The 113,787-nt window shown below is 62.6% G+C and carries 109 protein-coding genes and 1 tRNA gene (2 of these 110 running past the window's edge); 69 read left to right on the top strand and 41 right to left on the bottom strand.

Annotated elements, in window-relative coordinates:
* From A0O30_RS14695 to A0O30_RS14660, 8 genes are all read left to right on the top strand, one after another.
* A protein-coding gene (locus A0O30_RS14695; RefSeq protein ID WP_105946992.1) for an alpha/beta fold hydrolase crosses the window boundary here: on the top strand, nt 1–661 show its 3' portion. 245 nt of this gene lie to the left of the window's left edge; only the last 661 of its 906 coding nucleotides appear in the window; its start codon lies beyond the left edge, outside the window; its stop codon occupies nt 659–661.
* A gap of 114 nt (nt 662–775) precedes the next feature.
* Nucleotides 776–1,687, top strand: a complete 912-nt coding sequence (locus tag A0O30_RS14690; protein WP_105946991.1) for an SDR family oxidoreductase — start codon at nt 776–778, stop codon at nt 1,685–1,687.
* Nucleotides 1,688–1,813: 126 nt separating this feature from the next.
* Complete coding sequence (locus tag A0O30_RS14685) at nt 1,814–2,377, top strand: GNAT family N-acetyltransferase (RefSeq protein WP_016713234.1); 564 nt, start codon at nt 1,814–1,816, stop codon at nt 2,375–2,377.
* Between the two features lie 56 nt (nt 2,378–2,433).
* On the top strand, nt 2,434–2,961 hold the full coding sequence (locus A0O30_RS14680; protein WP_105946990.1) for a sigma-70 family RNA polymerase sigma factor: 528 nt from the start codon (nt 2,434–2,436) through the stop codon (nt 2,959–2,961).
* Nucleotides 2,958–3,929, top strand: coding sequence for a FecR domain-containing protein (locus A0O30_RS14675; protein ID WP_105946989.1), 972 nt, complete (start codon nt 2,958–2,960; stop codon nt 3,927–3,929). Before A0O30_RS14680 ends, A0O30_RS14675 begins: the two co-directional genes overlap by 4 nt.
* A gap of 76 nt (nt 3,930–4,005) precedes the next feature.
* Nucleotides 4,006–6,531: a TonB-dependent receptor gene (locus tag A0O30_RS14670; RefSeq protein ID WP_105946988.1), complete on the top strand. Its 2,526-nt coding sequence runs from the start codon at nt 4,006–4,008 to the stop codon at nt 6,529–6,531.
* 67 nt (nt 6,532–6,598) lie between these two features.
* Entirely contained in the window at nt 6,599–7,138 is a 540-nt protein-coding gene (locus tag A0O30_RS14665; protein ID WP_105946987.1) for a hypothetical protein, read from the top strand.
* 19 nt (nt 7,139–7,157) lie between these two features.
* On the top strand, nt 7,158–7,544 hold the full coding sequence (locus A0O30_RS14660; protein WP_105946986.1) for a lysozyme inhibitor LprI family protein: 387 nt from the start codon (nt 7,158–7,160) through the stop codon (nt 7,542–7,544).
* A gap of 53 nt (nt 7,545–7,597) precedes the next feature.
* On the opposite strand, the gene mnmH is transcribed toward A0O30_RS14660, so the two are convergent.
* Nucleotides 7,598–8,710 (bottom strand): tRNA 2-selenouridine(34) synthase MnmH, encoded by a 1,113-nt coding sequence (mnmH, locus tag A0O30_RS14655; protein WP_105946985.1) that lies wholly within the window; start codon nt 8,708–8,710, stop codon nt 7,598–7,600.
* The gene (selD, locus tag A0O30_RS14650) at nt 8,710–9,744 is read right to left on the bottom strand and encodes a selenide, water dikinase SelD (RefSeq protein WP_105946984.1); all 1,035 of its coding nucleotides are present in this window, start codon (nt 9,742–9,744) and stop codon (nt 8,710–8,712) included. The genes mnmH and selD overlap by 1 nt, the downstream gene beginning before the upstream one ends.
* 126 nt (nt 9,745–9,870) lie before the next feature.
* On the opposite strand from selD, the gene A0O30_RS14645 reads away from it, so the two are divergent.
* From A0O30_RS14645 to phnE, 4 genes are read left to right on the top strand one after another with little or no spacing between them, the layout of a single operon-like run.
* The gene (locus A0O30_RS14645) at nt 9,871–10,725 is read left to right on the top strand and encodes a putative selenate ABC transporter substrate-binding protein (protein WP_105946983.1); all 855 of its coding nucleotides are present in this window, start codon (nt 9,871–9,873) and stop codon (nt 10,723–10,725) included.
* Nucleotides 10,722–11,531: a phosphonate ABC transporter ATP-binding protein gene (locus A0O30_RS14640; protein ID WP_105946982.1), complete on the top strand. Its 810-nt coding sequence runs from the start codon at nt 10,722–10,724 to the stop codon at nt 11,529–11,531. The genes A0O30_RS14645 and A0O30_RS14640 overlap by 4 nt, the downstream gene beginning before the upstream one ends.
* The gene (locus tag A0O30_RS14635) at nt 11,525–12,352 is read left to right on the top strand and encodes an ABC transporter permease (RefSeq protein WP_105946981.1); all 828 of its coding nucleotides are present in this window, start codon (nt 11,525–11,527) and stop codon (nt 12,350–12,352) included. The genes A0O30_RS14640 and A0O30_RS14635 overlap by 7 nt, the downstream gene beginning before the upstream one ends.
* Nucleotides 12,349–13,116 (top strand): phosphonate ABC transporter, permease protein PhnE, encoded by a 768-nt coding sequence (phnE, locus tag A0O30_RS14630; protein WP_105946980.1) that lies wholly within the window; start codon nt 12,349–12,351, stop codon nt 13,114–13,116. The genes A0O30_RS14635 and phnE overlap by 4 nt, the downstream gene beginning before the upstream one ends.
* A 129-nt stretch (nt 13,117–13,245) precedes the next feature.
* On the opposite strand, the gene A0O30_RS14625 is transcribed toward phnE, so the two are convergent.
* Both A0O30_RS14625 and A0O30_RS14620 read right to left on the bottom strand, forming a co-directional pair.
* The gene (locus tag A0O30_RS14625; protein WP_105946979.1) at nt 13,246–14,133 is read right to left on the bottom strand and encodes a bestrophin family protein; all 888 of its coding nucleotides are present in this window, start codon (nt 14,131–14,133) and stop codon (nt 13,246–13,248) included.
* Nucleotides 14,134–14,453: 320 nt separating this feature from the next.
* Nucleotides 14,454–15,101, bottom strand: coding sequence for a trypsin-like peptidase domain-containing protein (locus A0O30_RS14620; protein ID WP_105947042.1), 648 nt, complete (start codon nt 15,099–15,101; stop codon nt 14,454–14,456).
* Nucleotides 15,102–15,365: 264 nt separating this feature from the next.
* Here A0O30_RS14620 and A0O30_RS14615 point away from each other — a divergent pair, with 264 nt between their 5' ends.
* The 5 genes from A0O30_RS14615 to A0O30_RS14595 all read left to right on the top strand — a co-directional run bounded on the left by A0O30_RS14615 (nt 15,366) and on the right by A0O30_RS14595 (nt 20,357).
* A complete protein-coding gene (locus A0O30_RS14615; protein ID WP_105946978.1) occupies nt 15,366–15,788 on the top strand; it encodes a VOC family protein in 423 nt (140 codons plus the stop codon).
* Between the two features lie 77 nt (nt 15,789–15,865).
* Nucleotides 15,866–16,372, top strand: a complete 507-nt coding sequence (locus A0O30_RS14610) for a sigma-70 family RNA polymerase sigma factor (protein WP_105946977.1) — start codon at nt 15,866–15,868, stop codon at nt 16,370–16,372.
* Entirely contained in the window at nt 16,372–17,313 is a 942-nt protein-coding gene (locus A0O30_RS14605; protein WP_105946976.1) for a FecR domain-containing protein, read from the top strand. The genes A0O30_RS14610 and A0O30_RS14605 overlap by 1 nt, the downstream gene beginning before the upstream one ends.
* A 75-nt stretch (nt 17,314–17,388) precedes the next feature.
* Nucleotides 17,389–19,911, top strand: a complete 2,523-nt coding sequence (locus A0O30_RS14600; protein WP_105946975.1) for a TonB-dependent receptor — start codon at nt 17,389–17,391, stop codon at nt 19,909–19,911.
* Nucleotides 19,912–20,048: 137 nt separating this feature from the next.
* The gene (locus A0O30_RS14595) at nt 20,049–20,357 is read left to right on the top strand and encodes an addiction module antidote protein (protein WP_105946974.1); all 309 of its coding nucleotides are present in this window, start codon (nt 20,049–20,051) and stop codon (nt 20,355–20,357) included.
* A gap of 156 nt (nt 20,358–20,513) precedes the next feature.
* Here A0O30_RS14595 and A0O30_RS14590 read toward each other — a convergent pair.
* Nucleotides 20,514–20,598, bottom strand: a tRNA-Leu gene (locus tag A0O30_RS14590).
* A gap of 107 nt (nt 20,599–20,705) precedes the next feature.
* Between A0O30_RS14590 and queA the strand changes: the two genes are divergently transcribed.
* From queA to A0O30_RS14560, 6 genes are all read left to right on the top strand, one after another.
* On the top strand, nt 20,706–21,755 hold the full coding sequence (gene queA / locus A0O30_RS14585) for a tRNA preQ1(34) S-adenosylmethionine ribosyltransferase-isomerase QueA (RefSeq protein ID WP_104834019.1): 1,050 nt from the start codon (nt 20,706–20,708) through the stop codon (nt 21,753–21,755).
* 14 nt (nt 21,756–21,769) lie between these two features.
* A complete protein-coding gene (gene tgt / locus A0O30_RS14580; protein ID WP_177410281.1) occupies nt 21,770–22,885 on the top strand; it encodes a tRNA guanosine(34) transglycosylase Tgt in 1,116 nt (371 codons plus the stop codon).
* 42 nt (nt 22,886–22,927) lie between these two features.
* Nucleotides 22,928–23,263 carry a preprotein translocase subunit YajC gene (yajC, locus tag A0O30_RS14575; RefSeq protein ID WP_008092587.1) on the top strand — a complete coding sequence of 112 codons (336 nt, stop codon included), beginning with the start codon at nt 22,928–22,930 and terminating at the stop codon, nt 23,261–23,263.
* A 63-nt stretch (nt 23,264–23,326) separates the two neighbouring features.
* A complete protein-coding gene (gene secD, locus A0O30_RS14570) occupies nt 23,327–25,189 on the top strand; it encodes a protein translocase subunit SecD (protein WP_060501849.1) in 1,863 nt (620 codons plus the stop codon).
* 10 nt (nt 25,190–25,199) lie between these two features.
* Nucleotides 25,200–26,108, top strand: a complete 909-nt coding sequence (gene secF, locus A0O30_RS14565; RefSeq protein ID WP_012270586.1) for a protein translocase subunit SecF — start codon at nt 25,200–25,202, stop codon at nt 26,106–26,108.
* Between the two features lie 120 nt (nt 26,109–26,228).
* Nucleotides 26,229–26,771 carry a glycine zipper 2TM domain-containing protein gene (locus tag A0O30_RS14560; RefSeq protein ID WP_025753813.1) on the top strand — a complete coding sequence of 181 codons (543 nt, stop codon included), beginning with the start codon at nt 26,229–26,231 and terminating at the stop codon, nt 26,769–26,771.
* 60 nt (nt 26,772–26,831) lie between these two features.
* Here the strand turns inward: A0O30_RS14560 and suhB are convergent, their stop codons facing one another.
* Nucleotides 26,832–27,650 (bottom strand): inositol-phosphate phosphatase, encoded by an 819-nt coding sequence (gene suhB, locus A0O30_RS14555; RefSeq protein ID WP_016713212.1) that lies wholly within the window; start codon nt 27,648–27,650, stop codon nt 26,832–26,834.
* Nucleotides 27,651–27,801: 151 nt separating this feature from the next.
* Between suhB and trmJ the strand changes: the two genes are divergently transcribed.
* From trmJ to A0O30_RS14450, 21 genes are all read left to right on the top strand, one after another.
* Nucleotides 27,802–28,557 carry a tRNA (cytosine(32)/uridine(32)-2'-O)-methyltransferase TrmJ gene (gene trmJ, locus A0O30_RS14550; protein WP_105946972.1) on the top strand — a complete coding sequence of 252 codons (756 nt, stop codon included), beginning with the start codon at nt 27,802–27,804 and terminating at the stop codon, nt 28,555–28,557.
* 3 nt (nt 28,558–28,560) lie between these two features.
* Complete coding sequence (gene cysE, locus A0O30_RS14545) at nt 28,561–29,346, top strand: serine O-acetyltransferase (protein ID WP_016713210.1); 786 nt, start codon at nt 28,561–28,563, stop codon at nt 29,344–29,346.
* Between the two features lie 179 nt (nt 29,347–29,525).
* Nucleotides 29,526–30,017 (top strand): Fe-S cluster assembly transcriptional regulator IscR, encoded by a 492-nt coding sequence (gene iscR, locus A0O30_RS14540; protein ID WP_008092572.1) that lies wholly within the window; start codon nt 29,526–29,528, stop codon nt 30,015–30,017.
* A 46-nt stretch (nt 30,018–30,063) separates the two neighbouring features.
* Nucleotides 30,064–31,278: an IscS subfamily cysteine desulfurase gene (locus A0O30_RS14535; protein WP_105946971.1), complete on the top strand. Its 1,215-nt coding sequence runs from the start codon at nt 30,064–30,066 to the stop codon at nt 31,276–31,278.
* 46 nt (nt 31,279–31,324) lie between these two features.
* A complete protein-coding gene (iscU, locus tag A0O30_RS14530; protein WP_003248539.1) occupies nt 31,325–31,711 on the top strand; it encodes a Fe-S cluster assembly scaffold IscU in 387 nt (128 codons plus the stop codon).
* 28 nt (nt 31,712–31,739) lie between these two features.
* Complete coding sequence (iscA, locus tag A0O30_RS14525; protein WP_003248536.1) at nt 31,740–32,063, top strand: iron-sulfur cluster assembly protein IscA; 324 nt, start codon at nt 31,740–31,742, stop codon at nt 32,061–32,063.
* An 8-nt stretch (nt 32,064–32,071) separates the two neighbouring features.
* Nucleotides 32,072–32,593: a co-chaperone HscB gene (gene hscB, locus A0O30_RS14520; RefSeq protein WP_060501842.1), complete on the top strand. Its 522-nt coding sequence runs from the start codon at nt 32,072–32,074 to the stop codon at nt 32,591–32,593.
* A 42-nt stretch (nt 32,594–32,635) separates the two neighbouring features.
* Complete coding sequence (gene hscA / locus A0O30_RS14515; RefSeq protein WP_104834021.1) at nt 32,636–34,498, top strand: Fe-S protein assembly chaperone HscA; 1,863 nt, start codon at nt 32,636–32,638, stop codon at nt 34,496–34,498.
* Nucleotides 34,499–34,501: 3 nt separating this feature from the next.
* Nucleotides 34,502–34,843, top strand: a complete 342-nt coding sequence (fdx, locus tag A0O30_RS14510) for an ISC system 2Fe-2S type ferredoxin (RefSeq protein WP_012270595.1) — start codon at nt 34,502–34,504, stop codon at nt 34,841–34,843.
* Between the two features lie 10 nt (nt 34,844–34,853).
* On the top strand, nt 34,854–35,054 hold the full coding sequence (gene iscX, locus A0O30_RS14505) for a Fe-S cluster assembly protein IscX (RefSeq protein ID WP_016713204.1): 201 nt from the start codon (nt 34,854–34,856) through the stop codon (nt 35,052–35,054).
* A gap of 88 nt (nt 35,055–35,142) precedes the next feature.
* Nucleotides 35,143–35,568: a nucleoside-diphosphate kinase gene (gene ndk / locus A0O30_RS14500; RefSeq protein WP_008092560.1), complete on the top strand. Its 426-nt coding sequence runs from the start codon at nt 35,143–35,145 to the stop codon at nt 35,566–35,568.
* A 28-nt stretch (nt 35,569–35,596) separates the two neighbouring features.
* The gene (gene rlmN / locus A0O30_RS14495; RefSeq protein ID WP_012270596.1) at nt 35,597–36,742 is read left to right on the top strand and encodes a 23S rRNA (adenine(2503)-C(2))-methyltransferase RlmN; all 1,146 of its coding nucleotides are present in this window, start codon (nt 35,597–35,599) and stop codon (nt 36,740–36,742) included.
* 14 nt (nt 36,743–36,756) lie between these two features.
* Nucleotides 36,757–37,518 carry a type IV pilus biogenesis/stability protein PilW gene (gene pilW / locus A0O30_RS14490; protein ID WP_105946970.1) on the top strand — a complete coding sequence of 254 codons (762 nt, stop codon included), beginning with the start codon at nt 36,757–36,759 and terminating at the stop codon, nt 37,516–37,518.
* On the top strand, nt 37,515–38,552 hold the full coding sequence (locus A0O30_RS14485; protein ID WP_105946969.1) for a RodZ domain-containing protein: 1,038 nt from the start codon (nt 37,515–37,517) through the stop codon (nt 38,550–38,552). The genes pilW and A0O30_RS14485 overlap by 4 nt, the downstream gene beginning before the upstream one ends.
* A gap of 3 nt (nt 38,553–38,555) precedes the next feature.
* Nucleotides 38,556–39,665: a flavodoxin-dependent (E)-4-hydroxy-3-methylbut-2-enyl-diphosphate synthase gene (ispG, locus tag A0O30_RS14480; RefSeq protein ID WP_105946968.1), complete on the top strand. Its 1,110-nt coding sequence runs from the start codon at nt 38,556–38,558 to the stop codon at nt 39,663–39,665.
* Between the two features lie 25 nt (nt 39,666–39,690).
* The gene (hisS, locus tag A0O30_RS14475) at nt 39,691–40,980 is read left to right on the top strand and encodes a histidine--tRNA ligase (protein WP_105946967.1); all 1,290 of its coding nucleotides are present in this window, start codon (nt 39,691–39,693) and stop codon (nt 40,978–40,980) included.
* 38 nt (nt 40,981–41,018) lie between these two features.
* On the top strand, nt 41,019–41,660 hold the full coding sequence (locus tag A0O30_RS14470) for a tetratricopeptide repeat protein (protein WP_060501832.1): 642 nt from the start codon (nt 41,019–41,021) through the stop codon (nt 41,658–41,660).
* Entirely contained in the window at nt 41,661–42,803 is a 1,143-nt protein-coding gene (gene bamB, locus A0O30_RS14465; RefSeq protein ID WP_003248513.1) for an outer membrane protein assembly factor BamB, read from the top strand.
* A gap of 116 nt (nt 42,804–42,919) precedes the next feature.
* Complete coding sequence (der, locus tag A0O30_RS14460; protein ID WP_105946966.1) at nt 42,920–44,383, top strand: ribosome biogenesis GTPase Der; 1,464 nt, start codon at nt 42,920–42,922, stop codon at nt 44,381–44,383.
* Nucleotides 44,384–44,594: 211 nt separating this feature from the next.
* Nucleotides 44,595–45,743 (top strand): pyridoxal phosphate-dependent aminotransferase, encoded by a 1,149-nt coding sequence (locus A0O30_RS14455; protein ID WP_105946965.1) that lies wholly within the window; start codon nt 44,595–44,597, stop codon nt 45,741–45,743.
* Nucleotides 45,731–46,522, top strand: coding sequence for an amidohydrolase (locus A0O30_RS14450; RefSeq protein ID WP_105946964.1), 792 nt, complete (start codon nt 45,731–45,733; stop codon nt 46,520–46,522). Before A0O30_RS14455 ends, A0O30_RS14450 begins: the two co-directional genes overlap by 13 nt.
* Nucleotides 46,523–46,651: 129 nt before the next feature.
* Here A0O30_RS14450 and A0O30_RS14445 read toward each other — a convergent pair whose 3' ends face one another.
* Nucleotides 46,652–49,207 carry a sulfite reductase flavoprotein subunit alpha gene (locus A0O30_RS14445; protein ID WP_105946963.1) on the bottom strand — a complete coding sequence of 852 codons (2,556 nt, stop codon included), beginning with the start codon at nt 49,205–49,207 and terminating at the stop codon, nt 46,652–46,654.
* A 102-nt stretch (nt 49,208–49,309) separates the two neighbouring features.
* Entirely contained in the window at nt 49,310–51,601 is a 2,292-nt protein-coding gene (locus A0O30_RS14440; protein WP_105946962.1) for a TonB-dependent siderophore receptor, read from the bottom strand.
* A gap of 222 nt (nt 51,602–51,823) precedes the next feature.
* On the opposite strand from A0O30_RS14440, the gene A0O30_RS14435 reads away from it, so the two are divergent.
* Together A0O30_RS14435 and A0O30_RS14430 are read left to right on the top strand one after the other, a co-directional pair.
* The gene (locus A0O30_RS14435) at nt 51,824–52,504 is read left to right on the top strand and encodes a Fe2+-dependent dioxygenase (RefSeq protein WP_025753806.1); all 681 of its coding nucleotides are present in this window, start codon (nt 51,824–51,826) and stop codon (nt 52,502–52,504) included.
* 3 nt (nt 52,505–52,507) lie between these two features.
* The gene (locus A0O30_RS14430) at nt 52,508–53,257 is read left to right on the top strand and encodes a tetratricopeptide repeat protein (RefSeq protein ID WP_105946961.1); all 750 of its coding nucleotides are present in this window, start codon (nt 52,508–52,510) and stop codon (nt 53,255–53,257) included.
* A gap of 74 nt (nt 53,258–53,331) precedes the next feature.
* Here A0O30_RS14430 and A0O30_RS14425 read toward each other — a convergent pair whose 3' ends face one another.
* Nucleotides 53,332–54,495 carry a type III PLP-dependent enzyme gene (locus A0O30_RS14425; protein ID WP_016713187.1) on the bottom strand — a complete coding sequence of 388 codons (1,164 nt, stop codon included), beginning with the start codon at nt 54,493–54,495 and terminating at the stop codon, nt 53,332–53,334.
* A 507-nt stretch (nt 54,496–55,002) separates the two neighbouring features.
* Here A0O30_RS14425 and A0O30_RS14420 point away from each other — a divergent pair.
* From A0O30_RS14420 to A0O30_RS14410, 3 genes are all read left to right on the top strand, one after another.
* The gene (locus A0O30_RS14420; protein ID WP_105946960.1) at nt 55,003–55,488 is read left to right on the top strand and encodes a sigma-70 family RNA polymerase sigma factor; all 486 of its coding nucleotides are present in this window, start codon (nt 55,003–55,005) and stop codon (nt 55,486–55,488) included.
* A 20-nt stretch (nt 55,489–55,508) separates the two neighbouring features.
* Nucleotides 55,509–56,471: a FecR family protein gene (locus A0O30_RS14415; RefSeq protein WP_105947041.1), complete on the top strand. Its 963-nt coding sequence runs from the start codon at nt 55,509–55,511 to the stop codon at nt 56,469–56,471.
* A gap of 107 nt (nt 56,472–56,578) precedes the next feature.
* Nucleotides 56,579–59,008, top strand: a complete 2,430-nt coding sequence (locus A0O30_RS14410; RefSeq protein WP_105946959.1) for a TonB-dependent receptor — start codon at nt 56,579–56,581, stop codon at nt 59,006–59,008.
* Nucleotides 59,009–59,139: 131 nt separating this feature from the next.
* Here A0O30_RS14410 and A0O30_RS14405 read toward each other — a convergent pair whose 3' ends face one another.
* Genes A0O30_RS14405 through A0O30_RS14390 form a run of 4 tightly spaced genes read right to left on the bottom strand, consistent with a single transcriptional unit; the run spans nt 59,140 to nt 62,585 of the window.
* Nucleotides 59,140–60,297, bottom strand: coding sequence for a betaine/proline/choline family ABC transporter ATP-binding protein (locus A0O30_RS14405; protein ID WP_105946958.1), 1,158 nt, complete (start codon nt 60,295–60,297; stop codon nt 59,140–59,142).
* Nucleotides 60,294–60,947 carry an ABC transporter permease gene (locus A0O30_RS14400; RefSeq protein WP_016713182.1) on the bottom strand — a complete coding sequence of 218 codons (654 nt, stop codon included), beginning with the start codon at nt 60,945–60,947 and terminating at the stop codon, nt 60,294–60,296. Before A0O30_RS14400 ends, A0O30_RS14405 begins: the two co-directional genes overlap by 4 nt.
* Nucleotides 60,944–61,858: a glycine betaine ABC transporter substrate-binding protein gene (locus A0O30_RS14395; RefSeq protein ID WP_105946957.1), complete on the bottom strand. Its 915-nt coding sequence runs from the start codon at nt 61,856–61,858 to the stop codon at nt 60,944–60,946. The genes A0O30_RS14400 and A0O30_RS14395 overlap by 4 nt, the downstream gene beginning before the upstream one ends.
* A 13-nt stretch (nt 61,859–61,871) precedes the next feature.
* The gene (locus A0O30_RS14390) at nt 61,872–62,585 is read right to left on the bottom strand and encodes an ABC transporter permease (protein ID WP_028698933.1); all 714 of its coding nucleotides are present in this window, start codon (nt 62,583–62,585) and stop codon (nt 61,872–61,874) included.
* Nucleotides 62,586–62,943: 358 nt separating this feature from the next.
* On the opposite strand from A0O30_RS14390, the gene A0O30_RS14385 reads away from it, so the two are divergent.
* Together A0O30_RS14385 and A0O30_RS14380 are read left to right on the top strand one after the other, a co-directional pair.
* Nucleotides 62,944–63,519 (top strand): hypothetical protein, encoded by a 576-nt coding sequence (locus A0O30_RS14385; protein ID WP_105946956.1) that lies wholly within the window; start codon nt 62,944–62,946, stop codon nt 63,517–63,519.
* Nucleotides 63,520–63,622: 103 nt separating this feature from the next.
* Nucleotides 63,623–65,206 (top strand): peptide chain release factor 3, encoded by a 1,584-nt coding sequence (locus tag A0O30_RS14380; RefSeq protein ID WP_016713179.1) that lies wholly within the window; start codon nt 63,623–63,625, stop codon nt 65,204–65,206.
* 33 nt (nt 65,207–65,239) lie between these two features.
* On the opposite strand, the gene A0O30_RS14375 is transcribed toward A0O30_RS14380, so the two are convergent.
* The 13 genes from A0O30_RS14375 to A0O30_RS14305 form a co-directional block, all read right to left on the bottom strand.
* On the bottom strand, nt 65,240–66,319 hold the full coding sequence (locus A0O30_RS14375) for a polyamine ABC transporter substrate-binding protein (RefSeq protein WP_016713178.1): 1,080 nt from the start codon (nt 66,317–66,319) through the stop codon (nt 65,240–65,242).
* A gap of 52 nt (nt 66,320–66,371) precedes the next feature.
* Nucleotides 66,372–66,713 (bottom strand): cupin domain-containing protein, encoded by a 342-nt coding sequence (locus tag A0O30_RS14370; RefSeq protein WP_016501370.1) that lies wholly within the window; start codon nt 66,711–66,713, stop codon nt 66,372–66,374.
* 32 nt (nt 66,714–66,745) lie between these two features.
* Nucleotides 66,746–68,152: an FAD-binding oxidoreductase gene (locus A0O30_RS14365; RefSeq protein ID WP_105946955.1), complete on the bottom strand. Its 1,407-nt coding sequence runs from the start codon at nt 68,150–68,152 to the stop codon at nt 66,746–66,748.
* 64 nt (nt 68,153–68,216) lie between these two features.
* Nucleotides 68,217–69,026 carry a nuclear transport factor 2 family protein gene (locus A0O30_RS14360; protein ID WP_105946954.1) on the bottom strand — a complete coding sequence of 270 codons (810 nt, stop codon included), beginning with the start codon at nt 69,024–69,026 and terminating at the stop codon, nt 68,217–68,219.
* Between the two features lie 375 nt (nt 69,027–69,401).
* Nucleotides 69,402–70,370 carry a peptide ABC transporter ATP-binding protein gene (locus A0O30_RS14350; RefSeq protein ID WP_105946952.1) on the bottom strand — a complete coding sequence of 323 codons (969 nt, stop codon included), beginning with the start codon at nt 70,368–70,370 and terminating at the stop codon, nt 69,402–69,404.
* Entirely contained in the window at nt 70,370–71,338 is a 969-nt protein-coding gene (locus A0O30_RS14345) for an ABC transporter ATP-binding protein (protein ID WP_105946951.1), read from the bottom strand. The genes A0O30_RS14350 and A0O30_RS14345 overlap by 1 nt, the downstream gene beginning before the upstream one ends.
* Before the next feature lie 10 nt (nt 71,339–71,348).
* Nucleotides 71,349–72,275: an ABC transporter permease subunit gene (locus A0O30_RS14340; RefSeq protein WP_105946950.1), complete on the bottom strand. Its 927-nt coding sequence runs from the start codon at nt 72,273–72,275 to the stop codon at nt 71,349–71,351.
* 10 nt (nt 72,276–72,285) lie between these two features.
* Nucleotides 72,286–73,296: an ABC transporter permease subunit gene (locus tag A0O30_RS14335; RefSeq protein WP_012316108.1), complete on the bottom strand. Its 1,011-nt coding sequence runs from the start codon at nt 73,294–73,296 to the stop codon at nt 72,286–72,288.
* Between the two features lie 91 nt (nt 73,297–73,387).
* A complete protein-coding gene (locus tag A0O30_RS14330) occupies nt 73,388–74,998 on the bottom strand; it encodes an ABC transporter substrate-binding protein (RefSeq protein ID WP_105946949.1) in 1,611 nt (536 codons plus the stop codon).
* 78 nt (nt 74,999–75,076) lie between these two features.
* Nucleotides 75,077–76,456 carry an OprD family porin gene (locus A0O30_RS14325; protein WP_105946948.1) on the bottom strand — a complete coding sequence of 460 codons (1,380 nt, stop codon included), beginning with the start codon at nt 76,454–76,456 and terminating at the stop codon, nt 75,077–75,079.
* Between the two features lie 131 nt (nt 76,457–76,587).
* Nucleotides 76,588–78,180, bottom strand: a complete 1,593-nt coding sequence (locus A0O30_RS14320) for an ABC transporter substrate-binding protein (RefSeq protein WP_105946947.1) — start codon at nt 78,178–78,180, stop codon at nt 76,588–76,590.
* A gap of 143 nt (nt 78,181–78,323) precedes the next feature.
* On the bottom strand, nt 78,324–79,949 hold the full coding sequence (locus A0O30_RS14315) for an ABC transporter substrate-binding protein (RefSeq protein ID WP_105946946.1): 1,626 nt from the start codon (nt 79,947–79,949) through the stop codon (nt 78,324–78,326).
* 391 nt (nt 79,950–80,340) lie between these two features.
* Nucleotides 80,341–81,057: an SIMPL domain-containing protein gene (locus tag A0O30_RS14305; protein WP_105946945.1), complete on the bottom strand. Its 717-nt coding sequence runs from the start codon at nt 81,055–81,057 to the stop codon at nt 80,341–80,343.
* A gap of 202 nt (nt 81,058–81,259) precedes the next feature.
* On the opposite strand from A0O30_RS14305, the gene A0O30_RS14300 reads away from it, so the two are divergent.
* From A0O30_RS14300 to A0O30_RS14285, 4 genes are all read left to right on the top strand, one after another.
* Entirely contained in the window at nt 81,260–82,516 is a 1,257-nt protein-coding gene (locus A0O30_RS14300) for an ATP-binding protein (protein WP_105946944.1), read from the top strand.
* Nucleotides 82,516–83,076 (top strand): response regulator transcription factor, encoded by a 561-nt coding sequence (locus A0O30_RS14295; protein ID WP_003255244.1) that lies wholly within the window; start codon nt 82,516–82,518, stop codon nt 83,074–83,076. Before A0O30_RS14300 ends, A0O30_RS14295 begins: the two co-directional genes overlap by 1 nt.
* Nucleotides 83,077–83,293: 217 nt before the next feature.
* Complete coding sequence (locus A0O30_RS14290) at nt 83,294–84,235, top strand: AEC family transporter (RefSeq protein WP_025753795.1); 942 nt, start codon at nt 83,294–83,296, stop codon at nt 84,233–84,235.
* A 56-nt stretch (nt 84,236–84,291) separates the two neighbouring features.
* Nucleotides 84,292–85,650, top strand: a complete 1,359-nt coding sequence (locus A0O30_RS14285; protein ID WP_019098687.1) for an amino acid permease — start codon at nt 84,292–84,294, stop codon at nt 85,648–85,650.
* Nucleotides 85,651–85,703: 53 nt separating this feature from the next.
* On the opposite strand, the gene A0O30_RS14280 is transcribed toward A0O30_RS14285, so the two are convergent.
* From A0O30_RS14280 to gatC, 6 genes are all read right to left on the bottom strand, one after another.
* Nucleotides 85,704–86,075: a carboxymuconolactone decarboxylase family protein gene (locus A0O30_RS14280; RefSeq protein WP_016713161.1), complete on the bottom strand. Its 372-nt coding sequence runs from the start codon at nt 86,073–86,075 to the stop codon at nt 85,704–85,706.
* A gap of 10 nt (nt 86,076–86,085) precedes the next feature.
* A complete protein-coding gene (locus tag A0O30_RS14275; protein WP_105946943.1) occupies nt 86,086–87,129 on the bottom strand; it encodes a calcium/sodium antiporter in 1,044 nt (347 codons plus the stop codon).
* A 60-nt stretch (nt 87,130–87,189) separates the two neighbouring features.
* The gene (locus A0O30_RS14270; protein ID WP_105946942.1) at nt 87,190–87,564 is read right to left on the bottom strand and encodes a septal ring lytic transglycosylase RlpA family protein; all 375 of its coding nucleotides are present in this window, start codon (nt 87,562–87,564) and stop codon (nt 87,190–87,192) included.
* Nucleotides 87,565–87,719: 155 nt separating this feature from the next.
* On the bottom strand, nt 87,720–89,165 hold the full coding sequence (gene gatB / locus A0O30_RS14265) for an Asp-tRNA(Asn)/Glu-tRNA(Gln) amidotransferase subunit GatB (RefSeq protein ID WP_016713158.1): 1,446 nt from the start codon (nt 89,163–89,165) through the stop codon (nt 87,720–87,722).
* 11 nt (nt 89,166–89,176) lie between these two features.
* Nucleotides 89,177–90,628 (bottom strand): Asp-tRNA(Asn)/Glu-tRNA(Gln) amidotransferase subunit GatA, encoded by a 1,452-nt coding sequence (gene gatA / locus A0O30_RS14260; RefSeq protein WP_025753792.1) that lies wholly within the window; start codon nt 90,626–90,628, stop codon nt 89,177–89,179.
* Between the two features lie 15 nt (nt 90,629–90,643).
* A complete protein-coding gene (gene gatC / locus A0O30_RS14255; protein ID WP_027595588.1) occupies nt 90,644–90,931 on the bottom strand; it encodes an Asp-tRNA(Asn)/Glu-tRNA(Gln) amidotransferase subunit GatC in 288 nt (95 codons plus the stop codon).
* A gap of 205 nt (nt 90,932–91,136) precedes the next feature.
* On the opposite strand from gatC, the gene mreB reads away from it, so the two are divergent.
* From mreB to tldD, 8 genes are all read left to right on the top strand, one after another.
* Nucleotides 91,137–92,174, top strand: coding sequence for a rod shape-determining protein MreB (mreB, locus tag A0O30_RS14250; RefSeq protein WP_003255163.1), 1,038 nt, complete (start codon nt 91,137–91,139; stop codon nt 92,172–92,174).
* A 226-nt stretch (nt 92,175–92,400) separates the two neighbouring features.
* Nucleotides 92,401–93,396, top strand: a complete 996-nt coding sequence (gene mreC, locus A0O30_RS14245) for a rod shape-determining protein MreC (RefSeq protein ID WP_371920915.1) — start codon at nt 92,401–92,403, stop codon at nt 93,394–93,396.
* On the top strand, nt 93,396–93,884 hold the full coding sequence (gene mreD, locus A0O30_RS14240; protein WP_016713154.1) for a rod shape-determining protein MreD: 489 nt from the start codon (nt 93,396–93,398) through the stop codon (nt 93,882–93,884). The genes mreC and mreD overlap by 1 nt, the downstream gene beginning before the upstream one ends.
* Before the next feature lie 33 nt (nt 93,885–93,917).
* Entirely contained in the window at nt 93,918–94,529 is a 612-nt protein-coding gene (locus A0O30_RS14235) for a nucleoside triphosphate pyrophosphatase (RefSeq protein WP_105946940.1), read from the top strand.
* A 54-nt stretch (nt 94,530–94,583) separates the two neighbouring features.
* Nucleotides 94,584–96,041 (top strand): ribonuclease G, encoded by a 1,458-nt coding sequence (gene rng / locus A0O30_RS14230; protein WP_105946939.1) that lies wholly within the window; start codon nt 94,584–94,586, stop codon nt 96,039–96,041.
* A gap of 82 nt (nt 96,042–96,123) precedes the next feature.
* On the top strand, nt 96,124–99,945 hold the full coding sequence (locus tag A0O30_RS14225) for a YhdP family protein (protein ID WP_105946938.1): 3,822 nt from the start codon (nt 96,124–96,126) through the stop codon (nt 99,943–99,945).
* 8 nt (nt 99,946–99,953) lie between these two features.
* Nucleotides 99,954–100,805: a carbon-nitrogen hydrolase family protein gene (locus tag A0O30_RS14220; protein ID WP_105946937.1), complete on the top strand. Its 852-nt coding sequence runs from the start codon at nt 99,954–99,956 to the stop codon at nt 100,803–100,805.
* A gap of 2 nt (nt 100,806–100,807) precedes the next feature.
* Nucleotides 100,808–102,247 carry a metalloprotease TldD gene (tldD, locus tag A0O30_RS14215; RefSeq protein ID WP_105946936.1) on the top strand — a complete coding sequence of 480 codons (1,440 nt, stop codon included), beginning with the start codon at nt 100,808–100,810 and terminating at the stop codon, nt 102,245–102,247.
* Nucleotides 102,248–102,282: 35 nt separating this feature from the next.
* Here the strand turns inward: tldD and yjgA are convergent, their stop codons facing one another.
* Complete coding sequence (gene yjgA, locus A0O30_RS14210) at nt 102,283–102,804, bottom strand: ribosome biogenesis factor YjgA (RefSeq protein WP_016713148.1); 522 nt, start codon at nt 102,802–102,804, stop codon at nt 102,283–102,285.
* A 108-nt stretch (nt 102,805–102,912) separates the two neighbouring features.
* On the opposite strand from yjgA, the gene pmbA reads away from it, so the two are divergent.
* The 6 genes from pmbA (at nt 102,913) to A0O30_RS14180 (ending at nt 108,164) form a co-directional block, all read left to right on the top strand.
* On the top strand, nt 102,913–104,259 hold the full coding sequence (gene pmbA / locus A0O30_RS14205) for a metalloprotease PmbA (RefSeq protein WP_019099450.1): 1,347 nt from the start codon (nt 102,913–102,915) through the stop codon (nt 104,257–104,259).
* Between the two features lie 127 nt (nt 104,260–104,386).
* Nucleotides 104,387–104,788 (top strand): hypothetical protein, encoded by a 402-nt coding sequence (locus A0O30_RS14200; protein WP_051096590.1) that lies wholly within the window; start codon nt 104,387–104,389, stop codon nt 104,786–104,788.
* A complete protein-coding gene (locus A0O30_RS14195) occupies nt 104,781–106,157 on the top strand; it encodes a lyase family protein (RefSeq protein ID WP_105946935.1) in 1,377 nt (458 codons plus the stop codon). Before A0O30_RS14200 ends, A0O30_RS14195 begins: the two co-directional genes overlap by 8 nt.
* Nucleotides 106,158–106,184: 27 nt before the next feature.
* Complete coding sequence (locus A0O30_RS14190; protein WP_105946934.1) at nt 106,185–106,646, top strand: hypothetical protein; 462 nt, start codon at nt 106,185–106,187, stop codon at nt 106,644–106,646.
* A gap of 1 nt (nt 106,647) precedes the next feature.
* On the top strand, nt 106,648–107,259 hold the full coding sequence (locus tag A0O30_RS14185; protein ID WP_105946933.1) for a superoxide dismutase: 612 nt from the start codon (nt 106,648–106,650) through the stop codon (nt 107,257–107,259).
* 11 nt (nt 107,260–107,270) lie between these two features.
* Nucleotides 107,271–108,164 (top strand): ZIP family metal transporter, encoded by an 894-nt coding sequence (locus A0O30_RS14180; RefSeq protein WP_105946932.1) that lies wholly within the window; start codon nt 107,271–107,273, stop codon nt 108,162–108,164.
* 167 nt (nt 108,165–108,331) lie between these two features.
* On the opposite strand, the gene A0O30_RS14170 is transcribed toward A0O30_RS14180, so the two are convergent.
* The 8 genes from A0O30_RS14170 to lptC form a co-directional block, all read right to left on the bottom strand.
* Nucleotides 108,332–108,604 carry an HPr family phosphocarrier protein gene (locus A0O30_RS14170; protein WP_105946930.1) on the bottom strand — a complete coding sequence of 91 codons (273 nt, stop codon included), beginning with the start codon at nt 108,602–108,604 and terminating at the stop codon, nt 108,332–108,334.
* A 20-nt stretch (nt 108,605–108,624) separates the two neighbouring features.
* Nucleotides 108,625–109,479: an RNase adapter RapZ gene (gene rapZ / locus A0O30_RS14165; RefSeq protein ID WP_105946929.1), complete on the bottom strand. Its 855-nt coding sequence runs from the start codon at nt 109,477–109,479 to the stop codon at nt 108,625–108,627.
* Between the two features lie 2 nt (nt 109,480–109,481).
* Nucleotides 109,482–109,946: a PTS IIA-like nitrogen regulatory protein PtsN gene (gene ptsN, locus A0O30_RS14160; protein WP_105946928.1), complete on the bottom strand. Its 465-nt coding sequence runs from the start codon at nt 109,944–109,946 to the stop codon at nt 109,482–109,484.
* A gap of 12 nt (nt 109,947–109,958) precedes the next feature.
* Nucleotides 109,959–110,267, bottom strand: coding sequence for a ribosome hibernation-promoting factor, HPF/YfiA family (gene hpf / locus A0O30_RS14155; RefSeq protein ID WP_003255135.1), 309 nt, complete (start codon nt 110,265–110,267; stop codon nt 109,959–109,961).
* A gap of 79 nt (nt 110,268–110,346) precedes the next feature.
* Nucleotides 110,347–111,840, bottom strand: coding sequence for an RNA polymerase factor sigma-54 (locus A0O30_RS14150; RefSeq protein ID WP_028698947.1), 1,494 nt, complete (start codon nt 111,838–111,840; stop codon nt 110,347–110,349).
* A 176-nt stretch (nt 111,841–112,016) separates the two neighbouring features.
* Complete coding sequence (gene lptB / locus A0O30_RS14145; protein WP_012270657.1) at nt 112,017–112,742, bottom strand: LPS export ABC transporter ATP-binding protein; 726 nt, start codon at nt 112,740–112,742, stop codon at nt 112,017–112,019.
* On the bottom strand, nt 112,743–113,267 hold the full coding sequence (lptA, locus tag A0O30_RS14140; protein WP_012270658.1) for a lipopolysaccharide transport periplasmic protein LptA: 525 nt from the start codon (nt 113,265–113,267) through the stop codon (nt 112,743–112,745).
* A protein-coding gene (lptC, locus tag A0O30_RS14135) for an LPS export ABC transporter periplasmic protein LptC (RefSeq protein ID WP_019099457.1) crosses the window boundary here: on the bottom strand, nt 113,254–113,787 show its 3' portion. Its footprint extends 39 nt past the window's final position; the window shows 534 of its 573 coding nt (coding positions 40–573); its start codon lies beyond the right edge, outside the window — the gene reads right to left on this strand; the stop codon is at nt 113,254–113,256. Before lptC ends, lptA begins: the two co-directional genes overlap by 14 nt.

The following is a 113,787-nucleotide window of genomic DNA, read 5'->3' as shown; positions in this document are numbered from 1 at the left end:
CCTGATGGAGCAAGCCGACCTGCAGCAGGCCTTGCTCGGCCACTTGCAGGTCGACCAGCCTGTGCACCTGTTGGCTCATGACTACGGCGGCAGCGTGGCCCAGGAACTGCTGGCGCGGCACCACGAACAGCGTGCCGACATAGCCAGCTGCGTGTTCCTCAACAGCGGCCTGTTCCCCGAAAGCTGCCGCATGCTGCTGATCCAGAAACTGCTGCTTAGCCGGTTCGGCTGGCTGGTCGGGCGCTCGTTCGGGCGTGACGACCTGGTGCGCAACGTGACCCAGGTCTACGGCCCCTGCACCCACCCCAGCGAAAGTGCCCTGGATGATTTCTGGAGCCTGATCGCCGCCAACCGGGGCACGCGCATCCTGCACAAGCTGGTGAGCTACATGCCCGAGCGCAGGTTGCATCGCGAACGCTGGGTCGGGGCGATGCAGCGCAAAGGCGTACCCCTGCGCTTCATCAATGGCGTGGTTGACCCACTTTCCGGCGGGCACATGCTGGAGCGTTATCGGCAACTGGTGCCGGAGCCGGATACCGTGCAGTTGCAGGGCATCGGCCATTACCCGCACACCGAGGCGCCTGTGCAGGTCCTGCGCCACTACCTGGCTTTTCGTGAACAGCCGCTGAGCTATTACCCGCAGAAAGTGGCGTGGTCCTGACCGGGCCTCATCGCCCTGCGTTATTGCCAGGCATTCAGCCTGCGTGAGCTTGATTGTCCGCCTGCCGCTGGCGGCGGACACTTGGCTGACCTGAACCTGCCTGGAGCCATGAGCATGAGCGAGCCTGTCCGTCTGCAAGATCGCGTGGTGATCGTCACCGGGGCTGGCGGTGGCCTGGGCCGCGCCCATGCGCTGCTGTTCGCCGCGCGGGGGGCCAGGGTCGTGGTCAACGACCTCGGCGGCTCTACCCACGGTGAAGGTGCCAGCGCTTCGGCTGCCGACCGGGTGGTAGAAGAGATCCGCGCCGCCGGTGGCACCGCCATCGCCAACCATGACTCGGTCAGCCAGGGTGCGCGCATCGTCGAGCAGGCCCTCGACAGCTTCGGCCGGGTCGATGTGCTGGTGAACAATGCCGGCATCCTGCGCGACAAGACGTTCCACAAGATGGACGACAGCGACTGGGAGCAGGTTTATCAGGTGCATGTGGAAGGGGCCTTCAAGGTCACCCGTGCCGCCTGGCCACACCTGCGCGATCAGAACTGGGGGCGGGTGATCTTCACCGCCTCCACCTCTGGTATCTACGGCAATTTCGGCCAGGCCAACTACGGCATGGCCAAGCTTGGCTTGTACGGGCTGACCCGCACGTTGGCAATCGAAGGGCGCAAGCACGGCATTCTGGTGAACGCCATCGCCCCTACCGGCGGCACCCGCATGACCGAAGGGCTGATCCCGCCTCAGGTCTTCGAGCGGCTCAAGCCGGAACTGGTCAGCCCGCTGGTGGTGTACCTGGGCAGCGAGCAGTGCCAGGGCACGGGCGAACTGTTCGAAGTGGGTGGCGGCTGGGTGGGCAAAGTGCGCTGGGAGCGCAGCCTGGGGGTGGGCTTTGACCCGCGCGAAGGCTTTACCCCGGAGCAGGTGGCGGAAAACTGGGCGCGGATTGGCGACTTTGACGGCGCCGTGCACCCGCAGGACAGCCTGCAGGCGCTGCAGCAGATGATGGCGAACCTGCAGAAGTACCCACTCTGAGAAAGCTGGCACGGTCTCGGTGGAGCGGCCCTTTGTCGCGATGGGCTGCGCAGCAGCCCCGGGATGCCCGAACCCTGCGCTTGACGTTAAACTGTCATCTCCCCAGCAATGGACAGGAGATCCGGCGTGACCCCACCCCGCAGTTTCCCCAGTGACCTCTGCCTCGACAGCCCGCGTCTGCACTTGCGCCCCATGCGCCATGCCGATGCCGCGCAATGGCTGGCGATCATGGCCGACCCCGAGGTCATGCGTTATTGGCACCATGCCCCCTGGCAAGACCTGGCCGAAGCCGAAAGCGCCCTGGCCGCCGACCGAGAAGCCTATGCCAATGGCGACCAGCTCAAGCTCGGCATGTACCGCCGCGACAACGGCGAACTCATCGGCATGGTACAGCTGTTCAACATCGACGATGTCTCCCGCCGTGGCGAAATCGGCTACTGCCTGGCCAGCGCGGTGCAGGGCAGGGGCTACATGGACGAGGCATTGACCTGCTTCATCGACTACCTCGCCCACACCCTGCACATGCGCCGCCTTGAAGGCGAAATCGACCCACGCAACCAAGGCTCGGCACGCACGCTGGAGCGCCAGGGTTTCGTGCTGGAAGGCACGCTGCGGGCACGCTGGTGCGTGGCCGGCGAGTTGTCCGACTCGGGTCTCTACGGCCTGCTGCTGGAACCGCCTGTTGCATAGTCTTACGGCGAATAGATACTATTCGGGAACAATTCTCACTTGTGTCCCGGTGCCCCATGCCCGTAGCCGACTCACCGAGCCCGTACCCGCTTGAACAGCTGTACAGCGAGCACCACGGCTGGCTGTTCAGCTGGCTACGGCGCAAGTTGCGCTGCTCGCACAGCGCAGCCGACCTTGCCCAGGACACCTTCGTGCGCATCCTGGCCTCGCGTGATGCCCTGTTGGGCATGCGCGAGCCACGCGCCTACCTCAGCACCACGGCGCGTCGCCTGCTGATCGACCGGGTACGCCGGCAGCAGATCGAAGAGGCCTACCTCAGCGAACTGGCGTTGGCCGCCGAGGCGCTGGAAGGGCACCAGTCCCCCGAGAGTATTCTCATCACCCTGGAAGCGCTGGAGCAAATCGCTTTCCTGCTCGAAGGCCTGCATGCAAACGCACGCGAAGCGTTCGTAGGCTACTACCTGGACGACCTGACCCAGCCGCAGATTGCCGAACGCCTGCATATTTCCCCTCGCATGGTGCGCAAGTACCTGGCCCAGGCCCTGATTCACTGCCACCGCACGCTGGACATCGCCGAGCCGTGAACGCTTCCCGGATCGAACAGGAGGCCGCCGAGTGGGCGCTGTGCCTGGGCGAAGGTGAACTGGACGCAGACGAAGCGCGCGAGTTTCAGGCCTGGCTGCAAGCCGATCCGCGACATGGCGCCACCTTGCGGCGCATGCAAGGGGTGATCAGCCAGATGCAGGCCCTGCGCCAGCAACGCGGGCCGGTGGGCGCGGGTTTGCGTGCTGGCGTGCAGCCTTCGGCGCCACGCTCGGGCGCACGGCGCACCTTGCTCGGCCTGGCAATGGCGGCCTCGGTGCTGGGTGCATTGCCTTTTGCCGGGGTGCAACCCCGGGACTGGCTGGCTGACCTGCACACTGCGCCGGCCGAGTGGCACAGTGAAACCCTGGCCGATGGCTCGCAGCTGACCTTGGCAGGCAATTCTGCCGTGGACGTGCAGTTCAGCGCGGGCGAGCGGCGCATTCGCCTGCTGCATGGCCAGGTGTTGGTGGATGTGAGCCATGACCCTGCGCGGCCTTTCGTGGTGCAGACCGACGAGGGCAGCTTCAAGGCGTTGGGCACTCGCTTCGTGGTCAGCCAAGGACGCGAGCGTAGCGAGCTGACCATGCTCGAATCCCGTGTCGAGGCGCGCAGTGCAGTGTCCGGTGATCAACTGGTTGCCGGGCGCGGTGAACGCGCCTGGGTGGCACGCGACGGGCTTGGCCCGCTGCCGGCCATTGACCCGGCTCGGGTGGACCAAGCCTGGCAACATCACCAGTTGGTGGCCGAAGGCGTGCCACTCGACCAAGTGCTGGACGCACTGTCACAGCAACGGCGCGGCGTACTGCGTTTCGACCGCCAGGCCATGCAGGCCATCAAGGTGTCGGCGGTGCTGCCGCTGGATGACAGTGAGCGCGCCTTGCGCCTGCTGGCCGAAGCGCTGCCGATCCGCATCGGTGGGTTTGGCCGCTGGTGGACCACGGTAGAACCCGCCCCGCAAAGAAATTGATCCAGTTGGTTCCGCTTCTGCGCACTGGCCCGTCAAACAAGAGGCCAACCGATCAAGAACAAGGAGCCGATCCACCATGCGCCGATTCCCTGGCCACCCCGTCCTCAGCCCGCTAGCCCTGGCCTTGCGTTTGTCCTGTGCCGGGTTGGCCCTTTCCGTTGCGGCCCTGCCGGCCGTGGCCGAGGAGGCCGCCCGCCGTAGCTTCGATGTGCCCGCCGGCAACCTGGCCGAGGCACTTGGCAGCTATGCCCAGCAGGCTGCCGTTTCGCTGGCCTTCACCCCCGAAGCGCTGGCCGGCCTGCAAAGCAATGGCCTGCACGGCCTGTATTCGGTGGACAGTGGCTTTGCGGTGCTGTTGGCCGGCAGCGGTTACCGGGTGGAGCGCAGCGACAACGGCTACCGGCTGGTGGCCGAGCCGCAGGCGGCGGTGAGCGGTGATGCGATGGAGCTGAGTGTTACCACCGTGGCCGGGCAGGGCATGGGCGAAAGTACCGAGAACACCGGCTCCTATGCGCCAGGCCTGATCAGCGTCGGCTCCAAGAGCCCGGCCAGCCTGCGCCAGACGCCGCAATCGGTGTCGACCGTGACGCGCCAGTTGATCGAAGATCAGCAACTGACCGACATCAACCAGGCGATGAAAGTGACGCCGGGCATCGTCACCCAAAGCACCACCTTCCGCACCCAGGACTTCCTCTCGCGCGGCTTCAGCATCCAGAACCTGCAAATCGACGGCGCTGCACCCCAGGCCTTGGGTACCGCGATGGGCTCGTTCTATTCGTCGAACATCTTCGAGCTGGCCGAGTTCGACCACATCGAAGTGCTGCGTGGTACTGCTGCGCTGTATGGCGGCTCGGGCGACCCGGGCGGCATCATCAACATGGTGCGCAAGCGGCCCACTGCCTACAACCAGCTGAAGATGACCCTGTCGGCCGGCAGCTGGGACAACTACCGCCAGGAGTTCGACCTGTCTGGCCCGCTGGGCTGGGATGGCCGCCTGCGTGGGCGTTTGGTGATGTCCAACACCGACCGCCAGTATTTCACCGACAACCGTGCCACCGAGCGGCCGCTGGTCTATGGCGTGCTTGAAGCGGACGTTACCGACGACACCATGCTCACCTTCGGTGCCCGCTACAACAAGTCCCACGAAAACGGCACCAACACCGCGTTGCCCCGTTACAGCAACGGTGCCGATCTGAACTTGCCGCGTCATACCGGTTTGACCAAGAACTGGTCTTACGTCGACGCCACCGCGCGTGAATACTTCGCCAAGGTAGACCACCGCATCAACGACGACTGGAAGCTCAACCTCAGTTACACCAACACCTGGGACCTTGGGCTGTTCAAGAATGCCACCACCCTCAATGCGGTAAACCCGGTGACCAATACCGGTGCGACCTGGTACGGCACGTTGACCCGCCAGGAAAACGAGCAGCACCTGTACGACGGTAACGTCTCCGGGCACTTCCAGGCATTCGGCCTGGACCATGAAGTGGTCTTCGGCGCCGACTACCAGAAGATTGACAGCCGTTGGCTGGGTACCGCGCCCAACGCGGCCACTGGTTCGCCGGCCAACGTGTTCGACCCCGACAGCTCGCCCTTCGACAACCCAGGCACTGCGCGTGACTACAAGCGCGACTACAGCCCCAACTCGCAGCGCCAGTATGGCCTTTACGGCAGCCTGCGCCTGCAACTGGCCGAGCCACTGCACCTGATCGTTGGTGCGCGTGCCCAGCGTTTCCACTTCTGGCAGACCTATACCAATGCGCTGACCACCAATGTGACCAAGACCAGCCCCGAGCAGCGTATTGGTACCAAGGTCACGCCGTTCGGTGGCCTGGTGTACGATCTGGATGATCAATGGTCGGCTTATGCCAGCTACTCGGAAATCTACAAACCGCAATCCAGCCAGATCAGCGGCCCTGCAGAAACCGGTTCGCCGCTTGAACCCATGACCGGCAAAACCTACGAAACCGGCCTCAAGGGTGAGCTGTTCAATGGCGCGCTCAACGCCAGCGTGGCGCTGTACTACACCACCCGTGAAAACCAGGCGGTACAAGACCCGAACTTCCCGGCAAGTTTCGCCGGCTTCTCCGGTAGCTGCTGCTATGTGTCCAACGGCAAGGTAGTGAGCAAGGGCATCGACATGGAGCTGTCCGGCGAGGTGCTACCGGACTGGATGCTGGTGGGCGGCTACACCTTCAACCTCAACCGTAACCGCAGTGCCGACACACCGCTGAGCACGGTAATGCCCAAGCACCTGTTCAAGCTGTACACCACCTATCGCCTGCCGGGCATCTTCAGCGACTTCAAGGTCGGCGGCGGCGTGCAGGTGCAAAGCGCTACCTACGTTTCCGGGATGGTTAACCGCTACGACAGCAATGGCGCGCTTGCGGAGCGGGATGTGCCCTTTGACTTCAACCAGAGCGGCTATGCCATCTGGAACGCCTTGGTCGACTATCGGATCGATGATCACTGGAACGTCACGCTCAATGGCAACAACCTGTTCGACAAGAAGTACTACGAAACCGTGGGTACCTCGACCTATGGAAACATGTACGGCGAACCACGCAACTTCATGGTGACCCTGCGCGGCACCTATTGAAGGTTTGGAAGCGGGGCGGGGCCTGGGTTAAGGTCGTAGCCTGTCCCGCTTCCACCAGGTAAACCCCTTGCCCGTTTTCTACCTGAGCATCAGCTTGCTGCTGTACGTGCTCGCCCTGTTTTTCGATGGTGCGCTGATGAGCGGCGAGCGCCACATGCCGGCCCTGCAGATGCTGCTGTACGGGCCATGGGGCATGCCCTTCGGCTTGTTCCAATGGTTTGCCAACCCGCTGCTGGCCCTGGCCATCCTTGCCCATCGGCGGTTCCGCAGGCTGGCTTTGCTGGCCGGGCTGGCCGCGGTGTACCTGGCCGCCAGCAGCTTCGGAATTGACCGCTTGCCGGACAACCAGAGCTACGCGTTTCATGAGCGCACCGGCTTTGGTGCCGGTTTCTACCTGTGGCTGGCGGCTATGGTGGTGTTTTGTGTAGGCCAGGCCTGGCATTGCTGGAAGGCACGCAGCGCCAACGACATGCCGGGTTGGAACTGGCTTGATGTAGCGTTGATCGCAGCGTTGGCTGTGACGCTTTACGCGGCAACGCAGATGCCATCGTTGCGCTTCGAGCCGGGCAACGTACTGATGCCACCAGAGCAGCCGCAGACGCTTTGATACCCACAAGGAGGGGCGCATGACCAAGCATTATCTGACAGGCCTGGTACTGGCTTGTGTGCTGCCATTGGCAGTGGCGGACGATTACACGCCGGCCTACGGGCAGTGCATGGACAAGGCCTCCAGTACGGTGGCCATGAGTGCATGTATCCAGGCTGAAACACAGGTGCAGGACCAGCGTTTGAACCGGGTGTACAAACAGTTGATGGGCAAGCTGGAGACTGGGCAGCAGAAAAGCTTGCGCGATGTGCAGCGCAAGTGGATGGCCTACCGCGATGGCAATTGCCAGTTCCATGTGCAGGCCAGTGGCGGGACCCTGGCGCAGTTGGAAGGTGGGACGTGTGTGATGGACATGACCCGTGACCGGGCAGCGGAGCTGGAACGGGTGCTTAGCCCGGGGTTGTGAGGTTGTCTCTACCGGCCTCTTCGCGGGTTTACCCGCGAAGAGGCGAGGTGGTGCTAATGATGAGGTTCGCGCAACGCCCGGGCCTTGAGGTACTCGCGCACTTCCAAGGCATCCCCGGCAAATTCGATACGCTCAGCCTTCGCCGCACGCTGGTAGGCATACATCGGGTCGTAATACTCGTTCAACAAGCCTTCGATCCAGCCCCGATGCAACTCCACCGCGCCGCTGCGCTGCTGTTCTTCCAGCGCCTGGGCCAGCAGTGTCGACAACCGCTGATATCGCTCGCCACCCAAGCGCTTGTAGATGTTGGCCATGCTTTGCAGCATGCGTTCGGCAAACAACCGGCGACCTTCTTCCTCGCCATGCACAGCGGCGAACTCGGCACTCAGGTTGACCACATAATCACGCAGGATACGCTCCACGCGGTTGGCAAAGCTGTCTTCCAGCCAAACCAACGGGTATTGCTGCATGCCTTGGTAAAGCTCAAGCGGCACCGTGCAACTGCCGACAATGCGGCCTTCATCTTCCAGTACGAATTGCTCGATCCCGCTGGCACGCTTCTTCAGCACATCGATAGCCAACTGGTTCTCGAAGTCGATTTGCGCCGGTTGCGCAGTAGCGCGCTTGCCGAAGCTGGAGCCGCGATGGTTGGCGTGGCCTTCCAGGTCGAGCACGTTGCCCAGTTGATGCAGTACATCCGTCTTGCCGGTACCGGTAAGGCCGCCCAGTAGCACGAAATCACATTGCGCCACTGCCTGCTGGGTGGTTTCCAGCAGAAAGGTCCGCATGGCCTTGTAACCGCCTTTGACCCGCGGGTACTGGATGCCTGCCTCATCGCGCAACCAGCCCTGCACGATTTGCGAACGCAAGCCGCCGCGCAAGCAGTACAGGTAGCCTTCTGGGTGTGCCTGGGTGAACGCCACCCAGGCCTCCATGCGCGTCTGCTTGGTCGTGCCGCTGACCAGTTGATGGCCCAGGGCGATGGCAGCTGTCTGGCCCTGCTGCTTGAAGCAGGTGCCGACCTTCTGCCGTTCCTGGTCATTCATCAGCGGCAAATTGACCACGCCCGGAAAGGCGCCTTTGGAAAATTCGACGGGCGCGCGCATGTCCATCATCGGCACATCGTCGAGGAACAGCTGATGGAAATCGGTGCAGTCGGGGCGCATCAGATCACCTCGACCGCGTGGCTCTGTCGTTCGACCAGCTTGCCGATTGGCGACAGTTGCAGGCCCAGTTCGACAGCGACTGCCAGGAACGCGCCTTCACCTTCAGGGCTGACAGCCACCAGCAGGCCGCCGCTGGTTTGCGGGTCGCACAGCAGGTGTTTCTGCTCGTCGCTGAGTGCGCCGAGCTTGTGGCCGTAGCTTTCGAAGTTACGCAGCGTGCCGCCGGGGATGCAACCTTCGGCCAGGTAGTGCTCGACACTGGGCAGGCGCGGCACGGCGGCGTAGTCCAGGTGCGCGGTAAGGCCGCTGCCTTCGGCCAGCTCCACCAGGTGGCCGAGCAGGCCAAAGCCGGTGACGTCGGTCATGGCCTTTACACCGTCGAGTTTGCCGAAGCGGCTGCCGGGGGTATTGAGGGTGCACATCCAGTCTCGGGCCAGGCTCTGGTCCTGTGCGCGCAACTTGGCCTTTTTCTCGGCTGTGGTGAGGATGCCGATGCCCAGGGGTTTGGTCAGGTACAGCTGGCAGCCGGCAGTGGCGGTGTCGTTGCGCTTGAGGTGGCGCTTGCTGACCACGCCGGTCACGGCCAGGCCGAAGATAGGTTCGGGGGCGTCGATGGAGTGGCCGCCGGCCAGCGGAATGCCGGCTTCGGCGCACACCGCACGGCCGCCACGAATCACTTCGCGGGCCACTTCCGGTGGCAGCACATTGACCGGCCAGCCGAGGATGGCAATGGCCATCAGCGGGTCGCCGCCCATGGCGTAGATGTCGCTGATGGCGTTGGTGGCGGCGATGCGGCCGAAGTCGTACGGGTCATCGACAATCGGCATGAAAAAGTCGGTGGTCGAGACCACGCCGCGCTCGTCGTCCAGCGCGTACACGGCAGCGTCGTCGCGCGAGGCGTTGCCAACCCACAGCTTCGGGTCCAGGGCCTGGGTGCCGCTTTCGGCAAGGATCACATCCAGCACCTTGGGGGAAATCTTGCAGCCACAGCCGGCACCATGGCTGTACTGGGTCAGGCGAATCGGCTCGCTCATACGCACCTCGGCAGGTCAGATTGTTGCGCGATTGTAGCAAAGCTGGCCTTTGGGCCTTGGCCTCTTATAATCCTTGGAGTCGACGGATTTGTCGGCATTTCCCCGCTATTGAACCGGAGAACACCCATGCTCAAACGCCCCTTGGCGCTCGCCGCCGGCCTTGTGCTGTCTTGCTGTGCCGTTGTCGTCCAGGCTGCTGAAGTGTTGCGAGTCAGCGCGATCCCCGACGAAGCACCGACCGAGTTGCAGCGCAAGTTCAAGCCGTTGGGCAAGTACCTGGCCAAGCAACTGGGCATGGAAGTGAAGTTCGTACCGGTGGCCGATTACCCGGCTGTGGTCGAGTCGCTGGCCGCCGACCGGCTGGACCTGGCCTGGCTGGGAGGCTTCACGTTCGTTCAGGTGCACCTGAAGGACCCGACCGCCACGCCACTGGTGCAGCGTGAGCAGGACGCGCAGTTCACCTCCAAATTCATCACCGCCAACCCCGACGTGAAAAGCCTGGCCGACCTCAAGGGCAAGTCGTTCGCCTTCGGCTCCATCTCGTCTACCTCGGGCAGCCTGATGCCGCGTTACTTCATGCTCAAGCAGGACAACATCAAGCCTGAAGAGTACTTCAGCCGTGTGGCCTACTCTGGCGCCCATGACGCCACCGTGGCCTGGGTGCAGGCAGGCAAAGTCGATGGCGGCGTGCTCAATGCCAGTGTGTGGCAGAAACTGGTGGATGCCGGCAAGGTCGATGCCGCCAAGGTGAAAGTGTTCGCCACTACCCCGACCTACTTCGACTACAACTGGACCGTGCGCGGCAACATGGCACCGGCGCTGAAAGAAAAGATCAAAAAAGCGTTCCTCGACCTCGACCCGGCCAAGCCGGAGCACAAGGCCATCCTCGACCTGCAGGCCGCCAGCCGCTTCATCGAGACCAAGCCTGAAAACTATGTAGGCACCGAGCAAGCTGCGCGTGAGGCTGGCCTGCTCAAGTGACTGCTTCGAACGTGGCAATCCACCTGCACGGTGCCGGCCTGCGCCATGGCCAGGTACGCGCGCTTGACGCAATCAGCTTGCGCATCGAGCAGGGCGAGCGCGTCGCGATCATTGGGCCGTCGGGGGCGGGCAAGTCGAGCTTACTGCACCTGATGGCTACGGCCATCCAGCCCAGCAGCGGGCTCGTGGAGTTGCTTGGTGAGCAGCCCTGGGCGTTGTCCGCCAAGGCGCGCCAGCGCCTTCGGACGCGGGTCGGCCTGGTGCATCAGGCACCGCCCTTGCCACCGCGCCAACGGGTGGTGACGGCAGTATTGGCCGGCCGACTGGGGCAGTGGGGGGTAACGCGTGGCTTGCTCAACCTGCTGTACCCCAGCGATGTGCCGGGGGCGCGCCAGGTGTTGGCAGAGCTCGGGCTGGCCGACAAGCTGTTCGTGCAGTGCGGGCAGTTGTCGGGTGGCCAGTTACAGCGGGTGGGTATTGCCCGGGCCCTTTACCAGCGGCCACAGGTGCTGCTGACCGACGAGCCGGTGTCGGCCATGGACCCTGTGCTGGCCGACCACAGCCTGGCCTTGCTCAACCGCCATGCCCAGGCCAATGGCGTGACACTGGTGGCGAGCCTGCATGCGGTGGAGTTGGCGCTGGCGCATTTCCCCCGGGTGGTCGGTATCCGCGAGGGCCAGGTAGTGTTTGATTGCCCGGCAGAAGCGGTCACCGAAACCATGCTGGAGGCGCTGTACGCGAATGAACAACTGGCTTCGCCGCCAACCCAGGGGCCGATTCTGACGGTGCAGATCCCGCGATGCTGAGGGCCGACACCCGCGACCCGGCCCTGCTGCCACGGCTGCTGCTGGCCTTGCTGGGCGTGGCGATACTGTGGCCGGGTATCCAGTTGAGCGAACTGAACCCCGGGGTGCTGCTGCAGGCAGAGAACCGACAGCAGATCGTCAGTTTCACCAGCGCTTTCTGGCCACCCGCGCACGATGCCGATTTTCTCGTGTTGCTGTATGAAGCCACGCTACAGACCCTGGCCGTGGCCACCGCCGGCATGGCGTTGGCGTTGCTGCTGGCCGTCCCGGCGGGGCTGTTGGCCAGTCGCGCCTTGTCGTTGCGTGCTGCCTCCCGTGGTGGGCGTGCAGGGCTTTGGTCGCGTTTGCTGCGCCTGCCGGTGCGCGGGTTGCTGATCTTCCTGCGCAGCGTGCCGGAAATTGTCTGGGCGCTGTTGTTCGTGCGGGCCGTGGGGCTGGGGCCGACGGCGGGTGTGTTGGCCATCGCCATTACCTACAGCGGTATGCTGGGCAAGGTCTACGCCGAAATCTTCGAGTCGGTCGACCAGCGCCCGGCCCATGCCTTGTTGCAGGCGGGCAGTGGCCGGCTGACGGCGTTTCTCTACGGCATTCTGCCCAATGCGGCGTCCGAGGTGGTGTCCTACACCGTGTACCGCTGGGAGTGTGCGGTGCGGGCCTCGGTGGTGATGGGGTTTGTGGGGGCGGGCGGGCTGGGGCAGCAGATTGACCTGTCGATGCGGATGTTTGCCGGGGCGGAAGTGGCCAGCATGTTGCTCACCTTCCTGCTGCTGGTGAGTTTGGCCGACTTGCTCAGCCGCCTGCTGCGCTGGAGGCTGGCATGAACCGGGTCATCAACCTGTTGCTGCTGGGCGCCATCGTGTTGGCGGTGTTGGCCTCGTTCGCATACCTGGAGCTGGACCTGCAAGCGCTGGTCGGCAACGGTGGGCTGGGGCAGATGGGCGAGTACGCCGGGCGTTTCCTGCACCCGGACCTGTCTGCCGGGCACTTGAAGGCCGTGTGCCATGGGGCGCTGGAGACGCTGGCCATGTCTGGCCTGGGCACCTTGTTGGCGATGGTCATGGGGATGTTGCTGGCACTGCCGGCGGCAGGGCGATTCGGTTGGCCATTGCAAGGCGCGGCGCGGTTGCTGCTGAATGCCCTGCGCGCCATTCCGGAACTGGTGTGGGCTGCGCTGACAGTACTGGCGGCCGGTCTTGGGCCCAATGCCGGCACCCTCGCGTTGGCGCTGCACACTGCCGGTGTTCTGGGACGCTTGTTTGCCGAGGCGCTGGAGAATGCGCCGCCAGAGCCAGCGGCAGCGATTCGCTTGCAGGGCGGCAGCCAGGTGGCCGCGTTCTGTTTTGGTACCTTGCCCAACGTGTGGCCGCAGTTGCTGGCCTACAGTTTGTACCGCTGGGAAAACAATATCCGTATGGCCAGCGTGCTGGGCTTTGTCGGGGCGGGCGGCTTGGGGCAGATGCTGTACACCACGTTGAGCCTGTTCCAGGAGGCCCAGGCCAGTACGGTGATTATTGGCATGCTGGTGCTGGTGTTGCTGGTGGATATGTTGAGTGATGTGTTGCGCCAGCGCTTTGTGAGGGCGTGACCGACAGCCGGGGCCGCGTTGCGGCCCATCGCCGGCAAGCCAGCTCCCACATGGACCGCGCAATCCTTTGAGTTTGCACTGTACCTGTGGGAGCTGGCTTGCCGGCGATAGGGCCCTTGAGGCCGAATGCTAAGCCAACTCCCCACATTGCGCTTCCCGCTGCATCGACTCCAAGTTGCGCTCGATCGTCTCGCAAATGGTGTCCATCTGGATCTGGTGCTCACTGAACTTGAACGGGCTCTGCAAATCCGTGCCGATCCGCTCGATGGCCAGCAACATGAACCCCACCACGGTCGAAGCCAGCGGCGTGAACCAGCCCAGCGACTCCACCAGCCCTACTGGCACGATCAGGCAGAACAGGGTGATGAACAGTCGCGGAAAATACACGTAAGGGTAGGGCAGCGGTGTATTGGCAATGCGCTCCATACCGCCTTGGGCATTGGACAGGTCCACCAGCGTCGATTCCAGCCGCGCCAGACGGATGCTGTCCAGCCGCCCGGCCTGGTATTCCCGCGCCAGCAAGGCCGCCGAGCCACCGAGAATGTCATTGGCAAAGTTGTTCGAGCGGTTGCGCCGTTCGAACTCAGCCGGCGGGATGAAGGCCATCAGTTCATCCGGGCAGCTCTCATCCTTCAAGTGTGCAGCCAGGCAGTTCACATAGGCGATGTGCCGGCGCAGCAGGGTGGCCTTGACCGGGTTCAGGCCATCAGCCGGGTCATCGATCAGGTTTAGCGTCTGCCTTGCGAAGCTACGCGAACTGTTCACCAGCGCCCCCCACAACGTGCGAGCTTCCCACCAACGGTTGTAGGCGCTGCTGTTGCGAAAACTCACCAGCACTACCAGCGCCGAGCCCAGCAAGGTCAGCGGGATCAGCGGCAGGGTGAACTTGCTGTTGAAGAACAGCATGAAATCGATGGTGACAAGCACATCCCAGATCAGCAGCCAGAACAGCGACCAGCCGATGTAGCCGATGGTCTTCACGACCAGGCGGTACTTGCGGGTGATGATGTCTTTCACGCGGGGGGCCTCGAAACGCGGGGGATGCAGAATCGGACGTCGAGGGGAGAGCATGGTTCGGTGCGGTTCGTCTGGGTGTATTACCAGACGTGTTCAGTGCCAGGTTTTGTAGGAATTGGACTGCAGTGTTTTAGGACCACAGTGAAATAGCCCGAGCCAACATCTACGTTGAAAAAGCCCGGGCAAGAAACGAACGGGTTACTCCCACAGGCACTGCACAAGTCTCAAAACCTGCGCAGGTCCTGTAGGAGCGGGTTTACCCGCGAATAGGCCATCAGCCTCACATCTTAAGCCGCTTTCCATCCACAAACGCGACCCGCTCAAGGCTTGGCAGCAACCGCCACATAGCCTTTGACCGAAGCCGGTGCCTGAGGCTTGCCCTTGTGCGCCGTCAGGTACTGAAAGCGTCGCCATTCCTTGTCGATCTCGTTGAACGACATGAACACGCTGATCCGCTCCTTGCCAGCCAGGTCCGGGCGCTTGCCGGCATCGATCTCGCTGGTGGGGATGATGGCCACATTGATGCCGACCACCTTGCCGTCTTCGGCAAACACTGGCCCACCCGACATGCCCTTGGTGATCGGGCCGTCGTGTACCGAATAGAAGACGCTGCCTGGCGTGCCTTCAAGCCGCACCAGTGAAGGGAGCGCATGGCCCTTGCCCTGCATCGGCATCATGAAACTGTTGAAACCCACCGCCGTCACGGCTTCGCCCGGCACATACTGGCGCCAATCCGGCACGTTGCTGGCCTTGTGTTTGAAGAACACCACATCACCGAGGCCCTCGTGGACCACGTTGCGCAGGAAGGGGGTGTGTTTGGCGGTTACGGCGTAATCCTCGTTCCACTGGATGGCGCTGGCCATCAGCAACATGGGCAGCGGGGCACCGGAGGTGACCACGAAAGCCTGGCTGTAGACGGGATCGGAAACGTACGAGGTTGGCACTCCATTGCACCCACTGAGCAGCATCATTGCCGCCATGCAGGGCGCGATTGTTTTCATGGGTCACACGGTGCGTGGTGAAAAGGGAGCGCAACTATGGCGAAGTGCCATTACGCTAACAATACTTTCGGAATATATCCGACGAGTGACAGGTTAAGCGCTGGCGCATATCGTGGCCAATAGGCTTCATGCATGGCTGGAGGCCTTGAAGTCATTGAGGCGGCGTCAAATTGACAAGGGGCTTTAGGCCTTCCGTGTTGTCTTTGTTTTGGGAATTGAAGGGACTCAAGAATGGTTGAATCGAATGCGCTCGTGCCTGAACTCATTGTCAGTGATATCGAACGCAGCCTTGCTTTCTACTGCGGCATACTTGGCTTCAAGGTCGAGTACGAACGGCCTGAAGACCAGTTTGCTTTCCTGTCTTTTGGCGGCAGCCAGTTGATGCTGGAACAGGACTGGCACAGCGAATCACCCTGGCGCGTTGGCCCGCTGGAGCCGCCCTATGGGCGCGGGATCAACCTGTCTATCGCATGCCCTGATGCATTGGCTTTGGCTGCAGCGTTGAATGCAGCAGGGCATGGCCTGAGAAACCCTGTTGAAGAGCGCTGGTACCGCAGCGCTCACGTATTGATTGGCCAGCGCAACTTCCTGGTGCAGGACCCTGACGGGTACCTGCTTCGGTTTGCTGAGGATCTCGGTACCAAACCCGCCTGAGGCTGTGGTCGGCACAGGAATAATTGATCTGATAATCGTTATCATCTAAGGTGCCATCCTCGCCCGGAGGGATACCCGTGATTAACGACGATCTGAGTCAGGTCTATGCCGAGCACAATGGATGGCTCAAGCAGTGGCTATACCGCCGGCTGGGCTGTTCGGCACAAGCCGCCGACCTGGCTCAGGACACCTTCTTGCGGATTCTTCAGGCCCAGCAGAAGGCGGGTGCCAGCCTGAGCCTGCAGCGCCCCCGGGCCTACCTGGCAACGGTGAGCCGGCGGCTGGTCCATGACCATTTCCGCCGCCAGTCACTGGAGCGCGCCTACCTGGAAATGCTCGCGCAATTGCCGGAGTTGTTCGCGCTGTCTGCCGAAGAACAGTGGGAAATGCGCGAAACCCTGCAGCAACTGGATGCACTGCTCGACACCTTCAAACCGGTGGTGCGCTCGGTGTTCCTGCTGGTGCAGCTGGAGGGCCTGACCTATATCGAAGTAGCCCGCCGCCTGGGAATTGGCGAGCGCACGGTGAAGCGGCACATGGCCAATGCCCTGCAAGCCTGCATCCTGTTCGACGAAGACTTCTGATGCCCAGCCAGCAACCCCGCATCACGCCGGAAGTGGCCCGGCAAGCCGCCAACTGGCACATGCTGATGCTCGACGAGGCCGTCAGCCCGGCCCAGCGCGCTGCCTGTAGCCGATGGCGCGCGGCCGCGCCCGAGCATGAGCGGGCCTGGCAGAAGGCGCTTCGGGTGCAGGCCCGGTTGGGCATGCTGCCGCAGCAACTGGCCATGGGCACCTTGAACCGTGAACGCCGCCAGGTGATGAAGCAGATGCTGGCGCTGGCCATCGTCGCGCCGCTCGGTTATGTCGGCTATCGCCAGCTTGTGCCACAGACGGCTTATGCCACCGACGTTGGCCAGCATAAGCAGATGACCTTGGCTGACGGCACGTTGCTGGACATGAACACCGATACCGCTGTGGACGTGGACTTCGACGCGCAGCAACGGTTGATCAACTTGCGCTGTGGCGAAGTACTGGTCGACACTGGCCCGGATACCCACAGCACCTTTCACCGGCCATTGCGTGTCGCCACCGAGCAAGGTCTGCTGGAGGCCCTGGGGACCCGCTTCCTGGTCCGCCAGCGCGAAGGCGCGACGCAACTGGCCGTGTTCCAGGGAGCGGTAAGGATTACGCCTGCCCGTGGCCCAGGGCAAACCCTTGATGCCGGGCAGCAGCTGACCTTCGATGCCTGGGGGCAGGGCGCTTTGGCGCCAGCCCGTGAACAAGACAGCCAGTGGACCCATGGCCAGCTTGTGGTCGACGAGATGCCACTGCGCGAATTCCTCAGCGAGCTGGGGCGCTACCGACCGGGCTGGCTACGCTGCCAGCCTGAAGTTGGGCATCTGTTGATCAGCGGCGCTTTCCAGCTGAAAAACACTGACGCCATTTTGGCCGCGCTGCCAGCCACATTGGCGGTGCAGGTGGACTACCGCACCCGTTACTGGGTAACGGTCAGCAAACGTTAATGAGAATTGGCCCGTTTTTGAAACTCGTCAGTCCTTATCTGTGGAACTGCCACACATAATAGGGACAACTTCTCAATGATCCGCTCTTCTTCACCGGTCGCCACGACCGGCTTCGCCATGGTTCAACCACGCGTGTCCAGCTACCGTCGGATAATCGCCCTGAGCGCCCTGGCCATCGCCCTGCAAGGTGTTGGCGTGCACGCCCTGGCTGCGCCTGTGCAGGCGCCGCAGGCCTACAGCATCGCGTCTGGCTCCCTGGCCCAGGTGCTTGCCCGGTTTGCCAGTGAAGGAGGGTTTACCCTGCAATACACCTCGGAGCTGACCCGTGGCCTCTCCAGCCCGGGGTTGCAGGGCCAGTATGGTGTCGAAGAAGGCTTGCAGCACCTGTTGGCCGGCACCGGCTTGCAGGCCGTGCGCCGGGGCAACAACGTCTATGGCTTGCAACCCGTCCCCCTGAGTGCAGCGTCTGGCGGTGCCGCCTTGAACCTGGAGCCGCTGAACATCAATGGTGTCCAGGATGACGCAACCACCGAGGGCTCAGGCAGCTACACCGCCAACGCCGTCACCATTGGCAAGGGCACCCACCGCCTCAAGGACATTCCACAATCGGTCAGCGTGGTCACGCGCAAGGCCATGGATGACCAGCGCCTCGATACCCTGGATGAAGTGCTGGAAAAAACCACGGGCATTACCACCCTGCAAAGCCCGTCCGGCGGCAAGTACATCTATTCCCGTGGTTTCGAGGTGGAAACCATCCAGTACGACGGCGTGCCACTCGACCGCCGCTACTATGCCATCGGCAGCAGCTTCACCTCCGACACGCTGCTGTACGACCGCGTCGAAATCCTGCGCGGGGCCAACGGCCTGTTGCAAGGCAGCGGCAACCCCGGCGCAGCCATCAACCTGGTGCGCAAACGCCCGAAAGCCGAGCCGTTCTTGTCAGTGACTGCCAGCGCTGGCTCCTGGGACACTTATCGTCAAACCGTCGATGCCGGCGCCCCGCTCAATGCCGACGGCTCGCTTCGTGGCCGTGTGGTGGCCGGGCACGAAGACCAGAACTATTTCTACGACACCGCCGAAAGCCGCAAGAACGTGCTCTACGGCATCCTTGAATACGACCTCAGCGACGCGACTACGGTAGCGGCCGGCGCCAGTGTCGAAGACCTGCATTCAACGCCGTTCTTCAGCGGGCTGCCGCGCAACAAGGATGGCAGCGCCTTGAACGTCAGCCGTTCCACCTACACCGGTGCCGACTGGAACACGTGGGACAACAAGCAGACCACCTACTTTGCCGACGTCACCCACGACTTCAACGAAGACTGGCGCCTGAAGGCTTCCGGCAGCTACATGCGCGAAACCAACTACATCCTCTACAGCTTCGGCCGTGGCGCTGTGGACCCGGCCACCGGCGACGGCATGCGCTCGCGTGCCTACATGTACGACTTCGAGAACATCAACAAGGGCGCCGACATCAACCTGACCGGCAAGTGGCGTGCCTTTGGTCGGGAGCACGAGGTGGTGGTGGGCGCCAACGCCAGTGACCTGCAGACCGACGACCTGCAAGGCGGTTTCCTGAACCTGGGCCCGATGAACATCTACGACCCCGTCTCGCCACAGCGCCCGACCCAGGATCAACTGCTGGGCAACGGCACTACAAACACCTACCCTGGCACTTCCAAGGGCAAGATCCGCCAGAACGGGCTGTACGCGGTCACGCGCTACAAGCTGACCGACCCTTTGACCCTGGTAGTGGGCGGGCGCACCAGCAACTACACCTATGACTATGAACTGCACCGCTTCAACGGCGTGTCGCCAACCCCGGCCCACTCGCGTGAAAGCGGCGAGTTCACGCCTTATGGCGGCCTGATCTACGCGCTGAACGACCAGTGGTCGGCCTACGTGAGCTACGCCGACATCTTCAAGCCGCAGACCGAGCTGAGCGTGGACAACGCCCCGCTCAAGCCCATCGAAGGCGCCAACTATGAGGTGGGCCTGAAGGGTGAGCTGTTCGATGGTCGCGTGAATACCAGCTTCGCGCTGTTCCAGGTTGACCAGGAGAACCGCGCCCAGGCTGCCGAGTGCGGTACTGACGGTGGCGAAAACTGCTACGTGGCCGGCGGCAAAGTGCGCACCCAGGGCTTCGATGCGGAGATCAGCGGTGAAGTGCTGGACCGCATGCAGCTGTTTGCCGGCTACACCTACACCCACACCGAGTACCGCAACGACCCGGCCGATGGCGAGTCGCAGGCCGGCGGCACCTTCAACACCTACACGCCCAAGCACCTGCTGCGCTTCTGGGCGGACTACAACCTGCCTGGCGAACTGGACCCATGGACCGTGGGTGCTGGCGCCAACATCCAGAGCCGCAACTACCACGGTAACTTTGGTGGGACAGACGGGGTAGGGAAGATCGAACAGGCCGGTTATGCGATCTGGAACGCTCGGGTGGCTTACCAGATCAACAAGAACTTCAGCGTGTCGTTGAACGGCAACAACCTGTTCGACAAGAAGTACTTCTCCAGCATCGGTTGGCTGTATGCGGCGAACTACTACGGTGATCCGCGTAACTACACCGTTACCCTGCGGGCGGATTTCTGAGGCCTACGCACGCACAGGTTGGGGTGGCTTGGTCATGATTGGCAACGTTCGTTGATTGCGCGGCGAGGATGGTCGGCTCATAGTTCGTATCCCATGGGATACACTTGAGCCATGAAGACCATCCTCAGGAGGCACCCATGGGTAACGTCAAGTTGAAAAAATGGGACAGTGCCGAACACCTCAAGACGGACGAGGACATGGCGCTTTACCTCGAAGCTTGCATCGAAGAGGCGGGCGATGATGCGGCTGTTATCGCCAAGGCGCTCGGCACCATTGCGCGTGCAAAAGGTATGGCCCAATTGGCCCGTGATACCGGGCTTGGGCGTGAAAGCCTGTACAAGGCGTTGTCCGGCGAAGGGAACCCAAGCTTCGCCACCATCCTGAAGGTGACCAGGGCGCTTGGCCTTCAGCTTCATGCTGACGTTGCATCCACTCATACTGGCTAGCGTGAGCGGGCGGCAACCGTGATCCCTAACGGTTAGGGTGCACAGAAAGTTACGTTATGTGTAATTTTCTGTTGAGTAAAGGAGGGGACGGCTGTGCCGATGCCCAATCAGCAGGCGAAAAAAAAACCGACCATAAGGTCGGTTTTTTCCGGATCTTGGTGCCCCGAGGGAGACTCGAACTCCCACTCCTTTCGAAAACGGATTTTGAATCCGCCGCGTCTACCAATTCCGCCATCAGGGCGTGTGGCGCGCAGTATAGAGAGCTGCCGCTAGTCGGTCAATCGGCTTTCATGGTCAATTTTCACACATTGGGCTAAACTTCCCGGCCCTGCCGAACCGAACATCATCATGCGCGTCGCCGATTTCTCTTTCGAACTCCCTGATTCCCTGATCGCCCGCCACCCGTTGGCCGAGCGCCATGGCAGCCGTCTGCTGGTGCTCGATGGGCCGACCGGCGCGCTGTCGCACCGGCAATTCCCCGACTTGCTCGACCACCTGCGCCCCGGCGACCTGATGGTGTTCAACAACACCCGGGTGATCCCGGCGCGGTTGTTTGGCCAGAAAGCCTCCGGCGGCAAGCTGGAAGTGCTGGTGGAGCGTGTGCTCGACAGCCACCGGGTGCTGGCCCATGTACGTGCCAGCAAGGCGCCGAAAGAAGGCGCGGTCATCCTCATTGATGGCGGTGGCGAGGCCGAAATGGTCGCGCGCCATGACACGCTGTTCGAACTGCGCTTCACCGAAGAGGTGCTGCCACTGCTTGACCGCGTCGGCCACATGCCGCTGCCGCCCTACATCGACCGCCCGGACGAGGGCGCTGACCGTGAGCGTTACCAGACCGTGTATGCCCAGCGTGCCGGTGCGGTTGCAGCGCCCACAGCGGGCCTGCACTTCGACGAGGCGCTGCTGGAAAAGATCGCCGCCAAGGGCGTGGAGCGGGCCTTCGTGACCCTGCACGTGGGCGCGGGCACCTTCCAGCCGGTGCGGGTCGACAAGATCGAAGACCACCACATGCATAAAGAGTGGCTCGAAGTGGGCCAGGATGTGGTCGATGCCATTGAGGCCTGCCGCGCACGTGGCGGCCGGGTGATCGCGGTTGGCACCACCAGTGTGCGTTCGCTGGAAAGCGCGGCGCGTGACGGCGTGCTCAAGGCGTTCAGCGGCGACACCGACATCTTCATCTACCCGGGCCGACCGTTCCATGTAGTTGACGCCCTGGTCACCAACTTCCACCTGCCGGAGTCCACGCTGCTGATGCTGGTCTCGGCATTCGCCGGCTACCCCGAGACCATGGCTGCCTACGCGGCGGCGGTCGAGAACGGGTACCGCTTCTTCAGTTACGGTGATGCCATGTTCATCACCCGCAATCCGGCGCCGCGCGGCCCCGAGGATCAAGCATGAGTCGCACCTGTCGAATGTCCTTCGAACTGCTGGCCACCGACGGCAAGGCCCGTCGTGGTCGCATCACCTTCCCTCGCGGCACCGTGGAAACCCCGGCGTTCATGCCGGTGGGCACCTACGGCACGGTCAAGGGCATGCTGCCACGCGATATCGAGGCCATTGGCGCCGAGATGATCCTGGGCAACACCTTCCACCTGTGGCTGCGCCCGGGCACCGAGGTGATCAAGAAGCACAACGGCCTGCACGATTTCATGCAGTGGAAAGGTCCGATCCTCACTGACTCGGGTGGCTTCCAGGTGTTCAGCCTGGGTGCCATGCGCAAGATCAAGGAAGAGGGCGTGACCTTCGCATCGCCCGTTGACGGCTCGAAAGTGTTCATGGGCCCGGAAGAGTCGATGCAGGTGCAGCGTGACCTGGGCTCGGACGTGGTGATGATCTTCGACGAGTGCACCCCGTACCCGGCTGAGCACGACGTGGCGCGCACCTCCATGGAGCTGTCGCTGCGCTGGGCCCAGCGCTCGAAGAACGCCCACGCCGACAATACCGCGGCACTGTTCGGTATCGTCCAGGGCGGCATGTACCAGGACTTGCGCATGCGCTCGCTGGAAGGCCTGGAAAACATCGGCTTCGACGGCCTGGCCATCGGCGGCCTGTCGGTGGGCGAACCCAAGCACGAAATGATCAAGGTGCTGGATTACCTGCCCGCCGTGATGCCTGCTGACAAACCTCGTTACCTTATGGGGGTAGGCAAACCGGAAGATCTCGTTGAGGGTGTGCGCCGCGGCGTCGACATGTTCGACTGCGTGATGCCGACGCGTAATGCGCGCAACGGCCATCTGTTCGTCGATACAGGGGTGATCAAGATCCGCAACGCGTTCCATCGCCACGATGAATCGCCGCTGGATCCGACCTGTGACTGCTACACCTGCACCAACTTCTCCCGCGCCTATCTGCACCACCTGGACAAGTGCGGCGAAATGTTGAGCAGCATGCTGAATACCATCCACAACTTGCGCCATTACCAGCGCTTGATGGCCGGTTTACGCGAGGCTATTCAACAGGGTAAATTGGCCGCCTTTGTCGACGCCTTCTACGCCAAGCGCGGGCTTCCCGTACCGCCCCTGGACTGACTGTTCGCACACATTATTAGAAAATTACATTAGGAGTGCCCAATGAGCTTCTTGATCCCCGCCGCATACGCGGACGCAGCAGCACCTGCCGCCGGCCCAGCCGGTACCGGCTTCGAGTGGATTTTCCTGGTCGGTTTCCTGGTCATCTTCTACCTGATGATCTGGCGCCCGCAGGCCAAGCGCGCCAAAGAGCAGAAGAACCTGCTGAGCAACTTGCAAAAAGGTGACGAAGTTGTCACCAACGGCGGCATCGCCGGCAAGATCGTCAAGGTTTCCGATGACTTCGTGGTACTGGAAGTGTCCGACACTGTCGAGCTGAAGTTCCAGAAGGGCGCCATCGCGGCAACCCTGCCAAAAGGTACGCTCAAGGCTATCTGAGTTACCGGTTTTATTTTCCAGTCGGGGCGCGCAACGCGCCCCGCGTCTTGAACGGGCGGCGTGATGCTGAACAAATACCCTCTGTGGAAATATGCACTGATCGTGCTGGTACTGGTGGTCGGTTTCATTTATTCCGCTCCCAACCTCTACCCGGATGACCCGGCGGTGCAGATCAGCGGTGCCAGCTCGGCGCTGCAGGTGAACCAGGCCGACCTCGATCGCGTCAGCAAGGCGCTGGTCGATGCCAAGATCGCCGTCAAGGGCGCAAGCCTGGGCGAGAAGGGCAGCGGGCTGATCCGCCTGACCAACCAGGAAGACCAACTGCCAGCCAAGGATGTCGTGCGCAAGGCGCTGGGCGATGATTACGTCGTGGCCCTGAACCTGGCCCAGACTACCCCGCAATGGCTGCGTAACCTGGGTGCAAGCCCGATGAAGCTGGGCCTGGACCTGTCCGGTGGTGTGCACTTCCTGCTGGAAGTGGACATGGACAAGGCCATGACGGCCCGCATGAAAGTCTACGAAGGCGAGGTCAAGACCTTGCTGCGCAAAGAGCGCGTCCGCTACCGCAGCCTGCCTCAGCAGGATGGCGGCATCATGCTGGGCTTCGCTGACGATGCTACCCGCGAACAGGCACGTGCCCTGATCCGCAAGAATTTCAATGATTTCGACCTGACCACCACCGAGCGCAACGAGCTTGCGGTGCTGCGTCTGGCGCTGACCCAGGCAAAAGTTGCCGAAATCCGCGAATACTCGATCAAGCAGAACCTCACCACCGTGCGCAACCGCGTGAACGAGCTGGGCGTGGCCGAGCCGCTGGTACAGCGCCAGGGCGCCAACCGTATCGTGGTCGAGCTGCCAGGCGTGCAGGACACTGCCGAAGCCAAGCGTATTCTCGGTAAAACCGCCAACCTGGAGTTCCGCTTCGGTGCCGAGCCGGGCGCGTCCAAAGCCACTACCGAGGTGTTCGAGTTCCGCGAAGGCGGCCGCTCCGCCCCTGTAGAACGTGGCCTGATCATCACCGGTGACCAGGTAACCGACGCCCAGGCCAGCTTTGACGAGCACGGCCGCCCACAAGTGAACATCCGCCTGGATGGCCACGGTGGCGAGCTGATGAGCCGCGCTACCCGTAGCAACGTTGGCCGCAGCATGGCGGTGATCTTCATCGAGCAGAAGCCGGTCACCCGCTACGTGAAGCAGACGGTCGACGGTGTCGAGAAGGACGTTGCCGTACAAAGCTTCGTGGAAGAAAAGAAAATCATCAGCCTGGCGACCATCCAGTCGCCGCTGGGCAGCCAGTTCCGCATCACCGGCCTGAACGGTCAGGGCGAATCGTCCGAACTGGCCCTGCTGCTGCGTGCCGGTGGTCTGGCCGCGCCGATGTACTTCGCTGAAGAACGTACCATTGGCCCAAGCCTGGGTGCCGACAACATCACCAAGGGTATCGATGCGTCGCTGTGGGGCATGCTGTTCGTCTCGCTGTTCATCATCGCCATCTACCGCGGCTTCGGCGTGATCGCCACCATCGCCCTGGCGGGCAACATGGTGCTGCTGCTGGCCCTGATGTCGCTGCTGGGCGCCACCCTGACCCTGCCGGGTATTGCCGGTATCGTGTTGACCATGGGTATGGCGGTAGACGCCAACGTGCTGATCTTCTCGCGTATCCGCGAAGAGCTGAAAGCCGGCATGTCGGTACAGCGCGCCATCCACGAAGGCTTCAACCGCGCCTACACCGCGATCATCGACGCCAACCTGACCAGCCTGCTGGTGGGCGGCATCCTGTTCGCCATGGGTACCGGCCCGGTCAAAGGCTTTGCGGTCACCATGTCCCTCGGGATTTTCACCTCGATGTTCACCGCCGTCATGGTGACCCGTGCAATGGTCAACCTGACCTGCGGCGGGCGTGACATCAAGAAGCTGTGGGTTTGAGGGAGCTGCGATGAAAACCATCAACTTCATGGGCGTGCGCAATGTCGCGTTCGCCATTACCGTGCTCCTCACCGTGCTGGCGCTGTTCAGCTGGTGGCAGAAAGGCCTCAACTTCGGCCTGGACTTCACCGGCGGTACGCTGATCGAGCTGACCTACGAGCGCCCGGCCGACCTCAAGGCGGTGCGTGCCGAGCTGGTCGATTCCGGCTTCCACGAGGCGGTGGTGCAGAGCTTCGGCGCTACCACCGACCTGCTGGTGCGTATGCCGGGCGATGACCCGCAACTGGGTAACAAGGTAGCTGCTGCCCTGCAAAAGGCGGGCGGTGATAACCCGGCCACCCTCAAGCGTGTCGAGTTCGTCGGCCCGCAGGTGGGTGAAGAGCTGCGCGACCAGGGCGGCATGGGCATGCTCCTGGCCTTGGGCGGCATCCTCATCTACCTGGCCTTCCGCTTCCAGTGGAAGTTCGCCGTGGGTGCGATCATCTCGCTGATTCACGACGTGGTGGTCACCCTGGGTATCCTGTCGTTCTTCCAGATCACCTTCGACCTGACGGTGCTGGCAGCGGTGCTGGCGATCATCGGTTACTCGCTGAACGACACCATCGTGGTATTCGACCGGGTGCGTGAGAACTTCCGCGTCATGCGCAAGGCCTCGTTGATCGAAAACATCAACGTTTCCACCACCCAGACCCTGCTGCGTACCATCGCCACCTCGGTTTCGACCTTGCTGGCCATTGCCGCACTGCTGTTCTTCGGTGGCGATAACCTGTTCGGCTTCTCGCTGGCCCTGTTCATCGGCGTCATGGCCGGTACCTACTCGTCGATCTACATCGCCAACGTGGTGCTGATCTGGCTGAACCTGAACAGCGAAGACCTGATCCCGCCGACCAAGGCGGAAGGTGTGGACGAGCGCCCATAAAGGCTTGTCTCACGCCGTTTGGCTGCCCGAAAGGCGCGAGTATTGAACTCGCGCCTTTTTTTTTGCTCCAAGGCTGGGAGAAGGCGGGCTAACCCCCGCGGGTATGATCAGGAGGTTCATGTGAACAAATCAATGCTGGTGGGTGCGGTACTGGGTGCTGTCGGTGTAACTGCCGGAGGTGCTGTGGCGACCTACAGCTTGGTCAACAAGGGGCCTGAGTATGCGCAGGTCACCGACGTGCAGCCGATCAAACAACAGGTAAAAACCCCGCGCGAAGTCTGCAAGGACGTTGCCGTGACGCGTCAGGCACCGGTCAAGGACCAGCACCAGATCGCCGGTACTGTGGTGGGTGCAATTGCCGGTGGTTTGCTGGGTAACCAGATTGGCGGCGGCACCGGCAAGAAGATCGCCACCGTGGCCGGTGCGGTCGGTGGTGGTTATGCCGGTAACAAGGTGCAGGAAGGCATGCAGGAGCGTGACACCTACACCACCACGCAAACCCGCTGCAACACGGTGAATGACATCAGTGAGAAGGTGGTGGGCTACAACGTGACCTACACCCTTGGCGATCAGGTCGGCAAGGTGAAGATGGACCGTGAGCCGGGGTCGACCATTCCAGTGGACAAGAATGGCAAGCTGATCCTGAGCGAAGCAGGGCAGTAAAACTGTCAGGTACAAAAAAAGCACCCCGCGGGGTGCTTTTTGTTTTCAGGCGATCCGCGCTTAGCGCTTCATGCTCTCTGGCAGGTGCGGCTGGATAGCCGTCAGGACTGCCTTGAAGCACTTGATGTTGCCTGCAACGATGTGGCCCTTGTCGAGGAAGTCGTGGCCACCGTTGAAGTCGCTCACCAGGCCACCGGCTTCCTGGATCAGCAGCACGCCAGCTGCCATGTCCCACTCGGACAGGCCCGACTCCCAGAAGGCGTCGAAGCGGCCGGCGGCCACGTAGGCCAGGTCCAGGCTGGCGGAGCCGGCGCGGCGGATGCCGGCGGTCTGGCCGGTCAGGGCGCGGAACATGCCCAGGTAGTTGTCCATGTCAGCCATCTGGTTGTCACGGAACGGGAAGCCGGTACCCAGCAGGGCGCCTTCCAGGCTGGTGCGCGAGCTGACGCGCAGGCGGCGGCCATTGAGTTGGGCGCCACGGCCACGGCTGGCGGTGAATTCTTCCTGGCGAACCGGGTCGACGATCACGGCGTGCTCAAGGCGGCCACGGTATTTGCAGGCGATGCTGACGGCGAAGTGCGGGATGCCACGCAGGAAGTTGGTGGTGCCGTCCAGCGGGTCGATGATCCACAGGTAATCCTTGCCTTCTTCGCCGCTACCCGCGTGCAGGCCGGTTTCCTCGCCCTGGATGGAGTGGTTCGGGTAGGCCTTGCGCAGGGCGTTGACGATGCTCTGCTCGGCGGCGCGATCAACCTCGGAAACGTAGTCCTTAGCCTCTTTCTCGTCCACCTTGATGCTATCCAGGCGTTCGATGGAGCGGAAAATCAGTTCACTGGCGCTGCGAGCGGCGCGCAGGGCGATATTCAGCATAGGCTGCATGGGCGGGTCACCTGGAGATGTTAAAGAAGAAAGCCGATCATTCTAGCAGAAAACTTTGGCGGCAGAAGTGTCACATTTGCTTTCATGGCGTTACGTCTGTCGGTTCTGTAAGATCGAAGGCCCTGATTCCTGCATCTGTGAGCACAACACCTTGCTGCAAAATATTCGTGTTGTTCTGGTCAATACCAGCCACCCCGGCAACATCGGCGGCGCTGCGCGTGCCATGAAAAACATGGGCTTGTCGCGTCTGGTGCTGGTGCAGCCGAAAGAATTCCCCGCCGTGGATGCCAGTGCCCGTGCCTCGGGCGCCGACGATGTGCTGGATAACGCCCAGGTGGTCGACAGCCTTGAACAGGCGCTGGTCGGCTGCAACCTGGTGATGGGCACCAGCGCCCGCGAGCGCAGCATCCCGTGGCCGTTGATCGGCCCGCGCGAGTGCGGTGCCAAGGCGGTGGAGCATGCCAATGGTGGCGAAGAAATCGCCCTGGTGTTCGGGCGCGAACACGCCGGCCTGACCAACGAAGAACTGCAGCGATGTCACTTCCACGTGCACATTCCCTCCAACCCCGACTTCAGTTCGCTGAACCTGGCCGCTGCCGTGCAGGTGCTCTCCTATGAGGTGCGCATGGCCTGGCTGGCTGGCGGTGCAGCGCCGGAAAAAGTCGAGAAGGTTGACGCCAGCGAGCTGGCGACCATGGACGAAATGGAGCTGTTCTACGACCACCTGGAAAAAACCCTGGTGGGCATCGGCTTCCTCGACCCGGAAAAACCCAAGCACCTGATGCCGCGCTTGCGCCGGCTGTATGGGCGGGTGGCGGTCGAGCGTTCGGAAATGAGCATTTTGCGCGGCATCCTTACCGAGACCCAGAAAGTGGTCCGGGGTGAGCCGCATAAACGGAAGGACTGACAGATGTTCGAACGCCTGCGTGAAGATATTCAAAGCGTTTTCCACCGTGACCCGGCTGCGCGCAATGCCTTCGAGGTGCTCACCTGCTACCCCGGCATGCATGCCATCTGGTTGCACCGCCTCGGCAACGCCTTGTGGAAGCGTGATTTCAAGTGGCTGGCCCGGCTGGTGTCCAACTTCGGCCGCTGGCTGACCGGTATCGAGATCCACCCGGGCGCCACCATTGGCCGGCGCTTCTTCATTGACCACGGCATGGGTATCGTCATTGGCGAAACCGCCGAAATCGGCGACGACGTCACGCTTTATCAGGGCGTGACCCTGGGCGGCACCAGCTGGAACAAAGGCAAGCGCCACCCCACCCTGGAGAACGGCGTGGTGGTAGGGGCGGGGGCTAAAGTGCTGGGCCCGTTCACGGTCGGTGCCGGCGCCAAGATTGGTTCGAATGCAGTGGTGACCAAGGCGGTGCCAGCGGGCGCCACGGCGGTGGGCATCCCGGGGCGGATCATCGTCAAGAGCGAAGACAACGAAGTCGAGGCCAAGCGCAAGGCCATGGCCGAGAAGATCGGCTTCGATGCCTACGGCGTCAGTGGCGACATGCCCGACCCGGTGGCGCGTGCCATCGGCCAGATGCTCGACCACTTGCAAGCGGTCGACGAGCGGCTGGAGGGTATGTGTGGCGCCCTGACCAAGATGGGTAGCGACTACTGTGCCAAGGAGCTGCCAGCCCTGCCGGAAGATGATTTTGCCGAGGAGGCCAAGGTGGCCCAGCGCGACACTCAGTCGCATTGATTGCGCCGCACTGAAATCATAGTGACATACGGGGCGTGTGCTCACGCCCCTCGTCTGCTACACTCGCGCCCGCCTCCCCGATGCAAACCCGACTAAAGCACTAGGTCTTATAGTTGACTTAAATGCTCGGGAATCGCATACTCGCACACATCCCGAAACTCCCGTGGTACCCAATAGCCATGCGACTGACTACCAAAGGCCGATACGCCGTGACCGCCATGCTTGACCTGGCGTTGCACGCGCAGCATGGGCCGGTGTCTTTGGCCGATATTTCCGAGCGCCAGGGCATTTCCCTCTCTTATCTGGAACAGCTGTTCGCCAAGCTGCGCCGCAGCAGCCTGGTTTCCAGCGTGCGCGGTCCAGGCGGTGGCTACCAGCTGTCGCGGGGCATGGAAACCATCCAGGTGGCCCAGGTCATCGATGCGGTCAACGAATCGGTCGATGCTACCCGTTGCCAGGGCCTCGGGGACTGCCATGCCGGTGATACCTGCCTGACCCACCACCTGTGGTGCGACCTCAGCCAGCAGATCCATGAATTCCTCAGCGGCATCAGCCTGGCCGACCTCGTCATGCGCCGTGAGGTGCAGGAAGTCGCCCAGCGCCAGGACTTGCGACGTGTCGCAGGCCGAACCGCCCAGCTGGACAAGATTGAGACGTCCGCCGTCGATTGATCCCCCAGGGACGATGAGCGACGCCACCGCCTGATAGGAGAGACAAATGAAGTTGCCGATCTACCTCGATTACTCCGCGACCACTCCGGTCGACCCACGCGTGGCCCAGAAGATGGCCGACTGCCTGCTGGTCGACGGGAACTTCGGTAACCCGGCTTCGCGCTCCCACGTCTTCGGCTGGAAGGCCGAGGAAGCGGTCGAGAACGGTCGTCGCCAGGTTGCCGAGCTGATTAACGCCGATCCGCGCGAAATCGTCTGGACCAGCGGTGCCACCGAGTCCGACAACCTCGCACTGAAAGGCGTCGCGCACTTCTATCAGACCAAGGGCAAGCACATCATCACCTCCAAGATCGAGCACAAGGCGGTCCTGGATACCGCTCGCCAGCTGGAGCGTGAAGGTTTCGAAGTCACCTACCTTGAGCCAGGCGAAGACGGTATCGTCACCCCGGCCATGGTAGAAGCGGTGCTGCGCGACGACACCATCCTGGTCTCGCTGATGCACGTGAACAACGAAGTCGGCTCGATCAACGACATCGCCGCCATCGGTGAACTGACCCGCTCGCGCGGCGTCCTGTTCCACGTCGATGCCGCCCAGTCGGCCGGCAAGGTCGAAATCGACCTGCAAAAACTGAAAGTCGACCTGATGTCGTTCTCGGCGCACAAGGTCTACGGCCCTAAAGGTATCGGCGCGCTGTACGTCAGCCGCAAGCCGCGTGTACGCCTGGAAGCCATCATTCACGGCGGTGGCCATGAGCGCGGCATGCGTTCGGGCACCCTGCCAACTCACCAGATTGTCGGCATGGGCGAAGCCTTCGCCATCGCCAAGCAGGAAATGGCCGCAGAAAACGTGCGCATCAAGGCCCTGAGCGACCGCTTCTTCAAGCAGGTTTCGGACCTTGAAGAGCTGTACGTCAACGGCAGCCAGACTGCCCGCGTACCGCACAACCTGAACCTGAGCTTCAACTACGTCGAAGGCGAATCGCTGCTGATGTCGCTGAAGGACATCGCCGTTTCGTCCGGTTCGGCCTGCACCTCCGCGTCGCTCGAACCTTCGTACGTACTGCGCGCCCTGGGCCGCAACGACGAGCTGGCGCACAGCTCGATCCGCTTCTCCTTCGGCCGTTTCACCACCGAAGAAGAAGTCGACTACGCCGCGCAGAAAGTCTGCGAGGCCGTCAACAAACTGCGTGAGCTGTCGCCGCTGTGGGACATGTACAAAGACGGCGTTGACATCTCCAAGATCGAGTGGGCCGCCCACTAAGCAGTCGCCGGCAAGAGCGGCTCCCTGATGAGGAAGGAATTGCACCATGGCATACAGTGAAAAGGTCATCGACCACTACGAAAACCCACGCAACGTCGGCAAGATGAATGCCGAAGACCCAGACGTTGGCACCGGCATGGTCGGCGCCCCGGCGTGCGGTGACGTAATGCGTCTGCAAATCAAGGTCAACGAGCAGGGCGTTATTGAAGACGCCAAGTTCAAGACCTACGGCTGCGGTTCGGCCATCGCTTCCAGCTCCCTCGCCACCGAGTGGATGAAGGGCAAGACCCTGGACGAAGCCGAGACCATCAAGAACACCCAGCTGGCCGAAGAACTGGCGTTGCCGCCGGTCAAGATCCACTGCTCGGTACTCGCTGAGGACGCCATCAAGGCAGCCGTACGCGATTACAAGCAGAAGAAAGGCTTGATCTAAGCCGCCTGTTGCGAGGTAAGGAGTCCTGATGGCTATCAGCATGACAGAAGCCGCCGCCAACCACATTCGCCGCTCCCTCGACGGGCGCGGCAAGGGTGAGGGCATTCGCCTGGGCGTGCGCACCACCGGTTGCTCGGGCCTGGCCTACGTGCTGGAGTTCGTTGACGAACTGGCGGACGAAGACCAGGTGTTCGAGAACCATGGCGTGAAGGTGATCATCGATCCCAAGAGCCTGGTCTACCTCGACGGCACCGAGCTGGATTTCGTCAAGGAAGGGTTGAACGAAGGCTTCAAGTTCAACAACCCCAACGTGCGCGGTGAGTGTGGCTGCGGCGAAAGCTTCAACGTTTGAGGCTGGCTGTGGGTACTCCTTGTCATTACGCATTGTTTGACCTCCAGCCAAGCTTCCGCCTGGACCTCGACAAGCTGGCCACTCGCTACCGCGAGTTGGCCCGCGAAGTCCATCCCGACCGCTTTGCCGACGCCTCCGAGCGTGAGCAGCGTGTAGCGCTGGAAAAGTCCGCAGCCCTCAACGACGCTTACCAGACACTGCGCAGTGCGCCGCGTCGCGCCCGCTACCTGCTGGCCATCAGCGGCCATGAAGTGCCTCAGGAAGTCACTGTCCACGACCCGGACTTCCTGTTGCAGCAGATGCAGTGGCGCGAAGAGCTCGAAGAGTTGCAGGACGAAGCCGACCTTGACGGCGTGGGTGTGTTCAAGCGGCGCCTGAAGGCTGCCCAGGACACCCTGAACGAGGACTTTGCCGCCTGCTGGGATGCCCCAGGCGAGCGCGAAAAGGCCGAGCGCCTGATGCGCCGCATGCAGTTCCTCGACAAGCTCGCCCAAGAAGTGCGCCAACTGGAAGAGCGCCTCGACGATTAACCCGGTGTCGCCCGTGATGGCACCTAAGGTATTCAGATAAGCATGGCCCTACTGCAGATTGCCGAACCCGGTCAAAGCCCTCAGCCGCACCAGCGCCGCCTGGCGGTGGGGATCGACCTGGGTACCACCAACTCTCTGGTCGCCGCATTGCGCAGCGGCCGTAGCGAGCCCCTGCCTGATGCGCAGGGTAACGTCATTCTGCCGTCCGCGGTGCGCTACCTTGAAGGGCGCAACGAAGTGGGGCAGGCCGCACGTGATGCCGCTTCCAGCGACCCGCTGAACACCGTGCTGTCGGTCAAGCGCCTGATGGGGCGCGGCCTGGCCGACGTCAAGCAACTGGGCGAGCAGCTGCCATACCGCTTTGTGGGTGGCGAGTCGCACATGCCGTTCATCGACACGGTGCAGGGGCCGAAAAGCCCGGTGGAAGTGTCCGCCGATATCCTCAAGGTGCTGCGCGAGCGCGCCGAAGCGACCCTGGGTGGTGAGCTGGTAGGCGCGGTGATCACCGTGCCGGCCTATTTTGACGACGCCCAGCGCCAGGCCACCAAGGACGCTGCGCGCCTGGCAGGCCTGAACGTGCTGCGCCTGCTCAATGAGCCGACCGCGGCAGCCGTGGCCTATGGCCTGGACCAGAACGCCGAAGGCGTGGTGGCCATCTATGACCTGGGCGGCGGTACCTTCGATATCTCCATCCTGCGCCTGACCGCTGGCGTGTTCGAAGTGCTGGCCACTGGTGGCGATACTGCCTTGGGCGGCGACGATTTCGACCACGCCATTGCCGGCTGGATCATCGAGCAGGCTGGCCTGTCGTCCGACCTGGACCCGGCCACCCAGCGTGCGTTGCTGCAAACAGCATGCGCCGCCAAGGAAGCCCTGACCGACGCCGATGTGGTCAGCGTCAGCCATGGCGCCTGGCAGGGCGAACTGAGCCGCGCCGCCTTCGAAGCCATGATCGAGCCGCTGGTTGCCCGCAGCCTCAAGGCCTGCCGCCGCGCCGTGCGCGACAGTGGCGTGGAGCTGGAAGAAGTCAGTGCGGTGGTCATGGTGGGTGGCTCGACCCGCGTTCCGCGTGTGCGTGAAGCCGTGGGCGCGCTGTTCGGCCGTACCCCGCTGACCTCGATCGACCCTGACCAGGTGGTGGCCATCGGTGCCGCCATTCAGGCCGACACCCTGGCCGGCAACCGCCGCGAAGGTGGCGAACTGCTGCTGCTCGATGTCATCCCGCTGTCGCTGGGTCTTGAGACCATGGGCGGGCTGATGGAGAAGGTGATCCCGCGCAACACCACCATTCCGGTGGCGCGTGCCCAGGAGTTCACCACTTATAAAGATGGCCAGACGGCCATGATGATCCACGTCCTGCAGGGCGAGCGCGAGCTGATCAGCGACTGCCGCTCGCTGGCCCGTTTCGAACTGCGCGGCATTCCGGCCATGGTTGCCGGTGCGGCGAAAATCCGCGTCACCTTCCAGGTGGATGCCGACGGCCTGCTCAGCGTTGCCGCCCGCGAACTGGGCTCGGGCGTGGAAGCCAGCATCCAGGTCAAACCGTCCTACGGCCTGACCGACGGCGAAATCGCCCGCATGCTGAAGGATTCCTTCGAGCACGCAGGTTCCGACAAGCACGCCCGCCAGCTGCGCGAGCACCAGGTGGACGGCGAGCGCCTGCTTGAAGCGGTACAGGGCGCTCTGGACGCCGACGGTGAGCGCCTGCTCAGCAGTGACGAGCGCGAAGCCATCGAATTCCAGATGCAAGAACTACGTGATTTGCTGGCCGGCACCGATGGCGCAGCCATCGAGCAACAGACCAAGCGTCTGTCGCAGGTGACCGACGCATTTGCCGCCCGTCGCCTTGATTCGACGGTCAAAGCCGCACTGGCCGGGCGCAACCTGAATGAGATCGAGGAGTAACCGATGCCGCTGGTGACATTCCTGCCGCATGAGAAGTTCTGCCCCGAGGGGCTGACCGTGGAGGTGCCGACCGGGACCAACATCCTGGAACTGGCCCACGACCATCACATCGAGATGGAAAGTGCCTGCGGCGGCGTCAAGGCCTGTACCACTTGCCACTGCATCGTGCGCAAGGGTTTCGACTCGCTGGAAGAAGCCGACGAGCTGGAAGAAGACATGCTGGACAAGGCCTGGGGCCTGGAAGCGCAGTCGCGGCTTGGTTGCCAGGTGGTCGTCGCTGACGAAGACCTGACCATCGAGATCCCCAAGTACTCGCTCAACCACGCCGCTGAAGCGCCGCACTGAGGTTTGCACCATGAGCCTGAAATGGATTGATGTACTTGAGATCGCCATTCAGCTTGCAGAAAGCAAGCCTGAGGTCGATCCTCGTTATGTGAATTTCGTAGACCTGCACCGCTGGGTGCTGGCATTGCCAGAGTTCAGCGACGATCCGTCACGCGGCGGTGAGAAAGTGCTCGAGGCCATCCAGGCTGCCTGGATCGACGAAGCCGACTAAGCGTCACTTGCAGGTTAGGCAATCCCCCGGAACCCGCGTATAATTCGCGGGTTTAATTTTTCGTGTCACTCATATTCTGGAGTTTTCCATGGCTGTTCAACGTACTTTCTCGATCATCAAGCCTGACGCCGTTGCCAAAAACGTCATCGGCAAGATCACCACTCGCTTCGAAGAAGCCGGCCTGAAAATCGTTGCCTCGAAAATCAAGCAACTGTCCAAAGCCGAAGCCGAAGGCTTCTACGCTGAGCACAGCGCTCGCGGCTTCTTCGGTGACCTGGTTGCCTTCATGACTTCCGGCCCGGTTGTTGTTCAGGTTCTGGAAGGCGAAAACGCCATCGCTCTGAACCGTGAGCTGATGGGCGCTACCAACCCTAAAGAAGCTGCTGCCGGCACCATCCGTGCTGACTTCGCCGAGTCGATCGACGCCAACGCCGTTCACGGTTCGGACTCCGAAGCTGCTGCTGCTCGCGAAATCGCTTACTTCTTCGCTGCTACCGAGGTAACCACTCGCTAAGCGAAAGCTTACGGGTGAGGGTGAATCCATGACGACATCTACTGGCAAAATCAACCTGTTGGGTCTGACCCAGCCGGAAATGGAACAATTCTTCGACTCGATCGGGGAAAAACGCTTCCGTGCCGGCCAGGTGATGAAATGGATTCACCATTTTGGCGTGTCCGACTTTGCGGCCATGACCAACGTAGGCAAGGTCTTGCGCGAAAAGCTCGAGGCCGTTGCCGAGATTCGGCCTCCGGAAGTGGTCAGTGAAGACATTTCCGCCGACGGTACCCGCAAGTGGGTGATCCGCGTTGCCTCCGGCAGCTGCGTCGAGACCGTCTACATTCCTACCGACGACCGCGGCACCTTGTGCGTATCGTCGCAAGCCGGCTGTGCCCTGGACTGCAGTTTCTGCTCCACCGGCAAGCAAGGCTTCAACAGCAACCTCACTGCCGCCGAAGTGATCGGCCAGGTGTGGCTTGCCAACAAATCCTTCGGGACCGTCCCTGCCAAAGTCGACCGCGCGATTACCAACGTGGTGATGATGGGCATGGGCGAGCCCTTGCTGAACTTCGACAACGTCATCGCCGCCATGAAAATCATGATGGATGACCTGGGCTATGGCATTTCCAAGCGTCGCGTCACCCTGTCCACCTCGGGCGTGGTGCCGATGATCGACGAACTGGCCAAGCACATCGACGTGTCGCTGGCCCTGTCGCTGCACGCACCGAACGACGAGCTGCGCAACAAGCTGGTACCGATCAACAAGAAGTACCCGCTGAAAGTGCTGCTGGAATCGTGCATGGGCTACATGTCCACCCTGGGTGGCAAGCGCGTGCTTACTGTCGAGTACACCCTGCTCAAGGACGTCAACGACCAGCCTGAGCATGCCGCACAGATGATCGAGTTGCTGCGCGACGTGCCGTGCAAGATCAACCTGATCCCGTTCAACCCGTTCCCGCATTCGGGCTACGAGCGGCCAAGCAACAACGCCATTCGTCGCTTCCAGGACCTGCTGCACCACGGTGGCTTCAACGTCACCACGCGCACCACCCGTGGTGACGATATCGATGCTGCCTGCGGTCAGCTGGTCGGCCAGGTCAACGACCGCACCCGCCGTAGCGAGCGCTATATTGCCGTGCGCCAGCTTTCCGCAGACGTCGAGCTGCAAGACAGCGCCGCCAGCCACTGACCGGGACCTTGCCCATGAGCCTGCGCGCCGCGCTGTCGATCCTTGCGCTCTCGCTGCTGGCCGGCTGTGTGTCGGGCGGTGCGAGCGACCCCCTGGCCAGCCGCCAGGGCAGGGCGGAGGCGGGGCGGGCTTATGTGCAACTGGGCCTGGGGTATTTGCAACAGGGTTTGACCGAGCAGGCCAAGGCGCCACTGGGCAAGGCCCTGGCCCTCGACAGCACTGATGCCGACGCGCACGCGGCCCTGGCGCTGGTGTTCCAGGCAGAAGGTGAGCCGGCGCTCGCTGAAGCCCACTTTCGCAAGGCCTTGCAAGCCCGCGCCGGCGACACGCGAATGCGCAACAATTACGGCAGTTTCCTTTATGCTCAGGGGCGATTTGCCGAGGCCGAGCAGATGTTTCGCCTGGCCAGCGCCGATACCCTGTATCCTGAGCGCTCACGCGTGTACGAGAACCTGGGCCTGACTGCCCTGAAGCTCGATCGCCGCGACCAGGCGCATGCTTATCTGCTGAAAGCGTTGCAACTCAACCAGCGGCAACCGAAAGCGTTGCTGGAAATGGCTGAGTTGTCCTACGAAAACAGGCATTATGTGCCGGCCCGGGACTACTACGATCGTTTCAGCCAGTTGAGCGACCACGATGCCCGTAGCCTGCTGCTGGGCAGCCGCCTTGCCCGGGTGTTCGACGAGCAGGGCACACTGGCCGAGATGGGCCAGCAATTACAACGACTTTATCCCGGTACGCCGGAATATCAGCAATACCTGTCGGAGCAACGATGAACGCCGCGCATCCCGAAGTAGCAGTAGCGCCTGGCCAGAACCCCGGTGAGCTTTTGCGCCTGGCCCGTGAGAAACGGGACTGGTCTCAAGCCGAGGTGGCCCGCAAGCTCAACCTCACTGTCAGTTCGTTGAACCACGTGGAAACCGGCGCCTTCGACAAGCTGCCCGGGCATACCTTTGCCCGTGGCTACATCCGCGCCTATGCCAAATTGATGGAACTCGACCAGGCCGCCTTGGTAGAGGCCTTCGACCGCTACACCGGCACCCACGCCAAAGGCAGCGAGGTGCACTCGCTGGGCCGTATCGAAGAGCCGGTGCGCCTGTCGCACAACATCCTGCGCGGTGTCAGCCTGCTGTTGCTGGTGGCTGTGGTCGGTGGCGGCTTCGTCTGGTGGCAGGACCAGGGCAGCCTGCGTGGCAAAGACCTGGCCAAGATTGCTTTGGAGCACGTCGAAGTCGAAAGCGCCGACGGCACCACCCAGATTCACCCGCTCGATGAGCCTGAAGACCAGGCTGTATCCGCTGGCCAGCAAGCCGAAAGCGCACCGCTGGCGCTGGAGCAGGGCGCTGCCGAACAGCCCGCCGCCGCCGCTGAACAGGCCCCGGCAAGCCCGGCGCCAACCCTTGCTGCAGTGCCAGTGCCGACACCGGCCCAGCCAGCGCCCGCGCAACCTGCACCTGCTGCAGTGGCTACCCCGGTAGCACCGGCGGCTACCCCGGCACCGGCCGCTGTTGCACCTGCCGCACCGGCGCCGGTCGTGGCCGCCACCGAGCCAGCCGCAGTACCGGCTGGCAGCGCCAAGGTTGCCATCCAGTTCACCGCCGATTGCTGGACCCAGGTGTCCGATGGCAACGGCAAGGTGCTGTTCAGCGCCATCAAGCGCAAGGGGGACAACCTCGAACTGACCGGCAAGCCGCCGTTCGCGGTGCGCCTGGGCTTTGCCCGTGGTGCCCAGGTCAGCTACAACGGCCAGGCCGTCGATGTTGCCCCGTTCACCAGTGGCGAGACCGCTCGCCTGAAGTTGGGACAGTAAGTCATGCACGGCGAATCTCCGATCAAACGTCGCGAATCCCGCAAAATCTGGGTCGGCAATGTGCCGGTGGGTGGTGATGCGCCCATCGCGGTGCAGAGCATGACCAACACCGACACCAACGATGTGGCCGCCACCGTGGCGCAAATCCAGCGCCTGGTCGATGCCGGCGTAGACATCGTGCGCGTTTCGGTGCCGGACATGGACGCCGCCGAGGCGTTCGGCAAGATCAAGCAGCTGGTCAGTGTGCCGCTGGTCGCCGACATCCACTTCGATTACAAGATTGCCCTGCGTGTGGCCGAACTGGGCGTGGATTGCCTGCGCATCAACCCCGGCAACATTGGCCGTGAAGACCGTGTACGCGCCGTGGTCGATGCCGCCCGCGACCGTGGTATCCCGATCCGTATCGGGGTCAACGCCGGCTCCCTGGAAAAAGACCTGCAGAAGAAGTACGGCGAGCCGACCCCGGCCGCATTGGTCGAGTCGGCGCTGCGCCACGTCGAGCACCTCGACCGCCTGGACTTCCAGGACTTCAAGGTCAGCGTCAAGGCCTCCGACGTGTTCATGGCCGTCGAAGCCTACCGCCTGCTGGCCAAGCAGATCGTGCAGCCGCTGCACCTGGGCATCACCGAAGCCGGTGGCCTGCGTTCGGGGACGGTGAAATCCGCCGTCGGCCTCGGTATGCTGCTGGCCGAAGGCATTGGCGATACCATCCGTATCTCGCTGGCGGCCGACCCGGTCGAAGAAGTGAAAGTCGGCTACGACATCCTCAAGTCGCTGCACCTGCGCTCGCGTGGCATCAACTTCATCGCCTGCCCGAGCTGCTCGCGGCAGAACTTCGATGTGGTCAAGACCATGAACGAGCTGGAAGGGCGCCTGGAAGACCTGCTGGTGCCGCTGGACGTGGCAGTGATCGGTTGCGTGGTCAACGGCCCGGGCGAAGCCAAGGAAGCCCATGTAGGGTTGACCGGCGGTACGCCGAACCTGATCTACATCGATGGCAAGCCTACGCAGAAGCTGACCAACGACAACCTGGTCGATGAGCTGGAAAAACTCATCCGCCAGAAAGCGGCCGAAAAGGCCGAAGCCGACGCGGCGCTGATCGCCCGTGGCTGACACACAGAATTCGTAAGGACTATTCGTGAGCAAATCGCTGCAAGCCATCCGTGGCATGAACGACATCCTGCCAGAACAGTCGCCACTGTGGCGCTACTTCGAAGGCACCGTGGCCGGGCTGCTGGACACCTACGGGTACAGCCAGATCCGTACGCCGATCGTCGAGTTCACCGAGCTGTTCAAGCGCTCGATCGGTGAAGTGACCGATATCGTCGAAAAAGAGATGTACACCTTCGAGGACCGCAACGGCGATTCGCTGACCTTGCGCCCTGAAGGCACCGCCGCCTGCGTGCGTGCCGTGCTGGAGCATGGCATCACCGGCAATGGCCAGGTGCAGAAACTGTGGTACATCGGCCAGATGTTCCGCCACGAGCGCCCGCAGAAAGGCCGCTACCGCCAGTTCCACCAGATTGGCGTGGAAGTGTTCAACCTGGACGGCCCGGACATCGATGCTGAGCTGATCATGCTGACCTGGCGCCTGTGGGGCCTGCTGGGCATCCAGGACGCGGTCAAGCTGGAGCTTAACAGCCTGGGTACCAGTGAGGCCCGTGCACGCTACCGTGACGCGCTGGTCGAGTTCCTCTCGGCGCGCCTGGAGCAGCTGGACGAAGACAGCCAGCGCCGCCTGAAGAGCAACCCGCTGCGCATTCTCGACAGCAAGGACCAGAACACCCAGGCCGTCCTGGTGGGGGCGCCGAAGCTGGAAGACTACCTGGACGAAGAGTCCCGCGTGCACTTCGAAGGCCTGAAGGCCCGCCTGGACGCAGCCGGCATTCCGTTCGTGATCAACACCAAGCTGGTGCGTGGCCTGGACTACTACAGCAAGACCGTGTTCGAGTGGGTCACCGACAAGCTTGGCGCCCAGGGCACCGTGTGTGCCGGCGGCCGCTACGACGGCCTGGTCGAGCAGATGGGCGGCAAGCCGACCACCGGCGTTGGTTTCGCCATGGGTATCGAGCGCTTGATCCTGCTGCTGGAAACCCTCGGCAAGGTACCGGAGTCCATCAGCCGCCAGATCGACGTCTACCTGTGCGCCTTTGGCGAGCAGGCCGAACTGGCTGGTCTGCGCCTGTCCGAAAGCCTGCGTGACCGCTTGCCGGGCCTGCGCCTGGCAGTAAACGCCGGTGGTGGCAGCTTCAAGAGCCAGTTCAAGAAAGCCGACAAGAGTGGCGCGCTGTTCGCCCTGATCCTGGGCGACGACGAGCTGGCCAAGCAAGAAATCGGCTTGAAGCCCCTGCGTGGCCAGGGCGAACAACAGAACATTGCCTGGGATGCTCTGGCAGAGCACCTGGAAACCGCGATCGCGCAGGCGTAACGCGGTTCAACAACGAATAGGCGAAAAGGAGTATTGGGGTGTCGAGTACCGATGATGATGATCTGGCAGGCGTCAAGGACTGGTGGAACCGCAACGGCAAGCCGCTGCTGACCGGCGCATTGCTGGCCGGCGTGGTGGTATTGGGCTGGAATACCTGGCACAAGTACCAGAACAACCAGTCGCAAGGTGCCTCGCAGCTGTATCAGGCGTTGCTTGAGACCAGCCTGACGCCGACTGGCCAGCCAGACGCCTCCAAGGTCGCGGAACTGGCCGGCAAGCTCAAGAGCGAGTTCGGCGGTACTGCTTACGCCCAGTACGGCAGCCTGTTCGTGGCCAAGGTGGCAGTCGAGAGCGGCAAGCTCGACGACGCCGCTGCCGAGCTGAAAAGCGTGCTGGACAAGCCGGCCGACGTGACCTTGGGCGAGATTTCGCGCCAGCGCCTGGCTCGCGTGCTGGCCGCCCAGAACAAGGCCGAAGACGCCCTCAAGCTGCTTGACGGCGACGCCGACAAAGCCTTCCTGGCCAGCCGTGAAGAGTTGAAAGGTGACCTGCTGGTGCAACTGGGCCGTGCCGCCGACGCACACAGCGCTTACGAAAAAGCCAAGGCTGCGCTGTCCGATGACGCGGCAGTCGGTGGCCTGCAATTGAAGCTGGATGACCTGGCTAAAGGGGACGCGTAAGTGATCGGTTGGAAACATGCAGCAGTGCTGACCCTGGCCGTACTGGCCGCAGGTTGCAGCAGCAACAGCAAGAAGGAACTGCCTCCGGCCGAGCTGACCAAGTTCACCGAGGAAGTGGTGCTGAAGAAGCAGTGGAGCCGTTCGATCGGTGACGGCCAGGGTGAGACCTACAACACCCTGGTGCCGGCCATCGAGAACGACCGTATCTACGCCTCCGACGTCAACGGCGAAGTGTTCGCCCTGGACCGCATCACTGGCGATGTCGTGTGGAAGAAGGACCTGGAGCTGCAGGTTTCCGGCGCAGTTGGCGTGGGCTACGGCCTGGTCATGCTCGGCACCCTCAAGGGTGAAGTGATTGCCCTGGATTCCAGCACCGGTGAAGAGCGTTGGCGCTCGCGCGTGACCAGCGAAGTGCTGGCCCCGCCTGCCAACAACGGTGACGTAGTGGTAGTTCAGACCCAGGACGACCGCCTGATCGGCCTGGATGCCGCCACCGGCGACCGCCGCTGGATCTACGAAAACTCCCCGGCCGTGCTGACCCTGCGTGGCACTGGTGCACCGATCGCCACCAACCGCCTGGCCGTCGCCGGCCTGTCCACCGGTAAAGTGGTAGCGGTGGACATCAACAATGGCGTACCCGTGTGGGAAAGCCGTGTGGCCATCCCCAAGGGCCGCTCCGAGCTGGACCGTGTGGTTGATATCGACGGCGGCTTGCTGCTGTCTGGTGGTACCCTGTACGTCAGCACCTACCAAGGCCGTGTAGCGGGCCTGGACCTGGAAAGCGGTCGCGAGCTGTGGCAGCGCGATGCTTCCAGCTATGTGGGCGTCGCCCAGGGCTTCGGTAACGTCTACGTCAGCGAAGCATCGGGTACCGTGGAAGGCGTGGATGAACGCTCCTCCAGTGCCCTGTGGAGCAACGACAGCATGGCTCGCCGCCAGTTGACCGCACCTGAAGTGTTCAGCAGCTACGTGGCAGTGGGTGACTTTGAAGGTTACCTGCACCTGCTGAGCCAGGTGGACGGCCGCTTCGTCGGCCGTGAGCGTATCGACAGCGATGGCCTGCGCGCCCGCCCACTTGTGGTCGGTGACACCATCTACGTCTTCGGCAACAGCGGCAAGCTCGAGGCACTGACCATCCGCTGAAGCTATGCTTGAAGCCTTGGCGGGCTTCAAGCCGCGGCGTAGGACACGCCGCCCGTACTCCGGCCGCTGCCTTGCAGCGGCCTTTGCATTTTCAAGAATTCGAGAGTGGAGAGCCGATGGTTCCCGTAATTGCCCTGGTGGGCCGCCCGAACGTCGGCAAATCCACCATGTTCAACCGCCTGACCAAAACCCGCGATGCCATCGTCGGTGACTTGTCGGGCCTGACCCGTGACCGCCAGTATGGCGATGCCAGCTGGCAGGGTCGTTCCTTCATTCTGATCGACACCGGTGGTATTACCGGTGACGAAGTGGGCATGGACGAGAAAATGGCCGAGCAGTCGCTCATGGCCATTGAAGAAGCGGACTACGTGCTGTTCCTGGTCGATGCCCGCGCCGGCATGACCGCCGCCGACCAGATGATTGCCGAGCACCTGCGCAAGCGCAACAAAGAGGCGATTCTGGTCGCCAACAAGATCGACAACATCGACGCCGACGTTGCCCGCGCCGAGTTTTCGCCGCTGGGCATGGGCAACGCCATTCCGGTGGCGGGCTCCCAGGGCCGTGGCATCAACGCGCTGATGGAGGCCGTGCTTGGCCACCTGCCGCGCGACCAGGTCGAAGAAGCCCTGGACGCCGAAGTCGCCGAAGGCGAAGAGGCCGTGCGCATCCCTGGCCCGAGCGAGAAAGATGGCATCAAGATCGCCATCATCGGCCGCCCGAACGTGGGTAAATCCACCCTGGTCAACCGCATGCTCGGTGAAGAGCGCGTGGTGGTCTATGACCAGCCGGGTACCACCCGTGACAGTATCTACATCCCGTTCGAACGCGATGACGAGAAGTACACCTTCATCGACACCGCCGGTGTGCGCAAGCGCGGCAAGATTCACGAGGAAGTCGAGAAGTTCTCGGTGGTGAAGACGCTGCAGGCGATCAAGGACGCCAACGTGGTGATCTTCGTCATGGACGCCCGCGAAGGTGTGGTGGACCACGACCTGAACCTGCTGGGCTTTGCCCTGGAAGCGGGCCGTGCCATCGTCATCGCCCTGAACAAGTGGGATGGCATGCAGCCGGGCGAACGCGACTACGTGAAGACCGAGCTGGAGCGCCGGCTGTTCTTCGTTGACTTCGCCGACATTCACTTCATTTCTGCCTTGCATGGCACTGGTGTGGGCAACCTGTACAAGTCGGTGCAGGCTGCGTTCAAGTCGGCGGTAACCCGTTGGCCGACCAGCCGCCTGACGCAGATCCTGGAAGACGCCGTGAGCGAGCACCAGCCTCCGCTGGTGAACGGTCGCCGCATCAAGCTGCGCTATGCCCACCTGGGGGGTGCCAACCCGCCGCTGATCGTGATTCACGGTAACCAGACCGAGAAGATTCCAAAGTCGTACTCGCGTTACCTGGAGAACACCTACCGCCGCGTGCTGAAGCTGGTCGGTACGCCGATCCGCATCGAGTACAAGGGCGGTGAGAACCCGTACGAGGGCAAGAAGAACACCCTCACCGACCGCCAGGTCAACAAGAAGCGCCGCCTGATGTCGCACCACAAGAAGGCCGAGAAGAAGCGCCGCGACAAGCGCTGATTCCGCGTCTTCCTCTTCGCGGGTAAACCCGCTCCCACAGGTACTGCACAGTTTTCGAAATCTGTGGTGTCCCTGTGGGAGCGGCTTTAGCCGCGAAGAGGCCCGTTGATCCAGCGCAATGCCCCTAATGTTTCAACCTTTTTCCTGACCGCTCGATCCGCTATGCTCGGACTCCACCCCGTGCCGGATACACCCCAGGAAAGAGGGCTCCATGATCCGCAGCAAACTGCCGAATGTCGGCACGACCATCTTCACCACCATGTCCCAGCTCGCCGTGCAGACCGGCGCGCTCAACCTGTCCCAGGGTTTCCCTGATTTCAACGGCCCACAGGCCCTGCTCGATGCAGTAGGCCGGCATGTGGCCGCCGGGCATAACCAGTACTCCCCGATGACCGGCCTGCCGGCCCTGCGCCAACAGGTGGCAGCCAAGGTCGAGCGCCTGTATGGCGCCAAGGTGGATGCCGATCAGGAAGTGACCATCACCCCCGGTGCCACCGAGGCGATCTTCTGCGCCATCCAGGCGGTGGTGCATGCGGGTGACGAGGTCATCGTCTTCGACCCTTGCTACGACAGCTACGAGCCATCCGTGGAACTGGCCGGTGGCCGCTGCGTGCATGTGCAACTCAGCGACGGCGACTTCCGCATCGACTGGCAGAAGTTCAGCGATGCCTTGAGCCCGCGCACGCGCATGGTCATCCTCAACTCGCCGCACAACCCCAGCGGCGCGCTGATCACCCGCGAAGACCTTGACCAGCTGGCAAAGCTTATTGCCGACCGCGATATTTACCTGGTCAGCGATGAAGTCTACGAGCACCTGGTGTACGACGGCGTGCGCCACGCCAGCGTGCTGGCCCATGAGCAGTTGTACCAACGCGCCTTCGTGGTCAGCTCGTTCGGCAAGACCTACCACGTGACCGGCTGGAAGACCGGCTACGTGATCGCCCCTCCGGCGCTTAGTGCGGAGCTGCGCAAGGTGCACCAGTACGTCAACTTCTGCGGCGTGACGCCATTGCAGTGCGCGCTGGCCGACTTCATGGCCGAGCACCCCGAGCACATCGATGAACTGCCGGCCTTCTACCAGGCCAAGCGGGACCTGTTCTGCGGCTTGCTGGACGGTTCACGGTTCAGCTTCACCCGCACGACGGGCACCTATTTCCAGCTGGTGGACTACTCGCAGATCCGCCCGGACCTGAACGATGTCGACATGTCGCTGTGGCTCACCCGTGAGCACGGCGTGGCGACCATTCCGGTGTCGGTGTTCTACCAGCAACCCATCCCCGAGCAACGCCTGGTTCGCCTGTGCTTTGCCAAACGAGAGGAGACGCTGCGTCAGGCAGCGGAACGACTATGCGCGATCTGAGCACACTGCCGAACCTGAAAGTCGCCCTGGTGCAAACCACCCTGGCCTGGCACGACCGCGAGGCCAACTATGCGCACTTCGAGGTGCTGCTGGAGCAGGTGGGCGAGGTGGACCTGGTAATCCTGCCGGAAATGTTCACCACCGGTTTTTCGATGCAATCGGAAAGCCTGTGCGAGCCGGAGAACGGCCCGACCTACAAGTGGCTGAAGGCCCAGGCGAAGAAATGTAACGCGGTGATTACCGGTAGCGTGATCATCCAGGCCGCTGACGGCAGCCACCGCAACCGCCTGCTGTGGGCGCGGCCGGACGGCGAAATCCTGCATTACGACAAGCGCCACCTGTTCCGCATGGCCGGTGAGCACAAGCACTACACCCCGGGCGAGCGGCAGGTCCAGTTCGAGCTCAAGGGCTGGCGAATTCGCCCACTGATCTGCTACGACCTGCGCTTCCCGGTGTGGAGCCGCGATGCCCAGGACACCGACCTGCTGCTGTACACCGCCAACTGGCCGGCTGCGCGCCGCCAGCACTGGAACCGGCTGCTGCCGGCGCGGGGGATCGAGAACCTGTGCTATGTGGCGGCGGTGAACCGGGTGGGTACGGATGGTAAAGGCTTTGCCTATTCGGGGGACAGCCAGGTGCTGGACTTCCAGGGCGAGAGCCTGCTCAGTGCCGGGGAGGCGGACGGGGTGTTTACAGCCGTGTTGAGTGCGGCGGAGCTGGCGGCTTACCGGGCCAAGTTCCCGGCCAACCTGGATGCCGATACCTTCGAGCTGCACTGACAACCTGTACCGGCCCTATCGCCGGCAAGCCAGCTCCAACAGGTACAGCACCCGGCCCGAGGGCAGTAGGGTACCTGTGGGAGCTGGCTTGCCGGCGATAGGGCCGGTACTGGCTACATCAATGATTGATCAGTAAACATCCCGTCGATACCGCCCATCTTCGATCAACTGCTGCACAGCGGCCTCCCCAAGCATACCGTTGAGCGCTGCATCCACCCCCGCAGCCATGCCTTGCAGGCTGCCGCAGACGTACACGCATGCGCCGTCAGCCACCCAGCGCTTGAACTCCTCGGCCTGCTGCAGCAACACATCCTGCACATACACCTTCTCGGCCTGATCCCGCGAGAACGCCAGGTCCAGCCGTGCCAGATCACCGCTTTCCTGCCAGCCTTGCAGCTCATCGCCACACAGCAGGTCATGCGCCCGGTTACGCTCGCCGAACAGCAGCCAGTTACGCTGCTCGCCAGCATTCACCCGCGCCCGGATCAGGCTACGCAGGCCGGCCAGACCGGTGCCGTTACCGATCAGAATCATCGGTGCAGTACTTTCCGGCAGGTGGAAGCCGCTGTTACGCCGCAGGCGCAGGCTCAAGGTGCCGTTCAGCGGCAGGTACTCGGTCAGCCAGCCCGAGCCCAGGCCCAGGTGGCCATCGGCATGGCGTTCCTGGCGCACGATCAGCTCCAGCACGCCATCGCTGGCGATCGAGGCGATGGAGTATTCGCGACTGCCGATCGGCACCAGTGCATCGATCAACGCCTGCGGCTGCAAGCCGATCAAGTGATCACGGCGTGCCGGCAACTGGCGGCCAGCGAGGGCCTGGGCCAGGGTTTCGCTCAGGCCATTCACCTGCACCTTGGCACTGGCGTCTAGCGCCAGGCCATTGAGGAAAGCGTCGACACGGGGCTGGCCATTGAGTGGCAGGATCTCCACCAGGTCCCCGGCCTCCCAGCTGGCAGGCGCTTGCGGTTGCAAGCCAAGCAGGTACACCGGCTGCCCCTGGCTGCCAGGGTTCAACAGTTCGCGGCGCACCAGTGACCAGTTGCCAAAGCTCGGCGGCTGCCAGGCGGCCACCGGCTGGGCGCCGGTCAGCTGCGCCAGTTCTTGCTGCCACTGCTGCAGCGCTGCCTGGTCGGCATTGTCCACTTCCACCGGGCTGAACGCGCTGCTGGCGCCGCGCTCACCCAGCCATGCCTGCAAGCGGCGGGCGAAGCCGCAGAAGTGCGGATACTGGCGGTCGCCGAGGGCGAGTACAGCGTAGCTGAGGTTGTTCAGCGCCCAAGGTTGGCCAAGCACCTTGCGCTCGAAGGCGCGGGCGCTGTCGGGGGCTTCGCCGTCGCCGAAGGTGCTGACCACGAACAGCGCGCGGCGGGCTTGGCGAAGGTCGTTTTCACCCAGTTCGGCCAGGGCGCGCACCTGTACCGGCATGCCCGCTGCTTGCAGCTGCCCGGCGCTCTGCCAGGCCAGTTGCTCGGCAAAGCCGCTTTGGCTGGCAAAACCGATCAGCCAGCTTTCGCCGCTGCCATCGTTGCTGGCAACGTTGCCTCGTGCCTCGCGCACCTGGCGCTTCTTGCGGCGGCGGTCGAGGTACAGCAGCCAGCCGGTGACGAAGAACAGCGGCATGGTCAGGCTGGCGATGGTGACGATGATGCGGCCCGGCAGGCCGAAGTATTCGCCAACGTGCAGGGCGTAGACGCTCTGCAGCAGCTGGGCCTTGAAGGACTTGTCGGTGTAACGGTCGTGGTTTTTCACCTGTCCGGTGGCAGGGTCCAGCACCAGGGTGTTGAAGGCGCGTGGGTGGGCGGAGTCGTCCAGCAGGTAGAACAGGTTGGCCGGCTGGCCGCCAACCGGTGGCAGGCGCAGGTTGTAGGCGGCAAGGCCCGGGCCGGCAGCGTCCTTGAGGTTGGCCCAGATCGCGTCATAGTCGACCACCAGCGGCGGGGCGTTCTTGTCGACTTTCTGCGGCCCGTGGCGGCCACGGCCTTCGCCGCGTTTTTGTTGCTGGCCGGCGGCCGGCGCGTCGGCCAGCAGCTTGTTCAGTCCTTCGCGGTACCACTCGTAGGACCAGAACAGGCCAGTCAGGGCGAATAGCAGATAGAACAGCAGGCACCAGGTGCCGGCCACGGCGTGCAGGTCCCAGTTGAAGGCTCGGCCTTTCTTGGCCCAGTCGAAGGTCAGCCAGGTGCGCCAGTCCAGCGCCTTGCGCGGCCAGCGCAGGTACAGGCCGGAGAGGCAGAAGAACACCAGCATCAGGGTGCAGGCACCGGTAATCTGCCGGCCGGTGTCGCCCATGGCCAGGAAGCGGTGCAGGTTGAGCATGAGGTTGAAGAAGCCTTGCCCGGCCACTTCGCCCTTGAGTTCGCCGGTATAAGGGTCGGCATAGCGCAGCTCGCCACGGCGTTCGCCCGGTGGCGGCATGAAGAAGACCCGTGCGGCGTTACCTTCACGCACGTCGACCCACAGCATCGACACCTTGTCGTGTTGCTGGGCCTCTACACGCTGCACCAGTTCGACTGGCGGCAGCACGCCTTCGGCGCGCACCTCTACCTTGAGCACATCGGCATTGAATGCGCGCAACAGTTCTTCCTGGAACGAATACAAGGCCCCGGTGATGCCCATCAAGGCCAGCACCAGGCCAGCGGTGATGCCAAAGAACCAGTGCAATTGGAACAGCGTCTTCTTCACCACGTCTCTCACCTTGTGTTGCTGCCGCTACCTGCGCGGCGTGCATTATGCCTTGATACGCAAAAGCCCCGCTCACTGGAATGAACGGGGCTTTGGGTTGCTGCTTTAGAAGTGAACGCTGGTGGTCAACAGTGCAGTCCGCCCGGCCGCCTGGTTGGCGAAGTGGGTGGAGAAGGCCTTGTCGTAATACACCTCGTTGGTCAGGTTCTGCACGTTCAGCTGCAGGTCGACGTTCTTGGTCAGCTTGTAGGCGGCCATGGCGTCGTAGCGTACATAGCTGTCGACCATGGTGGTGTTGGCCACGCTGCCGTACACGTCATCCACGTAGAACGCACCACCACCGATGGTCAGCTTTGGTGTGATCGCGTAAGTGGTCCACAGGCTGGCGCTGTTGTTTGGCGTGTTCGGCAGCTGGTTGCCGTCGTTGGCCTTGCCCAGCGGGCCGCCGTCGATCTGGCGGGCCTGCATGTAGGTGTAGCCGGCGAACACCTGCCATTTGTCGGTCAGCTTGCCGCTGGCAGACAGTTCAATACCTTGCACGCGGGTTTCACCGACGTTCTCGTAGGTGTTGGTGTTGACCTGTACCCGGGCGTTTTCTTTCTCGGTGCGGAACAGCGCCGCAGCCAGAGACAGGCGCTCGTCAAGCAGGTTCCACTTGGTGCCGATCTCGTAGTTGGTGGTTTCTTCCGGCTCCATATCGCTGGCCAGCAGATTCCCGTTGCGGTCAGGTGTGCCACCCAGCGGGTTGCCTTCGGTACCTTCGCCGAGCATGGCGCCTGGTGGCGTAGCCGAGGTGGCGTAGGACACGTAGATGCTGCCGTTTTCGGCCGGCTTCCACACCAGACCCAGTTGGCCGGTCACGAACTCGCTGACGTCGTTGCCTTTGGCAGTGGTGGTGCCAGCGGCGTTGTAGGTTTTGTAGTCGGTGTCGAAGTGGTCGTATCGCAGGCCCATGTTGACCAGCCACTCGGGGGTCAGCTCCAGGGTATCGAACACGTAGATCGCACGGGTCTTGCTGTTGGTGGTGGTGCCAGCGTAGTTGCGCGAGATGGTGCCGTTCCACGGATCATCCGGGTTCGGGTTGCTCAGCGAGGTGCAGTTGTAGCCGCTGGTGGCGCCGATCATGCCCGGGGTGCAGTTGGTGTTGGCGCTGCCGCCTGGGACGGTGTCGGTGTCAACGGTGTAGCTGGAGCGCTCGCTTTCTTCGCGGCTCAGTTCGATACCGGTGGAGAAGCTGTTCTTCAGGCCACCGACGTAGAACTCGCCAAACAGGTCGGTCTGGTTGGTGGTGGTAGCGGTGTTGCCCACACGGGTGTTGGCCCGGCGCCATACGCTGCCGTTGTTGACGTTGCCCTTGCTGTCGTCAGGCTGGGTCAGGATGTAGTCCTGCATGCTGTTGCCGTGACGCAGGGTGTTCTTGATGGTCAGCGAGTCGGTCAGGTCGTGCTCGATGGCGAAGGTGGCGATGTCCACGCGGGTCTTGCGGAAGTCGCGCCCGGTCAGGCCGTAGAAGTTGTCGCTGTCGCCGCCGTCATCCGGTTTGCTCGGGTGCGCCGAGGTGCGCCCGCCGCTGCCATTGGTCGGGATGGTGTACGGAATGCCCGAATCCGGCAGGTCGTCGCTTTCCAGGTGGTAGTAGTCAAGGTTGACGCGGGTCGGCGTGCCCAGGCCGAATGCCAGCGACGGGGCGATACCCCAGCGGTCGTAGTTGACCTTGTCGCGGCCGGAGACGTTGCTTTCGTGGGTCATCAGGTTCAGGCGGCCGGCAACGGTATCGCTGAACTGGTAGTTGCCATCGAAGGTGTAGCGCTGGGTCTGGTCGCTGCCCCAGGTCCAAGCACCGTCCAGCGAGTTACCCAGATGCGCACGCTTGCTCACCAGGTTGATGGTACCGCCGGCAGCGCCACGGCCACCGATGGCCGAGTTAGGGCCTTTGGCCACTTCCACCGATTCGATGGCGAAGATTTCGCGGGTTTGCGCGCCAGTATCACGCACGCCGTCCAGGTAGGTATCGCCCTGGGCGTCGAAGCCACGGATGAACGGGCGGTCGCCTTGCGGGTTGCCGCCTTCGCCGGCACCGAAGGTAATGCCCGGCACAGTGCGCAGTGCGTCCTGCAGGGTCAAGGCATTGGTGTCCTTGATCACTTGCTGCGGGATCACGGTAACCGAGCGCGGGGTGTCTACCAGCGGCGCGGTGTACTTCTGCGAGGAGGCCTTTTCGACCTTGTAATCGGTGCTGGCTTGTTCAGCCTTGCCATTGACGCTGGTGGCGTCGAGGGTAATGGCGCTGTTCGCGGCCGGGTCGGCGGCGTAGACCGACGTGGCGCTAAGGGCGACACCGATGGCAGACACGATCAGGCGTGGTGAGCTCACTGCAGATGGTACGGACTGGCGCATTGCTAAGGACCTTCCCCAAGGTGTTGAGGCGGCGGATCTTAATGTAAGCAATTGTGACTCACAATTGAGAGTCGTTACCATTCGTGAAGAATTTACAATCTTTACAATTTGCCTTTACGGTTTCATACAGCTGAAACGTCTTAAGCGGCGAATGGGGCTTGTGCAGCGCAAAAGGGAATCAATATCATTGGCGCCTTTACACTTCCTAACGGTGCTGCTGCCATGCTGCTTCACATCCCAGGCCTGTTCGACGCTGATGAGCTGGCCCGTATCCGCGAGGCGCTGGAGCAGGCCGACTGGGCTGATGGCAAGGCTACGGCTGGCTACCAGTCGGCCAAGGCCAAGCACAACCTGCAGTTGCCGGAAGGGCACCCGCTGGCCAAGGAGATTGGCAGCGCGCTGATCGACCGGCTGTGGAAAACCCCGCGCTTCATGTCGGCGGCCTTGCCACACAAGGTGTTCCCGCCGCTGATCAACTGCTACCGCGAAGGCGGCAATTTCGGCTTCCACATCGACAACGCCCTGCGCCAGCCCAAGGGCAGCCCGGAGCGGGTGCGTACCGACCTGTCTTCCACGCTGTTCCTCAGCGACCCGGACAGCTACGACGGTGGCGAGCTGGTGATCCAGGACACTTACGGCGTGCAGCAGGTCAAGTTGGCCGCCGGTGACCTGGTGCTGTACCCCGGTACCAGCCTGCACAAGGTAAACCCGGTAACCCGTGGCCAGCGTTACGCCGCATTTTTCTGGACCCAGAGCCTGGTGCGTGAGGACAGCCAGCGGACGCTGTTGTTCGAGATGGATAACGCTATCCAGCAATTGACTGCCGATGTGCCGGACCATCCGTCGCTGCTGCAACTGACCGGCACCTACCACAACCTGCTGCGCCGCTGGGCCGAGGTCTGAGCCGTGTCCTACCAGTTGCGACGTGAGGAAGTGGTGGATGTGGCCGGTTTGCAGGCCATGCTGGAGGAAAGCCCCGGCAAGGCCGCGCAAGCGATTCTGGCGGCGGCGGGGCAGGGCGCGGTCGAGGCGCAGTTGCTGCTAGGCCAGATCCTGCTGGATGGCCGCGGTATCGAAGAAGATGCCACCGTGGCCCGGCGTTGGTTTGGCATCGCCGCACAGGGTGGCAGTGCCATGGCGCACAACATGCTCGGGCGTTGCCTGGAGCATGGTTGGGGCGGTGAGCCGAGCCTGACGCAGGCGGCCATCCACTATGCGCGTGCCGCCGACGCGGGACTGGACTGGGGCCTGTACAACCTGGGCAACCTGTTGGCCACCGGACGTGGGGTGCCGGCCGATCAGGGGCAGGCCCTGATGTGCTACGAGAAGGCTGCGCAGATGGGGCATGCCAAGTCGATGAACCTGTATGGGCGTTACCTGGAGCAGGGCATTGCCACGGCACCCAGCCCGGCGCGGGCAGTGCGCTGGTATCGGCGCTCGGCCGAGGCGGGCGATTTTCGCGGGATGTTCAGCCTGGCGCTGGTGCTGGTCGAGCGTGGGCAAATGGCGGAGGCCGGGCAGTGGCTGGAGCGGGCGCGGGTTGAGGGGAACATGAATTTCCTGCGCGCTGCGTTGGTGACTTTGCAGAAAGCAGGACCGGTGTTGATGGCCTTTGCGGCAAGGTATGCCGAGGAAATCGAACGGCGCGGGGACTAAGGTTGCCTGTGCCGGCGATAGGGCCGGTACAGGAAAGCACAAATGAAAACGGGGCCTCGCGGCCCCGTTTTGCATTACAGGTAGTAAGCCTTCAGCGGCGGGAAGCCGTTGAATTCCACCGCGCTGTAGCTGGTGGTGTAGGCGCCGGTCGACAGCCAGTACAGGCGGTCACCGATGGCCAGGTTCAGCGGCAGGCCGTACTTGTAGTTTTCGTACATGATGTCGGCGCTGTCGCAGGTTGGGCCGGCGATGACCACTTCTTCGGCTTCGCCTTTCTTCTCGGTCCAGATCGGGAACTTGATGGCTTCGTCCATGGTTTCGATCAGGCCGGAGAACTTGCCCACGTCGGTGTAGATCCAGCGCTCGACGGCGGTACGCGACTTGCGCGCCACCAGCACCACTTCGCTGACCAGGATACCGGCGTTGGCAATCAGCGAACGGCCTGGCTCCAGGATGATTTCCGGCAGCTCGTCACCGAAGTCTTCCTTCAGGAAGCGGATGATTTCTTCAGCGTAGGTTTCCAGGCTGTTGGTACGGGTGATGTAGTTGGCCGGGAAGCCGCCACCCATGTTGATCAGCTTCAGCTCGATGCCGTCTTCTTCCTTCAGGCGCTCGAAGATCACCTTGACCTTGGCAATGGCAGCATCCCACACGCTGATGTCGCGCTGCTGTGAGCCCACGTGGAACGAGATGCCGTAAGGCACCAGGCCCAGGTCGCGGGCGAGGATCAGCAGGTCCATGGCCATGTCGGTCTGGCAGCCGAACTTGCGGGACAGCGGCCAGTCAGCCGTGGTCGAGCCTTCAGTCAGGATACGCACGTACACTTTCGAGCCCGGTGCGGCCTTGGCGATGTTGCGCAGGTCGGCTTCGGAGTCGGTGGCGTACAGGCGCACGCCCTTCTCGTAGAAGTAGCGGATGTCCTTGGACTTCTTGATGGTGTTGCCGTAGCTGATACGGTCGGCGCTGACGCCACGGCCCAGCACTTTGTCCAGCTCGTAGATCGAGGCGATGTCGAAGCTCGAACCTTTCTCTTTGAGCAGGTCGATGATTTCGACGGCCGGGTTGGCCTTGACCGCGTAGTACACCTTGGCGAATTCGAAACCGGCGCGCAGGTCGTCATAGGCCTGGCTGATCATCTGGGTATCGATGAGTACGAACGGGGTTTCCTGCTTGTCGGCGAACGCCTTCATTTTCTGGAAGGTGTCACGCGCGAAATAGTCTTCGACCTGGATCGACATGCTCAGGGACTCCATGGGCAAACTGAAAGAATAAGTGGCTGCAAACTGAACGTCCTCCGTATCCCCACTTTGGTTCGCCTACTCAGTACTTGAGCCGGATGGATCGTTTCCAGCATGGACGTTCGGCGCGCACTTTAGGGCGTGAAGAATGCAGAATCAACAGGTAATCCGGGCGTGATCGGCGTGGATCGACGACCAGCCATTTGAATAACCGACCCATGTGACCGGCTGATGTTCCCCACGATGTTTCAAGCGTTAAATATTGTGGAATAGACCGTATTGGCTCCTTCGCGGGCGCGCCCGCTCCCACAGGCATCGCGCGCTTTGTGTGGGAGCGGGCGTGCCCGCGAAAGGGCTTCAGGTGTTCATATTTATGGCCACATTTTCCTGGCACCCACGTACAGGAAATCGCGCATAAATTTTTTGTTACCGACTGGCGGATTTGCTGGTTTTGATGAGAAACATTACTATTCGCACCCTTATCTGCCTCCCTGATGACCCCCGACCGTGTCCGGACACAAAGGCTTCCTCGACCATTACCATGAGCTGATCGGCACCTGGACGCGCAAACTGCGCAGTCGTCAGCAGGCCGAGGACCTCACCCACGATGCCTTTGTCCGGGTACTGGAAAACCCGCGCGAACAGGTTGAGCAGCCGCGCGCCTATCTGCACCAGACCGCACGCAACATTGCCGTGGATGGCTTCCGCCGCGAAGACCGCCGCCAGGCCCTGGAACTGGAAACCTTCGACGAGGGCAGTGGCGGCAGTGGCGACCCGGAGGCCTACGTGCAGGCCCTGGAGCTGGCCGACAGCGTCGAGCGGGCACTGGCCCAGTTGCCGCTCAACTGCCGGCAGGTGTTCATCTGGCAGAAGCTCGAAGGCCTGACCCAGGCCGAAATCGCCGAGCGCATGGGGCTGAGCAAGAACATGGTCGAAAAGTATATGATCCGCACGCTCCGGCATTTGCGTGAGCATCTGGATGTGTCGGCATGAAGCGTCAGGAGACCTTTTCGATGAAACAGCACGGTACCGATACCGTCCGCGAGCAGGCGGCCGCATGGTTTGCCCGCGTGCAGGATGCGCCTCGGGATGCCGGGTTGCAGACCCAGTTGCGCGCCTGGCTGGTGAGCGACGAGCGCCACCGGGAAGAGTACGAACACCTCAACCGCGTGTGGCAGGCCGCCACCTTCATTCCACGTCAGCGCCTTGAAGCGCTGTGCCAGCCAGACCCGGTGCAGCAACTGCCACGTCGGCGTTTCGTGCGTCAGGCCTTGGCCGCCAGTGTGGCGGTGTTGGCGTTGGGCCTGGGCTGGGGCGGCTGGCATTACCAGCAACTGAACCATCAGGGCAGCCTGCAGACTGCCTTTAACGAGCGCCGCCAGGTTGAGTTGCCGGATGGCACGCACCTGGAACTCAATGGCAATACACAGGTGCAGGTCGATTTCAGCGCCGGCCAGCGGCATATCCGCCTGAGCGCCGGCGAGGTGATGTTCAGCGTCGCCCACGACAGCGCCAGGCCGTTCGTGGTCGATACTGCCCAAGGCAGCGTGACCGTAACCGGTACCCGCTTTGATGTACGTCTGGACCCGGCCAGCACCCGGGTGGCGGTGGAGCAGGGCTCGGTGCGCGTGCAGGGCAAGGGGGCTTCGCTGGCGCAGCTAACGGCCGGGCAGGGTTCGCATATAGATGCACAAGGCGTGGTTGCCGCACCTTATGCCGTCAACGCGGCTGCGGTAACGGCCTGGCGTCAGGGCAAGCTGGTGTTCGATAACGCCACCCTGGCCGAGGTGGTGGCCGAAGCCTCGCGTTATCGCAGCCAGCCGCTACGGGTTGCTCCTGGGAAAGTCGCCCGGATGCGCCTGTCCAGCACCTTCAGCACTGACGATACCGACGCCCTGCTGCGGGCCTTGCCGAGCATCCTGCCGGTGGCCATCAAGGCCCATGAAGACGGCTCTCGCGAAATAATTGCGAAATAGATTCAGGTTTTTTTCCACTCGTTCGTCTTCCTCGCCAGCTGCAACTGCCAAGCATTTCCATTTGCACGCGGTTGGCGTTTATTCCGCATTCAGGATGTTTCGACGACGTGAACAACAACAAGCCTTTCCCACGCTTCCGCGCCCTGGCGCTGGCCCTGGCGGTCAGTGCCGTGGCCGTCAACAGCCAGGCTGCACAGGCCGGCAACACCATCCAGATCCAGGCCCAGCCGCTGGGTTCGGCGCTGAGCCAGCTTGGCCAGCAGACCAACCTGCAACTGTTCTTCAGCCCCGAGTTGGTGGCTGGCAAGCAGGCTCCGGCGGTGTCCGGCAACCTGGCGCCGGTGCAGGCGCTGCAACAGTTGCTGCAAGGCAGCGGGCTGACCTTCGAGATGTCCCAGGATACCGTCGTGGTAAAGCCGCTGCCGACTACCCTTGACCTGGGCAGTGGCAGCCTGGAGCTGGCGCCCACCGACATCAAGGTAGTCGGTGACTGGCTGGGCGATGCGCAGCAGAGCGTGGTGCAGAACCACCCCGGCGCGCGCACCGTGGTGCGCCGCGAGGCGATGGTAGAGAAGGGCGCGATGAACGTGCGCGATGTGCTGCGCGGCATCCCGGGTGTGCAGGTGCAGGACTCCAACGGCACTGGCGGCAGCGACCTGTCGCTGAACGTGGGCGTGCGCGGCCTCACCTCGCGCCTGTCGCCGCGCTCCACCGTGTTGATCGACGGCATCCCGGCCGCGTTCGCGCCGTATGGCCAGCCGCAGCTGTCGATGGCGCCCATTTCCTCGGGCAACCTCGACAGCATCGACGTGGTACGTGGTGCAGGCTCGGTACGCTATGGCCCGCAGAACGTGGGCGGGGTGATCAACTTCGTCACCCGGGCAATTCCGGAAAAGGCCTCGGCAGAGCTGTCCACCACCCTGGAAACGTCCCAGCACGGCGGCTGGAAGCACACCGAGTCGGCCTTCGTCGGCGGCACGGCAGACAACGGCATGGGTGTGGCACTGCTGTACACCGGCGTGAACGGCAACGGTTACCGTGAAAGCAACAACGGCAACGACATCGACGACGTTATCCTCAAGACCCACTGGGCGCCGACCGATGTCGACGAGTTCTGGCTCAACTTCCACTACTACGATGGCCGCGCCGACATGCCCGGTGGCCTGACCCAGGCCCAGTACGACAGCAACCCGTACCAGTCGCTGCGCGACTACGACTACTTCGCCGGTCGGCGCAAGGACGTGTCGTTCAAATGGCAACGCCAGCTCGACGATGCCACCCAGTTCGAAGTGCTGACTTATTACACCGACAGCTTCCGTGGCAGTGCCATCGCTTCGCGTGACATGAAGACCCTGTCGTCGTACCCGCGCAACTATCACACCTTCGCCATCGAGCCGCGTGTGTCGCGCATCTTCTTTGCCGGCCCGACCACCCAGGAAGTCAGCGTGGGTTATCGCTACCTGAAGGAAGCGATGCGTGAGCAGTCGACGCGCCTGGCGCTGATCGACAACGTGCCCACCGTGACCCCGACCTCCGACGGCCATGTGTTCCAGGACCGCAGCGGTGGCACCGAGGCCAGCGCCTACTACATCGACGACAAGATCGACGTGGGCAACTGGACCATCACCCCGGGCATCCGCTTCGAGCACATCAACACTGACTGGCGCGACCGCCCGGTGCTGGATGCCAACAACCGCCCGGTGGCGGAGAAGAAACGCAGCATCACCAGCAACGAGCCGCTGCCGGCGCTGAGCGTGATGTACCACATCTCCGACGCGTGGAAAGTGTTCGCCAACTACGAAACTTCGTTCGGCAGTTTGCAGTACTTCCAGCTGGGGCAGGGCGGGACAGGCAACAGCACGGCCAATGGCCTGGAGCCGGAAAAGGCCAAGACCTACGAAATCGGCACGCGTTATGACGATGGCGGTTTTGCCGGTGAGCTGACGGCGTTCTACATCGACTTTGATGACGAACTGCAATACATCAGCAATGACGTGGGCTGGACCAACCTGGGTGCGACCAAGCACCAAGGGATCGAGGCTTCTGTGCGCTATGACCTGGCCGGGCTGGACCCGCGCCTGGATGGCTTGTCGGTGAGCGGTGGCTACACCTTTACCCGTGCAACCTATGAAGGTGAGATCCCGGGCTTCAAGGGCCGTGACTTGCCGTTCTATTCACGTCAGGTGGCCACTGCCGGCGTGCGCTACGCGGTCAACCGCTGGACCTGGAGCCTGGATGCCTACGCCCAATCCAAGCAGCGTGCGCCGGGCACCGGGATCAACGCCGACGGCAGCTTCAATGGTGACTACATCACCGAGCCGAGTGCGGATGGGCAGTATGGCGATATTCCGGGTTACGTGACCTGGCATGCCCGTGGCGGGTATGAGTTCGGGCCAGAGATGTCCAACCTGAAGTTGGCGGCGGGGGTGAAGAACCTGTTCGACAAGCAGTACTTCACCCGTTCCAGCGACAACAATGCCGGCATTTATGTGGGTGAGCCGCGGACCTTCTATGTGCAGGCCAGTGTAGGGTTCTAAGCAACGCCGGGGCCGCTGTGCGGCCCATCGCGGGCAAGCCAGCTCCCACAGGTACAGCGCAAACCTTGAAATTGGCGCTGTACCTGTGGGAGCTGGCTTGCCTGCGATGGGGCGCAAAGCGCCCCCAGCAATTACGAAACCACCGCCTCAGCCGGCGAAAAAATGCTGGTTTTCGCCCCCCGCGAGCGCCCCGAGCTCAGGTACGCAGCAATCGACTCCTGCGTCACCTCGCCCAGAAACACCTGCTCGGCATCCAGCACCGGCAACCACGCCCGGTTGAACTCGTACATGCGCGACAGCAGGATGCGCAAATGCTCATCATGCGACGCCGTGGCATTGAACGGCCGCAGGAAGTCACCACAGGTGCCCTGCTGGCGGTGCATGTCACGCCGGCGCACATACCCCAGCGCCTTGTTCTGCGCATCGGTCACCACCACATAGCGGCGGTCGTGTTCATCCAGCAGTTCCAGTGCATCGCTGACCGGCGTTTCCGGGCTCACCGACGGCGCGTTGTCCGCGGCATCCTCGGCACGTACCAGCAATAGGCGTTTGAGGGTGCTGTCCTGGCCAACGAAGTTGCTGACAAACTCATCCGCCGGGTGCGCCAGCAGGGTGTCCGGGTGGTCCAGCTGCAACAGTTTGCCGGCACGGAAGATGGCGATCTTGTCGCCCAGCTTGATCGCCTCGTCGATGTCGTGGCTGACCATGATCACCGTCTTGTTCAGCGCCCGCTGCATCTCGAAGAACTCGTTCTGGATCATTTCGCGGTTGATCGGGTCGACCGCGCCGAACGGCTCGTCCATCAGCAGCACCGGCGCTTCTGCCGCCAAGGCGCGGATCACGCCGATGCGCTGCTGCTGGCCACCGGACAGCTCACGCGGGTAGCGCTGCAGGTACTGCTTGGGCTCCAGCTTGATCATGTGCATCAGCTCGCGTGCACGCTCGTGGCACTTTTGCTTGTCCCAGCCGAGCAGGCGCGGGACCACGGTGATGTTCTCTTCGATGGTCATGTTGGGGAACAAACCGATCTGCTGGATCACATAGCCGATGTGCCGGCGCAGGGTCACTTCGTCCAGCCCGGTGGTGTCTTCGCCATTGATGAACACCTGGCCCGAGGTGGGCGTGATCAGGCGGTTGATCATTTTCAGCGTGGTGCTTTTGCCGCAGCCCGAGGGGCCGAGGAACACGCAGATTTCCCCTTCGTTGACGGTGAGGTTTACCGCGTCGACGGCTTTCACGTCCTTGCCGTTGACGTTGAAGGTTTTGCTGAGGTTCTTCAGTTCGATCATGAGCGCAGTCCTTCTGGAGTCAGGGCACGTTGCAGGGTTTGCAGGAGCAGGTCGGCAATGATCGCCAGCAGGCTGACCAGCACAGCGCCGACCAGCAGCATCGACATGTCGCTGCGGCTGATGGAGGTGAGGATGAGTACACCCAGGCCGCCAGCACCGATGGTGGCGGCAATGGTCATGACGCCGATGTTCATGACCACGGCGGTGCGCACGCCGGCGAGGATCACCGGCACGGCAATGGGCAGCTCGACCATGCGCAGGCGCTGGCCGAAGGTCATGCCGATGCCGCGTGCGGCTTCACGGATGCCGGGCTCGACGTTGGTCAGGGCCAGGTAGGTGTTACGCATGATCGGCAGCAGCGAATAGAGGAACACGGCAGTGATCGCCGGGAGTGGTCCAAGGCCTTGGCCGAATTTGGAGTAGAACGGCAGCAGAAGGCCGAACAGGGCGATGGAGGGGATGGTCAGCAGCACCGTGGCGCTGGCCTGCAATGGGCCAGCGAGGGCCGGGAAGCGCGTCATCAGAATGCCCAGCGGCACCCCGACGAGGATCGCCAGGCCTACAGCGATGCCCACCAGCATGATGTGCTGCCAGGTCAGTTGCAGTACCTGGGCCCAGTCCAGGTGGCTGAAGGTATCGATCAGGTTCATGGCTGGCCCTCGCTGTTCAGTGGGTGCTCACGCAGGAAGGCGGCGGCAACGGCGGTCGGGTTCTGGTGCTCGACGTCGACCTTGGCGTTGAGCTGGCGCATGGTTTCGTCATCCAGCTGCTCGGCCAGCGGCTTGAGCAGGCCGGCCAGTTGCGGGTTGGCGTCGAGCACGGCTTTGCGCACCACCGGGGCGGCGGTGTAGTCCGGGAAGTAGTGCTTGTCGTCTTTTAGCAGCTTGAGGTCGAAGGCGTTCAGGCGGCCATCGGTGGTGTACACCAGGCCGACGAACACCTGGTTGTTGCGCATGGCCGTGTAGACGAGGCCGCCGTCCATCTGGCGGATGTTGCGACGGTCCAGCGGCAGGCCGTACATCTCGCGCAGGCCGACCAGGCCGTCGGGGCGGTTGGCGAACTCGGTGTCCAGCGCCACCAGGTGGGTACGCTGGCTTTCGTCACGCAGCACCTGGTTAAGGTCGCTGATGGTGTTCACCTGCGGGTAGGCTTCGGCCACTTGCCGGGGCAGGCCCAGCGCATAGGTGTTGCTGAACTTCGACGGGGTCAGCCAGATCAGGTCCTTCTTGGCATCCAGTGCCTTTACCCTGGCGAAAGTGGCTTCGGCGTTGGGCATGCGCTCGTCGATGTGGTTATACGACACCAGCGACACGCCCGTGTATTCCCACATCAGGTCGAGCTGGCCAGTCTCCTGGGCCTGGCGTGCGATGTTGCTGCCAAGGCCGGTGGTGACGCGCACGTCGAAGCCATTGGCACGCAGGTATTGCGCGGTGATTTCGGCGAGCACGGTCTGTTCGGTGAACACCCGCGCGCCGATGCGCACCAGCGGTTTTTCCGCTGCCTGGGCAAATCCTGCGAACAGCAGGGCCGCGCCCAGCAGCAAGGCGATTCTTTTCTTCATACGTTCCCTATCCTTATTGGGCCAGGCCACGTTCCAGCCAGCGCTTGCTGGAGAAACTCACCGCTGCGTCCAGCACCAGGGCCAGCAGCGCGGTGCACGCGGCGCCCAGCAGCAGCTGTGGCTGGTTGTTCAGGGCGATGCCGGGGAAGATCAGGCTGCCCAGGCTGTTGGCGCCGATCAGGAATGCCAGCGGCGCGGTGCCCACGTTCAATGCCAAGGCCACGCGTACACCCCCGACGATGATCGGCACGGCATTGGGCAGTTCCACCTGCCACAGTTGCTGGCGCGGGGTCATGCCGATGCCGGTGGCGGCTTCCTTGAGCGAGGCGGGGACGTTTTTCAGGCCTTCGTAGGTGTTGCGTACGATGGGCAGAAGAGAGGCGAGGAACAGTGCGAAGATCGCAGGCCCGGCGCCAATGCCCAGGATACTGAGCGCGATGGCCAGAACGGCCAGGGGAGGGATGGTGTTGCCAACGTTGAAGAACTGCATGAAGCGCTCGGCTTTGTCGACCCGGTGCGGTCGACTGAGCGCAATGCCGGCGGGGATGCCCACGGCCAACGCCGCCGCCATCGAAGCCAGCACCAGTACCAGGTGCGCTTGCAGGTAGAACCCAAGATCATCGCGATAACGCGTGATCGTGTCGATGCCGATCCAGTGGATCAGCAGGGCCAGGATGACGAGCACGGTGGCGCATCCCAACAGCCCTTTTCCGTAGCGTTTAGCCACAGGCGGACTCCTTGTGTTGTCGGCGAGCACACTTCTTTTTTGCCGGCCAGTGCTGGCGGCGAATGGTGTGTTCGCGAGTAGCAGCTTGATACACGCCGAAGGCTGCGATCAGGCCATGAGCCGAACCCCGTCGGGCCCGAAAATGCTGATGAAACCAGTCCCCAACCGAAGCGGGTTGCAGGGGAGTGGACGTCTCCGTGGGCGTAAAGGTTCCCATCTGAAGCGGCATTTGGCCAGCGCCAATTTCCCATGCGTTGGCATTTTCCAGGTGCCTTGCCCTACGCGACGGCCCTTGAATAGCGGTCAGCGACAGGATTTTTCAACCTGCTCGCAGACCATCTACTGAAGGGAGTATCCAATGCTCGTTCATGACTATGACCGGTCCTTCGTTGCCCATGTCGCGTGTACCACGCCTGGCTTCGAGGGCTACCTGGATTGCGCAAAACTGGCAGAAAAAGACGGCTTGGCGGCACGTGTGGCCGATGACTGGCTGGTGGTGACATCGCTGGTGGCCCCTGAGCCGCACCGGTTCTGGTTTCGTTGCATGGTGGACCAGGCAAGGGGGCGTCGGTATTACGACATACAGTCCTGGAGCCGGCGCACGGGCCGCGACTTCAATTCGAAAAAACGTTATCTGGACCGCAGCGGCAAGGGCTACGGTTGCCTGTATGACGAAAAAGTCGCTGATGACAGGCTGTGGAAGGTTATGGTGCCGGGCGAGCAAGGGCATGTCAGCATGGACCAGAGCCTGCAGGCCGGTGATTGCGTAGCGGTGCGCATCTGGACCCGCACCACCAACATCGAGCTCTGCGCTGCCGGCCGCGAAGACCTGCTTGATCACTGGTTTGCCCATGCTTGTGCAGGCCAAGGCGAGCCGCTTGACCTGGAAATCCGCATTACCGACATCGGTGAAGAACTGCTGGATGACCATTGAAGCGCAACTGGCATGTCGCTTGAACGGATGACATGCCGGTGCTTTGGTTATCGGTTTCGGGTATAATCTCGGCCCTTTTTGATCCCCAGTCAGGCGATTTCCCATGACCAACCAGGCCGCCGAAGTCGCGAAGCGCCGCACTTTCGCAATCATTTCCCACCCCGACGCCGGTAAAACCACCATCACCGAGAAGCTGCTGCTGATGGGCAAGGCCATTGCCGTCGCCGGTACCGTGAAGTCGCGCAAGTCCGACCGCCACGCCACCTCCGACTGGATGGAAATGGAGAAGCAGCGCGGCATCTCCATCACCACCTCGGTGATGCAGTTCCCGTACCGCGAGCACATGATCAACCTGCTCGACACCCCCGGCCACGAAGACTTCTCGGAAGACACCTACCGCACCCTGACCGCAGTGGACTCGGCGCTGATGGTGCTCGACGGCGGTAAAGGGGTTGAGCCGCGTACCATCGCCCTGATGGACGTGTGCCGCCTGCGCGACACGCCGATCGTCAGCTTCATCAACAAACTCGACCGTGACATCCGTGACCCGATCGAACTGCTGGACGAGATCGAAGCCGTACTGAAGATCAAGGCCGCGCCGATCACCTGGCCGATTGGTTGCTACCGCGACTTCAAAGGCGTGTACCACCTCACCGGCGACTACATCGTGGTGTACACCCCTGGCCACGGCCATGAGCGCACCGAAGCCAAGATCATCCAGAAGCTGGACTCGGACGAAGCCCGCGCACACCTGGGTGACCAGTACGATTCGTTTGTCGAGCAGCTGGAGCTGGTGCAGGGTGCCTGCCATGAGTTCAACCAGGAAGAGTTCATCAACGGTCAGCTGACCCCGGTGTTCTTCGGTACGGCACTGGGCAACTTCGGTGTGGATCACGTGCTCGACGCCGTGGTCGACTGGGCGCCGCGCCCGCTGGGCCGCGTTGCCCACGAGCGTACCGTCGAGCCTGTGGAAGAGAAGTTCACCGGCTTCGTGTTCAAGATCCAGGCGAACATGGACCCGAAACACCGCGACCGTATCGCCTTCATGCGCATCTGCTCGGGCAAGTACGAGAAGGGCATGAAGATGCGCCACGTGCGCCTGAACAAGGACCTGCGTATCGGCGATGCGCTGACCTTCTTCTCCTCCGAGCGTGAACAGCTGGAAGAGGCCTTTGCCGGTGACATCATCGGCCTGCACAACCACGGCACCATCCAGATCGGTGACACCTTCACCGAAGGCGAAGCGCTGGGCTTCACCGGTATCCCGCACTTCGCCCCGGAGCTGTTCCGTCGCGTGCGCCTCAAGGACCCATTGAAGTCCAAGCAGCTGCGCCAAGGCTTGCAGCAGCTGGCTGAAGAAGGTGCCACCCAGGTGTTCTTCCCGGAGCGCAGCAACGACATCATCCTGGGTGCGGTCGGTGTGCTGCAGTTCGACGTGGTCGCCAGCCGCCTGAAGGAAGAGTACAAGGTCGAGTGCGCCTACGAGCCGATCACCGTGTGGTCGGCCCGCTGGATCAGCTGCGACGACAAGAAGAAGCTTGAGGAATTCCAGACCAAGGCCATGGAAAACCTGGCCATCGACGGTGGTGGTCACCTGACCTACCTGGCCCCGACCCGGGTCAACCTGTCGCTGATGGAAGAGCGCTGGCCGGACATCAAGTTCCGCGCTACTCGCGAACATCACTGATAACTGAGAATGGGGCCGCCAAGCGGCCCCTTTTCAATTCCCGGCTTTGATACTGGTCCAGATCCGCGTGCGAATGCGGTCGATCTTCGCCGGCATCGCTTCCAGCGCATACAGCTTGCCCATCACATCCTCGCTCGGGTAAATCATCGTATTACCCTTCATCGCCGGGTCCACCAGCCCGTCCGCCTTCAGGTTGCCGTTGGCGTACTGCACATGGTTGCTGATGTTGGCCATCACGTCCGGCTGCAGCAGGTAGTTCATGTAGGCATACCCGGCTTTTTCATCCGGAGCATCCGCCGGCATGGCCACCATGTCGAACCACATGGGCGCGCCTTCCTTGGGGATCGAGTAGCCCACCTTCACCCCGTTCTTCGCTTCTTCGGCACGGTTCTTCGCTTGCAACACATCCCCCGAGAAGCCCACCACCACGCAAATGTCGCCGTTGGCCAGGTCGCCGGTGTACTTCGATGAGTGGAAGTAGCTGATGTACGGGCGTACCTGCATCAGCAATGCCTTGGCCTTGTCGTAGTCCGCCGGGTTCTGGCTGTGGTGCGGCAAGCCGAGGTAGTGCAAGGCAATCGGCAGCAGTTCAGGGCCGTTGTCCAGCACGGCAACGCCGCAGCTTTTCAGCTTGCTCATGTACTCGGGCTTGAAGATGAGGTCCCACGAATCAACCGGCGCATTGTCGCCGAGCACCGCCTTGACCTTGTCGATGTTGTAGCCGATGCCGGTACTGCCCCACAGGTACGGGAAGCCGTACTGGTTGCCCGGATCGTTCACCTCCAGTGCCTTGAGCAGCACCGGGTTGAGGTTTTGCCAGTTGGGCAACTGCGACTTGTCCAGGCGCTTCAGGGCCTTGCCCTGGATTTGCCGGGCCATGAAGTGGTTGGAGGGGAACACTACGTCGTAGCCGGAGTTGCCGGTCATCAGCTTGCCGTCGAGGGTTTCGTTGCTGTCGTACACGTCATAGGTGGGCACGATGCCGCTGGCTTGCTGGAAGTTCTTCAGCGTGTCGGGGGCGACATAGCTGGACCAGTTGTAGATCTTCACTGTTTCGGCGGCGCCGGCCACGCTGGCGGCCAGCATCAGGGGTGCAAGAAGGAGCGTGCGCATGTCGGGGTTACCTTGCTTTGTCTGTTGTTATCGAAGGCAGGCGATCAGCGGATCAGAAGATAAGGACGTAGGTCTTGCGCACGGTCTCCTGGATGTCCCAGGTGCCGGTGCTGTTGGCCGGTAGCATCAATGCGTCTCCGGCTTCTATGACCAGGGGTTCGCCACCGTCGGGGGTGAAGGTGCAGCGGCCCTTGATGAAATGGCAGAACTCCTGCTGCACGATCTGCCGGCGCCAGCGCCCGGGGGTGCATTCCCAGATGCCGGTTTCCACGCCGTCGCTGCGCTCCACGCAGGTGACCGACGTCACGGCTACGGGTTCGCCAAGCGGTACCGCGACCGGGTTGCTGCTGTCGAGCACGGCGCTGTCGGTGTTCTTGAACTGGGTGATGCTCATGACCGGTGGATCCTGTGTAGGGGAAAGGAAAGTCAGTGCATGAAGCCTTCCATGAAGTCCGCAAGCGAGCTGGCCAGGCGCCGCCTCCAGGGCGCGCTGGCGGGGTTGGCGAGGGTCCGGTCCTCGTGGACGAAGCTTTGGATGATGGCGTTGTAGCCCAGCCAGCGGCAGGGTTCGGGTGGCCAGCTGGCCAGGCTGGAAACCGGGCGGTTGTCGAGCACCCAGGGCTGCGCGGTCAGTTCGTTGTGCTGGTTGAGGATCAATGCTGCAAGCGTGCGCCCGCCCAGGTTGGTGGCGCCGACACCTTCGCCGCCGTAGCCGCCAGCCAGGGCAATGCCACGCTGGCGGTCGCACAGCATATGCGGGCGGAAGCGTCGGGCCATGCCCAGGTTGCCCCCCCAGGAGTGGGTGATGCGTACGTGTTTCAGTTGCGGGAAAAGCTCGCTGAACAGGTAACGGCGCAGTTCGATTTCATGCGCGTCGAGGTTGAAGTTTTCGCGCAGTCGGCCGCCGAAGCGATAGCCTCCGCGGGCACCGAATACCAGGCGGTTGTCGGCGGTGCGCTGGCCATAGGTGACCTGGCGGCTGCTTTCGCTGAAGGCCTGGCCTTGGCTCAGGCCGATCTGCTCCCAGGTCGAGTCCGGCAGCGGTTCGGTAGCCACCAGCAGGCTCTGTACGGGCAACTGATGTCTGCCCAGTGGCGGCAGGCTGGCAGCGTAACCCTCCACGGCGGGCACTACCCACTGGCAGCGAATCCGTGCCAGCGGCGTGCGCACCTCGCCGGGCTGCCAATCGATGGCCGGCGTGTTTTCATAGATCGGCACGCCCATCGCCTCCACTGTCCGAGCCAAACCGCGCACGAGTCTGGCCGGCTGGATGGTCGCGGTGTGCGGGCTGTAGATGGCACCAAAGGCATTGCTGACCCGCAGTTGGGCGTCCAGTTGCTCGGGGCGCAGCCAGCGGTAGTCGTCTTCGGTCATGCCTTGGCGATACAGATCGTCCAGGTAAGCGCGCAGGCTGCGTTCCTGCTCCGGGTAGCGTGCGGCGCAGTACAGCACGCCGCCCTTGCGGTAGTCGCAGTCGATGCCTTCGCGTTGCAGCACACGCTGTACTTCATCGGGAATGCCGTGCAGCAGATCGATGCTGGCGCGGCGCTGTTGTGGTGACAGGGTGGCCAGCAGGCGGTCTTCGCCCAGCAGGTTGCCCATCAGCCAGCCGCCGTTGCGCCCGGAGGCACCGAAACCGGCGATGTTGGCGTCGATCACCGCGATGTTCAGCTGCGGGGCCTGGCGCTTTAGGTAGTAGGCAGTCCACAGGCCGGTGTAGCCGGCACCGATGATGCACACGTCCGCAACCAGGTCTTCACGCAGGGCCGGGCGAGCGCACAGTGGCTCGTCGAGCTGGTCCATCCACAGGCTGAGCGTGCGCAGGGGTTGCATCGGGTCGGGCTCCACATCCGTCAAGGTCTGTGGGCGATCCTAGTGGGGTGTGCGGGCGGCTGTCTTACGTGCGTGCACGCAGGGAAATTTGCTTCAGGTATGCCTTGGGCGTGAGGCCGGTGTGTTCCCGGAAGCACTTGTAGAACGCTGACAGTGAGTTGAAGCCGGCGCTGAACGCCAACTCGTCAATCGTTGCCTCGACGCTGTCGTCGTCCAGGCTGGCCATCAGGTGTTGCAAGCGCGCCTGGTTGACGTAGCGGTAGAAGCTTTGCCCAAGCACCTGGTTGAGCAGGTAGGAAATCTGGTTGCGGCTGTAACCACTGGCGTCGGCGACCTGCTGCAGGTCCAGCTCCGGGTCCAGGTAGGGGCGCTGGCGCTGGAAGTAGTGTTCCAGGTCCTGGGCCATGGTCGACAGTTGCCGTGGTGACAACCCCAGGCGGCTGGTGGCAGGGCGCGGGCCGGTACTGGCGTGCCCGCTGCTGTTCTGGCGAACCAGCGTGGCGTATTCGTTGACCCGCCAGATCAGGCCATCCTTGACGGTGATCGCTTCGCTGGACTGGAACGCCACCAGCCCATCGCCACCCTGGACCGTGACCTGGTACTGGATGAATGCGGTGCAGCCATCGACGCGGATGCGGTCGCTGTGGACGATCTCTTCGCCGGCTTCATGGGGCAGGCAGGCGCTCACGTAGTCACGCAGTTCGCGGTAGCCGAGCACGCGGTTCTGGAAGAAGTCGTGGTACTGGACGTCGGGGTGGTAAAGCGCGATGACGCCGTCGAGGTCGCGGTGCTTCCAGCACAAGTGGTAGCGCAGCACGGTGTCGGCGGTGAGCGGGGTTTGCTCGGGGCCGTCGGGGAGGGTGGTGGCGGTCATGAAACTGATAGTGCATTGCAGAACACCCAGGTGCAAGGGTGTGGATCTGGCATTTTGCACGGTTTGATCAAGCGGTTCTGAGGCTAAGCCTTTGAATTATTTAAAAGTAATTTTTTGATACAGCTGGCATGGGCGCTGCACTGGTTTTAATTAACAACGAACAAGGAGAAAGGCCATGCGCTCGATACTGCTGTGGATGATTGGGGTGCCGATTCCAGTGATTATCCTGATCTGGTTCTTCATGCATTGAGAACCTGGGGCCGCTTTGCGGCCCATCGCCGGCAAGCCAGCTCCCACAGGTCTGGCACAGGCCTTGAGGGCTGTGGAATACCTGTGGGAGCTGGCTTGCCGGCGATGAAGGCGACACCGATCTAGCTAGAGAAACTGCTCGGCATAGTGGCAAGCCACCTGCCGGGTGCTCACCAGCCGCAAAGCGGGCACTTCCTTGGCACACCGCTCGGTCGCATGCGGGCAACGCTTGTGAAACGCGCACCCGTCAGGCGGGTTCAGCGGGTTGGGTAACTCGCCGGCAATGCGGATCTTCGGCTTCAGCGGGTCCGGGTGAATAGCGGGAGTTGCCGACAGCAACGCCTGGGTATAGGGATGCAACGGCTTCTCGTAGATATCCTCTTTAGGCCCCATCTCTACCGGCCGCCCCAGATACATCACCAGCACCTGATCGGCCACATGCCGCACCACCGCCAGGTTGTGCGAGATGAACACGTAGGCAGTGTTGAATTCCTTCTGCAAGTCCATGAACAGGTTCAGTACCTGCGCCTGGATCGACACGTCCAGTGCCGAAGTCGGCTCGTCCGCTACCAGCACTTTTGGCTGCAGCATCATCGCCCGGGCAAGGGCGATACGCTGGCGCTGGCCACCCGAGAACATGTGCGGGTAGCGTTGGTAGTGCTCGGGGCGCAGGCCCACCTGCTCCATCATCTTCTGCACTTTGTCGCGCCGTTCGGCCTTGCTCAGTGACGTGTTGATCAGCAGGGGCTCGGCCAGCTGGTCGCCAATCTTCTGCCGTGGGTTGAGCGAAGCGTAGGGGCTCTGGAACACCATCTGCACGTCGCGGCGCAGTTGCTTGCGCTCAGCCTTGCTGGCGCCTTTCACCTCGGTGCCGGCGATTTGCAGCGACCCGGAAGACGGCTCTTCGATCAGGGTGAGTGCGCGGGCCAGGGTCGATTTGCCACAGCCGGACTCGCCAACCACGGCCAGGGTCTTGCCGGCTTCCAGCTCGAACGACACACCATTCAGCGCACGGACCAACGCATGGCCTTTGAACAGCCCGCGGGAGACTTCGTAATGCCGGGTCAGCTCCCGGGCGGATAGAACGACGGTCATTACGCCACCTCCTGGTTCAGCGGGTAGAAGCAGCGCACCAGGCTGTGAACCTGGGGATCAAGGGGCGGGCGTTGGTGGCGGCAGTTGTCCTGCACATAGGGGCAACGCGGCGACAACAGGCAGCCGGCAGGACGGTCGTAACGGCCGGGGACGATGCCGGGCAGGGTGGCCAGGCGTTCGGCGCCGATGCTGTGCTCGGGGATGGCCGCCAGCAAGGCTTCGCTGTAAGGGTGGGCGGGAACGTCGAACAGCTCCGGTACCTGGCCTACTTCCACCGCCTGGCCGGCGTACATCACGCACACGCGCCTGGCTGTTTCGGCGACCACGGCGAGGTCGTGGGTGATCAGAATGAGCGCCATGTTGCGCTCCTTCTGCAGGTTGACCAGCAGTTCCATGATCTGCGCCTGGATGGTTACGTCCAGTGCGGTGGTCGGTTCGTCGGCGATCAGCAGTTTGGGCTCGCCGGCAATGGCCATGGCAATCGCCACACGTTGGCTCATACCGCCGGACAGCTGGTGCGGGTAGGCATCCAGGCGGCTTTCCGCAGCCGGGATCTCGACTTTTTTCAGCAGCTCCAGGGCACGCTGGCGCGCGGCCTTGCCCTTCAAACCCAGGTGTTGGCGCAGCACTTCCTCGATCTGGTAGCCCACGGTGTAGCTGGGGTTGAGTGCGGTCATCGGGTCCTGGAAGACCATGGCGATGTCCTTGCCCACCACCTTGCGTCGCTGGCGGCCGCTGAGCTTGAGCATGTTGGTGCCATCGAAGGTGAGGGCGTCGGCGGTGATGCGTCCGGGGGCGTCGATCAGGCCCATCAAGGCCATCATGGTGACCGATTTGCCCGAGCCGGATTCGCCGACGATGGCCAGGATTTCGCCGGCTTCTACCGTCAGGTCCAGGCCGTCGACCACCGGTACCGCCGTGGCGTCGCCGAAGCGCACGTTCAGGTTGTTGATCTGCAACAGTGACATGGCGTTCTCCTCAGGCGGCGTTCTTGAGTTTCGGGTCCAGCGCATCGCGCAGGCCGTCGCCCATCAGGTTGATTGCCAGCACACTGAGCAGAATGGTCAGGCCAGGCAGGCTCACCACCCACCAGGCGCGCTCGATGTAGTCACGGGCCGAAGCCAGCATGGTGCCCCATTCCGGGGTCGGCGGTTGCACGCCCAGGCCGAGGAAACCCAGGGCGGCCGCGTCGAGGATCGCCGAGGAAAAGCTGAGGGTTGCCTGCACGATCAGCGGTGCCATGCAGTTGGGCAGTACGGTGACGAACATCAGCCGTGGTAGCCCGGCACCGGCCAGGCGTGCTGCGGTCACGTAGTCGCGGTTCAGCTCGCCCATCACGGCGGCGCGGGTCAGGCGCACGTAGGAGGGCAGGGAAACGATGGCAATGGCAATGACGGTGTTGATCAGGCCCGGGCCGAGGATGGCAACGATGGCCACCGCCAGCAGCAGCGAGGGCAGGGCCAGCATCACGTCCATCAGGCGCATGATCGACGGGCCGAGCATTTGCGGGAAAAAGCCGGCCAGCAGGCCCAGCAGGATGCCCGGGATCAGCGACATCACCACTGACGACAGGCCGATCAGCAGCGACAGCCGCGCGCCCTGGATCAAGCGCGAAAGCAGGTCGCGGCCCAGCTCGTCGGTGCCGAGGATGAACTGCCAGGTGCCGCCCTCCAGCCACACGGGCGGTGTCAGCAGGAAGTCGCGGTACTGCTCGCTGGGGTCATGCGGGGCGACCCACGGTGCAAACAGCGCACAGAACACCACCAGGCTCATGAAGGCCAGGCCCATCACAGCGCCTTTGTTGCGCGCGAAGGCTTGCCAGAATTCTTTGTACGGCGAGGGGTAGAGCAGGCTCTGGTCCACCGGGCTGGCCGGCGACACGGGTTTGGGAATCGGGCTAGTCATGGCAAGGGCCTCAGCGCTGATGACGGATGCGTGGGTTGGCCAGGCCGTAGAGAATGTCCACGACGAAGTTGACCAGGATCACCAGGCAGGCGATCAACAGGATGCCGTTCTGGACCACGGGGTAGTCACGGGCGCCGATGGCTTCGATCAGCCATTTGCCGATGCCCGGCCAGGAAAAGATGGTTTCGGTCAGCACCGCACCGGCCAGCAATGTGCCGACCTGCAGGCCGAACACGGTCAGCACCGGGATCAAGGCATTGCGCAGGCCATGCACGAACACCACGCGCGCTGGCGACAGGCCTTTGGCGCGGGCGGTGCGGATGTAGTCTTCGCGCAATACTTCGAGCATCGACGAGCGGGTCATGCGGGCGATGACCGCCAGCGGGATGGTGCCGAGCACGATGGCCGGCAATATCAGGTGCATCACCGCGTCCTTGAACGCGCCTTCTTCGTCGCTGAGCAGGGTGTCGATGAGCATGAAGCCGGTTTTTGGCTCGATGTCGTAGAGCAGGTCGATGCGCCCGGACACCGGGGTCCAGCCCAGGCTCACCGAGAAGAACATGATCAGGATCAGGCCCCACCAGAAGATCGGCATCGAGTAGCCGGCCAGGGAAATACCCATCACCCCATGGTCGAACAGCGAACCGCGCTTGAGCGCGGCGATCACCCCGGCCAGCAGGCCGACGATGCCGGCGAACAGCAGGGCGGCGAAGGCCAGTTCCAGGGTGGCCGGGAACAAGGTGAGAAACTCGCTCCACACGCTTTCGCGGGTACGCAGCGATTCACCCAGGTCGCCTTGGGCGAGCTTGCCTACGTAGTCCAGGTACTGGACCGGCAGTGGCTTGTTCAGGCCCAGGCGTTCCATGGCCTGGGCATGCATTTCAGGGTCGACCCTGCGCTCGCCCATCATCACTTCCACCGGGTCGCCGGGGATCAGGCGTATGAGCGCGAAGGTCAGCAAGGTGATGCCGAAAAAGGTCGGTATCAACAGGCCCAGGCGCCGGGCAATAAAGCTCAACATTGTCGGGGTTACCTCTTCAGACCGTGCGGCCAGCAGCACGCCACGGCAGTGCCGCCGGTTCCCGTGTGGGTTGCCGGCGGTCGTTGTTGTTCTACTTCACCTTGGTGGTGGCGAAGTTATTTTTGGTCAGAGGGCTGATCACGTAGCCCTCCACGTTGTCACGCATGGCCACGAACACCTTGGGGTGGGCCATGCTGATCCAGGGTTGGTCGTCATCGTACACCTTCAATGCCTCGCTATAGAGCCTTGCACGTTCCTCGTCATTGATCACTTCGCGGGCGCGGGTGATCAACTCCTGGAATTTCGGGTTGCACCAGCGGGCGTAGTTTTCGCCGTTCTTCGCTGCTTCGCAGCTCAGCAGCGGGGTGAGGAAGTTATCGGGGTCGCCGTTGTCGCCGGCCCAGCCGACGGACACCAGATCGGCTTCGCCATTTTTCGCACGGCGTAGCATTTCGGCCCACTCCATCACCCGAATGTTCAGCTTCAGGCCGATCTGCTTCAGGTCGGCTTGCAGCATCTCGGCGGACAAGCGCGGATTAGGGTTGGTCATGCCGCCACCGTTGCGGGTGAACAATGTGATGACGGTACCCTCCGGTACGCCAGCTTCCTTGAGCAGGGTGCGCGCCTTGTCGAGGTCTCGTGGCGGGTTCTTGTTGCTGGTGTTGTAACCGATGATGGTTGGTGGGTAAGGGTTCACGCCGACCAGCGCATTGCCTTTGCCAAAAAGCTGGTCAACGTGGGCCTGGCGGTCGAAGGCCATATTGATGGCTTTACGCACGCGCACATCGCTGAGGTATTTGTGCTCGGTATTCATGGCGATGTAGCCGGTGACCAGCGCTTCGGTCTCGGCCAGTTTGAGCTTGGGGTCGGCCTTGATCGAAGGTACATCTTCCGGCTTGGGGTATAGCGCGACCTGGCATTCATTGGCGCGCAACTTCTGCAAGCGAACGTTGCTGTCGGTGGCGATGGCGAAAATCAGGGCATCGGCCGGCGGCTTGCCGCGGAAGTAGTCCGGGTTGGGCTTGAAGCGGACCTGGGCGTCCTTGTTGTAGCGCTGGAAGATGAACGGGCCGGTGCCGATCGGCTTGCTGTTCAGCTCGGCGGTTTTACCGGCCTTGAGCAACTGGTCGCCGTATTCGGCGGAATAGATCGACGTGAAGCCCATGGCCATGTCGCGCAGGAACGGTGCTTCGGCCCGGGTTAGGGTGATCACCACGGTGTGGTCGTCGGTCTTGTCCACCGACTTGAGCAGGCGCTTGAAGGCCATGCTTTCGAAATACGGGTAACCGACACTGGTTTTGTCATGCCAAGGGTGCGCAGGGTCGAGCTGACGGCGCAGGCTCCATAGCACATCGTCGGCGTTGAACGTGCGCGTGGGGGTGAAGTAGTCGGTGCTGTGGAATTTGACGCCCTGACGCAAAGGGAAGGTGTAGGTCAGGCCGTCTGGGGAAATGTCCCAGCGTTCGGCCAGGGCCGGCTCGATGTCGGTGGTACCTGGCTTGAAGTCGACCAGGCGGTTGAACAGCGTCTCGGCGGTGGCATCGAACGTGACGCCGGTGGTGTACTGCACAACGTCGAACCCTTCCGGGCTGGCCTCGGTACACACCACCAGCGGTTTGGCCGCCAGCTGCGTGGCGCTGCTCAGCACCAGCGCGGCCAGGGCAAGGCGTAACGGTATCGATTTGATGAAAGCGCTCTGCATGGGTCACGGACTCCCGGCTTGCATTGATTCCAGCGTAGCTGCCACGGCCCGCAGCGAAACGGGCCGTGGCGCCAGCGGTCAGAGAATGTTGAACGGAATGGTGGTCACCACCCGGAACTCGTCGAGGCTGCCGTCACCTTGTGCCTTGCTGGCGCGGTGCGCGGTATAGGTGGCGCGGATGCTGGTGTCTTTCAGCGGCCCGCTTTGCACCGCATAGCTGGTGCCGATGCCCCACTCGTAGTGGTTTTCGCCGTCCAGGCCATTCACGTCGTAGGCCGTGCCACGGTAATGGGTGCCGTCGATACCCCAGCCACGGGCGTTGTACAGGTTGAACTTCAGGCCCGGCACGCCGTAGGGCGCCATGTTCAGTACGTAGGAGATCTTCAGCGATTTTTCGTTGGGGCCGTTGAAGTCCGACAGCAGCGAGTTGGCCAGGTAGATGCCGTTGGTCTCGTGCAGGTAGTCGAAGTACTCGTTGCCGTTGACCTGCTGCCAGGAGGCACCGAGGGTGTGGGCCTGGTGGGTCAGGTCGAGCGACAGGCTGTAGACGTCGTTGTCGATCTTGCCCATTTTCTGGCTGCCGGCGTCTACGGTCTTGTAGTAGTTCAGGCCGGTGCTCAGGCTGAGTACCGCGCTGTCGCCCAGCATGTGATTGGCGCCGAAGTAGTACTGGTTCCAGAAGTCGTCGACCTTGGTGGCGTACAGGCTGGTGCTCAGGCTCTTGAACGGCTGGTAGTTGATGCCGGCGGTACTGGCGCGGTCGGTTTCCACGCCGGTGGCGCTGTATTCGCTGCGGAATTTGCTGAGGCTTTGCTCGGTACGTGGCGAAACGCGGTCGAAGGTGCCCGCGTCGAAGCTGAGGTTGTCGAACTCGGCGCTGTGCAGGAACGCACCCTGGAAACTCGACGGCAGGGCGCGGTTGCCGATGTAGGCGATCATCGGCGTGTCCACCGACTGACGGCCGAGGGTAAGGGTGGTGTTGGACACGCGCGCCTTGATATTGCCCAGGCCCAGTTTGCTCCACTGGCCGATGGGGTCGCCATCGCTGTGGGTGAGCGTGCGGTTGTTGGGGCCAGCGACGGCCTGGCGGCTCTGTTGCAGGGCGATGGCGTTGTAGCCGGCGGCCTCGACGGCAATGCCCGCGGTGCCTTGGGTGAAGCCGGAGCTGTAGTTGAGGATGTTGCCCTGCAGCCAGTTTTCGCGGCTGTGGGTGGCGTGGCGGGTGCCATCGCTTTTGTAGTAGCGCCACAGCGGGGCGCGGGCGGCACGCTCGCGGGCGTACCAGTTGCGGGTGGTACCGGACAGGCTCTGGCCGTCAATGAAGCCGCTGGCTTGTGCCTGCTCGCTGCTGGCTTTGAGGGTGAGGGGAATGTATTCCTGGCTTTGCGGGTCGGCCTGGGCCACGGTGGATAAGGCACTGATGGATAAAGCCAGTGCGGTCAAGGTGAATACTCTCAAGGTTGAAGCTCCCATTCTTTTCTAGTTATTGCCGGCCTTGTGGGCCGGATGGTTGTTGCGGTGTTGCCAGGGTTGCCGCGGGATCGCCGGGCTAAATCGGGGGTGTTGTGTTGGCCGGGACTGGCTAACGCTTAATCAACACTCACACCGGAAAAATCATTGCGCCCAAACGGGCTGACCTTGAACTGGGAAACCTTGACGCTGAGCGGTTGGTTAACCGTGGAATGCGCAACCGGGGTAATCGGCACCTGTTGCTTCAGCCGCTGCTGGGCCTGCTGGTACAGGGCGGTGCGCTGGGTGCGGTCGGTAACCTGCTTGGCTTGCTTGACCAGGCTGTCGTATTGCGGGTCGCACCACAGCGAGTAGTTGTTGCTGCCGATGGCATCGCAGCTGTAGAGGGTGCCCAGCCAGTTGTCCGGGTCACCGTTGTCACCGGTCCAGCCGATCAGGGCGATGTCGTGCTCGCCGCTTTTCATGCGCTTGAGGTATTCACCCCACTCGTAGCTGACGATGCGCACCTTGAAACCGAGCTTGTTCCAGTCGGCCTGGAGCATTTCAGCCATCAGCTTGGCGTTGGGGTTGTACGGGCGCTGTACGGGCATGGCCCACAAAGTGACTTCGGTGCCAGGCTTGACCCCGGCCTGCTGGAGCAGCTGTTTGGCCTTTTCCGGGTCGTAGGGTGCGTCCTTGAGGCTTTCGTCATAGGACCACTGGGTGGGCGGCATGGCGTTGACCGCCCGTTGGCCGGAGTCCTGATACACCGCCTGGATGATGGCTGCTTTGTTCACCGCCATGTCCATCGCCTGGCGTACTTCCAGGCGGTCGAATGGCGGGTGCTGGGTGTTGTAGGCGATGTAGCCGAGGTTGAAGCCCGGCTGCTGCAAAACCTGCAGCTTGCTGTCGACCTTGAGTGCCGGCAGGTCGGCCGGGCGTGGGTGCAGGGTGACCTGGCATTCGTTGCGGCGCAGCTTCTGGATACGCACAGAGGGGTCGATGTTGATCGAGAACACCAGGTTGTCGATCTTCACTTCATTCGGTGCCCAGTAATCCTTGTTGCCCTTGTAGCGGATCTGCGAATCCTTCTGGTAACGCTGGAACACGAACGGCCCGGTGCCGATGGGCTGCTGGTTGATGTCGCTGGGGCGACCGCTGGCCATCAGCTGGTCGGCGTATTCGGCAGAGAGGATGGAGGCGAAACTCATGGCCAGGTTCTGGATGAACGCGGCATCGACCGTGTTCAGGGTGAATGCCACGGTCATCGGGTCGATTTTCTCGACGTGGGCGATGTTCTTGTCCAGGCCCATGCTGATGAAATAGGGAAATTCGGCGGGGTAGGCCTTGCGGAACGGATGGCCCTTGTCGAGCATGCGATTGAACGTGAACAGCACGTCGTCGGCGTTGAAGTCACGGCTCGGGGTAAAGGCCTTGTTGCTGTGGAACTTCACCCCTTCGCGCAGGTGGAAGGTGTAGTGCAGGCCATCGTCCGATACCTCCCAGCGCGTTGCCAGGGCAGGGTGTACGGCGGTGCCGCCGCGCTCGAACTCCACCAGGCGGTTGTAGATCGGTTCGGCGGCGTCGTTGTCGGTGGCGCTGGTGTACTGGGCCGTGTCGAAACCGGCAGGGCTGCCTTCGGAGCAGAACACCAGGCTGTTGGCCAGCGAGGCAGGGGATTGGCTGATCAGGCCCAGTGCCAACAGGGCTGACAGGCAGGTAGCGTGGCGCATGGCGAATCCTTTTTTCGTCTGTTTGCACCGCCTCGGGTATGAATGGCGGCAACAGTTCACCCAACCCGCGGCGGGTAGCCGCAGGACGACATGAAGAGGTGATGGGGGAAGGCACCCGCTATTGCGCGGGTGCCGCAGTTACCCTATTTGTCCACGCTGACGCCGTAGAAGGAGTTCAGCGCAAACGGGCTGATCTTGAAGTCCTTCACCTTCGCGCTCATGGGCTGGTACACGGTGGAGTGGGCGATCGGGGTGATCGGCACCTGCTCCTTGAGGATGTGCTGTGCCTTCTGGTACAGCTCGGTGCGCTTGGCCTGGTCGGAGGTGGCCTTGGCCTGCTTGATCAGGTCGTCGTAGGGCTTGTAGCACCATTTGGAGAAGTTGTTGCCATCGACCGCATCGCAGCCGTAGAGCGTGCCCAGCCAGTTGTCCGGGTCGCCGTTGTCGCCGCTCCAGCCAATCAGCATGGCGCCCTGTTCGCCGCCTTTGGAGCGTTTGATGTACTCGCCCCATTCGTAGCTGACGATTTTTGCCTTGATGCCGATCTTGGCCCAGTCGGACTGGAGCATTTCGGCCATCAGCTTGGCATTGGGGTTGTACGGGCGTTGCACGGGCATGGCCCAAAGGGTGATTTCGGTGCCTTCCTTGATGCCGGCTTCCTTGAGCAACTGCTTGGCTTTCTCGGGGTCGTATGGCGCATCCTTGATGCTGTCGTCATACGACCACTGGGTCGGTGGCATGGCGTTGACGGCCAACTGGCCGGCGCCCTGATAGACCGACTCGATGATCTTCTTCTTGTCCACCGCCATGTCCAGCGCCTGGCGCACTTTCAGCTGGGCCATCGGGTTGGCCTCATTACTGCCCTTGATCTTGTCCATCACGTTGTAGGCGATGTAGCCGAGGTTGAAGCCGGCCTGCTGTGGCATTTGCAGGTTCTTGTCGGCCTTTAGCGGCTCGATATCGGCCGGGCGGGGGAACAGGGTGACCTGGCACTCGTTCTTCTTCAGCTTCTGCATGCGCACCGAGGCATCGGTGGTGATGGCGAAGATCAGGTTGTCGATCTTCACGTCATCGGGTTGCCAGTAGTCCTTGTTGCCCTTGAAGCGGATCTGCGCGTCTTTCTGATACTTGCTGAACACGAACGGGCCGGTACCGATCGGCTTCTGGTTGATGTCGGCCGCCTTGCCGTTATTCAGCAACTGGTCGGCGTATTCGGCGGACTGGATCGAGGCGAAGCTCATGGCCAGATTCTGGATGAACGCGGCGTCGACTTCGTTGAGGGTGAATTTCACCGTGTGCTCGTCGAGTTTCTCCACCTTGGCGATGTTCTTGTCCATGCCCATGTCGGTGAAGTACGGGAACTCGGTGGGGTAGGCCTTGCGGAACGGGTGGTCCTTGTCGAGCATGCGGTTGAAGGTGAACAGCACGTCGTCGGCGTTGAAGGGGCGGGAGGGTTTGAAGTAGTCGGTGGTGTGGAACTTGACGCCTTCACGCAGGTGGAAGGTGTAGGTCTTGCCATCGTCGGACACTTCCCACTTGGTCGCCAGGCCCGGGATGACTGCTGTACCGCCACGTTCGAACTGGGTCAGGCGGTTGAACATGGTCTCGGCCGAGGCGTCGAAGTCGGTCCCGGTGGTGTACTGCCCCGGGTCGAAACCGGCCGGGCTGCCTTCGGAGCAGAACACCAGGTTGGACGCGGCAAGCGCCGACGGTGCGCCGGTGAGCAAGCCTGCGCCCAGCAGGAACGGAATGACTGCGTGTTTGAGCATGGTGGCCTCATTGTTGTCATTTTTCGGATGAGGTGGCCTCGTGAGCCGACCTGCGGATACTTATGCAGGGGATGTTCCCAATGCAACAGGTAGAAGGATAGTTGGCGCCAGAAAAGTGGTACGACCGTACATGGATGTCGCATCGTTGTAACTTTCGACGAAGTTAAACGTTTGCGCAGGCAAAATGATGGCATTTTGCAGGATGTTTCGAGGCGGGATTAAATGTAGGAAGCACCGTTGTAGTGCGTAGGAAAGGTCTGAAAGCGCTTATTTTGGTTGATGCGGTCCCTGTGGGAGCGGGCAAGCCCGCGAACATGGGCGAAGCCCGTGCCATGCACCGCGGTGTCTTTTTCGCGGGCACGCCCGCTCCCACAGGTGTTGCGTGGATCTGTTAAGGCATCTGCACTTCGATCAAGCCATCGGCATTCATGCTCACTTCACTGGTACCCGCCTCGATATCCGGCGCTGGCGCCGCCTCGTCAGCCCCCATGGCCTTCATGGCCATCGGTGCGCTACGCAGGTACGGGCGCGGGTAGCCGCTGCTGTTGAGGTTCAGGCTGACCACTTTGTAGCCCTTGCCGCCCAGCGCCTCGGTGGCCAGTTGCGCACGCGCCTTGAAGGCATCGACTGCGTCCTTGAGCAGTGCATCCTCGCTGGCCTTGCGTGTGGCCGGGGCAATGGAGAAGTCCATGCCGCCCATTTTCAGTTCTTGCAGCAGGTCGGCGGTAAGCTGGGACAGGGCCGGGAAGTTGGCGCTTTCCAGGCGCAGCTCGGCGCGCTCGCGCCAGCCGGTGATCTTCTGGCCCTTGCTGTCATAGACCGGGTAGCTGTTGCGGCTACCCTGGCTGATCTTCACGTCCTTGACCTGGCGCGACTGCTGCACGGCCTTGTTCATGGTTTCGGTGATCTGCTTGGCGAGCTTGCCCGGGTCGGTGTTCTGCGCTTCGCTGTAGAGGGTCACGACCATCAGGTCACGCGCCACTTCCTTGCTGACTTCGGCACGCAGCGATACCTGGTTGTAACGCGGTTCATCGGCAGCCAGCACCGGCAGGCTGGCGAGCAGGCCGCAAGACAGGACAAGGGCGGTGCCGCGACGAGGGATTTGCATGTGGTACTCCTTGGCAATAAAAGGCGTGGGGTCTGGTCATCCATTCCACGCATGGCCCATCTGACCGGCAACAGTGTAGTGGGTTCAAAAGTGCCATCATGAACCTGTGACAAAGTGTGGCGCTTTGCCGCATCGCTGCAGCGAGGCGCCCGGCTTCGGTATACTCCAGCCGATTTTTCTGGAGCACTCATCAGGAGAGCTCATGCTCGCCGCCGTACAACCGCTGTCTGCTACCCGCCAGAACCTCTGGCGCCTGACCGTCATTCGGGTCCTGGTCCTGGCTGCCCAGGCAGGCTCCGTGGGCGTTGCCTACTGGACCGAACTGCTGCCTTTACCTTGGCTGTCGCTGGCTGGCACCTTGGCCTTGTCCTCGCTGCTGTGCGCCTTCACGGCGCTGCGCCTGCGCCTGTCGCTGCCGGTCACCGAAATGGAATATGCCCTGCAGCTGGCTTGCGACCTGCTGATCCACAGTGCCTTGCTGTATTACTCCGGTGGCTCGACCAACCCGTTCGTGTCGTATTACCTGGTACCGCTGGCGATTGCTGCGGTGACCTTGCCGTGGCTGTATTCGCTGATTCTTTCGGGCATTGCCCTGACGGCCTACAGCCTGCTGCTGGTGCAGTTCTACCCGCTCGAAGGCCTGCCGATGGCGCGGGACAAGATGCAGGTGTACGGCATGTGGCTCAGTATTGCCCTGGCCGCAGCGGTGATCACCTTCTTTGCTGCGCGCATGGCCGAAGAGCTGCGCCGCCAGGAGCAGCTGCGTTCCGAGCGGCGTGAAGAAAGCCTGCGTGACGAGCAGTTGCTGGCCGTAGCCACCCAGGCCGCCGGTGCCGCACATGAGCTGGGCACACCGCTGGCGACCATGAGCGTGCTGATAAACGAAATGCGCCAGGACCACACTGACCCACTGTTGCAGGAAGACCTGCAGATCCTTCAAGACCAGGTAAAGCTGTGCAAAGAGACGTTGCAGCAGCTGGTGCGCGCCGCCGAAGCCAATCGCCGCCTGGCGATCGTGGAGCAGGACGTGACCGCCTGGCTGGACGAGGCGCTGAACCGCTGGCACCTGATGCGCCCGGAAGCCAGTTACCGCTTCCAGCGCCTGCGCGACGGCAAAGTGCCGCGCCTGACACCGCCACCGGACCTGACCCAGGCGTTGCTGAATCTGTTGAACAATGCCGCCGATGCCTGCCCTGATGACCTGGAAGTGCGCCTGGACTGGGACGCCCACGACATCGTCATCAGCATCCGCGACCACGGCCCGGGCGTGCCGCCGGCCATTGCCGAAGCCATCGGCAAACCCTTCATTACCACCAAAGGCAAAGGCTTCGGCCTTGGCCTGTTCTTGAGCAAGGCCAGCGTGACCCGTGCGGGCGGTTCGGTGAAACTCTATAGTCATGAACAGGGTGGCACCCTGACCGAACTGCGCCTGCCCTATGGCAAGCGAGGAGATGAATGATGAGCGAAGAAAACCAGGTCGAAAGCGAAGAGCTGCCGCACCTGCTGCTGGTGGATGACGATGCCACCTTCACCCGGGTCATGGCCCGGGCCATGAGCCGCCGCGGTTTCCGCGTGAGCACTGCCAGTTCTGCCGAGGAGGGCTTGATCCTGGCCCAGCAGGACCTGCCGGACTACGCCACGCTGGACCTGAAGATGGACGGCGACTCGGGCCTGGTGCTGCTGCCCAAGCTGCTGGAGCTGGACCCGGAAATGCGCGTGGTGATCCTGACCGGGTATTCGAGCATTGCCACGGCGGTGGAGGCGGTGAAGCGGGGCGCGTGCAACTACCTGTGCAAGCCGGCCGATGCCGATGATGTGCTGGCGGCGCTGCTGTCGGAGCACACTGACCTGGATACCCTGGTGCCGGAAAACCCGATGTCGGTCGACCGCCTGCAGTGGGAGCACATCCAGCGCGTGTTGAATGAGCACGAGGGCAACATCTCGGCCACTGCACGGGCGCTGGGCATGCACCGGCGGACCTTGCAGCGCAAACTGCAGAAGCGGCCGGTTCGGCGCTGATTCATTCCGCCTGTACCGGCCTCATCGCCGGCAAGCCAGCTCCCACAGAGACCCCGCAGGTTTCGGTATCTGTGCAATACCTGTGGGAGCTGGCTTGCCGGCGATAGGGCCGGTACTGTCTGAAACGTCTCTTTATCGTATCCTGATCCCCGCAACTAGCGGCCGTTGGCGTATCATTAGCCCCCTAACGGCAACCCCCCTCCAGGATCGCTTGCGCATGCTCGCCCTTCTTATCCAGACGCTGAACATCACGGCACCGGTCTTCGCCATGCTGTTCATGGGCGTACTGCTCAAACGCATCCATCTGATCGATGACAATTTCAACCGGGTCGCCTCGCAGTTGGTGTTCAACGTCTGCATGCCGGCGCTGCTGTTCCTCGGCATCTACCACGCCGACCTGGCCTCTGCGGTAAAACCGGGTGTCATCCTCTACTTCATCGTCGCCACCCTGGTCGGCTTCGCCATCGCCTGGGGCCTGGCCATCTGGCGCAGCCCGCTGGCAGAGCGGGGCATCTATACCCAGGGCGCGTTTCGCGGCAACAACGGCGTGATTGGCCTGGCCTTGGCTGCCAGCCTGTACGGCGACTATGGTATTTCCTTGGGGGCGGTGCTCGCCGGCCTGGTCATCCTCATGTACAACTCGCTGTCGGCAGTGGTACTGGCGGTGTACAGCCCGGACCTCAAGTCCGACCCGTGGAGCATCTGCAAGAGCATTTTCAGCAACCCGTTGATCATCAGCGTATTGGTAGCCACGCCCATGGCTTACGGCCAGGTGCCGCTGCCCAACTGGCTGCTGACCTCGGGCGATTACCTGGCGCAGATGACCCTGCCGCTGGCGCTCATCTGCATTGGCGGCACACTGTCGCTGGCGGCGTTGCGCGACAGTGGCAGGCTGGCCATCGATGCCAGCCTGGTGAAGATGGTCTGGCTGCCACTGCTCGGTACCCTCGGTGCATGGTTGTGCGGTTTCCGGGGGGCGGAGCTGGGTATCCTGTTCCTGTACATCGGCAGCCCGACCGCAGCCGCCAGCTATGTGATGGCGCGAGCGGCCAATGGTAACCATGAGCTGGCAGCGTCGATCATCGTGATTACCACGCTAATGGCGGCGATCACCACCAATATCGGCATTTTCATCTTGCAGTGGGGCGGATGGATCTAGATCCTTGACTGCAAACAACACAAAAAACACAGCCTCACTGAGCTAAAGGACACTTCATGCAAGACCAGAGCACGCCCGAGCGGTTACAGCGCGGGCTGAAGAATCGCCATATCCAGCTGATCGCGCTGGGCGGGGCCATCGGCACCGGTTTGTTCCTGGGCATCGCCCAGACCATCCAGCTGGCAGGCCCTTCCGTCCTGCTGGGCTATGCCATCGCCGGCCTGATGGCTTTCCTGATCATGCGCCAGTTGGGCGAAATGGTGGTGGAAGAGCCGGTTGCCGGCAGCTTCAGCCACTTCGCCCATCAGTACTGGAGCGAGTTCGCCGGCTTCGTGTCGGGCTGGAACTACTGGGTGGTGTACGTGCTGGTCGGCATGGCCGAACTGACTGCGGTGGGCATCTACGTGCAGTACTGGTGGCCAGAGTTCCCAACCTGGGCCACGGCAGCGATCTTCTTCGTGGTGATCAACCTCATCAACCTGACCCAGGTAAAGGTCTACGGCGAGATGGAGTTCTGGTTCGCCCTGGTCAAGGTGGTGGCTATCGTCAGCATGATCGGCTTTGGCGCCTGGCTGCTCAGCAGCGGCCATGGCGGCCCGGATGCCAGCGTGGCCAACCTGTGGCAGTACGGCGGCTTCTTCCCTAACGGTGTCACTGGCCTGGTGATGGCGTTGGCGGTGATCATGTTCTCGTTCGGTGGCCTGGAGCTGGTGGGCATCACCGCTGCCGAGGCTGACAACCCTCGCCAGAGCATTCCCAAGGCCACCAACCAGGTGGTTTACCGCATCCTGATCTTCTACATCGGGGCCCTGGCGGTACTGCTGTCGCTGTACCCGTGGCAGAAGGTGGTGCAGGGCGGCAGCCCGTTCGTGATGATCTTCCACGAGCTGGACAGCGACCTGGTGGCGACCATCCTCAACATCGTGGTGCTGACGGCCGCGCTGTCGGTGTACAACAGCTGTGTCTATGCCAACAGCCGCATGCTGTTCGGCCTGGCCAGCCAGGGTGACGCGCCGCGTCAATTGCTGAAAGTGAGCCGCAGCGGCGTGCCGCTGACTGCATTGGGTGTTTCGGCCTTTGCGACCGGCCTGTGCGTGGTGATCAACTACCTGATGCCGGGTGAGGCCTTTGGCTTGCTGATGGCCCTGGCAGTGTCGGCATTGGTCATCAACTGGGCGAGCATCAGTATTACCCACCTGAAATTCCGCAAGGCCAAGCTGGCCGCCGGCATTACCCCGTTCTACAAGAGCTGGGGGCACCCGTTGACCAACTACCTGTGCCTGGCGTTCATCGTGCTGATTCTGGTGGTGATGTACCTGACTCCACCGATCCGCATTTCGGTGATGCTGATCCCGGGGTGGATCCTGGTGCTGTGGGTGGCCTTCAAGATGAAGAAGGCTCGCCAGGCCAGGTAAGACAGTGCCGGCCTCTTGGCGGGTTTGCCCGCGAAGAGGCCGGTACAGGCAAACTACTGATAGCTGTCGATCACTTCCTGTGCCGCCCTGAAGGCATCAATCGCCGCCGGCACTCCTGCATACACTGCGCAATGCAGCAACGCCTCGCGAATCTCTTCCACCGTACAGCCGTTGTTCAAGGCCCCGCGCACATGCCCCTTGAGCTCTTGCGGGCACTTGAGTGCCGTCAGCGTGGCCAGGGTAATCAGGCTGCGGGTCTTCAGTGGTAGACCCTCGCGGGCCCATACGCTGCCCCAGGCATGTTCATTGACAAAGTCCTGTAGCGGCTGGGTAAAGTCGGTGGCATTGCCCAGTGCGCGGTCGACGAATGCATCGCCCATTACCTGGCGGCGAATCTGTTCGCCGGTCTTGTTGCTATCAGCCATGTTGTTTTCCTTAGTGTTGGCGACGCCAGGCGCGCACGGTGGTGAACAGCAGCACCATGGCGAGCACCGGCAGTACATAGAACAGCATCAAATGTTCAAGTCGACCAGCCAGCGGCATCCCCATGGTAAAGGCTGCTACGTGCAGGCCGTAGGCCAGGTACAGGCAAAGGAATACCAGGCCTTCGGCACGGGTGACGCGATAGCCGGAATAAAACACCGGCAGGCTCAGTGCCGCAACGCCGAGCATCACTGGCAGGTCGAAAGACAGCGCATTGGGTGAGATCGACAGCGGCTCGGGCGTGACGAGTGCGGTCAGGCCCAATACAGCCAGCAGGTTGAACAGGTTGCTGCCGATCACCGTACCCACTGCGATTTCCCGTTCGCCGCGCAGGGCGGCAATCAGCGCGGCGGCCAGCTCAGGCAGGGAGGTGCAGATGGCGACAACGGTAAGGCCAATGATGCGCTCGGACAGGCCCAGGTCGGTGGCAACCTCCACAGCGGCCTCCAGCAGCAGGTGGCCCGCCAGGCTCAGCAAGCCAAGGCCGGCCAGCACCTGCAGCAGCGTGCCGGACCAGAAGCGCCCGGCACCGGTTTTTGCGCTGTCCGGGGCAGGGTAGGTGCGGGCATAGTGGCGCGACTGGTGCCAGAGCATCGCCAGGTAACCGCCCAGACCCAGCAGCAACAGCCCCCCTTCAACCCGGCCCAGGTGGCCGTTGGCAGACAGCGCATAGACCAGGCCGCTGGCGATGATCATCAGCGGAATGTCCAGGCGCACCAGTTGGCGAGACACGCGCAGGGGAATGATCAGCGCGGCCAGGCCAAGAATGACCAGCACGTTGAAGATATTGCTGCCGATTACGCTGCCCACCGCCACGTCCGGCGCGCCCTGGTAGGCAGCCTGCAGGCTTACGGTAAGTTGTGGCGCGGTACTGCCGAAGGCCACCAGGCTCAGGCCGATGATCAGCGGGCGTACGTGAAGGCGCTGGGCAAGGCGCAGCGCGGCGCGCACCAGCAACTCGGCGCCGCCAACCAGCAACACCAGGGCGATGCCCAGTTGCAGGAGGCTGAAGGTGGGAAGGGTGGCCAGGTCGAAAATGGTCGGACTCCTGTCGCGTCAGTCGCTAAGCCCTTGTACTCGCACGCGCGCTGTTCCGCTACGGAGCATGCCGATTTTTTCTGCGGCGGCGCGTGACAGGTCGATCAGCCGGCCGCGGGTATGTGGGCCACGGTCGTTGATGCGTACCACCACACTGCGCTGGTTGGCCATGTTGGTCACCAGCACGCGGGTGCCGAAAGGCAGGCTGCGGTGGGCGGCGGTAAGGCCATGCTGGTTGAAGGGTTCGCCGCTGGCGGTACGTTTGCCGTGGTGGCGTGAACCGTAATAGGAGGCGGTTCCGGTTTTGTCATAACCGCGTGGGTCGATGTCGTGGCTGGCGCAGCCGGCCAGCAGGGAAAAGAGGGCAAGGGTGCCGAGGGATCGTTTTAGCAAGTCAGGTGCTCCGGTGCTGCAATTGGGGCCGCTGTGCGGCCCATCGCCGGCAAGCCAGCTCCCACAGGAATAGTGCAGGCCTTTGGAGCGGCGCTGTACCTGTGGGAGCTGGCTTGCCGGCGATCGAGGGCAAGGCCCTCGCCGCTTTTTTCAGCTCACCCTTCGAGCTTGGCCTTGAGCAATTGGTTCACCTGCCCTGGGTTGGCCTTGCCTTTGGAGGCTTTCATTGCCTGACCGACAAAGAAGCCGAACATCTTGCCACGCTTGGCTTCATCGGCCGCGCGGTACTGTTCGACCTGCTCGGCATTGGCTGCCAGCATCTCGTCGAGCATCTTGTCGATCGCACCGGTGTCGGTGACCTGCTTCAGGCCTTTGCTCTCGATGATGCTGTCGGCATCGCCTTCACCGGCAGCCATAGCCTCGAACACGGTCTTGGCGATCTTGCCGCTGATGGTGTTGTCGCGGATGCGCAACAGCATGCCACCCAGCTGTGCGGCGCTGACGGGCGCCTGGTCGATTTCGACCCCCAGCTTGTTCAGCAGGCTGCCCAGTTCGACCATGACCCAGTTGGCGGCCAGCTTGGCATCGCCACCGATCTTGACCACTTCTTCGAAGTAGTCAGCCTGTTCGCGGCTGGACGCCAGCACGTTGGCGTCGTAGGCCGACAGGCCGTACTGGCTCTGGAAGCGCTCGACCTTCTGCGGTGGCAGTTCCGGCAGGCCGGCGCGGACGGTTTCGAGGAAGCTGTCCTCGATGACCACCGGCAGCAGGTCCGGGTCGGGGAAGTAACGGTAGTCGTTGGCTTCCTCCTTGCTGCGCATGGAGCGGGTTTCGTCCTTGTTCGGGTCGTACAGGCGGGTTTCCTGCACCACCTTGCCGCCGTCTTCGATCAGGTCGATCTGGCGCTGGATTTCGCTGTTGATCGCGCGCTCGATGAAGCGGAACGAGTTGACGTTCTTGATCTCGCAGCGGGTGCCGAATTCGGCCTGGCCTTTCGGGCGGATCGACACGTTGCAGTCGCAACGCAGCGAGCCTTCGGCCATGTTGCCGTCGCAGATGCCCAGGTAGCGCACCAGTGCATGGATAGCCTTGACGTAGGCCACGGCTTCCTTGGCGCTGCGCATGTCAGGCTCGGAGACGATTTCCAGCAGCGGGGTGCCGGCGCGGTTCAGGTCAATGCCGGTGGAGCCGCTGAAGTCTTCGTGCAGGCTCTTGCCGGCGTCTTCTTCAAGGTGCGCGCGGGTGACCCCGATACGCTTGATGGTGCCGTCTTCCAGGGCGATGTCCAGGTGGCCCTTGCCGACGATCGGCAGGTCCATCTGGCTGATCTGGTAACCCTTGGGCAGGTCCGGGTAAAAGTAGTTCTTGCGCGCGAACACGTTGCGCTTGCCGATTTCGGCATCGATGGCCAGGCCGAACATGCACGCCATGCGCACGGCTTCCTGGTTCAGCACCGGCAGTACGCCGGGCATCCCCAGGTCAACCAGGCTGGCCTGGGTGTTCGGCTCGGAGCCAAAGGTGGTGGCGCTGCCGGAGAAGATCTTCGACTGGGTGGCGAGCTGAGTGTGGATTTCCAGCCCGATCACAACTTCCCATTGCATGTGTGAATTCCTCAGAAGCCGTTGGGGGCGCGGGTGTGCCAGTCGGTCACTTGCTGGTAGCGGTGCGCGACGTTGAGCAGGCGGCCTTCCTGGAAGTACGGCGCCAGCAGTTGCACGCCGACCGGCAGGCCGTCGACGAAGCCGGCCGGCATCGACAGGCCCGGCAGGCCCGCCAGGTTGGCGGTGATGGTGTAGACGTCTTCCAGGTAGGCGGCGACCGGGTCGCTGCTCTTGGCGCCAAGCTTCCAGGCCGGGTTTGGCGTGGTCGGGCCGAGGATCAGGTCGACGTCGTTGAAGGCGGCCATGAAGTCGTTCTTGATCAGGCGGCGGATTTGCTGCGCCTTCACGTAGTAGGCGTCGTAGTAGCCGGCCGACAGGGCGTAGGTACCGACCATGATACGGCGCTGTACTTCAACGCCGAAGCCTTCGCCACGGGAACGCTTGTACAGGTCGGTGAGGTCCTTCGGTGCTTCGCAGCGGTAGCCGAAGCGCACGCCGTCGAAGCGCGACAGGTTGGAGGAGGCTTCAGCCGGAGCGATCACGTAGTAGGCCGGGATGGCGTGCTGCATGTTCGGCAGGCTGATTTCCTTGACCACGGCGCCGAGCTTTTCCAGCTCCTTGACGCTGGCCTGGACCAGGTCGGCAATGCGCGGGTCGAGGCCGGCGCCGAAGTATTCCTTCGGCAGGCCGATGCGCAGGCCCTGCAGCGAGGCGTTGAGGTTGGCGCTGTAGTCCGGCACCGGTTCTTCGATGCTGGTGGAGTCCTTGGCGTCGAAACCGGCCATGCCTTGCAGCAGCAGGGCGCAGTCCTCGGCAGTGCGGGCCAGCGGGCCACCCTGGTCGAGGCTGGAGGCGTAGGCGATCATGCCCCAGCGCGAAACGCGACCGTACGTCGGCTTGAGACCGGTGAGGTTGGTCAGTGCTGCCGGCTGGCGGATCGAGCCGCCGGTGTCGGTGCCGGTGGTGGCCGGCAGCAGGCGTGCAGCCACGGCAGCGGCCGAACCGCCCGACGAACCGCCCGGAACGTGTTCAAGGTTCCACGGGTTCTTCACCGCGCCGTAGTGGCTGGATTCGTTGGCCGAACCCATGGCGAACTCGTCCATGTTGGTCTTGCCCAGGGTGACCATACCGGCTTCGGCCAGCTTGGCGACCACGGTGGCGTCATACGGCGCCTTGAAGTTGTCGAGCATCTTCGAGCCGCAGCTGGTGCGTACGCCGTTGGTGCAGAACAGGTCCTTGTGGGCGATGGGGGCACCCAGCAGCGCGCCGGTTTCGCCAGCGGCGCGACGGGCGTCGGCGGCACGCGCCTGGCCCAGGGCCAGGTCTTCGGTGACGCTGATGAAGCTGTTGATCTGCGGGTCGAGCTGCTTGATGCGCGCCAGCAGGGCGCCGGTCAGCTCTTCGGAAGAAAACGACTTGTCGGCGAGTCCGCGGGCGATCTCGGCCAGGGTCAATTGATGCATGGCAGGCTCTATCCCTTACTCGATGACTTTGGGAACCAGGTACAGACCGCTTTCGGTCGATGGCGCGATTGCCTGGTAGGCTTCACGCTGGTTGCTTTCGGTGACCTGGTCGGGGCGCAGGCGCTGGCTGGCCTCCAGGGGGTGGGCCAGGGGTTCGATGCCGGTGGTATCGACCGCTTGCATCTGGTCGACCAGCCCGAGAATGCTGTTCAGGGCGTCAGTAATGCGTGGCAGTTCGCCATCATTCAGGCCCAGGCGGGCCAGATGGGCGATCTTTTCCACGTCGCAGCGTTCAAGCGCCATGGGGATCTCCAGGGGAAACAAAGAACGGAATTTGGGTCCGCAGTGAGGAACATGTCAGCTTTCTGACGGTCTAACGGCCGCGAATTTCTGCTGGCGTGCTCGGAAAAACAGCCAATTTAACATATTGGCTCCTTGCCCAAAATCCCTGCCATTGTTAGAGTTTGCCGCACTTTTTTACCCACGCTTTCCCCAGGGTCACTTTCCCATGTTCAAGAAACTGCGTGGCATGTTTTCCAGCGATCTTTCCATCGACCTGGGTACTGCCAACACCCTTATTTACGTGCGTGAGCGCGGTATCGTCCTGAATGAGCCCTCGGTTGTTGCCATCCGTACCCATGGCAACCAGAAAAGCGTTGTCGCCGTCGGTACCGAAGCCAAACGCATGCTGGGCCGTACGCCTGGCAACATTGCTGCCATTCGTCCGATGAAGGACGGCGTCATCGCCGACTTCAGCGTGTGCGAAAAAATGTTGCAATATTTTATCAACAAGGTTCACGAGAACAGCTTCCTGCAGCCAAGCCCGCGTGTGCTGATCTGCGTGCCGTGCAAGTCGACCCAGGTAGAGCGCCGCGCCATTCGCGAGTCGGCCCTGGGTGCCGGTGCCCGTGAAGTGTTCCTGATCGAAGAGCCAATGGCTGCCGCCATCGGTGCCGGCCTGCCGGTTGAAGAAGCCCGCGGTTCGATGGTCGTCGATATCGGTGGTGGTACCACTGAAATCGCCCTCATCTCGCTGAACGGCGTGGTTTATGCCGAATCCGTCCGCGTTGGCGGCGACCGCTTCGACGAAGCCATCGTCACCTACGTGCGCCGCAATTACGGCAGCCTGATCGGTGAGTCCACCGCCGAGCGCATCAAACAGGAAATCGGTACCGCCTACCCGGGCGGCGAAGTGCGCGAAGTCGACGTGCGTGGCCGTAACCTGGCCGAGGGCGTACCGCGTGCCTTCACCCTGAACTCCAACGAAGTGCTCGAAGCGCTGCAGGAATCGCTGGCGACCATCGTTCAGGCGGTCAAGAGCGCTCTGGAGCAGTCGCCGCCCGAGCTGGCTTCGGACATCGCCGAGCGTGGCCTGGTGCTGACCGGTGGTGGCGCGCTGCTGCGTGACCTCGACAAGCTGCTGGCCCAGGAAACCGGCCTGCCGGTGATCGTCGCCGAAGACCCGCTGACCTGTGTCGCCCGTGGCGGCGGTCGCGCTCTGGAGATGATGGACAAGCACGCGATGGACCTGCTCTCCAGCGAGTGATCCCACTTGCTGTTCGCGAGCGCCCGGTTTACAGGTAGTACGCACAGTGCTACCTGTATGTGCTGGGCTGGCGCCCGTTCAGGGCGCCGTATCCGTCAACCCGCAACCAGGCTGGTGCGTTGTCCCATGTCCAATGACCTCCTGAGTCGTCCACGAGGAACGGCCCATTAAACCGCTTTTCTCCAAGGGCCCTTCGCTGGGCGTTCGCCTGCTCGTTCTGGTGGTGATGTCGGTCGCGTTGATGGTTGTCGACGCGCGCTTTGACGTGCTCAAACCTGTGCGCAGCCAGATGGGCGTGGTACTGATGGAGTCGTACTGGATCACCGACCTGCCGCAGCGTGCGTGGCAAGGTGTGGCCGGCCAGTTCGGCAGCCGCAACGAACTGATCGCCGAAAACGAAAAGCTCAAGACCGAGGCCCTGCTGCTGCAGGGGCGCCTGCAGAAGCTGGCGGCCCTGACCGAGCAGAACGTGCGCCTGCGCGAGTTGCTGAACTCTTCGGCGCTGGTCAACGAAAAGGTCGAAGTGGCCGAGCTGATCGGTGTCGACCCCAATCCGTTCACCCACCGCATCCTGATCAACAAGGGCGAGCGTGACGGCGTGTTCCTTGGCCAGCCGGTGCTCGATGCCCGGGGTCTGATGGGCCAGGTGGTCGAACTGATGCCCTACACCTCGCGGGTACTGCTGCTGACCGACACTACCCACAGCATTCCGGTGCAGGTCAACCGCAACGGCCTGCGCGCCATTGCCAGCGGCACGGGCAACCCGGAGCGCCTGGAACTGCGTCATGTGGCCGATACCGCCGACATCAAGGAAGGCGACCTGCTGGTCAGCTCCGGCATGGGTCAGCGTTTCCCTGCAGGTTATCCGGTGGCCACGGTCAACGAAGTGATTCACGATTCCGGCCAGCCGTTCGCCATCGTGCGCGCCATCCCCACTGCCGCGCTCAATCGCAGCCGCTACATGCTGCTGGTGTTCAGTGACCGGCGTACCCCGGAACAACGTGCTACCGATGCAGCCATCGCCCAGGAAGAAGCTGACCGCAAGGGCGCCTCGGCGCCTGGCCAGCCGGTAAGCCCGGGCGAGCAGGGCGTGCCAGCCAGCACTGCGCCAGTTGTACCGGCCGCACCCGCCGCACCGGCCGCTCAGCCAGCCGCTCCGGCTGCTGCCCCTGTCACGCCGGCTGCAGCGCCTGCCGCACCTGCTCACACCCGGAGGCAATGATGCCTGCATCGCGCCGCAACAACGGCTGGGTCATCTGGCTGACTTTTGCTATCGGCCTGCTGCTCAGCGTCTCGCCCATGCCGCAGTTCATGGAAGTGTTCCGCCCCATGTGGCTGGCCTTGCTGGTGTCGTTCTGGACCCTGGCCGTGCCGAACAAGGTCGGCATGACCACGGCGTTCGTGCTGGGCCTGGCCGAGGACGTGCTCTATGGAACCCTGCTGGGGCAGAACGCGCTGATCCTTACCCTCATCACATTCCTGGTGCTGTCGCTGCAACAGCGCCTGCGCATGTTCCCCATGTGGCAGCAGAGCCTGGTCATCCTGGTGATCTTCGGTATCGCCCAGTTGATCCAGTTGTGGCTCAGCGCACTGACCGGCAATCGCCTGCCTACCCTGGCGCTGGTCTGGTCGGCGGTCATCAGTGCCTTGCTCTGGCCGTGGATCAGCTTCGCCCTGCGCGACCTGCGCCGACGCTTGCATATCAACTGACGGCGACGTCGACACTGACAGGGAGATGTCTGCATGAACCCGCTATACCTGGCCTCCGGCTCGCCCCGTCGTCGTGAACTGCTGACCCAGATCGGCGTGCCGTTCAGCGTCGTCAGTGCCCCCATCGATGAAACCCCGCTGCCCGACGAAAGCGCCCCGGCTTACGTCGAACGCCTGGCCCGGGCCAAGGCTGCCGCCGGCCTGGCCAGTGTCGAGGGCCCGGCTGTCGTGCTGGGCGCAGACACCGCCGTGGTGCTCGATGGTCGTATTCTCGGCAAGCCGGAAAGCCGCGAAGATGCCTTGGCCATGCTGGCCGACCTGTCAGGCCGCGAGCATCAGGTACTGACCGCCGTCGCCCTCACCGATGGCCAGCGCGTTCAAAGCCTGTGCGTCACCAGCCAGGTGCGCTTCCGTGCGATCAGCGACGATGAAGCGCAGCGCTACTGGGCCAGCGGCGAGCCGGCGGACAAGGCGGGTGGCTACGCCATCCAGGGCCTGGGGGCGGTGTTCGTCACTGGCCTGTCCGGCAGCTATTCGGCGGTGGTCGGCCTGCCCCTCAGCGAAACGGCCGATTTGCTTGGCCAGTTCGGCGTTGCCTGCTGGCAATCGCCGGCGCATACGCCAGAGGTAACAAACCAGCGGTAGCCAGCAATGCATACGCCATCCATCATTACAAAAGACCTTTGACGAGAGCCGGCCATGAGTGAAGAGATCCTGATCAACATCACCCCGATGGAGTCACGCGTGGCGGTGGTGGAAAACGGGGTACTGCAGGAGGTGCACGTCGAGCGCACCCAGCGCCGTGGCATCGTTGGCAATATCTACAAGGGCAAGGTGGTGCGCGTGCTGCCGGGCATGCAGGCGGCCTTCGTCGACATCGGCCTGGAGCGCGCGGCGTTCATCCATGCCTCGGAAATTTCCCAGCGCGAAGGCTCGGCGGTAGAGAACATCACCGCCCTGGTCCACGAAGGCCAGGCCTTGGTGGTGCAGGTGACCAAGGACCCGATCGGCACCAAGGGTGCGCGGCTGACCACCCAGTTGTCGATCCCTTCGCGCTACCTGGTGTACATGCCGCGTAGCAGCCATGTTGGCATATCGCTGAAGATCGAAGACGAAGCCGAGCGTGATCGCCTCAAGCAGGTGGTCAGCGACTGCATGGAAAGCGAAAACATCAAGGATGCCGGTGGCTTTATCCTGCGCACCGCCGCCGAAGGCGCACGCGCTGAAGAAATCCTGCAGGACATCCGCTACCTGCGTCGCCTGTGGGAGCAGATTGGCACCCAGATCAAGACCTGCGGCGCGCCCACGGTCATCTACGAAGACCTGGGCCTGGCCCTGCGCACGCTGCGTGACCTGGTCAACCCGAAAATCGAGAAGATCCGCATCGACTCGCGGGAAACCTTCCAGAAAACCACGCAGTTCGTTGGCGAACTGATGCCGGAAATCGCCGACCGCCTCGAGCACTACCCGGGTGAGCGACCGATCTTCGACCTGTACGGCGTTGAAGACGAGATCCAGCGTGCGCTTGAGCGCAAGGTGCCGCTCAAGTCGGGTGGCTACCTGGTGGTCGACCCGGCCGAAGCGATGACCACCATCGATGTGAACACCGGCGCGTTCGTCGGCCATCGCAACCTGGAAGAGACCATCTTCAAGACCAACCTGGAAGCCGCCACCGCCATTGCCCGGCAACTGCGCCTGCGCAACATCGGCGGCATCATCATCATCGACTTCATCGACATGGAAGATGAAGAGCACCAGCGCCAGGTGTTGCGCACCCTGGAAAAACAGCTGGAGCGCGATCACGCCAAGACCAACATCATCGGTATTACCGAGCTGGGCCTGGTGCAGATGACCCGCAAGCGCACCCGTGAAAGCCTGGAGCAGGTGCTGTGTGAGCCTTGCCTGGCCTGCCAGGGGCGCGGCAAGCTGAAAACCCCCGAGACCATTTGTTACGAGATCTTCCGTGAGATCCTGCGCGAGGCCCGGGCCTATCAGGCTGAGGGCTACCGTGTACTGGCCAACCAGAAGGTGGTCGACCGCCTGCTGGATGAAGAGTCTGGCAACGTCGCTGAGCTGGAGGCTTTCATCGGTCGAACCATTCGCTTCCAGGTCGAGTCGATGTATTCGCAGGAACAATACGACGTGGTGCTGCTCTGAGTTCTTCCAGAACACGCCGCAGGATGGTCGGGCTGGCAAAACCGCCGCTACCGGCCATCATGGATAAACGACTTGGAGGGCCATGGCCATGGGACGTCTGACCCGCGTTCTTGTCGCCTTGACCCGCTGGGGGCTGGGCGTGTGCGCCCTGTTGGCGGTATTGGTGGCGCTGTATGTCAGCCTCGGTCGCGAACTGGTGCCGCTGGTGGCCGAGTACCGCGCCGATGTGGAAAGCAAGGCCGAGCAGGCGTTGGGCCTGCCGGTGCATGTCGGTGCCCTTGAGGGCCGCTGGAGCGGGCTGGCTCCGGTGCTGCGGGTACGTGACCTGCAACTGGGCGAAGGCGCTACGGCGTTGCGCCTGGATGACGTGAAGGTGGTGCCTGATGTCTGGGCCAGCCTTACCGCCCGTGAAGTGCGCCTGGCGCGCATTCAGCTGGGCGGCCTGCAACTGATCTTGCGCGAGAACGAGCAGGGCGCCTGGAACCTTGAAGGCCTGCCGAAAAAAGACGACGCACCACTCGACCCCGCCGACCTGCTGCAACGCCTGCGTCAATTGGGCCGCGTCGATGTGTTCGACAGCCAGGTCACCTTGCACCCCTGGCAGCGTGACCCGCTCACCCTCACCTATGTCAGCGCCGGCCTGCAGGCGGGTGCTTCACGGCAAGTGCTGGAGTTGCGCGCCACCTTGCCTGATGGCCAGCCTCTGTCACTGAACCTGCAAAGCCGTGTGTCAGCCAAGGCCTGGCGTGATGGCCAGGTGGAGGCCTACCTGAGCCTGCCGCAAAGTGACTGGGCGCGCTGGTTGCCACCACGCCTGCTCGGTGAGTGGCAAGCTGACGCGTTGCGAGCGGGTGGCGAGTTCTGGGTCGATTGGCGCAAAGGGCAGTTGCAGCAGGCTGTGGTGCGGCTTAATGCGCCTGAACTGCGGGGTGCCTATACCGGCCGCAAGGCTGCCACGCTGAGCAACCTGGCCCTGGGCGCCTGGTTCCAGCGCCGGGATCAAGGCTTCGATGTGGTGGTCGACTCCCTGGCCATGGACATCGGCAAGGCCCGCTGGGAGTCGCACTTGCAGTTGCAGCAGCGCCCGGGCGAGAACGCAGCCGATGAAAACTGGCGGGTGCAGGCCGACCGGCTCGACCTCACGCCCTTGACCCCGCTGATCGATGCTTTGGCGCCGTTGCCTGACAACGTCATGGCTGTGGTCGATGGCCTGAAGGTAACCGGCGCGCTGCGCAATGTGCGCCTGGAGGCCCGGCCGAAAGCCGAGGGTGACAAACGCCTGCAGTTCGAGGCCAACCTGGAAAAGGTCGGTTTCGATGCCTATCACAATGCCCCGGCTGCCGGTAACGTCAGCGGCAGCATCAGTGGCGACCTGGGCCATGGTGAGCTGCGGTTGGATACCGAGGCGTTCATGCTGCATCTGTACCCGATCTTCGCCAAACCCTGGCACTACCAGAAGGCCAATGCACGCCTGACCTGGGCCTTGGACAAAGACGGTTTCACCCTGATAGCGCCGTACCTCAAGGTGCTGGGCGAAGAGGGCAAGATCGCCGGTGATTTCCTGATTCGCCTGTTGTTCGAGGAAGGCCGCGAAGACTACATGGACCTGCGCGTCGGCCTGACCGAAGGCGATGGCCGCTATACCGCCAAATACCTGCCCGAGGTGCTCAGCCCGGCCCTCGACGAGTGGTTGCGCAGCGCCATCGTCAAAGGCACGGTGGATGAAGGCTACTTCCAGTACCAGGGCTCGCTGAATCATGGCGCGGCTCCTGAAGCACGCAGTATCAGCCTGTTCTTCAAGGTGCGCGATGCCGCCCTGGACTTCCAGCCTGGCTGGCCGCAGGTGCAGCACGTGGATGGCGATGTGTTCATTGAGGACAGTGGTGTGCGCATCAAGGCCCAACGCGGCGTGCTGCTCGACACCAAGGTCAGCGATGTGACGGTCGATATCCCGCATGTCGACGGTGACCAGCACAGCCACCTGTACCTGGATGGAGACTTCGACGGCACCCTGGGTGATGGGCTGAAGACTCTCAAGGAAGCGCCAATCGGCACCGGTGAGATGTTCGCCGGCTGGGAGGGTGAAGGGCCGCTGAAGGGCAAGGTCAAGCTCGATATCCCCTTGGCCCATGGGCTGCGACCGAAAGTACAGGTGGACTTCGCCACCAACGAGGCGCGCCTGAAAGTCGCCCCGCCGAGCCTGGAGTTGAACCGCCTGAAGGGTGATTTCAGCTTTGATTTCGACAAAGGCCTGAGCGGCAAGGGCATCAGCCTGCAAGCCTTCGGCAAGCCGGTAACGGCGCAAATCACTGCTGAAGGCCAGGCCGGCCAGATGCAGACCCGCATTAATGCCAATGGCCAGGTGTCGCTCAAGGCGTTGACCGAATGGCTGCAGTTCAAGCAGGCCCTGCCGGCCTCCGGCGACTTGCCTTACCAGCTACAGGTCAACCTGGGTAGCCGGGAAAACAGCCTGAACGTCACCTCCAACCTCAAGGGCCTGGCGATCGACCTGCCGGCACCGTTCGGCAAAGCGGTGGCGGATACCCGCGACAGCCGTTTCAGCATGAACCTGCAGGGGGCGGAGCGTCGCTTCGATGCCGCCTACACCGACCTTGCCCGCTTTGCCTATGCCGCGCCGGCCGACGCACTGGCCCAGGGGCGCGGTGAGTTGCTGCTGGGCGCCGGCAACGCTCAACTGCCGGCCGGTCAAGGCCTGCGGGTACGTGGCCGCCTGGAGGCCTTGGACCTGGCACCTTGGCAAGAGCAGGCCGCGCGCCTGGCGGGCGACGACCCCGGTGGCAGTGCACGGCAAAACCTGCAAAGCGTAGACCTGAGCATTGGCCAGTTGAAAGCCTTTGGCATGGACCTGAATCAGGCAGTGGTCAGGCTGGCGCGAGGCGGCCAGGCTTGGGACCTGCGCCTGGACAGCAAGGAAGTGATAGGCAACGCACGCGTGCCGGATGCCAAAGGCTCGCCCATGGTGGTGCGTATGCAAACCTTGCGTTTGCCGGCAGCCGACCCTGCCCAGGCACAAGCCGAGGATGGCCCTGATCCGCTGGCCTCGTTCGACCCGCGCAAGGTCCCGGCGCTGGACCTGAGCATCGACAAGCTGTACCGCGGCGACGACTTGTTCGGCAGTGCCTCGATCAAGTTGCGACCCACCGCGCGTGGTGTTAGCGCCAGTGATATCGACCTCGACTTCAAAGGCCTGCGTATCGACGGCGGCGGTGGCTGGGAAGGCGAAACAGGCAAGACCAGCAGCTGGTACAAAGGACGCCTGGACGGCAAGAACCTGGCCGATGTACTCAAGGCCTGGGGCTTTGCCCCGACCGTGACCAGCCGCGATTTTCGCCTGGATGTGGACGGCCGCTGGCCGGGTTCGCCGGCTGCGGTGGGGCTGAAGCGCTTCTCGGGCAGCATGGACGCGGCACTGCGTACCGGCCAGTTCGTCGAGGTTGAAGGCAGCGCCCAGGCGTTGCGGGTATTCGGCCTGCTCAACTTCAACTCCATTGGCCGACGCCTGCGTCTGGACTTCTCCGACCTGTTCGACAAAGGCCTGGCCTATGACCGGGTCAAGGGCCTGCTGGTGGCCAGTGACGGGGTGTATGTGACCCGCGAGCCCATCAGCGTGACCGGCCCGTCGAGCAATTTCGAGCTGGACGGGACCCTGGACATGCTACGCGACCGGATCGACGCCAACCTGCAGGTGAGCCTGCCGGTGACGAACAACCTGCCGCTGGCGGCACTGATTGTCGGCGCGCCGGCCGTAGGTGGCGCCTTGTTCCTGGTCGATCGGTTGATCGGTGACCGTGTTTCGCGCTTTGCCAGTGTGCACTACCGTGTCGAAGGACCGGTTAAAGAGCCTAGAATCACCTTTGTGAAACCTTTCGAGAAATCCCGCTAGGAGTGCCCATGAAGGCAGCGGTAATCCAGATGGTCAGCCAGGACGATGTGCTGGCCAACCTGCAACGTGCCGGTGCCCTGTTGGAGCAGGCCGCGTTGGGCGGCGCGCGGCTGGCGGTGCTGCCGGAAAATTTCGCTGCAATGGGCCGTAAGGATGCCGCTGCCATCGGCCGTGCCGAAGCGTTGGGCGAAGGGCCGATCCTGCCATGGTTGAAACGCACCGCCCGTGACCTCAAGTTATGGATTGTTGCCGGTACCTTGCCCTTGCCACCGGTCGGCCAGCCCGAGGCCAAGGCCCATGCCTGCTCGCTGTTGATCGATGAACACGGCGAGGTGGCGGCACGTTATGACAAGCTGCACCTGTTTGACGTGGATGTAGCCGACAACCGTGGCCGTTACCGTGAGTCGGACGACTACGCCCATGGCGCTCAGGTGGTGGTGGCTGATACGCCGGTCGGGCGGCTGGGGTTGAGCGTGTGCTACGACTTGCGCTTCCCCGAGCTGTACAGCGCACTGCGTGCTGCCGGCGCGGAGCTGATCACTGCGCCGGCTGCCTTTACGGCAGTGACAGGCGCGGCCCACTGGGAGGTACTGGTACGCGCCCGAGCCATCGAGACCCAGTGCTACCTGCTGGCTGCGGCGCAGGGAGGCACCCACCCAGGCCCACGGGAAACCCATGGGCATGCGGCGATTGTCGACCCTTGGGGGCGCATCGTTGCAGAACAGGCGCAAGGCGAAGCGGTACTGCTTGCCGAGCGCGACATTGAAGAACAAGCGTCCATTCGGGCGCGCATGCCGGTGGTATCGCACCGGCGCTTTTTCTCGCAGGGCGCGTTGCGGCCTGCGCACACCGCGGAGTGACTATGAGCCAGATGTTATCCACCGTCAGTGAGCAGCTCCTGGCCCCAGGCGGCTTGACCCTGGACAGCCTGCAGACCGTGCTGGGTGAGTTGGCTGGCCCCGGCATCGACGCCGCCGACCTGTATTTCCAGGGCCAGATCTCGGAAACCTGGGCGCTGGAAGACGGCATCGTCAAAGAGGGCAGTTTCAACCTCGACCAGGGCGTGGGCGTGCGTGCCCAGTCTGGTGAAAAGACCGGGTTCGCCTACAGCAATGCAATCAACCTCGAGGCGTTGACCTCGGCGGCGCGCGCCGCCCGTTCCATTTCCCGTGCCGGTCAAAACGGCACGGTGCAGGCCTTCCGCAGCCAGGAAGTCACTGCCCTGTATGCGGCAGACAACCCGCTGGATGTACTGAGCCGTGCCGAAAAGGTCGAGCTGCTCAAGCGTGTCGATGCCGCCACCCGTGCCCTGGACCCGCGAATTCAGCAGGTCAGTGTGAGCATGGCCGGGGTCTGGGAGCGTATCCTGATTGCGGCGGCCGATGGCAGCCTGGCTGCCGACGTGCGCCCGCTGGTGCGCTTCAACGTCAGCGTCATCGTCGAGCAGAACGGCCGCCGCGAACGCGGCGGGCAGGGCGGTGGCGGGCGTACCGACTACCGCTTCTTCACTGAAGAGCGGGTAATGGGCTATGCCCGTGAAGCGCTGCGTCAGGCCCTGGTGAACCTGGAAGCGATTCCGGCACCGGCCGGTACCTTGCCGGTGGTATTAGGTTCGGGCTGGTCGGGTGTGCTGTTGCACGAGGCTGTCGGCCATGGCCTGGAAGGTGACTTCAACCGCAAGGGCAGTTCGGCTTTCAGCGGCCGTATCGGCGAGAAAGTGGCATCGAGCCTGTGCACCATCGTTGACGATGGCACGCTCGAGGGCCGCCGGGGTTCGCTGAGCGTCGACGACGAAGGTACCCCGACCGAGTGCACCACGTTGATCGAGAACGGGGTGCTCAAGGGCTACATGCAGGACAAGCTGAACGCACGCCTGATGGGCATGGCGGTGACCGGCAACGGGCGCCGCGAATCCTACGCACACCTGCCGATGCCACGCATGACCAATACCTACATGCGGGCTGGCGAAAGCGACCCGCAGGAAATCATCGCATCGGTGAAAAAAGGGATCTACTGCGCCAATCTGGGCGGCGGCCAGGTGGACATCACCAGCGGCAAGTTCGTGTTCTCGACCAGTGAGGCCTACCTGATCGAAGACGGCAAGATTACTGCACCTGTAAAAGGCGCAACCCTGATCGGCAATGGTCCTGAGGCGATGAGCCGGGTGTCGATGGTCGGTAACGACCTGGCGCTGGACAGCGGAGTGGGCACATGCGGCAAGGACGGGCAGTCGGTGCCGGTGGGGGTAGGGCAGCCTACCTTGAAACTGGATGCGATTACCGTGGGCGGTACCGGGGCGTGATGGCTTTTGGGGGCCGCAAAGCGGCCCCCAAGGGGTCAGCGCAACCCGCGCTGCAACTCGTCGAGGTCGCGGATGTACTTGAACACCTTGCGCGCAGCGGCAGGTGGCTTGTTCCGGGCCTTTTCGTGTTGAGCATGGCGCACCAGCGAACGCATTTGCTGGCGATCGGTTTCGGGGTACTCGTTGACGAAACGCTCGAGGTCTTCGTCGTTACCGTCGATCAACCGGTCACGCCAGCGCTCCAGGTTGTGGAAACGCTCGTTGTACTGGCGAGTCGAGCTGTCCATCTGTTCGAGCAAGGCGTGGATGGCGTCCAGGTCCTGCACGCGCATCAGCTTGCCGACGAACGACATGTGGCGCTTACGGGCGCCATGAGCGGTGTGCTTGCTGGCTTCAGCCAGTGCTTTGCGCAGCTCGTCGGTCAACGGCAGGCGTGCCAGGGTATCGGCCTTGAGCGTGGTCAGGCGCTCGCCAAGTTCGACCAGCGCATGCAGTTCGCGCTTGATCTGGGTTTTGCTTTTTTCGCCGTCGAAGGCGTCGTCGTTTGAATCAACCATGGTGGCAGTCCGCTAGAAATCGCCGCCATGATAACCAGTCGGGGGCCGCTTGTCCGGCCCGGTCGTAGAATGACCCACGCCGAACGCAGAATTTGAGTGGAGAGAACCATGAGTGCAGTCCAGAGCGTAGGTCCGAAAGACCTGCCAGCATTGCAGGAGCAGGTCGAGGCAATCATCGCCGAGGCGCGCCGCCAGGGGGCCAGTGCCTGCGAAGTGGCCGTGTCGCTGGAGCAGGGCCTGTCCACCACGGTACGCCAGCGTGAGGTCGAGACCGTCGAGTTCAATCGCGACCAGGGTTTTGGCATTACCCTCTACGTTGGCCAGCGCAAAGGTTCGGCCAGCACTTCGGCCAGTGGCCCGGATGCGATCCGCGAAACCGTCGCTGCGGCGTTGGCCATTGCCAAGCATACTTCCGAGGACGAATGCTCTGGCCTGGCGGACGCCGCGTTGATGGCCCGGGACATCCCGGACCTGGACCTGTATCACGACTGGGACATTGAACCCGAGAAGGCCATCGAGATGGCCCTGGCCTGCGAGGCTGCGGCGTTCGATGCCGACCCGCGCATCCTCAATGCCGACGGCACCACCCTCAATACCCACCAGGGCTGCCGTGTGTATGGCAACAGCCATGGCTTCATCGGGGGCTACGCGTCGACCCGGCACAGCCTGAGTTGCGTCATGATCGCCGAAGGCGACGGGCAGATGCAGCGCGACTACTGGTATGACGTAAACCGCCAGGGCAACCTGCTCGCCGACCCGCGCAGTATCGGTGTACGCGCTGCCCAGCGCGCCGCCAGCCGCCTGGGCGCGCGCCCGGTGCCCACTTGCGAAGTGCCGGTGCTGTTTTCCGCCGAGCTGGCCGGCGGCCTGTTCGGCAGCTTCCTCTCGGCCATTTCCGGCGGCAATCTTTACCGCAAATCGTCGTTCCTTGAAGGGACCATTGGCCAGCGCCTGTTCCCCTCCTGGCTAACCCTCGACGAGCGCCCGCACATTCCGCGAGCGCTGGGCAGCGCCGCATTCGATGGTGACGGCCTGGCCACCTATGCCAAGCCGTTCGTCGACAAAGGCGAGCTGGTGTCGTACCTGCTGGGCACGTATTCCGGGCGCAAGCTGGGCTTGCCAAGTACCGCCAACGCCGGTGGCGTGCACAACCTGTACGTCAGCCATGGTGTCGAAGACCAGGCAGCACTGATCCGCCGCATGGGCCGTGGCCTGCTGGTCACCGAGCTGATGGGGCATGGCCTGAACATGGTGACCGGGGATTATTCCCGAGGTGCGGCAGGGTTCTGGGTTGAGAACGGCGAGATCCAGCACGCGGTGCAGGAAGTGACCATTGCCGGCAATATGAAGGACATGTTCCAGCAAATTGTCGCGATCGGGAGTGATCTCGAAACCCGTAGCAACATTCACACGGGTTCTGTGCTGATCGAGCGAATGACTGTAGCGGGTAGCTAATTCGTTCCAGATACCTTGGCAAATCAGAAGACCCGGCCCTGTGCCGGGTTTTTTGTTTCATCACCTTTTTCTTGAAGTGATTCTGTTTATCACTTAATAATGAATATCATTATCCAGTAACCCGGCGATGATGTTCATGAAACCCGTCCTCCGCGAACTGCCCTACCTGGAAAACTGGCGCTGGCTCAGCCGGCGCATCCGCTGTGCGCTCGAACCCGACGAGCCGCGCCTGATCGAGCATTACCTGGCCGAGGGCCGCTACCTGGTGTGCTGCACCGAAACCTCGCCATGGACGGTGGCACTGACCTCCTTCCGCCTGTTACTGGATACCGCCTGCGACCGCATGCTGCCCTGGCATTGGCGCTGTCTGTGCCTGGACCAGGCCTGGCGCCCCTTGCTGGACCTGCGCAATCTCGATCGCCAGGAACAGAACCAGCGCTGGCAGCCCTACGCCCTGCAGTTGGCCAATTGCCGCCTGCTGCCGTCGATTTCTCCCGATGAACTGATGCAAGGATTTGATGATGAGTGATACCCGTATCGAGCGTGACAGCATGGGCGAACTGCAGGTGCCGGCCCAGGCCCTGTACGGTGCCCAGACCCAGCGCGCGGTCGACAACTTCCCGGTCAGCGGCCAGCGCATGCCGGCCCAGTTCATTCGCGCGCTGTTGCTGGCCAAGGCGGCTGCCGCCAAGGCCAACGTCGAGCTGGAGCAATTGTCTGCCGCGCAGGGCAATGCCATCGTCAAGGCGGTCGAGCAACTGCTGGCCGAGGATTTCATCCAGCACTTCCCGGTGGATGTGTTCCAGACCGGCTCCGGCACCAGCTCGAACATGAACGCCAACGAGGTGATTGCCACCCTGGCCAGCCGTGTACTGGGTGATGCGGTGAACGCCAACGACCACGTCAACTGTGGCCAGAGCAGCAACGACATCATCCCGACGACCATTCACGTCAGTGCTGCACTGGCCCTGCACGAACAACTGCTTCCGGCCCTGAGCCACCTGGTGCAGGTGATCGAGAGCAAGTCGGTGCAGGTGCATCAGTACGTGAAAACCGGCCGTACCCACTTGATGGACGCCATGCCGGTGCGCATGAGCCAGGTGCTGGATGGCTGGGCCGCGCAGATCAACGCTGCCAAGGCGCACATCGAGGCGACCCTGCCGAGCTTGCAGGCGCTGGCCCAAGGTGGCACGGCCGTGGGGACCGGCATCAACGCCCACCCACAGTTCGCGGCCGGTTTCGCCCGCCAGCTCAGCGGCCTGACCCAGGTCGAGTTCGCCCCGGGCCAGAACCTGTTCGCCCTGATCGGTTCGCAAGACACTGCCGTGGCGCTGTCTGGCCAGCTCAAGACCACTGCCGTGGCGCTGATGAAGATCGCCAACGACCTGCGCTGGATGAACTCCGGCCCGCTCGCCGGCCTGGGCGAAATCGAGCTGCAAGGCCTGCAACCGGGCTCTTCGATCATGCCTGGCAAGGTCAATCCGGTGATTCCTGAGGCCACCGCCATGGTGGCTGCCCAAGTGATCGGCAACGACGCCACCATCGCTGTCGCTGGCCAGTCCGGCAACTTCGAGCTGAACGTGATGCTGCCGGTGATCGCCCGCAACCTGCTGGAAAGCATCGAGCTGATGGCCAACGTCAGCCGTCTGCTGGCCGACAAGGCCATCGCCACGTTCAAGGTCAACGAGGGCAAGCTCAAGGAAGCCCTGGCGCGCAACCCGATTCTGGTCACTGCGCTGAACCCGATTATCGGCTACCTCAAGGCTGCCGAAATCGCCAAGACCGCCTACAAGCAGGGCCGCCCGATCATCGACGTGGCGTTGGAACACACCGACCTGTCGCGCGACCAGCTGGAAGCACTGCTGGACCCGGAAAAACTTACCGCTGGCGGTATCTGACACTGCGTCACCGCTCAGGAGACAACCATGCAGCACTGGAAACGCACTACGGAAACCGCCAACCGCCTGTTCGAACAAGGCGAGCTGGTCGACGCCCGGGAACACTACCTGCAAGCCCTGGCGCTGGCACAGGTGCTGTTCGAGCGCTGGCATGACGTCGACGAAGCGGTGGCTGCATTCGTCATCGCCCATCACAACCTGGCCGACCTGCACCTGCGCCTCAACCAGCCGCACGAGAGCGCCGACTACCTGTGTGCCGCTCACCAGCGGCTGCTGCAGGCCAGCCAGGAGGCGCGTTTACCCCAGGCGCTGCGTGACGCAGCCCTGCGTCACAGTGGACGCACCTACACCGAGCTGCTGAGTTTTATCGCCGAATACGGCCAGTACCCACGTACCGAGCGTCTGCTCAACCGCCACGGCACCGGGGCCAGCGAGCTCGCTGCCCAGCCAGACGTGGCGCCCAGAACCCAAGCCTACGGAATTCACTGACATGCCGCATACCTTGCCTGCTTTGCCCTACGCCTACGATGCGCTGGAGCCGCACATCGACGCGCAGACCATGGAAATTCACCACACCAAGCACCACCAGACCTACGTCAACGGCCTCAATGCCGCCATCGAAGGCACCGAATGGGCCGAATGGCCTGTGGAAAAGCTGGTTGGTGCAGTCAAGCAACTGCCGGAAAACCTGCGTGGCGCTGTGACCAACCATGGCGGGGGGCACGCCAACCATAGCCTGTTCTGGACGGTGATGTCGCCGCAAGGTGGTGGTGAGCCACACGGCCAGCTGGCGCAGGCCATCACCTCGCAACTGGGTGGTTTCGATGCCTTCAAGGAGGCGTTCACCAAGGCTGCGCTGACCCGCTTTGGCAGCGGCTGGGCCTGGCTCAGCGTAACGCCGCAGAAAACCCTGGTGGTCGAGAGCAGTGGCAACCAGGACAGCCCGCTGATGCACGGCAACACGCCAATCCTCGGCCTGGACGTGTGGGAGCATGCCTACTACCTGAAGTATCAGAACCGTCGTCCGGAATACATCGGTGCCTTCTACAACGTGATTGACTGGGCCGAAGTGGAACGCCGTTACCTCGAAGCCCTTAAGTGAGTCGGACCGGTATGCGCTCTGAGGTGATGTCTGTCAGCAGTGTGCGCCTGTTTCGGCTGGCGCTTGGGACTTTGCTTTTGCTGGCTGGCACCGCGCTGCTAGTGGCGCGTGGCCTTGCCTGGCTGGACCTGGAGCCGCGCATGTTGCGTGCGCTGGAGGGCGGCGCATTATGCGCCCTGGGGACGGCGCTGGGCGCGGTACCGGTACTGGTCATTCGCAACATGCCGGTGGCCTTGGCCGATACGCTGCTGGGCTTCGGCGCTGGCGTAATGCTGGCGGCCACCGCGTTTTCCCTGATCATTCCGGGGCTGGACGCCGCTCAATCCATCGGTTTCAGCCCTTGGGGCGCGGGTGGCCTGATCAGCTTTGGCCTGATGTTCGGTGCGCTGTGCCTGTTTCTGGTTGACCTCAAGGTGTCAGGTGCCTCGCCGGAAGCACTGGTCGGCACCGGCAATCAGCCAGTGATTGCTGCGCGCATCTGGCTGTTTGTCATCGCGATCATCGCGCACAACATTCCCGAAGGCATGGCGATTGGCGTATCGGCCGGTGGTGGCATGGCCGACGCCGACAGCCTGGCCATGGGCATCGCCTTGCAAGATGTGCCTGAGGGGCTGGTGATTGCGCTGGTGCTGGCAGGGGCGGGCATGCCGCGCTTCAAAGCCTTCCTGATCGGTGCTGCTTCTGGGCTGGTCGAGCCGGTAGCCGCAGTGATCTGTGCCTGGTTGGTGAACATCGCCGAACTGCTGCTGCCGCTGGGCCTGGCCTGTGCGGCGGGGGCGATGCTGTTGGTGGTCACGCAGGAAATCATCCCGGAGTCACGCAGCAACGGCCATCATCGCCTGGCCAGCCTGGGGTTGTGCATCGGGTTCTGCTTGATGATGGTGATGGATACCGCGATGTCCTGATCTTTCGTCAGGTCGGCGGGATACACTCTGTGGGAGCGGCCTTGCGTCGCGATCGGGCTGCGCAGCAGACCCGGCGATCTTCAAGGTGTTCGAGATTGCCGGGGCCGCTGCGCGCCCCAATCGCGACACAAGGCCGCTCCCACATGGGCGGTGCAGGGCTGATGCTTTTACTCGCCTTCGTCGAAGAAGTTGTTGATCAGCTCGACCAGCGCATCCATGGCGTCGTTGTCCTGCTCGCCCTCGGTAAGCAGGTGAACCTGTGTGCCTTTGCCGGCCGCCAGCATCATCACCGCCATGATGCTCTTGCCATCCACCAGCTTGTCCGGCGCACGGCCAACCCTGACTGCACAGGGGAAGCGGCCGGCCACGCCGACGAACTTGGCTGCCGCCCGGGCATGCAGGCCCAGCTTGTTGATGATGGTGATTTCGCGGGCGGGCATCGTGGGGCGGATCCTTGGGCTTAGAGGTCGCGGTGGCGGACCTGGACGTTTTTCAGGGATTGCTGCAGCAACTGGCCAAGGCGTTCGGTGATGTAGACCGAGCGGTGGTGGCCGCCGGTGCAGCCGATAGCAATGGTGACGTAGGCGCGGTTGCTGGCGGCGAAGCGGGGTAGCCACTTGAGCAAGTAGCTGGAAATGTCATTGAACATGTCCTCTACGTCTGGCTGTGCGGCCAGGTAGTCGGCGACCGGTTGATCAAGGCCGGAGTGCTCACGCAGCTCGGGTTTCCAGTAGGGGTTGGGCAGGCAGCGTACATCGAACACCAGGTCGGCATCGACTGGCATGCCGCGCTTGAAACCAAACGACTCGACCAAAAAGGCTGTGCCGGGCTCGGGCTGGTTGAGCAGGCGCAACTTGATCGAATCCCGTAGTTGGTACAGGTTGAGGCTGGTGGTGTCGATCTTCAGGTCTGCCAGGTCGGCAATTGGCCCCAGCAGCTCGCTCTCCACGCGAATGGCTTCTGCCAGCGAACGGTTGGCATTGGTCAGTGGATGGCGACGGCGGGTTTCCGAGAAGCGCTTGAGCAGCATGTCTTCGTCGGCATCCAGGAACAGCACGTCACACTGGATGTTCCGCGCACGGGCTTCTTCGAGTAGCTCGGGGAAGCGCGTAAGGTGGCTGGGCAGGTTGCGTGCATCGATCGACACGGCAACCTTGGGTTGCAGTAATTCCGTGTTGATCAGTGCATCCTCCGCCAACTGCGGCAGCAGCCCGGCGGGCAGGTTGTCAATGCAGTAAAAACCGTTGTCTTCCAGGACATCGAGGGCGGTGCTCTTGCCGGAGCCGGACCGGCCGCTGACAATGATCAGGCGCATGTTCAGTGCTCGTTCTGTACGTCCAGGACAACCTGGTACAGGTCCTCGTTACTGCTGGCGGCACGCAGACGATCACGGACTTCTTTGCGATCGAGCATGCTGGCAATCTGGCGCAGCAGTTCCAGATGCGCATCGGTGGCGGCTTCAGGCACCAGCAGGACGAACAGCAGGTCCACGGGCGCACCATCAATGGCGTCGTAATCGATTGGGGCTTCCAGGTGCAGCAGAGCACTGACCGGGGAGGAACAACCTTCAAGCCGACAGTGCGGGATGGCGATGCCATTGCCGAAACCGGTCGAGCCGAGTTTTTCGCGGGCGACCAGCTTTTCGAAGACGTCTTGCATCTCCAGTTCTGGCACTTGTTCGGCGATGACGGTGGCGACCTTTTCCAGGGCGCGCTTCTTGCTGCCGCCCGGCACGTTCACGAGTGAACGGCCGGGGGTCAGGATGGTTTCAAGTCGGATCATGGATGAGGGGGATCAGCGGGCAGCTGCACCTTGCAGCAGGCTTTGCTGTTTTTCCTTGTGTTTTTTCAGTTGGCGGTCGAGCTTGTCGGCCAAGGCGTCGATCGCTGCATACATGTCTTCGTGTTCGGCGTTGGCTACCACTTCGCCGCCAGGAATCTGCAGGGTCGCCTCGACCTTTTGCTGCAGCTTCTCGACTTTCATGATGACCTGCACGTTGGTGATCTTGTCGAAGTGACTTTCCACGCGGGCGAGCTTTTCAAGCACGTAATCGCGCAGTGGCTGGGTGACTTCTACATGCTGTCCACTGATATTGACTTGCATACAGCTTCTCCTTTGTTGCCCGTGCATAAAGAGGCAGGTCTTGCACCTGCCCCACAAACGCTGTGGCACATCTCAGGGGCTACATCAGTCGCTTGCGCTCGCTCGACGGTGCGATGCCGAGGGACTCGCGGTACTTGGCGACGGTGCGACGGGCTACCTGGATGCCTTGTGCCTCCAGTAAACCAGCGATCTTGCTGTCACTCAATGGCTTTTTCTGATTTTCCGCCGCAACCAGTTTTTTGATGATCGCGCGGATCGCCGTGGACGAGCATTCTCCGCCTTCGGAGGTGCTGACGTGGCTGGAGAAAAAGTATTTCAGTTCGTAGATGCCACGCGGTGTATGCATGTATTTCTGCGTGGTAACCCGCGAAATGGTCGACTCGTGCATGCCCACCGCTTCTGCGATGTCATGCAGCACCAGCGGCTTCATGGCTTCGTCACCATGGTCGAGGAAACCGCGCTGGTGCTCGACGATCTGTGTGGCAACCTTCATCAGGGTTTCGTTGCGGCTTTGCAGGCTCTTGATGAACCAGCGCGCTTCCTGCAACTGGTTGCGCATGAAGGTGTTGTCGGCGCTGGTATCGGCACGGCGCACGAAACCGGCGTACTGCGGGTTGACGCGCAGACGCGGGATAGCCTCCTGGTTCAGCTCCACCAGCCAGCGGTCGCTGTCTTTGCGCACGATGACGTCAGGCACCACGTACTCGGGCTCGCTGGACTCGATCTGCGAACCGGGGCGCGGGTTGAGGCTCTGTACCAGTTCGATCACCTGGCGCAGCTCGTCTTCCTTGATTTTCATGCGCCGCATCAGCTGGCTGTAATCGCGGCTGCCGAGCAGGTCGATGAAATCGGTGACCAGGCGCTTGGCTTCGGTCATCCAGGGGGTGCTGGCAGGCAACTGGCGCAGTTGCAGCAGCAGGCATTCGCCCAGGTTGCGCGCGCCGACGCCGGCTGGCTCGAACTGCTGGATGCGGTGCAGCACCGCTTCGACCTCGTCCAGCTCGATATCCAGCTCCGGGTCGAAACCGGCGCAGATTTCCTCGAGGGTGTCTTCCAGGTAGCCCTGGCCATTGATGCTGTCGATCAGCGTGACGGCGATCAGGCGGTCGGTGTCGGACATCGGCGCCAGGTTCAGTTGCCACAGCAGGTGGCTCTGCAAGCTCTCGCCGGCTGAGGTGCGGGTGGTGAAGTCCCACTCGTCGTCATCGTTGCTTGGCAGGCTGCTGGCGCTGGTCTGGTAGATGTCTTCCCAGGCGGTATCGACCGGAAGCTCGTTGGGGATGCGCTCGCTCCACTCACCGTCTTCCAGGTTGTCGGCACTGACGGTGCTTTCCTGGAAGCTGTTGTCCTGGACTTCGGCGGCCGGCTTGTTCTCGGCGTTGTCCGCCATCGGGTCGCTGTTGTCGAAGTCGTCGCCGTCTTCCTGACGTTCGAGCATCGGGTTCGACTCCAGCGCTTCCTGGATTTCCTGTTGGAGGTCCAGGGTGGAAAGCTGGAGTAGGCGGATGGCCTGTTGCAACTGCGGTGTCATCGTCAGTTGCTGGCCCATTTTTAGGACGAGCGATGGTTTCATGGCTGGGGCTTAATACCTTGTTCGCCGGCGCGCATGCGCCATCCACTACACGAGGGCGCCGGGGCGCCAGATCAAGCAAGTTTTATGCCTTAAATTGTAGCGTTTGCCTAGAGCACTGTAACAACTTTCACCCCGGTTTCAGGGCGATTTGCCAGTACTCCAGGCATGTGCCGGGGTCAGAGCCGGAACTCGTGACCCAGGTAAACCTCTTTGACCAGATCGTTGGCCAGGATGGTCTCGGCATCGCCTTCGGCGATCAGGCGGCCATCGTTGACGATATAGGCGGTTTCGCAGATATCCAGGGTTTCGCGCACGTTGTGGTCGGTGATCAGTACACCGATACCCTTGGCCTTGAGGTGGTGGATGATCTGCTTGATGTCGCCGACCGAAATCGGGTCGACGCCAGCGAACGGTTCGTCCAGCAGGATGAACTTGGGTGCGGTTGCCAGGGCGCGGGCAATCTCGACGCGGCGGCGTTCACCACCGGACAGGCTCATGCCGAGGTTGTCGCGGATATGGCTGATGTGGAACTCCTGCAGCAGGCTTTCCAGTTCTTTGCGGCGCCCTTCGCGGTCGAGGTCCTTGCGGGTCTCGAGGATGGCCATGATGTTGTCGGCCACCGACAGCTTGCGGAAGATCGAGGCCTCCTGCGGCAGGTAGCCGATGCCGGCGCGGGCGCGGCCGTGCATGGGCTGGTGGCTGACATCGAGGTTATCGATAAGCACGCGCCCCTGCTCGGCCTGGACCAGCCCGACAATCATGTAGAAGCAGGTGGTCTTGCCGGCGCCGTTGGGGCCAAGCAGGCCTACGATCTGCCCGCTGTCGATCGACAGGCTGACGTCGCGTACCACCTGCCGCCCCTTGTAGCTCTTGGCCAGGTGCTGGGCTTTGAGGGTTGCCATTTACTCGGCCTTCTTCTTGGGCTGGATCACCATGTCGATACGCTGACGCGGTGTGGTCACGTTGCCACCGCGACCCGCAGTCGCCACCTGGGTCTGGGTGTTGTAGACGATTTTCTCGCCTTCGGTGGTGTTGCCCTCGTTCTCGACCTTGGCACGGTCGGTGAGGATCACCAGGTCCTTCTGAGACTGGTACTGAATGGTGACGCCCCAGCCTTTCATCTTGTCTGGCTTGGCCGCGCTCTGCTGCTGCTCGAAGTAGGCCAGGTTGCCCACCGAGGTCACCACGTCGATGTCGCCGGAGGCGGAACGGGTGATGGTCACGGTGTTGCCTTTGATCATCATCGAACCCTGGGTGATGATCACGTCGCCGGTGTAGGTGGCCACGCCTTGCTTGTCGTCCAGGTGGGCATTGTCGGCCTGGATACGGATCGGCTGGTCACGGTCGTTCGGCAGGGCGAGGGCGCTCGCGCTTCCCAGTGCTGCGCTCAGGCTGAGCAAAAGGGGGAGGGTTTTAACGAGCCTCATACTGTCCTCTTACGTTAGAGAGCAAGTCCATCTTGCCTTCTTTCAAATACGCTTTCATTCCTTTGCCCGTAGTAGTGCCACCGGCGCCGTCGATTCTAACGGCTTGCTCGGTCTGCGCATATTGCTTCTGCGGGAACACGGTCATGCGTGAGCTGGTAATGATGGTTTCGCGCTGCTTTTCGTCAGTGCGGGCAACCCGTACCTTGTCGATCAGTTCGACCTCGGTACCGTCCGGGTTGACCTCGGCGCGGGTGCTCTGCACATGCCACGGGTATTCGGTGCCGCGGTACATGTGCAGGTCCGGCGTGGTCAGCAGGGTGATTTCACTGGCCTTGAGGTGTTCGACCTTGTCGGCGGTCATCTCGTACTGCAGTTTGCCGTCGGGCAGAAACTGCACGCTGTGGGCGTTGATCGCATAGTAGTCGATAGCGCTTTCGTCGACCTGGGCCACCGGCTTGTCGAGGAAGCTTTCCGGGCTGACATTCCAGTAGCCGATCGCCACCAGCAGGGCAGCGATCAC

It is taken from the genome of Pseudomonas sp. LLC-1 (assembly GCF_002992185.1).
GTDB lineage: Bacteria > Pseudomonadota > Gammaproteobacteria > Pseudomonadales > Pseudomonadaceae > Aquipseudomonas > Aquipseudomonas monteilii.
The sequence above is the reverse complement of the archived record's forward strand: the minus strand, read 5'-3'. Positions and strand labels throughout refer to the sequence as shown.

Bases quoted from the DNA above. Each gene is read 5' to 3' on its own strand.
- A0O30_RS14690 (WP_105946991.1), top strand. From the start codon at position 776: ATGAGCGAGCCTGTCCGTCTGCAAGATCGCGTGGTGATCGTCACCGGG.
- A0O30_RS14455 (WP_105946965.1), top strand. From the start codon at position 44,595: ATGATCCGCAGCAAACTGCCGAATGTCGGCACGACCATCTTCACCACC.
- A0O30_RS14285 (WP_019098687.1), top strand. From the start codon at position 84,292: ATGCAAGACCAGAGCACGCCCGAGCGGTTACAGCGCGGGCTGAAGAAT.
- A0O30_RS14405 (WP_105946958.1), bottom strand. From the start codon at position 60,297: ATGATCGAACTGAAGAACCTCAGCAAAACCTTCAACGTCAACGGCAAG.
- ispG (WP_105946968.1), top strand. From the start codon at position 38,556: ATGCACGGCGAATCTCCGATCAAACGTCGCGAATCCCGCAAAATCTGG.
- lptB (WP_012270657.1), bottom strand. From the start codon at position 112,742: ATGGCAACCCTCAAAGCCCAGCACCTGGCCAAGAGCTACAAGGGGCGG.
- A0O30_RS14170 (WP_105946930.1), bottom strand. From the start codon at position 108,604: ATGCCCGCCCGCGAAATCACCATCATCAACAAGCTGGGCCTGCATGCC.
- iscU (WP_003248539.1), top strand. From the start codon at position 31,325: ATGGCATACAGTGAAAAGGTCATCGACCACTACGAAAACCCACGCAAC.
- A0O30_RS14320 (WP_105946947.1), bottom strand. From the start codon at position 78,180: ATGCGCCACGCTACCTGCCTGTCAGCCCTGTTGGCACTGGGCCTGATC.
- A0O30_RS14200 (WP_051096590.1), top strand. From the start codon at position 104,387: ATGATGTTCATGAAACCCGTCCTCCGCGAACTGCCCTACCTGGAAAAC.
- tgt (WP_177410281.1), top strand. From the start codon at position 21,770: ATGTCCTTCGAACTGCTGGCCACCGACGGCAAGGCCCGTCGTGGTCGC.
- A0O30_RS14225 (WP_105946938.1), top strand. From the start codon at position 96,124: ATGGCCATGGGACGTCTGACCCGCGTTCTTGTCGCCTTGACCCGCTGG.
- hscA (WP_104834021.1), top strand. From the start codon at position 32,636: ATGGCCCTACTGCAGATTGCCGAACCCGGTCAAAGCCCTCAGCCGCAC.
- A0O30_RS14380 (WP_016713179.1), top strand. From the start codon at position 63,623: ATGACCAACCAGGCCGCCGAAGTCGCGAAGCGCCGCACTTTCGCAATC.
- A0O30_RS14535 (WP_105946971.1), top strand. From the start codon at position 30,064: ATGAAGTTGCCGATCTACCTCGATTACTCCGCGACCACTCCGGTCGAC.
- A0O30_RS14365 (WP_105946955.1), bottom strand. From the start codon at position 68,152: ATGCAACCCCTGCGCACGCTCAGCCTGTGGATGGACCAGCTCGACGAG.
- mreD (WP_016713154.1), top strand. From the start codon at position 93,396: ATGCCTGCATCGCGCCGCAACAACGGCTGGGTCATCTGGCTGACTTTT.
- A0O30_RS14375 (WP_016713178.1), bottom strand. From the start codon at position 66,319: ATGCGCACGCTCCTTCTTGCACCCCTGATGCTGGCCGCCAGCGTGGCC.
- tldD (WP_105946936.1), top strand. From the start codon at position 100,808: ATGAGCCAGATGTTATCCACCGTCAGTGAGCAGCTCCTGGCCCCAGGC.
- A0O30_RS14195 (WP_105946935.1), top strand. From the start codon at position 104,781: ATGAGTGATACCCGTATCGAGCGTGACAGCATGGGCGAACTGCAGGTG.
- A0O30_RS14620 (WP_105947042.1), bottom strand. From the start codon at position 15,101: ATGCTGCTCAGTGGGTGCAATGGAGTGCCAACCTCGTACGTTTCCGAT.
- gatA (WP_025753792.1), bottom strand. From the start codon at position 90,628: ATGCATCAATTGACCCTGGCCGAGATCGCCCGCGGACTCGCCGACAAG.
- gatC (WP_027595588.1), bottom strand. From the start codon at position 90,931: ATGGCGCTTGAACGCTGCGACGTGGAAAAGATCGCCCATCTGGCCCGC.
- A0O30_RS14315 (WP_105946946.1), bottom strand. From the start codon at position 79,949: ATGCTCAAACACGCAGTCATTCCGTTCCTGCTGGGCGCAGGCTTGCTC.
- A0O30_RS14350 (WP_105946952.1), bottom strand. From the start codon at position 70,370: ATGACCGTCGTTCTATCCGCCCGGGAGCTGACCCGGCATTACGAAGTC.
- A0O30_RS14670 (WP_105946988.1), top strand. From the start codon at position 4,006: ATGCGCCGATTCCCTGGCCACCCCGTCCTCAGCCCGCTAGCCCTGGCC.
- A0O30_RS14190 (WP_105946934.1), top strand. From the start codon at position 106,185: ATGCAGCACTGGAAACGCACTACGGAAACCGCCAACCGCCTGTTCGAA.
- pmbA (WP_019099450.1), top strand. From the start codon at position 102,913: ATGAGTGCAGTCCAGAGCGTAGGTCCGAAAGACCTGCCAGCATTGCAG.
- iscX (WP_016713204.1), top strand. From the start codon at position 34,854: ATGAGCCTGAAATGGATTGATGTACTTGAGATCGCCATTCAGCTTGCA.
- A0O30_RS14370 (WP_016501370.1), bottom strand. From the start codon at position 66,713: ATGAGCATCACCCAGTTCAAGAACACCGACAGCGCCGTGCTCGACAGC.
- A0O30_RS14235 (WP_105946940.1), top strand. From the start codon at position 93,918: ATGAACCCGCTATACCTGGCCTCCGGCTCGCCCCGTCGTCGTGAACTG.
- A0O30_RS14335 (WP_012316108.1), bottom strand. From the start codon at position 73,296: ATGTTGAGCTTTATTGCCCGGCGCCTGGGCCTGTTGATACCGACCTTT.
- A0O30_RS14340 (WP_105946950.1), bottom strand. From the start codon at position 72,275: ATGACTAGCCCGATTCCCAAACCCGTGTCGCCGGCCAGCCCGGTGGAC.
- A0O30_RS14400 (WP_016713182.1), bottom strand. From the start codon at position 60,947: ATGAACCTGATCGATACCTTCAGCCACCTGGACTGGGCCCAGGTACTG.
- phnE (WP_105946980.1), top strand. From the start codon at position 12,349: ATGAACCGGGTCATCAACCTGTTGCTGCTGGGCGCCATCGTGTTGGCG.
- ptsN (WP_105946928.1), bottom strand. From the start codon at position 109,946: ATGATCCGACTTGAAACCATCCTGACCCCCGGCCGTTCACTCGTGAAC.
- selD (WP_105946984.1), bottom strand. From the start codon at position 9,744: ATGAGCGAGCCGATTCGCCTGACCCAGTACAGCCATGGTGCCGGCTGT.
- der (WP_105946966.1), top strand. From the start codon at position 42,920: ATGGTTCCCGTAATTGCCCTGGTGGGCCGCCCGAACGTCGGCAAATCC.
- rng (WP_105946939.1), top strand. From the start codon at position 94,584: ATGAGTGAAGAGATCCTGATCAACATCACCCCGATGGAGTCACGCGTG.
- A0O30_RS14330 (WP_105946949.1), bottom strand. From the start codon at position 74,998: ATGCAGAGCGCTTTCATCAAATCGATACCGTTACGCCTTGCCCTGGCC.
- A0O30_RS14415 (WP_105947041.1), top strand. From the start codon at position 55,509: ATGAAACAGCACGGTACCGATACCGTCCGCGAGCAGGCGGCCGCATGG.
- secF (WP_012270586.1), top strand. From the start codon at position 25,200: ATGAAAACCATCAACTTCATGGGCGTGCGCAATGTCGCGTTCGCCATT.
- suhB (WP_016713212.1), bottom strand. From the start codon at position 27,650: ATGCAGCCTATGCTGAATATCGCCCTGCGCGCCGCTCGCAGCGCCAGT.
- ndk (WP_008092560.1), top strand. From the start codon at position 35,143: ATGGCTGTTCAACGTACTTTCTCGATCATCAAGCCTGACGCCGTTGCC.
- pilW (WP_105946970.1), top strand. From the start codon at position 36,757: ATGAGCCTGCGCGCCGCGCTGTCGATCCTTGCGCTCTCGCTGCTGGCC.
- queA (WP_104834019.1), top strand. From the start codon at position 20,706: ATGCGCGTCGCCGATTTCTCTTTCGAACTCCCTGATTCCCTGATCGCC.
- A0O30_RS14605 (WP_105946976.1), top strand. From the start codon at position 16,372: ATGCCCAGCCAGCAACCCCGCATCACGCCGGAAGTGGCCCGGCAAGCC.
- A0O30_RS14485 (WP_105946969.1), top strand. From the start codon at position 37,515: ATGAACGCCGCGCATCCCGAAGTAGCAGTAGCGCCTGGCCAGAACCCC.
- rapZ (WP_105946929.1), bottom strand. From the start codon at position 109,479: ATGCGCCTGATCATTGTCAGCGGCCGGTCCGGCTCCGGCAAGAGCACC.
- rlmN (WP_012270596.1), top strand. From the start codon at position 35,597: ATGACGACATCTACTGGCAAAATCAACCTGTTGGGTCTGACCCAGCCG.
- A0O30_RS14600 (WP_105946975.1), top strand. From the start codon at position 17,389: ATGATCCGCTCTTCTTCACCGGTCGCCACGACCGGCTTCGCCATGGTT.
- mreC (WP_371920915.1), top strand. From the start codon at position 92,401: ATGTCGGTCGCGTTGATGGTTGTCGACGCGCGCTTTGACGTGCTCAAA.
- A0O30_RS14680 (WP_105946990.1), top strand. From the start codon at position 2,434: ATGCCCGTAGCCGACTCACCGAGCCCGTACCCGCTTGAACAGCTGTAC.
- A0O30_RS14660 (WP_105946986.1), top strand. From the start codon at position 7,158: ATGACCAAGCATTATCTGACAGGCCTGGTACTGGCTTGTGTGCTGCCA.
- A0O30_RS14645 (WP_105946983.1), top strand. From the start codon at position 9,871: ATGCTCAAACGCCCCTTGGCGCTCGCCGCCGGCCTTGTGCTGTCTTGC.
- cysE (WP_016713210.1), top strand. From the start codon at position 28,561: ATGTTCGAACGCCTGCGTGAAGATATTCAAAGCGTTTTCCACCGTGAC.
- yajC (WP_008092587.1), top strand. From the start codon at position 22,928: ATGAGCTTCTTGATCCCCGCCGCATACGCGGACGCAGCAGCACCTGCC.
- A0O30_RS14385 (WP_105946956.1), top strand. From the start codon at position 62,944: ATGCTCGTTCATGACTATGACCGGTCCTTCGTTGCCCATGTCGCGTGT.
- lptA (WP_012270658.1), bottom strand. From the start codon at position 113,267: ATGAGGCTCGTTAAAACCCTCCCCCTTTTGCTCAGCCTGAGCGCAGCA.
- mnmH (WP_105946985.1), bottom strand. From the start codon at position 8,710: ATGCGCCCCGACTGCACCGATTTCCATCAGCTGTTCCTCGACGATGTG.
- A0O30_RS14450 (WP_105946964.1), top strand. From the start codon at position 45,731: ATGCGCGATCTGAGCACACTGCCGAACCTGAAAGTCGCCCTGGTGCAA.
- A0O30_RS14345 (WP_105946951.1), bottom strand. From the start codon at position 71,338: ATGTCACTGTTGCAGATCAACAACCTGAACGTGCGCTTCGGCGACGCC.
- A0O30_RS14435 (WP_025753806.1), top strand. From the start codon at position 51,824: ATGCTGCTTCACATCCCAGGCCTGTTCGACGCTGATGAGCTGGCCCGT.
- A0O30_RS14395 (WP_105946957.1), bottom strand. From the start codon at position 61,858: ATGAAGAAAAGAATCGCCTTGCTGCTGGGCGCGGCCCTGCTGTTCGCA.
- A0O30_RS14635 (WP_105946981.1), top strand. From the start codon at position 11,525: ATGCTGAGGGCCGACACCCGCGACCCGGCCCTGCTGCCACGGCTGCTG.
- A0O30_RS14440 (WP_105946962.1), bottom strand. From the start codon at position 51,601: ATGCGCCAGTCCGTACCATCTGCAGTGAGCTCACCACGCCTGATCGTG.
- iscR (WP_008092572.1), top strand. From the start codon at position 29,526: ATGCGACTGACTACCAAAGGCCGATACGCCGTGACCGCCATGCTTGAC.
- A0O30_RS14185 (WP_105946933.1), top strand. From the start codon at position 106,648: ATGCCGCATACCTTGCCTGCTTTGCCCTACGCCTACGATGCGCTGGAG.
- hpf (WP_003255135.1), bottom strand. From the start codon at position 110,267: ATGCAAGTCAATATCAGTGGACAGCATGTAGAAGTCACCCAGCCACTG.
- A0O30_RS14150 (WP_028698947.1), bottom strand. From the start codon at position 111,840: ATGAAACCATCGCTCGTCCTAAAAATGGGCCAGCAACTGACGATGACA.
- gatB (WP_016713158.1), bottom strand. From the start codon at position 89,165: ATGCAATGGGAAGTTGTGATCGGGCTGGAAATCCACACTCAGCTCGCC.
- mreB (WP_003255163.1), top strand. From the start codon at position 91,137: ATGTTCAAGAAACTGCGTGGCATGTTTTCCAGCGATCTTTCCATCGAC.
- A0O30_RS14300 (WP_105946944.1), top strand. From the start codon at position 81,260: ATGCTCGCCGCCGTACAACCGCTGTCTGCTACCCGCCAGAACCTCTGG.
- A0O30_RS14595 (WP_105946974.1), top strand. From the start codon at position 20,049: ATGGGTAACGTCAAGTTGAAAAAATGGGACAGTGCCGAACACCTCAAG.
- A0O30_RS14220 (WP_105946937.1), top strand. From the start codon at position 99,954: ATGAAGGCAGCGGTAATCCAGATGGTCAGCCAGGACGATGTGCTGGCC.
- A0O30_RS14305 (WP_105946945.1), bottom strand. From the start codon at position 81,057: ATGCAAATCCCTCGTCGCGGCACCGCCCTTGTCCTGTCTTGCGGCCTG.
- A0O30_RS14425 (WP_016713187.1), bottom strand. From the start codon at position 54,495: ATGTCGATCCAGGTCGAAGACTATTTCGCGCGTGACACCTTCCAGAAA.
- fdx (WP_012270595.1), top strand. From the start codon at position 34,502: ATGCCGCTGGTGACATTCCTGCCGCATGAGAAGTTCTGCCCCGAGGGG.
- A0O30_RS14180 (WP_105946932.1), top strand. From the start codon at position 107,271: ATGCGCTCTGAGGTGATGTCTGTCAGCAGTGTGCGCCTGTTTCGGCTG.
- A0O30_RS14280 (WP_016713161.1), bottom strand. From the start codon at position 86,075: ATGGCTGATAGCAACAAGACCGGCGAACAGATTCGCCGCCAGGTAATG.
- yjgA (WP_016713148.1), bottom strand. From the start codon at position 102,804: ATGGTTGATTCAAACGACGACGCCTTCGACGGCGAAAAAAGCAAAACC.
- A0O30_RS14360 (WP_105946954.1), bottom strand. From the start codon at position 69,026: ATGACCGCCACCACCCTCCCCGACGGCCCCGAGCAAACCCCGCTCACC.
- A0O30_RS14290 (WP_025753795.1), top strand. From the start codon at position 83,294: ATGCTCGCCCTTCTTATCCAGACGCTGAACATCACGGCACCGGTCTTC.
- iscA (WP_003248536.1), top strand. From the start codon at position 31,740: ATGGCTATCAGCATGACAGAAGCCGCCGCCAACCACATTCGCCGCTCC.
- A0O30_RS14295 (WP_003255244.1), top strand. From the start codon at position 82,516: ATGAGCGAAGAAAACCAGGTCGAAAGCGAAGAGCTGCCGCACCTGCTG.
- secD (WP_060501849.1), top strand. From the start codon at position 23,327: ATGCTGAACAAATACCCTCTGTGGAAATATGCACTGATCGTGCTGGTA.
- A0O30_RS14615 (WP_105946978.1), top strand. From the start codon at position 15,366: ATGGTTGAATCGAATGCGCTCGTGCCTGAACTCATTGTCAGTGATATC.